Raw genomic sequence first — 113,545 nt, forward strand, 5'->3', positions numbered from 1 at the left:
AGCCGGACCGCGCGCAGGCCGCGGCGATCTGGACACGCCAGGCGGGCGCCTGGGCAGTGGGAACCTGAAAGATACGAACCTGCCTTGAGGGCTGCATCAAGCTGCTTTCAGCCACGTGTAGACGTCCACGGCTTCAGCGACATCATCAAACATCCTGGCGCGCCCGCCTTCGATTACCAAAGCCCGATCGCAAAGCGACGCGATCATATGCATATCGTGCGAGGCCATAATGTAGGCCCGGTCCGCCCGCCGCTCGAACAACTCCACATTACACTTCCGCTGGAACCGCGCGTCACCAACGGACACCAGTTCATCGATAAGGTAGCAGTCAAACTCGATGGCCAGAGACAGCCCGAAAGCCAACCGTGCCCTCATGCCGGCGGAGTAATGCTTGACCGGCCGGTTCATGGCAGGCCCGAGCTCGGCAAATCCCTCGACCCGGTCGAAGACCTGTTCGAAATCACGCTCATAAATTCGCGTGATAAAGCGAATATTGTCTAGCCCGGTTAGACTACCCTGAAAGCCGCCACCTAGGCCGATCGGCCATGACGAACTCATCGACCACTTCACTGCCCCCGATGAAGGGGGGAGAATTCCGCCAAGTATCTTGATGAGGGTGGATTTGCCCTGGCCGTTTCGACCGAGGATGGCAAGACGGCCCTGACGAGCGAGGTCAAAACTGAGGTCACGCAGCACCGGTCTAGAGCCCGGCGCAGGATAGGTTTTCCCCAATCCTTCAACACGAAGGCCGGTTCCCTCAGCCGACGTCATCAGTGCGTCCTGCTTTCTCGAATGCTCGCCAACACCAACCAGCCGATGCCGTACACCACCAGAGCCGTGGCGAAGACCGTCAGGATCATCATCCAGCGACGCGGTTCCGAAGAACGGTCAGGCGCGTCAGGGTTCACGACACGAACGAGATACAAATGCTGCCGACGCCCATCCAGGCGCGCACTGTTCAGCGCGGCGGTGGCAGAAGCCACCAGCCGATCCGAGAATTCCTTCTCCAAGATGAGATCCTCATAGGTCGCGATCTTGGGCGCCAACGATCCGCGCTCCCCCACCACCCGCGCTTCCTCAAGTTCGATCTGACGCTGTAACGCCGCGACTTCGCTGTTCAGCATGGAAATCTGAGGACTTTGCGGCGCCGTAGACACGACTTGAGAACGCTGCGCTTGCAGGGTAGCCAACTTCAACTTCAACTCGCCAATCAACTCCGTCGCCGCGAGCGCAGTCCGCCCCGGATCAATGACACCTTCGCGATTGCGAAACGCAGTCAAGCCTGCTTGGGCTCTAGTCAATCGGGCCTGCGCTTCCTCAAGGGTCCGCTCGGACTCGACGAGCGCGTCGCGGGAGGATCGTACGTTCAGCTGATTGATCAGGCGCTCTCCGCCGAACAGCAGCGCATTATTGATCCGTTGCGCTTCCTTTGCAGAAAAAGCCTCGACGCGCAGGGTGCTGATGCCTGTCGCGGCCTCATGGCCCACGGTCACATAGGACTGGAAACCCTTGTACAGGGTGTCAAACGATCGATCCTGCCAAGGATGCGGGCGGCGCGAGAATATGTCGATGTCCGAACGACCGTAGGCTTGGTCCAGGTTCACCGTCTTCTGCAATTCGCGCACTGCATCGCGAGAACGAACATACTCGTGAACAGCAAAGACGCTGGAAGAGGTGCTTGAAATGCCAACTCCCTGAAGCGCCGCACCCAATATAGACGGTTGTTCCTGCGCTGAGCTTCGCACCATAAACTTCGCCTCCGCCACATATCGGGGCGATGCGAAGAAGAGATAGTAGAGCATCGCCAGCAGCGTAGGCACGACAACAACCAGCACGAACCCGATCGGCACCTTCCGCCAAAGGTCCGCCCTCGACCCTCCCGAGTCTGAGGCAACGCTGTTGGGGCCAAGATAGGTAAGCTGAGGTTCGGTCATTTATCGCCCAATCTACTCATGTAGTAGCGGTCAAAATTAGAGCTATTAGTCGATATCAATAAGACTCTGGGCACGCGCCAGAAGGACAAGTCCCAGCAAATTTAGTCCGAGTGCCCAAGCCGTTATGTATATAACGCTATAGTGCGTGGGTACAAACTCTCCAAACACGGAAGCCCGGATCATCTCCACACCGTGAGGAAGTGGATTGAGGAGGTAGAGGCCCTGAAACTGCTGCGGCACCCAGTCGACCATCACAAACGCACCCGATAGAGGGATCATGAGGTACATTGAAACTGGCAGAATTCGCTCCATGAAATCGAACCTGATCCCGATGGCCGAAAAGGTAAGAGCGAAGCCGTGAGAAACCGCCGCCAAAGCTAGGTACCCGAAATACAAGAGAAGATAGTTTTGCGGCGGCTGAACAACACCAAGGATAAGCAGGAAAACATACACGACAAAAAATGCCATGACTCCGCCTGCAGTTTCCATGATCGTTCGAGATATGTAGATGTGCACTGGGCGAACACTGCGATGATACAACAAGCCGGAATTGGCTTGAAGCGCGCCATTCGCATTACTAACGATGTGTCGGAACAACAGGATAGACATGTATCCTGTCATGACAAATGCGGCGACGTGTATGCCGTGCTCATATTCGGGCTTTATTAGCCACCACAGCCCCATGACCCCCAAACAGAACAGCATGGGCTCCGCGATCAGCCACAGAAAACCGATGCCCTCCCGGCCAAAGCGCGTCACGATTTCTCTCATGATCAACGAGCCGATTATCACGGCTTGACGCTTAGCGGAGCGGAACATGCCTTCGCCCTTGACCGCGAACCCAAGGCCGCGCGCAGAACTTCACAAAGGAAGCCACATCACAGGAGACAAGACGGGTGTCAAGGCCGCAGTCTCCGTGCGTACCCGCTCCCAGCCCTACAGGTTCAGCAGGGCCGGGTCGCCGCCCTGGGCGGCGATGTTGATGCTGATGGCCTTTTCGGCGGCGTAGCGGATCAGGCTGTTGGGGCCGCCGGCCTTGGGGCCGGTGCCGCTGAGGCCTTCGCCGCCGAACGGTTGCACGCCGACCACCGCGCCGATGATGGAACGGTTGACGTAGACGTTGCCCGCCGGGACCAGTTCCATCACTTCCTTGGCGAAGGCGTCGATGCGGCTGTGGACGCCCAGCGTCAGGCCGAAGCCGCGCGCCGCCAGCTTGCCCGCGACCTTTTCCAGATCCTTCGGCTCATAACGATAGACGTGCAGGATCGGGCCGAAGACTTCACGCTCGAGGAAGTCCGGGGTCGGGATCTCGGCGATGGTCGGGGCGAACAGGTCGCCCTTGTCAGCGCCGGCCGGCAGTTCGGCGCGGGCGATGATCTTGGCTTCCTTGGACAGGCGCTCGACGTGGGCTTCCAGGTTGGCGCGGCTTTCGGCGTCGATCACCGGGCCGATGTCGGTCTTGGCGTCGGTCGGGTCGCCCAGCACCTGGGCGGCCAGGGCGCCCTTCAGGCCCTCGATCAGGGCGTCGGCCGAATCCTTGGGCGCATAGAGGACGCGCAGGGCCGAGCAACGCTGCCCCGCCGAGCCGAAGGCCGACAGGATGACGTCGTCGATGATCTGTTCCTTCAGCGCCGTGGTGTCGACGAACATGCCGTTCAGGCCGCCCGTCTCGGCGATGAAGGGGATGATGGCGCCCGGACGCGCGGCCAGACCGCGGTTGATCGCCGAGGCGGTGTCGGTGCCGCCGGTGAAGGCGACGCCGTCGATGCCCGGATGGCCGGTCAGGGCCACGCCGACGGTCTCGCCGCGACCGGGGACCAGAGCCAGCAGGTCGGGGTTCAGACCGGCCTTGTAGTAGAGGCGCACGGCTTCGGCGGCGATCAGCGGCGTCTGCTCGGCGGGCTTGGCCACCACGGCGTTGCCGGCGGCGAGGGCGGCGGCGATCTGGCCGGTGAAGATGGCCAGCGGGAAGTTCCACGGGCTGATGCAGGCGAAGACGCCGCGGCCGTGCAGGACCAGTTCGTTCGTCTCGCCGGTCGGGCCCTTCAGGGTCTGGCGGCCGCCGAAATCGCGCTCGGCCAGCAGGGCGTAGTAGCGGCAGAAGTCGGCGGCTTCGCGCACCTCGGCCACGCCGTCGTTCAGCGTCTTGCCCGCTTCACGCGACAGCAGGGCGACCAGACGATCGAGGTCGGCTTCCAGGGCGTCGGCCATGGCGCGCAGGACGGGCGCGCGGCCTGCGCCGCCCAGACGGTCCCAGGCGAACTGGGCGTTGGCGGCGGCGTTGACGGCGGCGTCGACGTCCTCGACCGAGGCTTCCGACACGTGGCCCAGGATGCGGGTGCGGTCGTAGGGGTTGGTGACGTCCTGCGGATTCACGCCGGCGCGCAGCTTGCCGCCGATGATCGGGCCGGCGGTCAGCTTCTCGCTGTCGACGCGCTCCAGGGCGGCCGCATGGCGCTCACGGTCGGTCGCCTGCGAATAGTCGCGGCCGAGGGAGTTCTGGCGGTCACCGTAGATGTTCATGGGTACAGGGATCTTCGGATGGCGGTCAGGCTGAGCCTCGACCGAGGTGATGGGATCGGCGGCCACGTCGGCCGCAGGCACGCGCTCGTCCAACAGGGCGTGGACGAAGGAGGAGTTGGCGCCGTTCTCGAGCAGGCGGCGCACCAGGTAGGGCAGCAGTTCTTCGTGGCCGCCGACGGGGGCGTAGGCGCGCACGACCACGTCGCCCCACTCGGCCTTGGCGCCGTCATAGAGGGCCTCACCCATGCCGTGCAGGCGCTGGAACTCGATGGTCACGCCGCGATCGGCGGCCATGCGATGCACCGCGGCCAGGGTGTGGGCGTTGTGGGTGGCGAACTGGCAGAAGATGTGGGGAGAGGCCTTGATCAACGCCTTGGCGCAGACGAGATAGTTCAGGTCGGTCGCCGGCTTGGTCGTGAAGACCGGATAGTCGGTGCGGCCGTTGACCTGGGCCAGCTTGATCTCGGTGTCCCAATAGGCGCCCTTGACCAGACGCACCATCAGGCGGCGGCCCGAGGACTTGGCCAGTTCGGCCAGCTTGGCCACCGTCTCAGTCGTGCGCTTCTGATAAGCCTGAACGGCGAGACCAAGCCCCTGCCAGTCGCCCAGCGCCGGTTCGCGCGCCAGCCGCTCCAGCAGCTTCAGCGACAGGGCCAGACGGTCGGCCTCTTCGGCGTCGATGGTGTAGTTGATGTCGTATTTGGCGGCGATCAGCGCCAGGCGCAGGATGCGGGGATAGAGCTCCTCCCACACCCGGTCTTCCTGCACCGCCTGATAGCGCGGCGACAGGGCCGACAGCTTGACCGAGACGCCATGGCCGCGCTCAGGGCCTTCGCCCTTGGCGGTCTTGCCCACGGCCTCGATGGCGTCGGCGTAGATCTTTTCATAGCGTTCGGCGTCGGCGGCGGTGCGGGCGCCCTCGCCCAGCATGTCGAAGCTGCACAGCCATTCCTCGCGGTCCGACCGCTTCAGCGCGCTCTCGATGGTGCGGCCGACGACGAACTGCTCGCCCATGATCTTCACGGCGGTGGCGACGGCCTGACGGATGACCGGCTCGCCCAGACGGCCGGCGATGCGCTTCAGGAAGCCCGGCAGGTCACTGCGGGCCTCGTCATCGACATCGACCAGTTTGCCGGTCAGCATCAGACCCCAGGTCGAGGCGTTGACGAACAGGCTGTCCGACTGGCCCAGGTGCGAGGCCCAGTCGGCCGAACCGATCTTCTCGGCGATCAGGCGGTCGCGGGTGCCCGCGTCCGGCGTGCGCAGCAAGGCCTCGGCCAGGCACATCAGGGCCAGACCCTCGCGGGTGCCCAGGCTGAACTCCTGCAGGAAGCTTTCGACCACGCCCTGGCGCTTCTGGCTCTTGCGGGCGCTTTCGACCAGGCCGACAGCATCGTTCAGGACCGCCGCACGACCATCAGGCGTTAGCGGTTCGGAGGCCAGCAGTTCGGCCACCACCTCACGTTCGTCCCGGTACTTGTTCCGGTCCAACTCATCCCAATGGCGAAGATCGGTCGGCGTCATGACTCTCATCCTATGAATTTCCGCGTATATGGCGGTTTCATCCGAATGTGCATCGTATGATCGTGACATTCATTGGATAGTCTTCGATCGCACCTAGCGCGCGCCTGAAGAGTCGCCCTGAAACAGCCCGATCAAGCGCCGCCGTTCCCGAAGAGGTGAACGAACCGAAGCTCGCTTCCTATCATGCCGTCTCGCCTTCGTCATGCGGAGCGTCTAGAAGTTTCGCCTTCGCGAAACGGCTCAAGGCCCTATCGACTTCATGCGCATTGTTCTGGTCACCGACGCCTGGGAGCCTCAGGTCAACGGCGTCGTCCGCACCCTGACCCGCACCGTGGCCGAATGCCGCGCCATGGGCCATGAGGTCGAGGTCATCGAACCCAGCCAGTTCAAGACCATCCCCTGCCCGACCTATCCCGAGATCCGCCTGGCCCTGGGCGCTGAGGAAGAGATTCGCGAACGCCTGCGCGCCTTCGAGCCCGAAGCCGTCCACATCGCCACCGAAGGCCCCCTGGGCATCGCCACGCGGCGCATCTGCGTGGAGTGGAAGCTGCCGTTCACGACCAGCTATCACACCAAATTCCCGGAATATGTCTCGGCCCGTTTCCCGATCCCGGTGCAGGTCGGCTACGCCTATATGAAGTGGTTCCACAAGCCATCGGGCCGACTGATGGTGGCCACCCCGACCCTGCGCGACGAACTCGTCGAGCACGGCTTCAAGAACGTCTCGCCCTGGACGCGCGGCGTGGACACCGAGCTGTTCCGCCCCGACCTGGAGCCGATCTACAAGGAGATAGGCGGCGAGAACTGGCCCCGCCCCTTCTTCCTCAATGTCGGCCGGGTGGCTGTGGAGAAGAACATCGAGACCTTCCTCGGCCTGGACCTGCCCGGCACCAAGATCATCGTCGGCGACGGCCCGGCCCGCGCTGAGCTTGAGGAAAAATACCCCGACGCGAAATTCCTCGGCGCCAAGTTCGGCGAGGATCTGGCGCGCTGCTTCGCCGACGCCGACGTCTTCGTCTTCCCCAGCTGGACCGACACCTTCGGTCTGGTGATTCTGGAAGCCATGGGCACGGGCACGCCGGTCGCCGCCTATCCGGCGCACGGCCCGATCGACATCATCCCCGGCTCGGGCGCGGGCTTCATCGACGACGACCTGAAGACCGCCTGCCTGAAGTGCCTGGAGCTGGATCGCAAGGACGTCCGCGCCTATGCGGAGAAGTTCAGCTGGCGCGCCTCGGCCGAGCAGTTCATCGAGAATCTGCAGCCCTATCCCGAGCCCGCGCGCGGCCGCTTCTGGCGCCGTCTGCGCCGGGTGGCGCGCCTGAAACGCCGCGCGGCGGCCTGATCGCGCCCTGCCGGGTTCAGTACGGAACCGACAAGAAAAAACGCCCCGGATCAGGTCCGGGGCGTTTCACATTTCAAGCCTGCTCGAAGCTTAGTTCGGACGGGCCATCGAGGTCATGGCCGAGGCCTTGGCGCGTTCGGCGGCCAGTTCGTCGGCGACCAGCGGCACCAGGCCGCGGTCCTGCAGATAGCCGCCGCGACCGGCAGCGCCTTCGGACATGAACTCCTGAACGAACTGTTCGAGGCCCGGCGTCACGCCGATGTGGGCCTTCTTGACGTAGATGTAGAGGCTGCGGGCCAGCGGGTAGGAGCCGTCGGCGATGGTGGCGACCGAGGGGGCCACGCCGTCGATGGTCTCGGCCTTCACCGTGTCCATGTTCTGCTCGAGGAAGGAGAAGCCGAACACGCCCAGCGAGCCCGGCGTGCGGGTCAGGGTCTGAACGATGGCGTTGTCGTTCTCGCCCGAGTCGATCCAGGCGCCGTCTTCACGCAGGGTGTGAGCCACGGTCTCGAAGCGGGTCTTGTCCTGCTTCTCGATGGCGGCGACGGCCGGGATCAGCTTGGCGCCCGGCGCCATGCCCAGCTCCAGGAAGGCGTCGCGCGTACCCGAGGTCGGCGGCGGGCCGTAGACCTGGATGCGGGTGGCCGGCAGGGCCTTGTTGACCTCGTTCCAGGTCTTGGCGGCGTTGGCGCCCAGCTCGCCGTCGGCGCCCGGCGTTTCCTTGGCCAGGGCCTCGTAGAGGTCGTTCAGCTCGAGGTTGAAGCTCTGGCCCGTGCGGGCGGTGGCGACGACGATGCCGTCGTAGCCGATCTTGATCTCGACGATGTCGGTGACGCCGTTCTCGACGCAGCGGTCGAACTCGCTCTGCTTCATCGGACGCGAGGCGTTGGCGATGTCCGGGGTCGAGGGGCCGACGCCCGAGCAGAAGGCCTGGATGCCGCCGCCGGTGCCCAGGGATTCGACGCGGGGCGCCGAACCGCCGCCGCCGTTGCGGGCGAAGGTCTCGGCCACGCGGGTGGCGAAGGGGAAGACAGTCGAGGAGCCGGCGGCCCAGATGCCCGTGCGGGCCTTCTGCGAACCGGGGGCGCCGCCCTCGTTGTTGCCGCAGGCCGCCAGGGCCAGGACGGCGGCCGCGCAGGCCGTGAACTTCAGTGTACGGATCATGGCCGGACCTTCTCCAGTCGTCAGTGTGCGACGCTTATAAGCAGGAGTTTGTGACGGTCCGGCCAGACCTTTGTGACAGTCAGGGCAAACCTGCCCGATACGTCGTCAGAGCAGGCGCTTGCGCATGACCTGGGACAGGGTGTCGATCAGGGTCACGGCGATCACCACGATGATGACGATGGCGGACACGGCCTTGAAGTTGAAGGCGTTCATGCTGTCGAACAGCACCTGACCGATGCCGCCCGCCCCGATCAGGCCCAGCACGGTGGCCGAGCGGCTGTTCGATTCGAAACGATAGAGGGCGAAGGAGGTCCACAGCGGGGCCACCTGGGGAATCACGCCCCAGACGATCTCGTGCAGCTTGGAGGCGCCGGTGGCCCGCACGCCTTCGACCGGGCCCTTGTCGATCGACTCGACCGCTTCGGAGAACAGCTTGGCCAGAACGCCGGCCGTGTTCAGGGTGATGGCCAGGACGCCGGCCAGCGGACCCAGGCCCACGGCGGTGACGAACAGCAGGCCGATCACCAGATCCGGCACCGAGCGCAGCAGGTTCATCAGCCAGCGCACCGGCGTCACCACCCAGGCGGGCGCCATGTTGCGGGCGGCGGCCAGACCCAGCGGAATGCCGAACAGCACGGCCAGGAAGGTGCCCCACAGGGCGATCTGGACCGTCTCCCACATCTTGGCGACGAACATCTTCCAGTCGGAGAAGTCCGGCCGCAGCAGGTCGTGGACGAACATCTTCATGCTGTCGTTGCCCGAGAACAGACGCGAGATGTTGCCCAGGTCGACGGCGTCGACGCTGTACAGCAGGACGGCGATCACGCCGCCCCAGACCAGGACGTCCATCGCCCAGGAGACGGCGGACTTTTGCGGCGCGGCCGGAACCGGCGACGTCGGAAGCGGAGCTGCGGTCAAGGTTGGACCTCACGCAGGCTGCGCAGGCGCTGAAGCTCGGCAGTGGCGGCGGCGACGCCGGCCTTGTCGCCCTTGGCCTCGGCTTCGCTGCGCTTCTGGTCGGCGATCATCTCGCGGATCGGGTTGAGGTAGGAATCATCGGCCGGGGCGAAACGCGAATACTCCAGGCCCGCCAGCACCTTGCGCTGGCGCTCGGCCTCGGGGCCTTCGCCCTGGCCGTAGGTCAGGAAGAAGCCGCGGATTTTTTCCTTCAGGGCCGGGTCCAGATCCTCGCGCACCACGATGCCGCTCTCGGGCACCGGCGGCGAGGTCCAGATCTCCTCGATCTGATCGGCCAGTTGGGCGTTCTCGCGGCGCATGAAGACCAGGTTGACGCTGTTGGAGGTCGCCACGTCGATCACGCCGGTGGCCACGCCGAAGGCGTTGGCCTGGTGGTTGGCCGAGCGCACGGTCTTGAAGCACTGCGACGGCACGACGCCGCGCGCGTTGAACAGGAAGGTCATGGGCGCCAGCGTGCCCGAGGTCGACTGGGCGTCGCCGATGCCGAAATTGTACTGCTTGCCGCAGGCCAGCACCTTGTCCAGCGTGATGCCCGAGCCCTTCTTGACGATCAGGGTCGACTGATAGGAGTCCAGCCCCTCGCGGTTGACGGTGCGGGCGATGACCTCGGCGTTGGCGCGGTCGATGGCCTCGACCTCAGGCTTGGCCGAGAACCAGCCGACCTGGGTGTGGTTGCCGCGCATGGCCTCGACCAGGACGGTGTAGTTCGAGCCGAAGTAGGGCTTCACCGGCACGCCGATCGCCTTGGACATGTCGTCCAGCAGCGGCTGCCACAGCGGGCCGGCCGAGGCCTGGCCTTCCGCCGACAGGATAGAGAAGGTGATTTCGCTGGGCGCGGCGCCCGACTTGGCCTCTTCGCCCTTGCCGCAGGCAGCGAGGCCCAGGGTCATGGCGGCGATGGCGGCGGCGCCCAGCAGGCGGCGATTGATGGCGATGCGGGTCATGCCTTGGCTTCCCAGAACGCGTCCTCGTACTCGGGACCGTAGATTTCGATCAGGCGCTGCGTGTCCAGGCCCGTGGACGGACCGTCATAGACGACCTTGCCCTTCTGCAGGGCGACGACGCGGTCGCAATAGCGGATGGCGTAGTCCACCTGGTGCAGGGTGACGATGACGCCCATGCCGTCGCGCTGGTTCAGCTCGACCAGCAGCTCCATGACCTTGCGGGCTGACACGGGGTCGAGCGAGGCGACGGGCTCGTCGGCCAGGATGGCCTGGGCGCCCTGGACGATGGCGCGGGCGATGGCGCCGCGCTGCTGCTGACCGCCCGACAGGGTGTTGGCGCGCTGGGCGGCGTAGTCGGACACGCCGACGCGGTGCAGAGCCGCCATGGCCCTGTCCTTGTCCGCGCCCGGCCAAACGCCGAACAGGCCGCGCCACGACGGCAGGCGCCCCAGGGCGCCCAGCATGACGTTGGAGAACAGGCTCAGCCGTCCCACCAGGTTGAACTGCTGGAAGATCATGCCCAGGCGGCTGCGCGCGCGGCGCACGGCGCCTGTGACACGGCCGTTCTGCTGAACGACCTCGCCGAAGACCGTGATGGTCCCGCCGGGATCGATGGGGTGCAGACCCGTGATCGAACGCAGCAGGGTGGACTTGCCCGAACCGGATGGACCGATCAGGGCGACCATTTCACCGGCGCCGACCTCGACGGACACGCCGTCGAGCGCCTTTCTGGCCCCGTAGGTCTTCGAGACGTCGCGAACGGACGCGACGGCGGCTGTTGAAGAACTCATGAACCCATGGATGAGGTTGCGACAAAGGGGGCGCCGCATGACGCGAGACGGGCGCAAGGGCAAGTCTTAATGGCATGTCTGCGTCGATTTCGTCCAGTGCGGCGCCGATTCCTCGAAGCGCTGCGGCGCGCAGGCCATGCAACCCCGCCATGAAATTTCCACTTTACATGACAGTCCAATGCCCCCATATCGCGCGTTCCGGCGGACCCCGTAGGTCCTACTTGCGCCGCTAACGCCGGGTCTGGGTTAACAATCATCAGGGGGTTACGTGAATTGCACACGTACCAGCTTCCCCTGGACCTGGTCCGTCAGCGGTCCCCGGAGCGTCCGGTCGCACTCGTGCGTCCCCGCTCCGTTGCCGTAGCGGCGCAGTGGTTCCAGGATAATCTAAAAGCCGACGTCTTCTATGCCGTGAAGGCGAACCCTTCGCGCTGGATCATCGAGGTTCTGGTCGAGAACGGCGTCAACGCCTTCGACGTCGCCTCCCTGGCCGAGATCGAACTGGTTCGATCGGTCAGCCCGAACGCGCGTCTGGCCTTCATGCACCCGGTCAAGAGCCGCGGCGCGATCAAGACCGCCTACGCCGACCACGGCGTGCGCACCTTCGTGCTCGACAGCCATGACGAACTGCAGAAGATCCTCGACGTTACCGACAACGCCGACGACCTGAACCTGATCGTCCGCATGGGCGTGTCGGCGGACGGCGCCGCCTATTCCCTGTCGGGCAAGTTCGGCGTCTCGCCGGACCAGGCCCCCGCCCTGCTGCAGGCCACGCGCCACGCGGTCAAGGACGGTCAGATGGGCGTTAGCTTCCACGTCGGTTCGCAGTGCATGCGCCCCTCGGCCTATGAAGCGGCGATGACCCAGGTCGGCCGCGCCATCAAGAAGGCGGGCGTCTTCGTCGACATCGTCGATGTCGGCGGCGGCTTCCCTTCGGTCTATCCGGGCATGGTCCCGCCGGACCTGAGCGAATACGCCGACGCCATCCATCGCGGCTTCAACGAGATGCCGGTGTCGGAAACGACCGAGCTATGGTGCGAGCCCGGCCGGGCGCTGGTGGCCGAGGCCTCGTCGGTGCTGTGCCGCGTGGACCTGCGCAAGGGCGACGCCCTGTATCTGAACGACGGGTCGTACGGCTCGCTGTTCGACGCCACCCACTCGCGCTGGCCCTTCCCGACCAAGCTGGTCCGGCCAGAAAGCGTGAATGGGGGCGAGTCGTCGTCGGAGCTGAAGCCTTATCGCTTCTATGGTCCGACCTGCGACAGCATCGACCACATGCCGGGCCCGTTCTGGCTGCCGGCCGATGTCCAGGAAGGCGACTTCATCGAGATCGGCATGATGGGCGCCTACGGCGTTGCCATGTCGACCGGCTTCAACGGCTATGGCGAACACGAGATCGCCGCCGTCGAGGACGCCCCCATGGGCTCGATGTACGGCCTGGCGCCGCGCTCCATCCCGACCGTGCGCACCACGGCCGAGGAGAACGCCCGCAAGGTCGTCCGCCTGTCGCGTCCCAAGGGCAAGGCCGGTCAGCGCAAGCGCAAGCGCTGATCCATCGCATCACGCCTTGAACTGAAAAATGTCTCAAGGCTTTGGTACAAGCAGCGGCCCGTCGCTCCGTCCGGGCCGCTGTTCCTTATTGACGACGGGCGCTCAAACCAAAGGGAAACCCGAGAGATGAACGCACCGGTTCGTTCCAACGCCAAGGCGGAGCTCCTGGCCACGACCGTCGAGCACATCGACATCACCAGCTTCGACGCGCGCCCGATCATCGATTCCATGCGCAAGATGTCGTTCTCCTCGCGCGACACCGCCCGCGCGGCCGACATCTTCAACATGGCCCTGGAAGACCAGGCCTGCTCGCCGTGGCTGATCCTGGCCGGTTCGACCTCGGCCGGCGGCTGCATGGACGTCTACCGCGACATGGTGAAGTTCGGCATGGTCGACGCCGTGGTCGCCACCGGCGCCTCCATCGTCGACATGGACTTCTTCGAGGCCCTGGGCTTCAAGCACTATCAAGCCGCCGGTCAGGTGGACGACAACATCCTGCGCTCGCACTACATCGACCGCATCTACGACACCTACATCGACGAAGAAGAGCTGCAGGCCTGCGACCACGCCATCTATGAGATCGCCAGCCGCCTGGAGCCGCGCGGCTATTCCTCGCGCGAGTTCATCTGGGAGATGGGCAAGTGGCTGTCGGAAGGCAACGCCAAGAAGCCCGGCTCGCTGATCCAAACCGCCTATGAAGAAGGCGCGCCGATCTTCTGCCCGGCCTTCGTCGACTCCTCGGCCGGTTTCGGCCTGGTCAAGCACCAGAAGGAGCGCATGGCCGAGGGCAAGCCCTACATGATGCTGGACGCGATCGCCGACTTCCGCGAACTGACCGACATCAAGATCGCGGCGGGCGTCACGGGCCTGTTCATGGTCGGCGGCGGCGTGCCGAAGAACTTCGCCCAGGACACCGTCGTCTGCGCCGAGATTCTCGGCGTCGAGGCCGACATGCACAAGTATGCGGTCCAGATCACGGTCGCCGACGTGCGCGACGGCGCCTGCTCGTCCTCGACGCTGCAGGAAGCCGCCTCGTGGGGCAAGGTCCAGACCACCTACGAACAGATGGTCTTCGCCGAAGCCACGACCGTCGTGCCGCTGATCGGTTCGGACGCCTATCACCGCGGCGCCTGGAAGAAGCGCCAGCCGCGCCGCTGGAACAAGCTGTTCGGCAAGTAAGACAGCCCCGGTTTCGACCGGAACTGCAGAAAGGGTCGGAAGCGCATGCTTCCGACCCTTTTTCATAGATGAACGCCTGCCTGAATCCCGCCCGACGGAACCCCGACCGTTCCCGGCCGCTTGTCCTTCTCAAGCCAAGGGAGAGCGTCATGACCGACCCGAAGACCGAAAACGAGGAAAGCCGCGAAGCCGCCGCCATGGGCGAGAAGTCGGACCTGGGCCATACTCGGGACGCCCTGAACAAGGCGCTGGAAGGTACGGATTCGGGTTCGGACACGCGCGCCGGATCGCTGCGCGGCGGGTCCGCCTCCGGCTCGGACATTGATCCGGACCAGGACGTCATCAACGAGGCTCTCGCGCGAGAGGGAATAGCGGCGCGCGACGCCGCCTCACGCCCGGCCGGCGGACCGGAGCAGGCCCGCAAGTCGACCGGCCAGCCCGGCGACGACGTCGACGCCCCGACCGGTTGAACCGCCTTGCTGCCGCCGCATGGATAGGCCACGGTGTGATTTCAAGTGGCGGCATTAAGGATGTAGTCGGAATGAAGCGTTGCGTGGCGATCGGAGTCCTGGCGTTCAGCATGGGCCTGTCGGCGTGCGACGGCCCGGCCGCTCCCCAGGATGAAGCGCTGGCCGCGACGACCGAAAAGGTCGAGACCCCGGAAGCCGTCGCAAGCGCGCCCCGGCCCTACAACGCCCCTGTCGCCGACGCTGTCCCGGCCGAAGTCATAGCAGGCGCTCCGACGTTCGCCGCCCTATATCCAGGCGCCCAGGCCGACGGCGCGCCCGTCGCCGCCAGCGGCCCCAACGGGCCCGGCGGCCTGATCACCTTCAACACCGACGCCACGCCCGACTCCGTCGTGGCTTTCTATCGTCAACGCGCAGAGCAGGCGGGCCTAGCCTCCATCATGGCCATGAACCAGGGCGAGGCCCGCGCCTATGGAGCCGCCGCTCGCGACCGCGGCGCCAGCCTGCAGGTCGTGGCCGCCCCTGGCGAAGACGGACTGACCTCGGTGCAACTGTCCTGGAGCGCCGGCGCCTGATGCGGGCGAAGTCGCCGCGGTTCGGGTCGGCGGCCGCCCCAGCCCTGGCCTCGGCGGCCCTGCTGGCCGCCTGCGCGGGGACGCCCGCCGCGCTCCGCCCCGAAGCCGCCCGCCCCGCCGATCTGGCCGGCTATCTGGACGAGGCCACGCTGGTCCGCCTGGCGGACGCGGTTCCGCCGCCGCCAGCGCCCGGTTCCGCCGAGGATCAGGACGACAAGGCGCGCTCGGCCCGCTTCGCCGCCCTGGAAGACACCGACCGCTGGCTGCTGGCCACGGCCCACGCCGAGTTGCGGCCGCCGCTAGCGCTTCAGCATTTCGACTGCGCCCTGAACACCCGTCTGGACCCCGCCGCCGTTCCGCAACTGACCCGGCTGATGCAGCGGCTGTTCAATGACGCGGACAGCGCCGCCGAGCGCGTCAAGGCGCGCGCTCATCGCCCCCGCCCGGTCGGCGACGACCTTCAGCGAAACGCCTGCCAGCGCCTGACCGAGGCAGGGCGTCGCAGCCCCTCCTATCCCTCGGGCAGTTCGACCGTCGGCGCCGTCTATGGCGAAGCCTTCGCCGCCATAGATCCCCCCCATGCCGAAGCCGCCCGCCGCATGAGCGACGAGTTGGGCCGAAGCCGCCTGGTCTGCGGAATGCACTATCCGCGCGACGTGGCCGCCGGCGACGCCCTGGGTCGCGCGGTGTTCCGGGCCGCAGTCGCCCAGCCGGCCTTCCAGGCGGATCTGATCGCCGCCCGCGCCGAGTTGGCCGCCGTTCAGGCGACTGGCGCGCGCAACCCCGGCTGCCTCGCCGAAACCTGGGCGCTGGCGACGCCCCTGCCCTGATGACGGTTCTCGCGGCCCTGCTGCTGGGCTCCGTCGAAGCCTGGTCTCTGCCTGGCGCAAGGCCCTGCACTCCGTCGGAAATCGCCGCTCTGACGGGCGAAGCCGACGCGCCTTACATTCTGACCTGCCGCGCCGTACTGACGCCGAACCAGACGATCATTCGTCCTGTCCGTATCATCGGCGCCGAGGCCTCCGGCGCCGGCCTGGACTGCGCCGGAGGAAGCGTGGGACAGGCGGGCGTCACGGTTGCGGCCTCCGCCCCGACCCTGGCCGTCTGGTCGCGCCGCATCGATGCGGACACATGGAGCCGCCCGACCGACATCCGGATCAGGAACTGTCTGATTCACGGAGCCGTTCGAATCTGGGGCATGGGCGGCGACGGAAGCTATGATGATCTGCGCGCTTCGTCCCGCACGCCCGAGCACACGGCGCGCCTGCAGGCCGCAGCCCCCAGCCATGTGATGCTGGAGCGGGTGACGATCCGCGCATCCGGAACCATTCCGCTGTACGTTGGCCCCGGCGTCACCCGCCTGAGCCTGGTCCGCTCGACCTTGGACGGCCGCAGCGTCTCGACCGCGATCTATCTGGACGCCGAAAGTGCGGACAATCTGATCGAGAACAATCTGATCCGCACCGAGACGCCGCGCGAGAAAATCGCCGTCGACGGTTCTGCCCGCAACCGCATCGTCGGCAACCGCTTCGAGCTGGGCGGGCGTCCAGGCGTCTTGCTTTATCGCAACTGCGGCGAACGCGGCGTCATTCGTCATCAAACCCCCTCCTACAACACCATCACCGACAATATTTTCAGCGACGCCGGGCGCTTGCGGCCGCGCCTGGTGGTCGAGAATGCGCGTCGGGGACGCCGTTCCTACTGCAGCGCCGACCGCGGCTACCCCTGGGGCAGCAGCATCGATGATCATGACGGCGCGTCCAATAACATTGTTAGTCAGAATTTCAGAAAATGAGCGTAATTATTGCTGATCTTTCCGAATATACTTCAAAAATGGGTTATTTTTCCCACCATGTGCTATTATTGACGCAATTCTGACTTGCTTGAGGCAAGCCTCGCCGTAAGGTCGCCATGCAGACCACAGGGATCTGCAGTGCCACGAGCCGTCCGTTCAGCCCCGTCGTAAGGAGGCGAACGACGACTTGTTTTGTCCAGGAGAGGGTCTCTTTTGAGAAAGAGAATTGTGCGCGAGTCCTTGCTCGCTTCGACCATCATCGGGGGCGCCGCCCTCAGCTTCATGGCCGCCACGCCGGCATTCGCCCAAACGGCCGAAGAAGAAGTTTCCGAAGTCAGCGCCATCGTCGTCACCGGCTCGCGCATCCGCCAGCCGGGCTATGAGGCGTCCAGCCCCATCACGTCGCTGAGCTCCGAATCCATCGCCATGTCGCAGCCCGTCGCGGTTGAAGAACTGGTCAAGGATCTGCCGGCCGCCGTGCCGGCCGTCGGTTCGGCCACCAACAACGGCTCGGGCGGCGGCGCGACCATCAACCTGCGCGGCCTGGGGACCAATCGCACCCTGGTCCTGATCAACGGCCGTCGCGTGGTGCCGTTCAACCTGGAAGGCGTGGTCGACACCAACACCATCCCGCTGGCTCTGGTCGAGCGTGTCGACACCGTCACCGGCGGCGCCTCCGCCGTGTACGGCGCTGACGCCGTCGCAGGCGTGGTCAACTTCATCCTGAAGAACAATTTCGAAGGCGTCGAGGTCAACTCCTCCTACGGCTTCTCGGGCGAGGACGACGCGGTTCGTCGCAAGTTCGACGTCACAATCGGCGGCAACTTCGCCGACGATCGCGGCAACGCCGTCGTCAGCTTCGGCTACACCAAGACCGACCCGCTGTATCAGGTGCGTCGTCCCTGGGGCGAGGTCGCGCTGTCTTCGACGACCGGCAAGCCGCTGGGCTCGGGCACCTCGGTCCCCGGCCGCTTCGACCTGACCCCGGTCAGGGGCGGCGTCGCCCTGCCGTCGGGCGCTGAACTGGACCCCACCACGGGCGCCCTGATCGGCTCGGACCACCCGAACTACAACTCGGCCGGCTACAACTACAATCCGTACAACCTGTATCAGACGCCGCTGAGCCGCTACCAGATCAACGGTCTGGGCAGCTTCAAGATCAACTCGGCCGCCGAAGTCTACAGCCACCTGACCTACGTCCAGAGCGACGTCTCGCTGGACAACGCTTCGAGCGGCACCTTCGGCAACACCTACAAGGTGCCGATCGGCAACCCGTTCATCCCGGACGCCATGCGCCAGCAGTTCTGCGGCGCCCTGTTGATCGACCCGGCCAAATGCGTCTCCGGCGCGGCCGGCGACACCATGATGGACCTGACCATCAACCGCCGCTTCACCGAAATGGGCACCCGTCCGGTCGACATCGAGAACAAGACGGTTCAGCTGCTGGCCGGCGTTCGCGGCGACATCAACGCCGACTGGAACTACGACGCCTACATCTCGCACGGTGAAACCGAGCAGTTGCTGACACGCCGCAACTGGGGCTCGCTGTCCAAGCTGCGCAACGCCCTGAACACCGTCTCGGCGACCGAGTGCCTGGTTCCCGGTTCCTCGACCCCGGTCGCGGGCTGCGTGCCGATCAACGTCTTCGGTCCTGAAGGCACGATCACCCAGGAAATGATCGACTACATCAACCTGTCGTCGATGAGCAAAACCACGATCAAGCAGGACGTGGCCTCGGGCTCGATCTCGGGCATCCTGCCTGAACAGTTCAGCAGCCCCTGGAGCGATCGCCAGATCGCCGTCGCCTTCGGCGCGGAATGGCGCCGGTCCAGCGCCGAGACCCGCGGCGATGCGGCCTCGCAAGCCAACGGCGAAATCCTGGGCACCGGCGCGCCGGTTCCGGATCGCAACGGCCAGTTCGAACTGCGTGAAGCCTTCGCCGAACTGGCGGTGCCGCTGATCGAGAACATGCCGTTCATCCACAGCCTGAACCTGGAAGCCGGCTACCGCCAGACCGAGTTCAAGGCCGGCGGTTCGAAGACCAACTACGGCAGCTACAAGTTCGGCGGCGACTGGTCGCCCATCGAGGACGTCCGCATCCGCGCCATGTATCAGCGCGCCACCCGCGCTCCGAACATCGGCGAGCTGTTCAACCCGCAGGTCACCGGCCTGGGCAACATGGCGATCGATCCGTGCCAGTTGGACCTGATCAACAGCGCCGACGCCAACACCGCCGGCACGCTCAGCAACCTGTGCCGTCTGACCGGCGTGCCGGAAGGCGCGATCGGCTACGTGGCCAAGCCCAATTCGGGCCAGGTCAACCAGCAGACCGGCGGCAACCCGAACCTGGGTCCGGAAGAGGCTGACACCTGGACCATCGGCGCCGTCTGGCAACCGGCCTTCGTGCCGAGCCTGCGCCTGAGCCTCGACTACTATGACATCAAGATCGACAAGACGATCAACAGCCCCAGCCTGGCTGATGTCATGAACGGCTGCTACGACAAGGCTCTGAACCCAACGCTGGCGTTCAACGAGAGCTGTGCGGCCATCCAGCGCAGCGCCGCCAACGGCTCCCTGAACGGCGTCGACGCCAAGGGCGTCATCCGTCCGACGACCAACGCCGGCAACGAGCGCGTCTCGGGCTTCGACATCGCGGCCAACTACCGCGTCGAACTGTCCGACTTCGGCTGGGGCGACATCGGCCGCCTCGACCTGAGCGTCAACGGCAGCATCCTCACCAAGCACGAAACCCAGGCCACCCCGGTCTCCGTGCTGCGTGACTGCGTCGACTACTACTCGGTCTCGTGCGGCGAGCCCAAGGTCAAGCAACGCTGGAACAGCCGCGCGACCTGGACGCTGGGCGACTACTCGGCCTCGCTGAGCTGGCGTCACCTGTCCGGCGTCGAAGTCGAGCCGAGCAGCACCAAGTGGTTCCCGGACTACGCCCAGATCGACAGCTACGACTACTTCGACCTGAGCGGCCGCTGGGACATCACCCAGACGGTGCGTCTGACGGCGACGATCAACAACCTGTTCGACAAGGCGCCGCCGATCGTCGGCTCGCAGATCGGCACCACGTCGGCGAACAACGGGAACACCTTCCCGCAGACCTACGACGCGATCGGTCGCTACTTCACCTTCGGCGCCACGCTGAAGTTCTGATAGCGTTCAACGCATAAGAAGAGAGGCGGAAGACCCCGGTCTTCCGCCTCTTTTTGTTTGTGGATCATCCGGCTTCTAGGAGCCGGATCAGGCCGGGCGGCCCGCCGCCAGGGCGCCGTAGAGATCTGTACGGCGATCGCGGAAGAAGCCCCAGGCCGCGCGGTGCCGATCCAGGAAGTCCAGGTCGAAGGCGTGGACCAGCACGCCCTCCTCCCGATCCAGGCTCTCGACCAGGTCGCCGCGATGGTCGGCGATGAAGGAGTGGCCGTAGAAGGTCTGGCCCGCCGCCGTCACCTGCTCATGGCCGATGCGGTTGGCGCCGACGACCGGCACGACGTTGGACACGGCGTGCCCCTGCATGGCGCGGCGCCAGGGGGCGGCGGTGTCCAGGGTGTCGTCATGCGGCTCGGTGCCGATGGCGGTCGGGTACAGCAGCACCTCGGCGCCCTGCAGCATCATGGCCCGCGCCGTTTCCGGGTACCACTGGTCCCAGCAGATGCCGACGCCGACGCGGCCGAAGCGCGTGTCCCAGACCTTGAAGCCGGTGTCGCCGGGGCGGAAGTAGTACTTCTCCTGATAGCCGGGGCCGTCGGGGATGTGGCTCTTACGATAGACGCCCATCAGCTCGCCGTCGGCGTCGATCATCACCAGGCTGTTGAAGTAGTGCGGCCCCTCACGCTCGAAGATGGAGACGGGCAGGACGACGCCCAGTTCCTTGGCCACCGGCTGGAGCTGGGTGACGGCCGGATGCTCGCGCCACGGATAGGCGGCGCCGAACCACTTCTCTTCCTGCGAGACGCAGAAATACGGCCCCTGGAACAGCTCCGGCGCCAGGATGACCTGGGCGCCCTTGGCCGCGGCTTCGCGGATGAAGCCGATGGTCTTGTCGATGTTCGCCTGCATGTCCTCGCCGTACGAGGTCTGGATGGCGGCGACGGTGATCTCACGGGCCATTAGGCGGGCTCCTGCTGGCTGATGCAGTGGAACGAGCCGCCGCCCGACAGGATGGCGGTCGACGGCAGGGGGATGATCTCACGATCGGGGAAGACGGTCGCCAGGGCCTCGCAGGCCAGGCGCGCGGCCATGTCGTTCCCGTAGGTCGGCACGACGACGGCGCCGTCCGCGATCAGGAAGTTCATGTGGCTGGCCGGGACGGGACGCTCGTCCTCATCCAGGATCAGGCCGGGCGACGGGATGCGCAGCACCTTGATCGGCCGACCGGCGGCGTCGGTCATGGAGGCCAGGGCCTGGGCCGTCTCGTCATAAACCTCAGCGTTGGGATCCTTGGGGCCGAAGGCGATCGGACAGGCCGCCACGCCCGGCGCGACGAAGCGGGCCAGATTGTCGACATGGCCGTCGGTGTGATCGTTCAGCAGGCCGTCGCCCAGCCACAACACCTTCTTGGCGCCGAGAGCCTCCGCGAAGGCGGCCTCGGCCGTTTCCGCTGTCCAGCCGGTGTTGCGGTTGCGGTTCAGCACGCACTGGCGCGTGGTCAGCACCGTGCCTTCGCCGTCATGATCAACGGCGCCGCCTTCCAGGATGAAATCGTGACGGGTCAGGGCGACGCCCGTCTGTTCCCCGATCTGGTCGGCGACCTCGTCGTCGTGCGGCAGGTCGTACTTGCCGCCCCAGCCGTTGAAGACAAAGGCCTGAGCCGAGGCCGAGCCGGGGCCGAAGATCGGCCCGGTGTCGCGCAGCCAGATGTCGCCGAAGCGACCGGCCACGACCGTCACCCCCGCCACATCGGCGAAGCGCGCCTGCGCGTCGGCCAGGGCCTCGTCATTGCCGACCATCAGCTTGACCTGCTCGCGGCCCGGCCCGGCCAGGGCGCGCACCAGGGCCTCGACCTCGGCCTGGGCCGGTTCGAGGTTGTCCTCCCACAGATCGGCGTGGCTGGGCCAGCCGACCCACATCGCGCGATGCGGCGTCCACTCAGCAGGAACAGGCAGGGTTATGGGCGAAGTCATGGGGCGAAAACGTCCACATAAGAAGGATGAAGCACGAAGGGGGCGAGATAGGCCCTGACGGCTCCGGGTTCAATGGCGACGGCGCGTTCGCCCATTGGAGCCGCCAACGCCCTCAAGCAGCGCGGCCGCGCATCAGGGCCGCCTCAGAAAGAGAAAGGGCGGCCCGTCGCCGGACCGCCCTTCCCGTCTCACACTATCGTTCACTTAGAACTTGTAGCGAACGCCGAACTTCACCTGCCACACAGACTGATTGTTGAAGCTGCTGGCCGTCCAGTCACGGAAGCTGTCGTACTGGTAGAAGTTGCCCGCCCCAGCGACACAGCTCGAGATCTGGCAGTTACGCGCCGTGATCGCTCGCGAGAAGTAGGGGAAGCCCACCTGCTGCACCACACCCCACTCGTCGTTGAGCAGGTTGCCGATGTTCTCGATATCGACATAGCCTTCCAGCTTGGCGCCGCCCGGGAAGAAGGCCGGCAGCTCTTGCGAGATACGCAGGTCGAAGCGAGTCACGTCCGGCGACTTGAAGCCGTTCCGCGGCGTGATCTGACCGGCGTATTTGATCAGACCCGAACGCTGCAGGTACTCATTGAAGCCCGCGAAGTCGAAGTTGTTCGCGAAGGTCGCGATCGGATCGCTGGTCGCGGTGACCAGGCCGTTCGAGTCCACAGCCGGCACATACAGCAGTTGGCGGTTGCGGCGGCCGTACTCGTTGGCCTCGCCCACCAGGTTGGTGCTGTTGAAGGTGTGGCTGAAAGGCAGACCCGAGCGGCGCTCGCCGAACAGGTTGAAGCTGGTGCGATAGTCGCCGAAGAACTTGCGGCTATAGCTCAGGTTCAGCTTGGTCGAGTGCTTGATCTCATAGTTCGAGGTCGCCACGCCCGGGCTGTTCGGGTCAAAGACCGCAACCTGGCCGAAGTTCGACGCGGCCACCGAGGAGGTGCCGGGGTGGACTTCGGTCGCATCGACGTAGGTGTAGGACAGGTCGAAGCCCAGGCCTTCGGCCCAGCCTTCGTACCAGGCCTTGTTCACGCCGACGGTGAACTGATCCGTCTTGCCGCCCTTGAAGTTGGTCAGCATCAGAACGACCTGGCTGCCGTTCGGGCCCGAATAGGTCGGACGACCGTCGGGCGCCGTGCCGTTCTGGCGCTTGGCCATGTTCAGATCGACCCAGCCGATGGCGTTTTCGACTTCCGAGTGAACATACTCGGCGCGAACCGCCCAGCCGTCGCCCATGCTCCAACGGTTGAGGTCGAAGTCCTTGGTCAGGCCTAGCGACGTCTTCCAGATCGAAGGCGCCTGGAAGGTCGGGTCGATCACGTTGATCGCGCCCGTGCCCAGCTTGGCGCTCTCGGTCACGGCGTCCTTGGCCACTTGGTTCGGGTTCAAACCATCGACGTTGGTCAGCGCCGCCAGTTGCGCGGTCGAGCAGACCGGAACGCCGGTGTTGACGTTCTGGCTGGTGTAGCCGTTGGCGCGGCACTGGAACTGGCCGATCAGGTTGCCGGGGTTCGAGAAGTTGTTCGAAACCCAGACGTTCGGCGAACCGCCCGAGAACAGGCCGAAGCCGCCGTAAACGTTGAAGGTGTCGTCAACGCGGTAGTTGAAGCCGAAGCGCGGCTGCAGAAGGCTGATGCCGTCCAGATTGTGAGTGTTCGAGAAGCCGTACTTGTCCTCAAACGCCTTGTTGTACAGCGGCTCGTCCGACATCTCGTACCAGTCGAAGCGCAGGCCGGCGCGCAGCGTCAGGCGATCGTTCACATCCCATTCGTCCTGGGCGAACAGGGTGTTGGTCGTGTAGCCGAAGCTCGCGCCGCCATCGACCTTATTGTTGGTCCCGGCGTTCTGGTAGTTGATGTAGGAGGCGCGACGGTTCTGCAGGTCGGCCAGCGATGCGAACTCATACTCGCCGTTCGCGGCCTGCACGAAGACGTTGTAGATTTCGAGATCTTCACGCTCGTAACCCGCCGTCAGACGGTGGCCCGCGTTCTGATACTTGGCGACGAAGCGGTACTGGTTCAGATCGTTCGTCAGCGAGTTGGCGTGACGCGAACGCTCCGGCCCGAGCACCACCGAGCGGCGCTGCGTGGCGCCCACCGGGTCCAGGTAAACGCGGAAGGCCGCGAAGTCCGAACCGCCCAGGTTGCTGGTGATGTTCTCGGTTTCCTTGCGCGAGAACGACAGCTCGGTGGAGAAGTTGTCAGTCCAGTCCGAGAACAGCTGAGCCTTGTAGGCCGTGATGTTGCTCTGGAAATCATACCCTTGCGACAGCAGGCCGACGCTCGGCGTGGTGTTGCTGGTCGAGGTGCCGTTCAGGCTCAGACGCGAACCTTGGGTCTGCTGATAGGACGCAACCGCGCGGTGACGGTCGTTAATGTTCCAGTCCAGCTTGGCGAAGTACTTTTCGTCGAAGGTGGTCAGGTCGCTCGTCGACCAGTCCAGCGGATCGTAGCCATAGACCGACTTCACGGCGTTACGGACGGAATCGACGTCGGCTTGCGTAATGCCCGGCACTTCATTGGTGGCGCCCGACCCCGTCGGACCCGAAAGCACCGGCTCGGTCGCCTCGAACTTCTCGTAGTTCAGCAGGAAGAACAGGCGATCCTTGATGATCGGACCCGACAGGGTCGCGCCCCAGGTCTTCTCTTCGAACTCGCCGGTGACCGAACGATTGATCGTCTCGCCCGACGACATGTCTTCATACGAGAAGCTGTCGCCCTGCAGATCCTGGTTGGTGATCTCATAGAAGGCTTCACCGTGGAACTCGTTGCCGCCCGACTTGGTGACCGAGTTCACCACACCGCCCTGGAAAGCGCCGTACTGGACGTCATAGGGGGCGACGTCGACCTGAACCGCTTCCAGGACCGAGATCGAGATCGGCGAGTTCACGGTCGGATAGCCGTTGCCAGCCAAACCGAAGTCGTCGCCCTGACGGATGCCGTCGACCAGGAAGGCGTTGGTGCGGTTGTTCTGCCCGCCCAGGATCAGCGCGTCGCCGTTGGTCGGGTCGATCGACGCGAACGGCGAGGTGCGGACGAAGTCCTTGATGTCACGGCTGATCGTCGGAAGGGTTTCGAGCTCCTCGGCGCCGATACGGGTGCGCGGACCGGTGATCAGGCCGCCGCCGCGAACGCCGCGCACGACCACGTCGGCGACCGAGGTCGCGCCGTCCGAAGCCGAAACCGTCGCCGTCAGGTTCAGAGCCGTCGGCGAACCGATGCTGACCGAGGGAACCTGCCCCGAGACTTCGCCCTGCGCCGTCAGCGCCGTGACGACATAGGGGCCGCCGACGCGCAGGTTGCGCGCCGTATAGCCGCCGTCAGCGCCCGTCACCGTGGTGGTGCTGGTGCCCGAGGGGACGTGGGTGACGACGACCGTGGCGTTCGCCATCGGCGCGCCCGACGCATCCGTGATCACGCCGCGAATGCCGCCGGTCGTTTCTTGAGCGAAGGCGGCGCTGGACGTGGCCAGCAGGATGGCCGCTGCGGAAACCCCGTAGGCGAGGTTGCGGTTGAACATGTGTGCGATCCCCTTGCAGCGCCAGCCGGAACAGCGATCGGCGCATCTGGTCATTGATGGGGCGGCTTTAGGCCCGTCATCATACGTCAGGGCGACACTTAGATGACAGAAACGTGACAGCCCTCAGGGGTGGCCGTTACGCCACACCCCGAACGTCGTCATTCAGCCGTCGCCCCAAGGCGTCAGCCACACGTTCAGCGGTCGCGCCTAGCGCGCGCGGCTCGTGATAATTGCCATTGATCTGGGTCCGCCCGATCACATAGGCGCGGAACGCCGCAAACAAGGCGCGATCCGCCGGCTCAGGAGCTCCCCAGAAGGCGTCCAGACTCTTCTGATCCGTCAGCCCCTCGAAGTCAAAGAAGGCCTGGCCCAGCACCTTGACCGGCGTGCCGAAACCCAACGCCGACAGAGCGGCGCTCGAGTTGTTGACCACCATGCCCTTCGACGCCCGGCACAATTGCGCTAGATTGCCGCCGTCAATGAAGTCAACGCGCCCCGACAAACCGTATTTGGCGGCAAGTTCGCCTGTCGCGCGGTTCAGATTGATGACGCCGGCGTCCAGAGGGTGGTTCTTGACCAGCAAGCGCGCTTCAGAGGGCGCCGACCGAGCGAAACTATCCATCACCCGATCAAGGAAGGACAGGTTGTCGTGAATATCGGAATAACGCAGCAACTGGGCGTCGCCGTCGCGCTGAAGACACGCAATGAAGAAGGAGCCCTTGAGGCTCAGACGTTCCGCCGCCCGGTCGCCGGACAAACTGAAGGTCAAGCTCAGATAGCGACGGACATGGCCGAGGCACTGCTGCAACGGCGAGATCGTATAGTGATGCCGATGACGAGGGAACGACAGCCGCCCAAACGGCTGAACCGCGTGATAGCGGCTGATGTTGATGACATGGTGCGGCAAGATTTTGCCAACCGGATGCGACACAGGGATTTCAGGGGGCGGAGGCGGATAGCCTGCAGCGGAGCGCGGCAGGCCGCTTGAGCCGTTGACCCCGTTTCTTTCCAGCGTGATCCAGTCCGGTCGGAAGTAGCCGTTTTCAAGAACCCAGACGCGCGCGGGCAAATGTTGCGCCTGACTCAGCACGCCTTGGTTGTAGGGACCGCCTTCGCCGAAAACGAGGATGTCCGTGAACTCTGCAGCCAGCCGCGAGACATGAACTGCCCACGAGTCGGCTGATTCACGATAGGCGACGCCGCCCGCTCGCCGCCAGTCCGCGACGTCGCCTGCGTTGAACAGCATACGCCGAACCTCGCCGCCCCGCGCCTCGATCGCGCCCGCCAATCGACGCCCGAAGGGACCGAACGGGGCAGACACAATCAGGAAGCGGCGCCCCGTCAAGCTGACGACGCCGACATCTGAGACCGGGAAATCTGGATCAAAGGGCGCGAGCAAACGCTGATATCTTTCTGAAAGGCAAGCTCTCTTAGAGGCTCAACCTCAGTTTCACCAATAGAAAAAGCACTGCACGCTCAGTTGTCAAACACAACCGCCGAACCCAGGAAACTGAGCTCGGCGGAAGGTTTGACCGGTACTTCTCAGGTCGCGGGGGCTGGAATGAACCAGCCCCGTTGAGCCTTAGAAGTTGATGTCGACGGTGGCGCGGCGGTTCAGCGGCTCACGCACGCCGTCGCCGGTGGCCTTGGCCGGCTGGGTCTCGCCCTTGCCGTCCAGGGAGATCACGCCGCCGTTGACGCCTTGAGCGACCAGGGCGTCAGCCACGGTGCGCGCACGGCGGTTCGACAGGCCCTGGTTGTAGGCCGCGTTGCCCGAGGTGTCGGTGTGGCCGACGACCAGCACGCGGGTCGGAGCGCCCGACTTGGCGTAGTTGGCGGCTTGCGTCACCACCGAGCGGGCTTCCGCCGTCAGGTCCGAACGGTCGAAGTCGAAGTAGACCACGAACTGACGCGCAGCCGGCTTGGCCGGAGGCGGCGGAGGCGGCGGCGGGGGCGGCGGGGGAGGCGGCGGCGGGGGCGGCGGCGGCGGGGGCGGCGGCGGCGGAGCGGCCGGCTCGGCGCCGAACGCATAGCGCAGGCCCAGCGTCACGGTGTGCGACTGGTCGTAGTCGCCCGACATCGAACCGAACGGAATGGCGCCCGTACCCGAGGTGCGGGTTTCGAACTCAGCGTCGCCCGTCAGGTAACGATAGGTCAGGTCGACGTTGGCGCGGTCCGAAATCGACCAGGCCAGGCCGGCCAGAGCCTGAGCGGCGAACTTGGTCGAGGTGTCGTCAGCCGCGAAGGCCACGCCCGGCGTCTGGCGCAGGCGGCCGACAGTGTCGACGTTGACGCGGTTCACACCGACGCCCAGGCCGACGAACGGACGGATGGTCCATTCCGGCGAACCGAAGTCGTACAGCACGTTGGCCATCAGCGTCGTCGACGTGATGTCGCCTTCCGGCGAGTGGCACGGGCCGGTGGCCGGCGTCAGGTTGCACAGGCCTTGCGGGCCCGAGACGGCGCGCACCTTGCCGATGTCGCCCGAGCGGTAGCCGCCCTCGAGTTCAACACGCCAGTTCGGGTTGAAGCGGTAGCCCAGACGAGCAAAAGCCGCCCAGCCGTCGTTCACTTCCCAGTTCCAGTTGTGACCGGTCGCCGAGGCTTCCGTGTTGATGTCGTCGATGATGTGGTAGCCGGCGTCGATCGCGCCGTACCAGCCATCAGGCTCAGCCGAAGCAGCGCCGGCTGCGAACAGCCCCGCCGCGGCGACACTGGCCAGAAGTTTCAGCTTCATGGTGTCCTCACACTCATAGTTGATCCGATGCCGACACATTCATACCGCATCGGCGCTCGAAATCCGAACGACGTTGCAGTGCAGCGGTTCCCTCGCCTAGCGTTGAATGTGGCGACTGTGGCGCCGTTTCAACATAAGAGTCAGTCGCCGTCGCAAGCCGGACAATAAGGCTTCACTGTAGCGGCGAGCATGAATGGGGAATGAACCGAACATGAGCATGCGCTTCGACGGACAGGTGGCGATCGTGACCGGGGCGGGCGGCGGGCTGGGGCGCCAGCACGCCCTGGCCCTGGCGCGACGCGGGGCCAGGGTGGTGGTCAACGACCTAGGCGGCGCCCGTGACGGCAGCGGCGGCTCCGCCAGCGCCGCCGAGGCCGTGATCGGGCAGATCCGGGCGTTTGGCGGCGAGGCCGTCGCCAACGGCGCCTCCGTCACGGACGCGGCGGCGGTCCAGGCCATGGTCGCCGAAACCATGGCCGCCTGGGGCCGGATCGACATTCTGGTGAACAACGCCGGCATCCTGCGCGACAAGAGCTTCGCCAAGATGGAGCTGGAGGATTTTCGTCTCGTCGTGGACGTCCACCTGATGGGGGCGGTGAACTGCACCAAGGCTGTCTGGGACGTCATGCGTGCGCAGAATTACGGCCGGATCGTCATGACGACGTCGTCTTCCGGCCTTTTCGGCAATTTCGGCCAGTCGAATTACGGCGCGGCGAAAATGGCGCTGGTGGGGCTGATGCAGACCCTGTCGATCGAAGGCGCCAAGAACGACATTCGCGTCAACTGCCTGGCCCCGACCGCACACACCCGCATGACCGAAGACCTGCAGGGACTGCCGCTGGAGGCCCTGGCGCCCGAACTGGTCACGCCGGGCCTGCTGCACCTGGTCAGCCGCGACGCCCCGACCCGCGCCATCCTGGCCGCCGGCGCCGGCGGGTTCGAGCGCGCCTATGTCACCCTGACCCAGGGCGACTTCATCATCGGCGAGGACGCAGCCGAACAGGTCGCCACCCGGTTCGACGCCATTTCGGACCGGATGACCGAGATCGTACCGGAGATGGGCGCCGCCCAGGGCATGATCGAGTTGAACAAGGCCATGCGCGCCCATGAGGGCTGAAATGCCCTAGGACGGGCCTGCCATCGACAGCGGCGCGGCCATCAACGCTTTCACGTAACGGTCGCGCCAATGGGCGACGTCGGTGTCGCGCACCACCTGCATCAGCGCCTTCCACTTTCGGATACGCTCTTCCAGAGGCATGGTCAGAGCCTTGCGGATGGCGTCCGACAGTTCCTCCCGGCTGAACGGATTGACCAACAGGGCCTCGCCCATCTGCTCGGCCGCCCCAGCGAAGCGCGACAGGATCAGCACGCCGGGATCCTTGGGATCCTGGGCCGCGACGTATTCCTTGGCCACCAGGTTCATGCCGTCGCGCAGCGGCGTCACCAGCCCCGCCCGAGCGGCGCGATAAATGCCCGCCAACTGATCCCGTCGATAGGTGCGGTTCAGATAGCGGATCGGCTGCCAATCCATGTCGGCATAAGCGCCGTTGACGCGCCCGGCCAGAGCCTCCAGCCGCCCCCGCATGTCCTGGTAGGTGTCGACGTCATCGCGGGAGATCGGCGTCACCTGCAACAGGAAGACGTCGCCGCGCATGGCGGGATTGTCCTCCAGGAACTGCTCATAGCCGAGCAGCCTCTGCTCCAATCCCTTCGAGTAGTCGAGCCGATCCACGCCCACGATCATGGCGCGGAAGGCGGCCGAGGCCGACATGCGGTCATAGGTCTTCTGACCCAGCAAGGAATCGCGAGCCGCCAGAAAGCCGTCCACGTCAATGCCGATAGGAAAGACCCCGACCTGAACGCTGCGGCCGAAGGCGTGAACACGGCCTTCCTCCCCGATCCGCCCCTTGGCTTCGACCTCTACATAGCGCTGGAACAATTCCATCCACTCGCGGGTCTGAAAGCCCAGCAGATCAAAATGGAACATCGATTCCACCAGCCGCCGGTGATGCGGCAGCGTCACCAGCAACTGCCGCGCCGGCCAGGGCGTGTGCAGGAAGAAGCCGATGCGGTTCTTCACCCCCAGGCGGCGCAGATCCCGCGCCATGGGGATCATGTGATAGTCGTGGATCCAGAGGACGTCGTCGGGCTGGAGCAACGGCTGCAACACTTCGGCGAAGCGGCGGTTGGTGCGCTCATATCCTTCGCCATAGGACCGTTCATAAGCCGTCAGGTCGACGCGGTGATGGAACAGCGGCCACAGCGTCTTGTTGGCGTAGCCGTTGTAATATTCATCGACGTCCTGCGGCTCCAGATCAACGGTGGCGACGGTGACGCCTGCGCGGTCCTCAATGTTCAGCTCGCCGGTGAAATGCTCGACCGTCTCGCCGGACCAGCCGAACCACAGGCCGTCGTATTTCCGCAGGGCCGCCGACAGCGCCATGGCCAAGCCGCCGGCCGACCCCGCCGCCGGATCCTTGGGCGCCGAAACGCGGTTGGAGACGACAATCAACCGGCTCATCGCGCGTCCGTCCACGACCGACTGAGCAGAACCGCGCAGTTGATGATGCCCACCAGCGAATAGGTCTGCGGGTAGTTGCCCCACAGTTCGCCGTCCTGGATCGAGATGTCCTCGCTGAGCAGGCCCGCATGGGTGCGTCGGCTCAGCATCTCATCGAAGATCACCCGCGCCTCTTCGGTGCGGCCGTTCAGGTGCAGGGCCTCGATGTACCAGAAGGTGCAGAAGTTGAAGGCCGTCTCCGGCTCGCCGAAGTCATCGGGATGGATATAGCGGAACAGATAGGGGCCGCGCTTCAGGTCTCGCTCGACCGCCTCGAAGGTCTTCACCTGGCGCGGGTCGCGGGCGTCGAGGAAACCCAGGTCGGTCATCTGCAGCAAGGAAGCGTCCAGCTCGGTCCCGCCGAAGCTGGCGGCGAAGCGGCCCTCGTCCGGCAGATAGGCCTCTGCCTCGATACGCTCGCGGATAATGCGGGCGCGCTCGCGCCAGAACTCGCGCCGATCGTCCAGCCCCAGATGATGCGCCGCCTTGGCCAGACGATCGCAGGCCGCCCAGCACATGACCGAGGAATAAGTGTGCACCCGCGCGATGGTGCGAAACTCCCAAAGGCCGGCGTCGACCTGATCGTGCAGGGCGAAGGCGCGGTCGCCGACGGTCTCCAGGGCGCGGAAGTCCTCGATCGTGCCGGGCCGCAGCAGGCGCTGATCGAAGAAGGCCTGAACCAGAGGCAGGACGATCTGACCGTAAACGTCGTGCTGAAGATGCTCGTGCGCCTGATTGCCGACGCGCACCGGCTTCATGCCGCGATAGCCCTCGACCGTATCGACGACGCGCTCGACGATGGCGGGCTCCAGCCCTACGCCATAGACCGGCTGGACATGGCCGCCCGCCGCGTCATCGACCAGATTGCGCAGATAGCCGAGATAGCTCTCGAGGATGTCCACCGCGCCCAGCCGATTCAGCGCCCGCACCGTATAATAGGCGTCGCGGATCCAGCAGTAGCGATAGTCCCAGTTGCGCCCGCTCTCAGGGAACTCCGGCACGGAGGTCGTCATGGCGGCGACGATGGCGCCCGTCTCTTCATAGACGCACAGCTTCAGGGTGATGGCGGCGCGGATTACCGCCTCCTGCCAGTCCAGCGGCAGATAGAGGGTGCGGGTCCAGTGCTTCCAGTGGACGATCGTCTGGTCCAGCGCCGCATTGACGCCCGCCAGCACCGACTGGTCATAGCCTTCGTCCGGGCCGAGGAAGAAGGCCATCTCCTCTTCCAGCCGGAAGGTGCGTTCATCCAGCACATGACTGACCGGGCAGTTGGTGGTCAGGCGCAGGGTCACGTCGCTGCACAGATAGCGGATGTGGTTGGAGCCCGAGGTGCGCTCCGCCGCCCGCGCGCCCCAATCGGCCGACGGGCGCAGGCGCATGGTGACGCGCGGCGCGCCCGACAGGGGCCGCACCACGCGCCCGAAGGCGATCGGCCTATAGATGCGCGAGTGCTTCAGATGACGCGGGCAGAAGTCGATGATCTCGACCGCCGCTCCGTCTCCAGCCGTCAGCACGGTGCGCAGGACGGCCGTGTTGCGGACATAGGCCTGCTCGACCGCGACCTGCCCCTCAAGCTCCACCGCCCAGAAGCCGTGTTCCGGCGAGGCCCCGTCCATTAGGGCCGAAAAGACGGGATCGCCGTCGATGCGCGGAGCGCAGGCCCAGACGAACCGCCCCTGCCGATCGACTAGAGCGCTGACCGAACAATTGCCGATGGGAGCCAGATCCAGGTTGGGCGTCATGCGCGCGCCTCCTTCTCCTCTGCGGCCGCCGCGGCCAGAGCGCCGAGCCAGTCGAGCACCGCCTCCACGTTTTCGAGCCGATAGCGCGCCGCCGTCGGCCGCTCAGGCCCGACCAGGACGCCGAAGCCCCCCAGCGCTTCCGCCGCCCGGAAACCCGCCTCGTCGGTCAGGTCGTCGCCGACCATGACAGGCGTGGCGCCGGCGAAGGGCGCCTCGGCCATGAAAGCCGCCACGGCCGTGCCCTTGTCGGCGCCGGGCGTCTTGAGCTCCAGCACCATCGACCCCGGCTGAAGCGCCAGGCCGGTTTCGTCCGCCAGGGCGGTCGCCAAGGCCAGGGCCGCGTCGGCCTGACTCGGCGCCTGGCGGAAATGCAGCCCCGCCGACAGACCCTTGTCCTCGACCAGGACGCCGGGCCGCGCCTCGGCGAAGTCGTGGAAGGCGGCCAGCGCCGCCTTCACCGAAGGCGCAGGGTCGCGGGCGCTCAGCACGCCGTCTGCGCGGCGACGCTGCAAACCATGCACGCCCGAGGCTGCGCGCGCCGCCCCGTCGACGATACGGTCGATCTCGGCCAGGGTGCGGCCGCTGACCACCGCGACCCGACCGCTCAGGGCATGGGTCAGTCGCTCAACGGTGCGGGTGCGGCGCGGCTCCGGCCCTACGGCGTCCGGCGTCGGCGCCAGCGGAGCCAGAACCCCGTCCAGATCAAGGAAAAGCGCCGCTCCGTTCAGACGGATCGGGGGCGCAGGCAGTGCGGGGCGCGCAAACCCCTGTGCAAAAGACATGCGTTTCAAGGTGCTTTCTGTGCGTGGAACATATGGCAACGCATGACGACCATAATGGTTGTCGCTATTCATCGTTCATTCACCCGCTGCGACGCCATTGTGCCGAACTCTCGAATGAGGCATTTGCCACTGCGCTACGAAGAGCCGCAGAAGCGGCCCCGGCGCCTGGAGCCGTCATGACTGCTTTTTCCGTTCCTTCCTCTCCTGAACAACTCGCGGCCATGTCTGATCGAGCGCGCGAAGTCGTGCGTCTGAACATAGAAGCTCTGGAGGCGTTGGAACGTTCGCTGGATTCCTCGATCGCGCGGGCGGCCGACATCATCCTGTCGCGGCCCGGCTATGTCGTGGTGACGGGCATGGGCAAGTCGGGCCACATCGGCGGCAAGATCGCCGCCACCCTGGCCTCGACCGGAACCAACTCCTTCTTCGTCCACCCGGCCGAGATGAGTCACGGCGACCTGGGGATGCTGCGCCCCGACACCACCCTGTTGGCGTTGTCCAACTCAGGCGAAAGCCGCGAACTGCGCGACCCGCTGATCTTCTGCGCGCGCAACGACATTCCGGTGATCGGCGTCACCCAGCGTCCGCAGAGCTTCCTGGGCCGTCACTCCGCCGTCTGCCTGACCATGCCCAAGGTGGCCGAGGCCTGCCCCAACGGCCTGGCGCCGACGACCTCGACGCTGATGTCCCTGGCCATGGGCGACGCCCTGGCCATGGTGCTGATGGACCGACGCGGCTTCACGCGGGAGGATTTCGGCCTGCACCACCCCGGCGGCGCCCTGGGCATGAGCCTGCAGACCGTGCGTGAATGGATGGGCGACAACGCCGCCGCCCCGGCCAGCGTGCCGCTGGACGCCGGCTTCGGCGCCGTCGTCTCGGCGATCACGGAAGGCCGCAAGGGCGCGGTCGCCGTACTGGCCGCCGACGGCGCCCTGGCCGGCATCATCACCGACGGCGACGTGCGCCGCGCCTTCGCCAACGACATCTCGGCCCTGCACGCCGAGGACATCATGAGCCGCAGTCCCATCACCGTCGATCCCGAGGCGCGCATGAGCGACGTCGTTGATCTGTTGACGGCCAACAAGATCAGCAATCTGTTCGTGCTCGAGGATCGTCGCCCGGTCGCCATCATCCACATCGCCGAGCTGATGCAGGCGGGCTACGTCTCCTGATGGTCGAGGATGTCCTCTTCGACGCCAGCCGGTTGCTCAGCCGAGCTGAGCGCAGCGCGCCGACCGGCGTGGATCGAGTCTGCCTGGCCTATGCCGAATGGCTGATCGAACATCCGACCTATCGGATGACGCCCGTACGGGCGCGCAGAGACCAACTGGCGCGCGTGGACAATGACTGGTTCCGCCAGCGGCTCGCTGAACTGCGGACACGCTGGACAGGCCCCGGCGTAGTGACCGAACTCGGCCCCGAAGCCCGCAAGCTGTTCGACGCCCTGCGCTCGCCGGACGACAGCGTCTCGATCATAGGGCGCGCCCCCGAAGAACAGGCCCCGCCCAAGACCAAGCCGAAGCGGATCTGGAAGCAGTACTTCAGGTCGCGTCGCATCGCCGCCCCCCCGTCAGCGCGCGCCTACATCAATGTCGGACATACGAGTCTGAACACGCCGGACATCCTTACCGCCCTGGCTGGTGGAGGCATTGAGCGGATCATCATGGTTCATGATCTGATCCCCGTGACCCACCCGGAGTTCTGCCGTCCCGGCGACGGGCTGAAACATGAGCGACGAATGACCAACGTGTTGCGTCACGCCTCGCGGATCATCGTCAATTCCCACTACACGGCCGACGAGCTGAAAAGCTTCGCCGACCAGTCGAACATCGCCGCCCCGCCAATCGACGTCGCGCACCTGGGGCTGGAGCGCACCTTCGACAGCCGCACCACGATTGCGCCGGCACGCCCCTACTTCCTTCACGTCGGCACGATCGAGGCGCGAAAGAACCTGGCCTTCCTGCTGACCGTCTGGCGGCGACTGCAAGAGACCATGGGCGCCGACACTCCCCGTCTGGTCCTGGTCGGCCGTTACGGCTGGGAAAACGAGGCCGTGCTGGATCACCTGCAACGCTCGCCCAATCTGCGCGGCCTCGTGCATCAGGCCGAAAACCTGCCCGACTGCGCCCTTTCGGCTCTGATGCGAGGCGCGCGGGCCATGGTCGCGCCGTCATCGGTCGAAGGCTTCGACCTGCCCGCCGTTGAGGCCAGCGCCATGGGCGTGCCGCTCATCGCCTCCGACATCGCCGCTCACCGCGAACTGGTGCCGCACGCCCGTCTCATCGATCCGCTGGACGGCCTGGGATGGCTGGCCGCGCTTGAGGACTGGACGCGCAACCCGCCCGTCGCGCCGCCCTATTCCGCGCCCAACTGGGACCAGCATTTCGATGTCGTCCAGAAACGGGTGCTGTCTGCCTCTGGCGGTGCAGCCGCCTCAAGGGTAAGCATTTGATGGAACTGAACCGAGGCCCCATGTCCAGAACCGCCGCCAGCCTGCTCATCGTCGCTCTTCTGGCCGGGTGCTCGACCCTGCCCCGCGACGGGCCGTCCGGCCGCAACGTGGTTCAAGGCTCGTCCTCCCCGGAACGGGCGGGCGACTACGCGCTCGTCGATCTGGACTTCGCGCTGAGCGAACGACTGAAGGCTGCGCCCCCGCCGTCCTTCTCGAGCTTGGCGCTCGCCTCCAGTGAAGCGCCTACGGACGTGATCGGCGTCGGCGACACCCTTGCCATCAGCATCTTCGAACCGGGCGGCAGCCTGTTCGGCGGCGGCTCGTCACGCGACGGCGCCAGCAGCGGCAACCAGACCTTGCCGCCGTTGATGGTCAACCGAAACGGCTCCGTCCCGATCCCCTTCGCCGGCGAAGTACCCGTGCAAGGCCTGACCCCGTCGCAGGCCTCGGCGGTCGTGCGCCGCGCCCTGATCGGCAAGGTCGCCAATCCGCAGGTGATCGTCACCATCGCCGGCAACGCCTCCAACGCCGTCACCGTACTGGGCGACGTCCGCAACCCGGGTCGTCAACCTCTGTCGGCCAACAGCGACCGTATTCTCGACGTCATCGCCGCCGCCGGCGGCCCGTCGCGCTCGCTTCACGACATCGACGTGCGCATCCAGCGTGACGGCAAGGTCTATACGGCCCCCATGTCGATCGTCACGACCGAGTTCAACGAAAACGTGCGCCTGCAACGCGGCGATCAGGTCAACCTGGTCTATAAGCCCCGCCGCTTCAGCTCCTTCGGCGCCTTCAACGCCGTAGCGCGCAGCGAGTTGCCGCCCGGTCCGCTGACCCTGGCCGAGGCGCTCAGCGGCGTCGGCGGGCTGGATTCCAACATCGCCAACGCCCGCTCGGTGCTGGTCTTCCGTTTCGAACGCCCGGAAGTGGCCCAGGCGCTGGGCATCCAGCAGCCCGTCACCTCGCGCGGCGTGCCGGTAGTCTATCGCCTGAACCTGAACGAGGGCGAAGGCTTCTTCATCGCCAGCAATTTCCAGATGCAGTCAGACGACCTCATCTATACGCCGCGCGCTGGCGCGGCCGAGATGCGCAAATTCTTCGAAGTGGTCCAGAGCATCACCCGCGTCGTCTATGACGTCTCGGTCACCAGCACGCTGAACCTCAACTAGGCCGCCATGCTGGAACGCTTCAGCCGCGCCCTGTTCGGCTCTCCTGCCAAGGGCGCGGCCGAGGAGCGTGCGCTGGTCGTGCCGGCGATTGGTCATGAAGACCTGCTGGCTCAGGTTGCAGCCGTCGAAGCCGTCGCCTCCGAGGTCTACGCCCGCCATGGCCTGCCCGATCAGGCCGGTCAGTACCGCCGCCGAGGCGAGACGGGAGCGTGGGAACCGCTCGCTGGTGAGATGACCCCGGCGGAGAAATGGGCCCTTATCCAATCCACGCCTGCGGATTCAGGTTGGCGCTTCGCCTCGCTGGCAGGCGTCGGCGCCCGCTCGCCGGTCGCTGAAGTGCGGCAGGCCTCCGCCATTATGGCCGCCTGTGAGGGCCTGCGTCAGCGCCTGGCGGAACAGGCGCCCATATCGGCCCAGGATCTGGCCGACGCCATCCGCTTGGGCGCCGCGTGGCGACGGCTGACGACACCGGAAGCCATGGCCGACGATGAAATCGAGCCGCTACGCTTTCTGCCTGGCGAGAGCGAGATCTAGCCTCCCGCCTGCCCCGTAACCTGGGCGAGCAGCTCGAGCGAGCGCACGCGGGCCGCCGGATCCCAGATCTGGCTGGTCAGCATCAGCTCGTCCGCCCCGGTCTGGGCGATGAAGGCGTCGAGGGCGGCCTTGGCCGTCGCGGGCGCGCCCACCGCCGAACAGGCCAGGGCGGCGTCGATCATGCCGCGCGCCGCGCCGTCCAATCGTTCGTAATAACCCTCGACCGGCGGCGGCAGCTTGCCGGGGCGGCCGCTTCTCAGGTTGACGAAGGCCTGCTGGACCGAGGTGAACAGCAGGCGCGCCGCTTCATCCGTCTCGGCCACAAAGGCGTTGTAGCCCAGCATGACGTAGGGCTTCTCAAGATGCGGCGACGCACGGAAGGTCTGTCGATAGATATCGAGGGCCCGCATCATCTCGCCCGGCGCGAAATGACTGGCGAAGGCGTAGGGCAGCCCCAGGTGCGCCGCCAGCTGGGCGCCGTAGGTCGAGGAGCCGAGGATCCAGACCGGCACGGCCTGCCCTTCGCCCGGATTGGCGATGATGCGCTGATCCGGCGTCGCGGGCGCGAACCACTGCATCAGCTCCATCACGTCCTGAGGGAAGGCGTCGTGGTCGCCCTGAAGCGTGCGGCGCAGCGCCCGCGCCGTCGCCTGGTCCGATCCAGGCGCGCGGCCGAGGCCCAGGTCGATCCGGCCGGGGTGGAGCGCGTTCAGGGTGCCGAACTGCTCGGCGATGACCAGGGGGGCGTGGTTGGGCAGCATGACCCCGCCGGCGCCGACGCGGATGGTCTTAGTCGCCGCCGCCACCGCGCCGATGACGACCGAGGTCGCGGCGCTGGCGATGCCCGGCATGTTGTGGTGCTCGGCCAGCCAGAAACGATTATAGCCCAGCCGCTCGGCGTGGCGGGCCAGATCGATGGTGTTGGCGAGCGCCTGGCCCACGTCGGAGCCTTCCGGCACGGGGGCGAGGTCGAGAATGGACAGAGGGATCATCCGACCGATATGGGGCCGCTTTTCAACGACGCCATACCGGCCGTGACGATCAATCGTCTATGGGCGGGCGCTTACTGACCGGCGGGGCAGTCGCCGATGCGCTCGGCGGTCATGGTGACCTTGGTCTGGGCCATCTGCGGCGTCGGCGCCGGGTCCATCTTGGTCGTGACCTCGGTGACGTAGCGGCTGTTGAAGTCGCCGGTCACGCGGATGGTGGAATCCGCCTTCATATTGCCCGGCAGGGTGCAGGACGAGGCGGCGACCATGGCGTCGCCCTGACGCGCGAACGGCTGGGTCATACAGTCGGCGCCCGGCTGCTGGGCGCTGGCCGGGGCCTCCAGCTTGGCTTCCTTGATGCAGATTTCCTGCGGCGGCACGGCGGCGCCGCCCGGCATGCCTTCCATGACCGTGGACACGCGCCACAGGCCCGGCTTGGGCGCATCGAGCGTCGCCGGCGCGGCGGCCGTCGAGGCGGTCTCAGCCCCGTCAGCGGCCGGGGTTTCGGCCTTGTTGCTGTTTCCGCAGGCCGACAGACCCAGCAGGCAGGCGACGGCGACGCCGCCGATAATCGCTGAACGCATGGAGCGCTCCCCTCTCGTTAAGAACCGAGGGGACAACGCCGTTCTGGCTTAACGGTTCACGCGGATGTGAGATTCAGTCGAGGACGACGCCCGTGGTGCGCATGATCTCGGCGCGCAGCTCGGGCAGGCCGAAGCCCTTTTCCGAGGAAGTGACGGCAACGTGCGGATAGGCGGCCGGGCGCTTGGAGATGGCCTTCAGCGTCGCCGCCTGAACCTTCTCCGCCTCGCCCTTCTTCAGCTTGTCGGCCTTAGTCAGGACGATCTGATAGGAAACGGCCGACAGGTCGAGGGCGTTCAGCGCCTCGTCATCCACCTTCTTCAGCCCGTGACGGGCGTCGATCAGCAGATAGACGCGCTTCAGCGTCACCCGACCGCGCAGATAGTCGCGACCCAGATCCTGGAACTTCTTGACCGTGGTCTTGGACGCCTTGGCCCAGCCGTAACCCGGCAGGTCGACCAGACGCATCCGCCCGTCCAGGTCGAAGAAGTTGACCTCGCGCGTGCGGCCCGGCTCGTTCGAGGCCCTGGCCAGCTTGTGCATGCCGACCAGGCCGTTGATCAGGCTGGACTTGCCCACGTTGGAGCGCCCGGCGAAGGCGATCTCGGGCAGATCCGGGGTCGGCAGCTGCTCGATCTTGGCGCAGCCCAGGACGAAGCTGGCCTGGCGCGCGAACAGGACGCGCGCCGCCTCGACCTCGGCGTCGGAATATTCCCCGACCTTGGGCTCGTCAGAAGCGTCCAATCGATCAGGCCTTCTTGAAGCGGGCGAGGAAGGTGTCGATCGGGTTCTCGGCCTTGAAGCGGTGCATGATCACATACTGCTGGATGATCGACAGCACGTTGTTCCACGCCCAGTAGATCAGCAGGCCGGCCGCGAACGGGGCCATGATGAAGGTGAAGACGATCGGCATCAGGGCGAAGATCTGACGCTGCATCGGATCCTGCGCCGGCGGGTTCATCGCCATCTGCAGCCACATGGTGAAGCCATAGACCAGCGGCAGCACGCCCAGATGCAGCGGGCCGTTCAGAATGCCGCCCAGAAGCGGCAGGGTCGCCGGATCCCACGGAATGGCGCCGAACAGGTTCCACACCGTCGAAGGGTCGCGCGCCGACAGGTCGCGGATCCAGCCGAAGAAGGGCGCATGACGCATTTCGATGGTCACGAACAGCACCTTGTACAGGGCGTAGAAGACCGGGATCTGCACCACCATCGGCAGACAGCCCGCCAGCGGATTGATCTTCTCCCGCTGATACAGGGCCATCATCTCCTGCTGCTGCTTCTGCGGCTCGGAGCCGTGCTTCTTCTTGATCTCCTCCATCTTGGGCTGGAGGTTCCGCATCTTCGACAGGCTCTCGTAGGACTTGTTGGCCAGCGGGAAGAGGATCAGCTTGACCACCACCGTCAGGGCCAGGATGGCCAGGCCGAAGTTGCCCAGGACGCCGTAGAAGAACTCCACCACGGTGAAGATCGGGCGCGTCAGGAACCAAAACATGCCCCAGTCGATGGCGTAGACGAAACGCGGCAGGTTCAGCGACTGCTCATAGGCCTTCAGCACCTCGGCGCGCTTGGCGCCGGCGAACAGACGCTGGGTCTCTTCGATCTGGCGGCCCGGCTGGATGGTGTGGGTGGCGCCCAGCATGGCGGCTTCGTGGATGTTCATCCCCTGGGCGTCGCGCACCGAGAAGCGGCCCTCGATGGTCTCGTCCTGGGTGGGGATCAGGGCCGCCAGCCAGTATTTGTCGGTGATGCCCAGCCAGCCGCCGGTCGATTGGTTCTCGATGCGCGGCTTCTTGGCCCAGTCCTTGTACTTGACCTGTTCGGTCGAATAGCCGTCCCCGTCGCCGAAGGTGCCGATGGCGCCTTCGTGCAGGATCATCTGCTTGCCCAGGTCGACCGGAACGCCCTGGCGCTCGACGCGGCCGTAGGGGGCGATGGCGATGGCCTGGGTTCCCAGGTTGGCGACCGTGTCCTTGACCGTGAACATATACTGCTCGTCGATCGAGACAACGCGGGTGAAGCGCAGGCCCGAACCGTTGTCCCAGGTCAGTTCGACCGGGGTGGTCGGCGTCAGGGTAGAACCCTTGGTCAGGCGCCAGACGGTGTTGGGGCCAGGCACGCCGCCGGCGACATTCGGGCCGCTCCAGCCGAACTGGGCGAAATAGGCGTGCTCCATGCCCTGCGGGCGGAACAGCTCGACCGGCGGCGAATTCTTGTCCAGCGTTTCCTTGTAGTTCGTCAGGTACAGGTCGTCGATGCGCGCGCCCTGCAGCGACAGCGAACCCTTCAGGGTCGGGGTCTGGATCGGCACCCGCGCGACCGTGCCCAGAGCCTGGGCGCGGTCCTTGATGAAGACGCCCGGCGCGGCGCCCGACGGCGTCAGGCCGGCGTCGGCCGAGGCCTCGCGCGCCTTCTGCTGCTCGGCGGCGACGATCTGCGCCTGACGGCGGCTCTCGGCCTGCGGGCGCATCACCATGAAGTAGTAGACGCCCATGATCAGGGCCGCGCACACGAAGAAGATGATGGTGTTGCGCGAGTTCTCGTTCTGCATCGGGATCAGCGGTCCTGGTCGGCGGGGCGCGGGTCGGGGGCGGCGCGGTTCGATATCTGGGCGGGCGAAACGGCCCGGTCTCCCATATCGGGAGCCGCGCGCGGGGTTGCGAGCCTTGTAAGGGCCGATTTCACATCGTCAAGCAAGCGGTCCCAGTCGCGGTCCGCCGTGCCCATGCGGGCGATGAACACATAGTCGCAGCCAGCCCGCCCGTGCAGGGGCGTCAGCAGCCGGGCGGCCTCGCGCAGACGCCGCTTGGCGCGGTTGCGCACGACGGCGCCGCCGATCTTGCGGGTGGCGGTAAATCCCAGGCGCACCGAAGGGTCGCCGTCGCCGCGATCCAGTTGCTGGACCACCACGGCGCCGCGAGCCTGAGAAACGCCTTTGGCGGCCGCCAGAAACTGGGGCCGCCTCAACAGGCGATCGATTTTCATCAGATCGGTCATGCGCCCCGCCCTGAAGGGTAATGGGCGCGTGACGTCAGGCCGTCAGGCGCTTACGGCCTTTGGCGCGGCGACGCGCGACAATCTTTTGACCGTTCTTGGTGGCCATCCGCGAACGGAAGCCGTGACGGCGCTTGCGCACGAGTCGCGACGGCTGATAGGTCCGCTTCACGGTCGGCTCCGGGTTACTGGGGTTGGCGACAGACACAAGCGTCAGCCGCGAGAGAGGCGGGCGTATAAGCGGCGGCAGGACGAGAGTCAACGCCGAAGCGGCTTTTCCACATCGCCGACAGGGGCGCACGGCGTCTGGAAATACGCTAAGGATGTCAGGAAGAAGAGGACGGAGCGCGGCTTGGACCGGGTCAAAAGATTTCTGCCCCTGGCCCTGCTGCTGGCCGCCGTCGCCCTGATCTTCGGCATGGGCTGGAATCGCTACCTGTCGCTGGACACCCTGCGCGAGCATGGAACGGCGCTGGAGGCCCTGACCGCCCAGCACTATCTGCTGATGCTAGGCGCCCTGATGCTGATCTTCGCCCTGCTGACGGCCAGCGTAGTGCCGGGCGTGGTCTTCATCACCGTGACGGCGGGCTATCTGTTCGGGCCGTGGGTCGGCGGCGTCGCCACCGCCTTCGCCGCCACCGTCGGCGCCCTGGCCGTCTATTATGTGGGACGCACCGCCCTGGGCGATTCCCTGCGCCGCCGCGCCGCCGCCGATACGGGCCTGCTGAACAAGGTCTGCGCCGGGGTGGACAAGAACACCTTCTGGTATGTGCTGGTCGCGCGCCTGGTCGTCACCGTGCCCTTCCACATGATCAATGTGGCGGCGGGCGTGATGGCCGCGCCGCTGCGGCCCTATGTCGTCGCCACCTTCATCGGCCTGTTGCCCGCGCACACCATCTATTGCTGGATCGGCGACAGCCTGCACGACGTTCTGGTCACGGACCCGAATCCTGACATTCGGAGCCTGTTCGCGGAATTCTTCTGGCCTCTGATGGGGGTAGCCTTCCTGTCCATGCTGCTGCCCCTGCTGCTCAAGCTGGCCCAGAAGCTGCGCGCCCGCCCCCGCATGGAGGCGTCATGACGGAACGCGAGGCCCTTCCGACCGACGTGCAGACGCCCCTGCCCCCCGCGACGGCCGCCAGGCCGCCTGCGACCCGGCCCGCCCCGTGGAACGTCCTGCGCCAGCGGCTGCAGCCCCGCGCGCCCGACGGCCTGTCCAGCCGCCTGCTACTGCTGACCGTCGCCTTCACCCTGGCGGTCGCCGCCCTGATCATCGTGCCCAGCGCCGCCTCCTTCCAGGAGCGGTGGCTGATGGACCGGCTTCAGGCGGCTGAGCTGGCCTCGGTCGGGGTCGAGGCCCTGCCCTATTCCGCCGTCGAGGACTCCACCGCCGAACAGTTGCTGAGCATCGGCGGGGTGCAGTCGGTCGTCATCGGCGAACAGGGGGTGCGGCGCCTGCTGCTGCAAGCCCCCAACCTGCCGCGCGCGCCCGAACTGATCGACCTGCGCCAACGCAACGTCGGGGCGCGGCTGCTGGACCCGTGGAAGACCCTGTTCGGCCACCCCGACCGTTCGCTGCGGGTGCAGGCGGCGCCGCGCTATCGCTCGGGCGATCTGGTCGAGATCCTGGCCCCGGCCCAGCCGCTGAAGAAGGAGCTGGAGGGCTTCCTGGTCAACAGCCTGATGATGTCGCTGCTGATCGCGGCGGTGGCGGGCGGCCTGCTCTACGCCTCCCTGTCGATGCTGGTGCTGCAGCCCCTGCGCCGCGTCACCCGCTCGATCGAGCGTTTCGCCGCCAATCCGGAAAGCCCGGCCGAAACGCCCTCGGACCGTCAGGACGAGATCGGCCGGGTCGAGCGCGAACTGGCCCGGATGCAGGAGGAGGTGCGTCAGTCCCTGCGCTCGCGCGCCCGCCTGGCGGCGCTGGGCGAGGCGGTGGCCAAGATCAACCACGACCTGCGCAACATGCTGACCTCGGCCCAGATGGCGTCCGAGCGGCTGTCGACCTCGTCCGATCCTCTGGTGGCGACGGCCCTGCCCCGGCTGGAGCGGGCGCTGGACCGGGCCTCGACCCTGGCGCGCAATGTCCTAGCCTATGGCAAGACCGAGGAGCCCGCGCCCCAGCTTCAGAAGATGCTGCTGGCCCGCGCCGTGGCCGCCGCCGCCGAGGACGCGGGTCTGGAGCCGGACGGCGTGCGGCTGGTGCGCGACCTGCCCCCCCGCTTCACCGTCAACGCCGACCCGGACCAACTTCATCGCATCCTGGTCAATCTGATGCGCAACGCCCGCCAGGCCATCGAGGCGGCGCCGGAAAGCCACGCCGCAGGCAAGGGCAAGGGCTCGATCACGGTCAGCGCCGAGGCCCGCGACGGCATGGCCGCCATCGGCGTGCGCGACGACGGCCCCGGCATCCCGCCGCGTCTGGCCGATCGCCTGTTCGAACCCTTCGTCAGCGGCGGCGGGGCCGACGGCACGGGCCTGGGCCTGACCATTTCGCGCGAGCTGGCGGCCAATCACGGCGGCGCCCTGACGCTGCTGGACACCGGGCCGCAGGGCACGCGTTTCGAGCTTCTGCTGCCCCTGTAGGACGCCGCACGGCAGCCTTACGCCGCGCCAGACGTTGTTTCCTTTGAAAGCCGAAAGCGCCAAGCTTGCGGTCTTTCGTATCCTCCCCTGCAAGGAGAGCCCCATGACCCGCCCACTGTCCTCGCAAACCCGCCCCATCCGTCCTCTGGCGGCGCTGATGCTGACCACGGCCCTGGCCGTCTCGCTGACGGTCGGCTCGGCCTACGCCCAGAGCCAGAGCCGCCCGCAACCGGCGCCGAAAGATCCCGTGGCCGAAATGCTGCTGTCCAAGGGCGAGCGCTATCATCGCGCGCCGGATTCGGCTCAAGACCCCGACGAGCTGCGCCAGACCCAGGCCCTGAACGCAGAGATCGTGGCCCAGAACGACCTGGCCGAAAACGAAGACCGCGCCAATCAGTCCGCCCAGGCCGAGGCCCAGCGCCGCTGGCAGGCCGAGGTGGATCAGACCGAGGCCCAGGCGCGCGCCGACCGCGAACGTCACGAGGCGGACCTGCGCGCCGCCGACGAGGCCCAGGCCCGCTATGAACGCGACATGGCCGACTGGCGCGCCACCGCCGCCGCCTGCCAGCGCGGCGACACGGCGCGCTGCAACGCAGGCCGCAAGACGCCGAACTGAGGCTTCAGACAGGCAAAGGGCGCCGCCGACCTGCGTCGGGGCGCCCTTTTTCTCGCTTGCCGCTGGACCGGATCAGGCCTCTGCGGATTCCGTGCGGCGCTTCATCATGTTGTCGAAGCTGTCCCAGACGCCGTCGGCGCCGTGCCAGGCGCCTTGCGTGGCGGCCTTGGAGTATTCAGTGGCGCGCGCCTCGAAGAAGTTGGCGTGCTCCACGCCCGACAGCAGGGCCTGCAGCCACGGCAGCGGATTCTCGGTCACGCCATAGACTTCCGGCAGGTGCAGCTGGCGCAGGCGCCAGTCGGCGATGAAGCGGATATAGGCCTTGATGTCGTCCGGCGTCATGCCGTTCACCGGGCCCATTTCGAAGGCCAGGTCGATGAACTTGTCCTCCATCTCGATCACCGTCTTGCAGCAGTCGACGATGTCGTCGGCCACGGCCTTGGTGACGGCGCCCGTCTCCTTGTTGAAGGCGTGGTACAGCTTGATGATGCCTTCGCAGTGCAGGCTCTCGTCGCGCACCGACCAGGACACGATCTGGCCCATGCCCTTCATCTTGGACTGGCGCGGGAAGTTCATCAGCATGGCGAAGCTGGCGAACAGCTGCAGCCCTTCGGAGAAGCCCCCGAACATGGCCAGGGTCCGGCAGATGTCGGCGTCGGTATCGACCCCGAACTGACCCATGAAGTCATGCTTGTCGCGCATGGCCTCGTATTCCATGAAAGCCCCGAACTCGCTCTCGGGCATGCCGATGGTCTCGAGCAGCAGGGCGTAGGCCGCGATATGGATGGTCTCCATATTGGCGAAGGACGCCAGCATCATCTTCACTTCGGTCGGTTTGAACACCCGGCCGTAGCGCTCCATGTAGTTGTCCTGGACCTCGATGTCCGCCTGGGTGAAGAAGCGGAAAATCTGCGTCAGCAGATTGCGTTCGCTGTCGGTCAGGTTGGCGGCCCAGTCCTTGACGTCCTCGCCCATCGGGACTTCCTCGGGCATCCAGTGGACCTGCTGCTGCTTCTTCCACATGTCGAAGGCCCACGGATAGCGGAAGGGCTTGTAGGCGGCCGAGGGGGTCAGCAGGCCGGGCGTGCCGGGACGAATGATCGTGGCGGGAGCGTTCATCGAAGAAGACCTGAGGCGAATCCGGAGAAGGTGCGTTCACCATGCGTCCACCGACGCGCGGGGACAAGGGAAGATGCGCATATCTAGCGATCACTTTTCACTCGACCGCTAGATATGGTGTTTCCATGACAGGAAACTGGGGAGGAAGATGGGGATGGTTTTCACGCTTTACGGCGCCGCCGGTTCGGGCTCGACCCCGGTCGAGGCGACGCTGCGGCTGATCGGACTGGACTATCAGGTCATCGAGGCTCCGACCTGGGAGGGCGAGGCCGAACGGGACAAGGTGGCGCAGGTCAATCCGATGCGCCAGGTGCCGGCCCTGGTCACGCCGGGCGGCGAGGTGATCACCGAAAGCGCCGCCATCCTGATCTGGCTGGCCGATTCCCACCCGCGGGCGCGGCTCTCGCCGGCCCTGGACGATCCGCGCCGGGCGCAGTTCCTGCGCTGGATGAGTTTCATCCCCGCCTCCATCTATTCGATGTTCTGGGTGCGCGACGAACCATCCCGTCTCGGCGGCGACAATCCCCAGGCCCAGACCGAGATCCAGCGACGCACCGTCGAGCGCATCGCCGACTGCTGGCGGATGATGGACGCCCAGATCACGTCCGGCCGCTTCCTGCTGGGCGAGGAGATGACGGTGCTGGACCTCTACGTCGCCGTCGCCAGCCGCTGGACGCCGCAGCGTCGCCGCTTCTACGCCGAGGCGCCGGGCATGGCCGAGGTCGTGCGCCGCGTCGACGCCCTGCCCGCGCTCCAGGCGTTCTGGGCCGAGCGGTTTCCGTTCGACGAGGGCTGGGAAGGCTAGGCCGCCAGACGCGCGTGCGCCGCGCGGAACGCCTGGTCCACGGCGGCGTAGAGCCGTTCATGGGTGATCGGCTTGGCCAGATGGCCGTCCATGCCCGCGCCGAGACAGCGCACGGCGTCCTCAGGCATGGCGTCGGCCGTCACCGCCAGCACCGCCGCCAGCGATGAAGCCGAACCGCCGCTGCGAATCATCTGCGTCGCCTCCAGCCCGTTCAGGCGCGGCATCCTCACGTCCATCAGGATCAGGTCGAACGCCTCGGCCGATGCCTGTTCGACGGCCTGTAGCCCATCCGCCGCATCGACTACCCGGCACCCGGCCGCCTCCATCATGATCCGCAACATCAGGCGGTTGGTCGGATGGTCGTCCACCACGAGAACGCGCGTGACCTGCCCGTCGGAGGACGCCGCCGCCGCCGCCTCCGCCGCACCGTCGCTCTCGCCCGCCCCCGCGCCCGCGCCCGCGCCCGCGCCCGCGTCCAGTCGCACGGTCAGAATGAATACCGAGCCCTGCTCCGACGTTTCGCCCAGAACCACGTCTCCACCCATGGCGCGGGCGTGGCGACGCGCGGCGGGCAGGCCCAGCCCCGCCCCCCCGTGCCGCCGGTTCAGGGAATCGTCGCCCAGTTGGAATAGGTCGAACAGCGCCGGCTCCAGGTCCGGTGCGATTCCCGGCCCCGTGTCCCGCACCGTCAGGGTCAGGCTTTCGGCGTCCAGTCGGGCCTCCAGCTCGATCCGGCCTCTCTCGGTGAACTTGACCGCATTGGACAGAAGATGCCTCAGGGCCGAGGCCAGCCGACGCGGATCGCCCATGCGCAAGGCCATGTCCGGCGCGTCCAGCTTCAGCTCGAACGCCACCCCCTTGGCGCGGGCGGCGACCGCCACCGGGGCGCAAAGGTCGCGGATCAGGCCTGTCGCATCGAAGGGTTCGGCCCGCACCGCATCATCCCCGGCCGAGGCGTCCAGAACATCCTCGACCAGTCGCCGCATCTCCTCCCCCGCCTGGCGAACCGCCTCGACGTAGGTCTGCGCCTCCTCCGGCAGGTCGTCGCGCTGAGACAACAGGTCGGCGTAGCCGCTAACGCCGTTCAGCGGGGTGCGCATCTCATGGCTCATAACCGCCAGGAACCGCGCCTTAGCGGCGGCGGCGGCCTCAGCCCGCCGCCGTTGCTTCAAGGCCAGGGCGGTGCGCCGCGCCAGCCGCGCGACGCTGGCCCGACGCTCCGCCATCAGGGCGCTGAGCGGCAGGGAGGTCAGGACCAGCACCATCAGGAAGACATGGTACAGCGGCATCTGCCGCAGCCGCTGGGGCAGGTGGGCCAGGGCCGCGACCTCCGCCACCGGCGCGGCGGCGACGGGACCGTATCCCTCCAGCGTCAGAATGCAGCTGATCCCGACAGACACCAGGATCGTCGCGGCCATCCACGGCGGCGACAGGCGATAGGCCGCCAGCATCAGCGGCGGAAAGATGAGAAACAGCAGCGAACTCGGCTGACTGAAAACCCAGAAGACCATCGCCGCCGCCAGCCCGGCCATGCCCAGCGCGAGCCAGGGGGCGGTCGCCTCGTCGCGGAACCTTCGGGCCCGCGCCAGGAACAACAGATTGGGCGTGACGATCAGCAAGCCCAGCGTCTCCATCATGAACAGGTGCGTCCAGATAAAAGCCGTCAGTTCCGGCGCATAGTCGCGCAGCCACGCCGCCAGCAGGCAGGAAAGGGTAGTGGTCAGGAACACCGCCGGCGCGACGGCGCCCAAGGCGAAACACAGGAAGCGGCGCGGGCGCCGCAGATCCAGCGCCGCGCCGCACAGTCGGCGCGCCAGCACGCCCGCGATCAAGACCTGGCCCAGATTCAGCAGGGGGTTCAGCCACACGAAGGGCTGGGAATCCCCTCTCAACACCGTGCTGACCAGGTTCAATCCGAGGCAGATCAGCAGGGTCGCCGCCGCCTTGCGTCGAGGAAGCAGCAGATAGGCCGCCAGAAGCACGCCGTTGGCGGGCCAGACAATCACGGCGCTGTAGGTCGCCGCGCTCCATTGGCCGATCAGCAGGCACAGGACGAACAGGACGACATAGGCCGCCGCCGGAGGGCCGGCCTCGCGGCCGGCCGCATGACGAAACATCCGCCAGCGTGCCTGCATTGCTGTCTTCACCCTCCCCGGTTCGTCGCCAGCTTCTCCCGGAAGAAGTTAAGGAAATCTCCCCCGAAGCGCGTCAGAGCAGCCCCATCGCCCTGGCGTCGCGCTCCAGCCCTTCACGGAACTCGGGCGCGGCCAGATCGATCAGGGCGCGAGCGCGGGCGTCGTCGGTCAGCCCCTTCAAATTCACCGCCCCATGCTCGGTGACGACGTAATGGATGTCGTTGCGCGGAGTCGTCGCCGGACCGTCCAGCCGCGCCACAATGCGCGAGGCCGCCCCCTTCGCCGCGGTCGAGTGGCAGGCGATGATCGACTTGCCGCCCTCGGAAGCCGCCGCGCCGCGCACGAAATCCAGTTGGCCGCCCGACGCCGTATACTGCCGCCCATTCAGATGTTCCGAACAGCAGGCGCCGAACAGGTCGATCTGCAAGGTGGCGTTGACCGAGATCATCCTGGCGTTGCGGGCGATGACGGCGGGGTCGTTCACATAGTCGACGGGGCGGGCTTCAAAGGCCGGGTTCTCGTGCAGGAACTCATAGGTCGAGCGGTTCCCCATCGAAAAGGTGAAGACCGTCTTGCCCGGATGTAGGGTCTTGCGCGCATTGGTGACGACGCCCGCCTGCATCAGTTCGACCAGACCGGGCGTCAGCATCTCGGTGTGGATGCCTAGGTCGCGATGGTCATGAAGGGCCGCGCACACCGCGTCCGGCAAGGCGCCGATGCCCATCTGCAGGGTCGCGCCGTCCTCGACCATCTCGGCGATCAGGGCGCCGATGGCCAGATCCTGCGGCTGCTGCGGCGCCTTGCCCGCCTCCAGCAGGGGCGCCGCATGCTCGACCAGGGCCGCGACCTGGGAGACATGCACGCGGCAGTCGCCGAACACGCGCGGCATGTGCGGATTGACCTCCAGGATCACCCGCTGCGCCGTCTTCGACACGGCCAGGGCGTAGTCGGTGTTGGTCCCCAGGCTGAAATAGCCTTCGGCGTCCATCGGCGAGACGGTCGCCAGCAAGGTGTCGACGCCGATCTCGCGCGTCAGCACGCGCGGCGTCTGCTGAAAGCCGGTCGGCACGAACCAGACGGCGCGGCGGCCCTCTTCGATCCCGCGCGCCTCCAGCTTCCGCTCGATGGCGCCATGGAACAGGCTGTACGGACGGATGCGGTCGGTCAGTTCGTAGCGCATCACCGTCTCGCCCGCGATGGCGGTGGACAGCAGATAGTAGAGGTTGACGTCCCCCACCTGCCGCGCCTCGGCCCGGTCGGCCAGGGCCTTCAGCAGGGCGGGCGGCTGGCCGACGCCTAGGGCCATGGCGACCTTGGCGCCTGACGGAATCAGGGCCGCCGCCGCTGCGGGCGTCGTCAGGCGTTCGGCGTAGAGGGCGGCGAAATCGGTCACGGGGAAACTCCTGAAGCGTCGTCCTGAAGGGGCGTCCGTCGCTGCGCGGCGACGGCTTCTGGGACCACTATCCGACAGCCGCGCCCGGTCGCGGCGCTAGACCTTGGTCTAACCTAGGGCGCGTCCTGCAAGGGCGCGTCGTGCAGGCGCTGGCGGCGTTCGGCGGCGTAGGCGACCAGCCACAGGGCCATCGACCAGGCGGCGCCCACGCTCCAGCCCGCGAACACGTCAGACGCCCAGTGCGCGCCCAGGTAGATTCGCGTCAGCCCGATCAGAAGGGCGATCACCACCGCGCAGCCCAGGACGTAGGCCTTCAGCCGCTTGCGCGGAAAGGCGCGCGTCAGCATGACGCCCAGCGTCAGGTAGAAGACCGTCGACAGCAGGGCGTGGCCCGAAGGGAAGCTGGCGTTCAGCGTCTCCACCGCCTGATAGATCTCGGGCGGCCGCTCGCGCTCGAACAGGGCCTTCAGGCCTTCGCTGAGGGCCACCCCGCCCGCTAGGCCGACGACCAGCATCAGCGCCGACAGCCGCTTGCCCATGATCAGCAGGAAGCCGATGGCGATGACGGCGAACAGGGTCAGCACTGATATGCCGCCGAGCGAGGTCAGGTCCGCCGCCGCCTCGTGCAGCCACCACGGCCCCCAGGGCCGCCCCGGGTCATCGGCGAAGGGCCGGACCGCCGCCAACACCGCATGGTCGAAGGCCTGGCCGTCCGCCTCGCGCATGTCGTCGGCCACCTCGATGAAGGTCAGCACCCCCAGGGCGACCACCAGCATGGCCGCCACGGCGGCGATCTCCGTGCGGGCGACGCGCAGGGCGCGGGTCAGGAAGGCGGTGGGATGCGGGGCCATGGGGCGCTAACGGCCAAGCTAGTGTCTCGTTCCCGCCGATTTTCCGAGCCCGCCGGGGCGTCATCGCCGCCATTTCTACATCACAGCGGGATCGCAACGCCCGCCCCGTACCGACCCGCCGCCATGCAAGCGAAAAATCACACTTCGGAGACGATAAATTGGTTGGCGCCCCCGCCGCCTTAACACTAGATTTAGATAGTCGAGGTGTTATCCACACAACATCTGGCGTTATCCACATAGGCACTGGGGACTGACGATGGCAGGCGGCGAAGCGTTGCAGACGACGGAATTCTCTACGGTTTCCTCGGCTCCGCCCGAGACCAAGCCGGAGCTGACGGTGGTCAACGGCCTGACGCTGGACCGCACGCGCGACGCCCTGCTGACCGAGTTCGGCAAGAAGACGCTGGAAGACCGCTACCTGCTGGCGGGCGAGAGCTATCAGGACATGTTCGCCCGCGTCGCCACGGCCTATGCCGACGACGCCGACCACGCCCAGCGCGTCTATGACTATATGTCGAAGCTGTGGTTCATGCCGGCGACGCCGGTGCTGTCGAACGGCGGCGCGGATCGCGGCCTGCCGATCTCCTGCTTCCTGAACTCGGTCAACGACAGCCTGGACGGCATCCAGAACGTCTGGAACGAGAACGTCTCCCTGGCCTCGAACGGCGGCGGCATCGGCACCTATTGGGGCGGCGTCCGCTCCATCGGCGAGAAGGTCAAGGGCGCGGGCCAGACCTCGGGCATCATCCCCTTCATCCGCGTGATGGATTCGCTAACCCTGGCGATCTCGCAGGGCTCGCTGCGTCGCGGCTCGGCCGCCGTCTACCTGGACATCCACCACCCGGAAATCGAGGAGTTCCTCGAGATCCGCAAGCCGTCGGGCGACTTCAACCGCCGCTCGCTGAACCTGCACCACGGCATCAACATCACCGACGCCTTCATGGAGGCGGTCCGCGACGGCAAGCCGTTCGACCTGATCTCGCCCAAGAACGGCGAGGTGCGCAAAACCGTCGACGCCCGCAACCTGTGGACCAAGATCCTGGAAATCCGGATGCAGACGGGCGAGCCCTATCTGATCTTCTCGGACACGGTGAACCGGCAGATGCCGCAGCACCAGAAGGATCTGGGCCTGTCGGTCAAGCAGTCCAACCTGTGCTCTGAAATCATGCTGCACACGGGCCTGGACCATAAGGGCGTCGAGCGCACCGCCGTCTGCTGCCTGTCGTCGGTCAACGCCGAGACCTTCCTGGAGTGGCGCGAAGAGCCCCGCTTCATCGAGGACATCATGCGCTTCCTCGACAATGTGCTCGAGGACTTCATCACCCGCGCCCCGTCGTCGATGGCCGCCGCCGTCTATTCGGCCCAGCGCGAGCGTTCGGTGGGCCTGGGCCTGATGGGCTTCCACTCCTTCCTGCAATCGCAGGGCGTGGCCTTTGAATCGGCCATGGCCAAGAGCTGGAACATGCGCCTGTTCAAGCACCTGCGCCGCGAGGCCGACAAGGCCAGCCGCACCCTGGCCGAGGAAAAGGGCCCCTGCCCCGACGCCGCCGATCGCGGCGTGATGGAGCGGTTCAGCCACAAGCTGGCCATCGCCCCGACCGCCTCGATCTCGATCATCTGCGGCGGCGCGTCGGCGGGCATCGAACCGATCCCGGCCAACATCTACACCCACAAGACCCTGTCGGGCTCCTTCGCGGTCAAGAACCCCTATCTGCAGGATCTGCTGGGCGAAAAGGGCATCGACACCGAGGCCGTCTGGTCTTCGATCCTCGAGAACGAAGGCTCGGTCCAGCACCTGGACGCCCTCAGCGACGACGAGAAAGCCATCTACAAGACCGCCTTCGAGCTGGATCAGCGCTGGGTCATCGAACTGGCCGCCGACCGCACCGGCGACATCTGCCAGGCGCAGTCGCTGAACCTGTTCATCCCCGGCGACGTCAACAAGTGGGATCTGCACATGCTGCACTGGTCGGCGTGGGAGCGGGGCCTGAAATCCCTCTACTACCTGCGCTCCAAGTCGGTGCAGCGCGCCGCCTTCGCCGGCGCCGAGGACAAGAAGGAAGAAGAGATCGATCCGAACCAGCCGGACCTCTTCTCGGCCGCCCCCACCGACTACGACGAGTGCCTGGCCTGCCAGTAAGGCGGCGCCCGACCTCCATCGCCATCGCCTTTGAACCGCCCGGGGAACCCTCTCCGGGCGGTTTCGTTCGTCATAAAGGAATGTGGCGTAAAAGAGTCCGTTGCGGTTCCCCGGCGTTCGTGCACAGTGGGGGCGTTAACGGATCGGGAGGCACCGTTGATGCGTCGGATGGCATGGGCAGGATGGATCATCGCGGCGGTCGCGCCGACGGCCGCCTTCGCCATGCCGCAGACCGTGGCGGAAGGCCCCATCGCCGCGCGGGGCGGCGACGCCGTCCGGTTCGAGGACGCCGCCGCCCGGCTGGACAGCCGCCTGCCCTTCACAGCGGAACCTGACGCCGCCTTCGGCGCCCCGGTGCAGTTCAACGATGTCGCCCGATTGAGCGCCGATCAGGGCGAGCTGCGCCAGGAGGCCTGGTTCGCCGGCGACGGCTTCACCGACCGGCTGCGGATCACCACGACAGGCGAACTGCGCCGCGCCGACGGCTCGCCCGCGCCGCCGCGCGCCTTCGACCCCGCCGCCTTCTCGGGCGAGAGCTATGACGTCACCTATACGCGCGGCTGGACCGCCGCCAAGGGCCGCACGGCCTCAGGGCTGGAGGTGTCGCTGACGCCCCACGCCGGCTTCGGCGTCGGCAGCGACGGCCCCTCGGCCGAGGCGGGCGCCACCCTGCGTATCGGCGAGAATCTGGACCGCCTGGCCCCCAACGGCGACGAAGCCTTCGGCGAACGGCCGCGCTGGTATCTGTACGCGGCAGGCTCCAAGCGGGCGGTCGGCTACAACTTCGCCCGCACGCGCGACGGCGACTTCGCCCGCTCGGGCGTCAGCCAAGACGCCGGAACCTATCTGGGCGACGCCTCCATCGGCGTGGCCTATCGCCGGGGCGCGGTGCAGAGCGCCTTCGGCGTCGTCTATCGCGAGATCGAGGCCAAGGGCCTGCGAGGCTATCAGGGCATCAGGACCGATGTGTCGGAAGGTCTGGTGGCCTTCCAACTGACGATCCGCCCGCCGCGCTAGGCGACCTCGCCCCCTTACTGCGTCCGCGCCACGCCCTCGCGGCGGCTGTCGGCCGCCCCGTCCCAGCGCCCGTTCCGCCACAGCCCGCCATGCAGGCCCGAGGTCTCGGTCGTATTGGGCCGCAGCTCGACGCCGCGCGCCGCCATGCCGTCGCGCACCGCCTCGGGGAAGCCTTCGGTGTCGGCGCCGAAGCCGTCGCCCTTGGCCACTAGGTTCGGCAGGTCGAAGGCCTGTTGCAGCGGCAGACCCCAGGCCAGGGCGCCGATCAGGGCCTTGGCGTTATAGGCCAGGATGGACGAGCCGCCCGGCGAGCCCAGCAGGCCGATCAGCCGTCCTTCGCGATCCAGGATCAGGGCCGGCGACATGGACGAGCGCGGACGCTTGCCCGCCGCCACGGCGTTGGCCGCCGGCGTGCCGTCGGTCGCCGTCGGGACCAGGGAGAAGTCGGTCAGCTGATTGTTCAGGAAGAAGCCTCCCGCCATACGGCCCGAACCGAACAGGCTCTCAACCGTAGTGGTCATGCTGACGGCGTCCCCCTTCGCATCCACCACGACCAGGTGCGAGGTGCCCGCCGGTTCGCGCGTGGCGTCCGCGCCGACATTCGGCGCCCCCGCCGGCACGCCATAGGGCGCCGCGCCGCGCAAGGCCGGCGCCAGGGCCGCGCGCTCGGCCACATAGGCCGGGTCCAGCAGGCCCGCGACCGGCACGGAGACGAAGGCCGGATCGCCGAAATAGCGGTCGCGGTCGGCGTACATAAGCCGCTGCAACTGGCCGAAGGCGGCCCAGGCCTCGGGGCTGTGCGGACCCTTGTCGATGTCCGGCGTCTGCTCGGCCATGGCCAGCAGCTCCAGGATGGAGGCGCCGCTGGACGGCGGCGGCGGCACGCAGATGGTGTAGATCTTGTAGGGACCGCACACGGCCTCGCGCACCACGGGGCGATAGCCGGCGATGTCGGCGGTGGTCAGGGCGCCGGGACGCGGGCCTTCGTTCACGGCCGCGACGATGGCCTCGGCCAGCGGGCCCTGCTGCAGGGCGGCGGCGCCCTCGCGGGCGATGCGGCGCACCGTTTCGGCGTAGGCCGGATTGCGCAGGGTCTCGCCCGCCTGATAGCGCGCGCCGTCCGGCTTGGTGAAATACTCGGTCGCCCAGCGCGTCTTCGCCTGGGGCGCTGAACCGTTGATCATGCCGGCCAGCCGCGGGCTGACGATGAAGCCGTCCTGCGCCAGCGTTTCGGCGTCGCCGAACAGCTCGGACCAGGCCAGGGCGCCGTGCTGCTTCTGGGCCAGGGCCAGCATGGGCACCACGCCCGGCGCCCCGGTCGAGCGCCCGCTCAACACCGCATCCCCGAACGCCAGAGGCTTGCCGTTCTCATAGAAGAGCTCGGGCGTGGCGGCGGCCGGCGCGGTCTCGCGCCCGTCATAAACGGTGACGGCGCTGCTTTCGGCGTCATAGAACATCATGAAGGCGCCGCCGCCCAGACCCGAGGACTGCGGCTCGGTCAGGCCCAGCACCGCCTGGATGGCCACCGCCGCGTCCACGGCCGAACCGCCGCGCGCCAGCACCTTCATCCCCGCCTCGACCGCCAGAGGATTGGCCGCCGACACGAACGGTCCTCTGGCGACGGACGCTTGCGCCCCGATCGGCGCCTCAGCCGGAACCGGCGCCGCCTCGGCCCGAACCCCTTCCGTCGTCGTCGCGCAGCCCGTCAGCAACAGGGCCGCCAGCGCCGTCCCGGCTGTGAGAGAGGAAATCCTGCGTGCAGGACGCAGATGGGAGAAGGAAAAGGCGCGCACTCAAGCACTCCGAGGCATTACAGGGAGGCTTTATGCCTAGGCTCGCAGCCCCCCGAGGCCAACCCCGCATTTTCTCAAGATTTTCTGAGAAAACCTGCTTGCCAGCCCCGAAGCGACCCGCTAGATACCCGGCCCTGCCCGCAAGGCAGTGCGCACCCGTAGCTCAGCTGGATAGAGCACCAGACTACGAATCTGGGGGTCAGGAGTTCGAATCTCTTCGGGTGCGCCATCTTTCTCTTTCTCGAACCAGTACATTGACCTGTGCCGTGGCGCGTTCTCCGCAGCGACCGCTAGTTGACGGTCGGCGGCTGCCTTTCGCGCCGCTCCAGCATGCGGGCGCCGTCGGCGGCTGCATATCGACCTCTTTCGCCACGCGTGTTGCTCAGCCGGTCTGTCTGAGGATCGGGTGCGTCTTGATGTTTGGCGGTCTGTCCAGTTGACATTTTTGAAGATACGGTAAGCGTCGCAATACGACGGAGTACGCGATGCTGTGGCTGCCGTTCGCCAGTCTGGTCGTCCTTGTGCAGGAAGAGGCTCCGGGGCGTACGCCGGTCGCAAGCCGCGTTGTCGGTCAGTCGATAGTACAGGATCTCGACGACCCGGTGCGGGTGGACGACATCGAAGTTCGCGGTCGCCGAGGGGCCGCGCGCGTACCGCCCGACATCGAACTGGACGGCGCCGAGATCGACGCGCTCGGCGCCTGGGATATCGGCGAAGTCCTGAAGCGCATGGGCGAGACGCTCGGTGTCGGCGAAGAGCCGATGGTGATCATCAACGGCAAGCGGGTGGCGAATCCCGGCGTCTTCTACGGTTTCCCGCCTGACGCCTTGATGCGGACGGAAGTTCTGCCGCCCGAGGCGGCGGCGCTCTATGGCGGCGCGCCCGGCCAAAGGGTTGTCAATCTGGTTCTGCAACGACGCTTCGCCAGCTACGATGGCCGTGTGGCGGGGTCGCGCCCGACACAGGGCGGGACGTCCTCTCTGTCAGGGGATATGCGCCGATCGGCTATTGCCGACGAGAACACCCATCAACTGGGCCTTCGAGTCTCGCATGATACCGCCCTGCGAGCCGATGAGCGGGATCGCAATCTGCCTGGCGAAGGGCCCGAAGCGGGCGCGATCACCTTGCGCCCTCGCGCCGATCTGGTTTCCGCTAACGTCAATCTGACGCGCGCCTTGGGCGAGTGGTCCGCCGTTTTCAGCCTGAACGGTCAGACCCGGAACACGCGCTCCGTCGCGCGCCTCAGCGAAGGCGTCGTAGAGAGCCGCCGACGGAATGACAGTCTGGGCGGGTCGGTCGGCCTTAGCGGCTTCATGGCCGGCTGGAGTCTGCAGGCGAACCTGACCGGTCAGGCTTCACGCGCTCGGGAAGACGGCTTTACGGATACGCGCAATGAGAACCGCTCGCTGGGGCTGAACGCCACCGCCAGTCGAACTCTGATGGATTTGCCGATCGGGCCGATCGTCGCGAACCTGAATGGCAATCTGATGGAAAGCCGTTCGATCATCGATCGGGATCGGATTCACACGACGACCGATTTCCAGACCCGGGAAGGGCGAGGCTCGGTGACGATTCCTTTGCTGAAGGCCAACCCTGACGCGGCGGCTGGACGTTGGATCGGCGACCTGCAGGCGACGTTTGGCGCCAGTGTTCGAGAAACCAGCGGTGGAGGCGGCGACGAGTTGAACGGCGCCCTGGCCTGGACGCCGCGAAAGGGCGTGCGCCTGAACGGCGTGTGGTCGACTTCGAGCGACAGCATCTCGGATATTCAGAGGTTCGAGCCCATCTACTACGGCGCGCCGAGGGTGGTGTTTGATTTCCGAACCGGGGAGGCGGTCGAGATCGCGCCCATCTTGGGCGGCAACCCTGACCTGCTGCCGCCGCGATCACGCCGCCTGGCCCTGACGGCCAGCCTGGGGCCCTTTTCTTCCTGGAGTCTGTCCGGAAATTTTGGCTATCATCGCGCTGAATCCACCGATGGGATCGGCTCGTTGCCGGATCTGACGGAGGACGTCGAGGCGGCGTTTCCGGAGCGGTTTCAGCGGGACGCCGCCGGACGGCTGATCAGCATCGACTACAGACCGATGAACCTGAGCTCCAGCCTGACGGAAGGCGTGACTAGCAGCGTGAACTTCAGCCTGCCGCGACGGACCCGCGTCGGCGAGAACGAGTCGACCGTCCTCAGGGTGGCGCTGAGCCATAGTTTCCGCATCCGGGATACGGTCGCCTTGCTAGAGAACCTGCCGGGTCTGGATCGCCTGAAGGGGGATGGAGGGGGCGTTTCCAGACAAGACGCCCGGATCATGCTGGACGCGCGTCGGGGGCGCTGGGGCGTCAACGCATCGGCGAACTGGCGCGATGGATACCTTACGCGGCGCGTCAGCGGCGCGGACGGTCCGGGCGATCTGGTGACCGAGCCGTTCACCCGCGTGGATCTGAAAGTCAGCTTTCAGGTTTCCTCATCGTCCATGCGCGCTCGACAGGATGGTGAAGACGCCTCACCGCGAAGAAAGGTCAGCGGCTTGCAGCTGAATCTTGAGGTCGAAAACCTGTTCGACGCACGTCCGGGCGCACATCTGGGCGACGGATCGCCCGCGCCCGGCTATGGGCGGGATATTCAGGATCCGATCGGGCGAACGGTCCGCCTGACATTGCAGCGGCGTTTCTGAGAACGTCCGCTGAACCGGCTTATGGATGCGGCGACAAGATCATTCGCGGGCGTGCTTACAGAACTGTCATCTTGACGGGCACGGAGGAGTTGGCGAATGGTGAAGGTCTAGCGAACGATGGTCCGGGGAGGGGCCATGGGGAAGCAATCAGTACAGGACAGGGCTTCACGCGATCTGGAGACGACCTGTCGGACGCACGCAGATGGGTTGCGAGCCATTACCCGCAGGGTTCGGGATGATGAGGCGGACCTGGCCCAGGACTCATGTCTGCGCCTGGTCGAGACCGCGTCGCGAGAGCCGGTGGCGGCGCCGGCCCATCTGTTGTTCCGGATTGCGCGGAACCTGGTGATTGACCGCATACGCAGCCGCAGTCGAGCGGCGAGTCTGTTTCAGGACAAGGCGATCTATGCCCAGTATCCCTGCCCGGCGCCCGACCCTGAACGCGTGCTTCTGGCGAATGAGCGATTGCGTCGCGCGCTGAAGGTCATCGACGCCATGCCGGAGCGACGTCGTGAGGCCTTCTTGCTGCACCGGATCGACGGCCTCAGCTATCCTCAAATCGCTCGAAGCATGGGGGTCAGCGTCAAGGCGGTTGAGAAGCACATGTCGTCGGCCATGCTGCAACTGGTGCGCGGCATGCAGGCCGGGGGGTTTGACGAGTAGGGCGTAGCGCTGTTCGTTCGTCTATGGTTCTATCCCGCGGCCTTCCCAAGCCGCCAGCGTCCCCAGTTCATGATTGTAGACGATGATATCGAGCACGAGGCGGCCCAATGGTTCGCCGCCCAGCGCCGGGGGCTTATGGCGCTGGAGGAACGACAGGCCTTCGATGCGTGGCGGGCCGATCCCGTGCATCAGGCCGCGCTCAACCGCATGCATGAGGTCTGGGGCGAGGTTTCGGCTGTTGGAGAGATGGGCGTTGCGCCCAGACGGCGCGCAGGACGATCCCGGCGGGCTGCGGTCGCGGCTGTCCTGGTGCTGGGTCTGACAGCCAGTCTGGGCGGCGGCGCCTGGTGGGCGCTGAACCGCTCAGTCGTTCAGACCCGTGTCGGCGAACAGCGCAGTCAGGAACTGGAGGACGGCAGCATTGTCGCCCTGAACGTCATGACCCGTGCGCGTTATGACATCAACGCGCGAGAGCGCACGGTGTACCTGAACGCAGGCGAGGCCGCCTTTGTGGTGCGCAAGGACGCCGAGCGTCCTTTCCTGGTGCGGGCCGGCGGCTATGAGGTTCGGGCCGTCGGCACGGCCTTCAATGTCCGCAGCCGCGACCGCAATCTGGATGTGGCGGTCAAGGAGGGGGTGGTCGAGGTCCGTCGACTGTCGGGCGAGGGCAAACCTGTTCTGTTGCGAGCCGGCCAGCGGCTGCAGATCAAGGATGCAGGGGCTTGGCGCGCGCCGCTGACTATCTCTGAAATACCGACCAACGCCGTCGATGAGTGGCGTCAACGCGTCCTGACCTATGAGGATGCGCCCATCAGTCAGGTGATCCAGGACGTCAACCGTTTCTATGAACGGCCGCTGGTGATTGATCCGGCCTTCGGTCGCCGTCATGTGACGCTTCGACTGGTGATCGACGATCGGGAGGACACCGTGAAGCGCTTGGCCGCCCTGCTGGGCGCCCAGGTCCAGCGCGCCGACCGGGCGGACAGGCTCAAGTCTGCGGTCTGACGGCGACCTGAAGAATTTCTTGCGGCGGCAGGTAGGGTGCGCGCCCGGCTCGGCGTCTAACCTCCCAACTAACATCTCTTGGGAGGGAGAGGCCTATGGTTTTGCGCGCTCGAGTTTCGCGTCTGCGTATGCTTGCGGGGGCCGGTTGCGCCGCCCTGGTGATTGGCGCGGCCATGCCTTCGGGCGCCGCGGCTCAATCTGCAGTGGCGTCGTTCAATATCCGCTCGGCCTCCCTTTCGCAGAGTCTGCTGGAATTCGGACGCCAGGCCGGCATTTCGGTGGCCGTGGACCAGGGCCTGACAGCGGGCCTGAGAGGACAGGCCGTGTCCGGCGATATGCCGGTAGGCGAGGCCCTGGACCGTCTTTTGGCGGGTACGGGTCTCAGAGCCGAGTTCGCCGGCCCCAACGCCGTCCGCCTCGTCCGCGCCGGCCAGGGCGACGCCGGGGGAAACGACCTTCAGGTCGTCCGCGACACGGGCGACCAGGAGACGACGACCGTCGCCGACGTCATCGTCACGGCGCAGAAGCGTGAGGAATCCATCCAGGACGTGCCGATCGCCGTTTCGGCCTTCTCGGCCGAAAACCTGGACGCCATGAAGATTGAGGGCGGCTCGGAGCTGATGCGGGCCATCCCGAACGTCAGCTTCTCCAAAGGCAACTTCAGCATGTACAACTTCTCGATCCGCGGGATCGGGACCAAGGCGGTGTCGGCGTCGTCCGACCCGGCTGTCGCCGTCAGTTTCAACAACACGCCGCTTATCCGCAATCGTCTGTTTGAGCAGGAATATCTGGATGTAAACCGGGTGGAGGTGCTGCGAGGGCCTCAAGGCACCCTGTACGGCCGCAACGCCACGGCCGGTGTGGTCAACATGTTCCCCAACCTGCCGCGACCGGACTTTGACGCCATGCTGAAGGGCGAAGTCGGCAACTACGGCGCGATGCGGGGCCAGATGATGGTCAATATCCCGGTCACCGACACCTTCTGGGTGAGGGCGGCCGCGTCCCTGACCAAGCGTGACGGCTTCGACCACAACACCTTCAACGACACCCGCGTCAACGGGCGCGACCTCTACTCCGTGCGTCTTTCGGCCGCCTGGGAGCCGACGGACCGGTTTCGCGTCAATCTGATCTGGGAGCATTTCGGCGAGGACGACACGCGCGCCCGGACCGGCAAGCAGTTGTGCACGACCGATCCGGGGCCGACGCAGGTGGGAAATTACGCCCTCACCAGCACCTATCTGCGCGGCATACTCAGTCAGGGGTGCCAGCCGGGCAGTTTGTTCAAGGATGAAGCCTACGGCACGCCGAACGGCACGGGCATGGCTCAGATATGGGCGGCGGGCAACGTCGCCCACGGCTATCGGATCGTGAATGGTCGGCGCACCATCATTCAAGGCATTGCTTCAGGGACAAACCCCTATGACGGCATTGTTCAGTCGAGAGATCTGCGGGAAATTTCAACCAGCTACGATCCAAAATTCAGAGCAAGTAATGATATTTATCAGTTTAATTTAGAGTATGATTTTACTACGTATTTAAAATTCACTTCGCAAACGACTTATGCAAAAGATTATTACTGGTCAACTCAGGACTACATGAGATATGTCTCAAATGAAGTTTTCAGTAAGTCCGACTATAATGATTACGTCGATATATTTGGCAGGCCGATGAGGGTGCATGAAACAATTTACAATGCTGCGCCTGATGGTGTTTTTACGGACCCGCAACTCGGACCATCAAAGCGAATGGTTTCGGCGGATTTGAGCAAATCTGATAATGAACAATTATTCCAAGAAATAAGGCTGCAATCTGATTTTGATGGAAGATTTAATTTCAATATTGGAGCCAACTATTTAAAATTTGATACAAAAGATGACTACTATGTATTCAATAATGTATTTAGTTTTATAGCAAAGTATTTTTACAACAAGACCGGGAACGCCTCAACAAAGTGTGTTGATGGTCGCGCCAATGAGTGCGTATATGTCGATGAATCACCAATGAGCGAATTGGTTGGTGATGGGCATAATTATTTTAGAAGTAAAAATGAGGTCACTACTGAATCCTACGGCATATTTGGCGAGGCCTATGTCGATGTTTCTGATGAATTTCGTCTGACGGCGGGGCTTAGGTACACGGACGACAGCAAGACGACGACGCCGTACCCTACCCAGCTGCTGCTCGGAACCAGGGATCTCTTGGGTTACGGTCACTTGACCGGTGGATCCTATTCTCGCGGCTTCATACCCCTGCCCGATGTCGAGCAGTCCTGGGGCGAAATGTCCGGACGGTTGGTTCTGGATTGGAAGCCGTCGGAGAATTTGATGGCCTACGCCTCCTACGCCAGGGGATACAAGGGCGGCGGTTCCAACCCGCCTAGAGCGGGCCTCGACCCGAGGGTCGTGCAATACTTGCCGCAGTCCTCGACCTTTGAGCCCGAGTTCCTCAACGCCTATGAAATCGGCGTGAAAAGCAATCTCCTGGACCGGAGATTGCGCCTCAACGCTACGGCCTTCTACTATGACTACACCAACTATCAGGTGTCCCAGATCACCGATCGCATCTCGCTGAACGAGAATTTCGATGCGGAAAGCATGGGGCTGGAGCTGGAAGTCGCCTATCAGGTGACGCCGCGCTTTAGGCTGGATGGTAATTTCGGCTATCTGAGAACGCGTATCGGCGACGGCGCCGGTTCTATCGACGTGATGAACCGTACGCAGGGGAATAAGGACTGGATGGTCCTGCGTCCCTGGGTGCAGGTGCCGTCCAACTGCATCGCTCCAACCGCCATTGTCGAGAAGATCGTGAGCAGCGCCTATACGGAAGGGCTGAAGCAATTATCGCTTCAGGTTCTGTGCGGCGGATCCAAAAACTACGGTTCGTTCGATCCCAATTTCACCGGCGGAACGCCATTCTGGTCCCTGTATGGGGTCACCTACAATCCTCTGACGGACGCTCCCAATAACGGGCGAGGTTTCCTGGCTGACCTCAGCGGAAACGAATTGCCGAACTCTCCTCGTTGGACGGCCAATATCGGCGCTGAGTACGTATGGGATGTTGGTGAAAATTCCATCACCCTGAGGGGGGATTACTACAGGCAGGCCGAGAGCTATTTCCGTGTTTATAATACGGAATATGACAGATTGGAGTCTTGGGGAAATGCGAACATATCCATATCCTTGGAAAATCAATCAAGTGGCATAGTTGTAAGTGCATATGTAAAGAACGTGTTCGATGATTCTCCCATAGTTGACGCGTTTACCAATAGTGATGATACGATGTTGACGACAAATGTCTTTACGCTGGATCCAAGGGTGTTTGGGTTTAGTGTTTCTAGGTCATTTTAATTTATTGACTTAAGGTTGTAATTAAAGAAACAATAAAATATCAGAATTATCTGACCCCATAACGCAGAGGAAAAACTTATGACTAAGTTGTTTTCTGTAATGTCTTCGGTTGCAGCTCTTGCAATTTTGAGCGCGTCTCCCGTTTTGGCTGGAAATTTCAAGACGGCTCCTGGAAATTACACGGCTCAGGGGCCCCTTCTTCTGTACCAGACCATTGACGGCGTTGTGTGTAATGTTACTGCTAAAATCCGTGTCGACAGTAATGGCGACGCCTTTATCACCAGCCTGGTCTTCGGCCCCGGCGATCATCCCTTGTGCGGAAGCTTGATCCGCCCTCTAGCTCCGCCCCCGCCGGATGTTCCCATCAGCCACGGCCCGTTCACGCCGGGCTCCGATGAAGTGGACATCAGCTTCCCGGTCAATATCCAAGCCGGGGCCGGAACCTGTGCAGGCACACTGGGCGCCACGCTGACGCTGTACTGGGGCGCAAAGGGGCCCAACCGCATTGGCACCAATCCTGTAGCCACGGTCACCGGCACGCCTCTTCCCTGCACGGTCACTGGCGATCTGACCATTACGCCGGATGCGCCAACCACCGGCGAGTTGCGGCTCTAGCCTTGATTGACGCGGCTCTGGGATCATCTCGGCGGAGCCGCCGTGACGTCCTGCCGGGATGATCTTCTCTCTATTGTTTCCTAAACCAACCTGGCCGGGCGATATCGTCCGGCCTTTTTTTTGAGCCCGCCTCTTCTGGGCCATCGCCATTTCAACAAGACGCCGTCGCTCACGTACGGAAGACGTATTGATGCGAGCACCTGTAATGGGAGATCCGCTTGCCACATCCTCAAGAGCCAAGTCATTGAAAGGAGAGTTGGCGCGCCATATCACCAGAACGAACAACTTCATGCAAAATAATTCGTAACCAATTAGATTCGTGATTGACGGTCATATGACGAGTTGGAAGATGTTGTGGAGTATTATAATCTACACTACAGAGGTGATCACTCGGCGATCCAAGCGAAAGATAAGGGCGTTTCTGCATGGGCGACTTGTTCGATGTCCTTGTGTAAAGTATTAACAAGTCTATCATGGGGATAATCGGTGATGGGGGCAGTTGCGGGCAACTATTGAAGATTGCTCAATAGTTCAAACCAAGGGCGAGCGCAGCCTCACTCGCCAGATCGCTCACTGCAGTCTGCCTGTGATCCTCGCGATCGGTTTCAGGGTCCGCTCCCCGCGTGGCGCCCAGTTCCGGTGTCGGGCGACGAATAGCCTTTCGGAGTCCCTGAATTAGGGCTTCGTCATGGACGACGCTTGGATGAAAGACTCCGGGGCCGACTATTCAGAGGAACTGCTGGCCCGCAAGCCGATGACCATGCGCGGCTGGATTGCGAAGCTGGACGACTTCCCGCGATTGGGGGATCGAGACATCCTCCAGCATGCAGGTCGGGTCTCCGCCGACATGGCGAAGATCAAAGCTCAGGCGAAATACGACAAGTGGCATGACCGCCGCCTGAATCAACCTGGCGCGGTCGATGGCTTCTTTCAGCGCCGCGATCTGGTAGGTGTTTATGTTGGCGGTGTTGATCCGGTCAGTGCGGCCCTCGCCTTGGCCTTCTCGACAGGGGAGAGCTTTGGAGCAGCTTGGAAGTGTTGCGAGGCGGCCGGCGCAGCGCCTCGATCATGTCGCGACATCTACGGGCGATGGAGCGCGCTGGCGTGTCTGCGCCGAGGATCGCCACGACGAGCCGCTTGGTCGTCTGATAAGCCATCCGCGTCGTTGGCGACCAATCCCGCGTCGGATCATCCATATAAGCGTCGTAGAGATCGCCGAGCGTGATGCCGGTCGAGGCTTCCGTCTCGACAATGGCTGGCGTCGATGCGAGCGGCACTGGTTCGGTGAACGCTTCGAGCATGATCGGATCAACGATCAGGCCCACCCTTGAACGGGCAATTTCAAACTCGTGCTCGATCTGGGCGGCGACTCGTAAGGCGCGACGCTTGGCCACCGTCGGGCTGTCCGTCCCTAACGATCTCCAGATTTCTTTCTTCCCGATGATGCCTTGAAGGGGCTCCGGCACGCGGCGTCGATAGTGAATCTGATCGCGTTTCCGAACGAGATGCGTTCGAACAATGTGTAGACGTTTTGTGTAGACGCCGTTTCGACGTTTATCCCAACGATCAGAAGGGTTTAGCCGCTGACAGTCGGTCGGATTGTGTAGACGGTTTGTGTAGACATCGTGCGGAAACGGTTGTGCGGACGGTAATTCCGCAGCGTTTTCAGCGATGTTGGGAGAGATGGCGCACCCGAGAGGATTCGAACCTCTGACCCCTGCCTTCGGAGGGCAGTACTCTATCCAGCTGAGCTACGGGTGCGTCTGCGGCGCGAGGGCCGGACGGCGGTGCTTACAGCATGGGCCGGATCGCCTCAATCCCTGATCTGTTTCCGCAGCCGCTTCTTGGCGAGAGGAATGCAAGAGCCTAGCGTCACGGCCAAAGAGAGGGAGTCTCCATGCGCGTCACCACCATCGCCGCCCTGACGGGCGCCGCCGTCCTGCTGGCCGCCTGCGCCGCATCGCCGAAGCCGACGGCCGACAGCCTGGACGCCGTGGCGCGCGACTATGTCGCCCTGACGCTGGAGATCGGCGAGCGCGAGCCGGGCTATGTCGACGCCTATTACGGCCCCGCCGAATGGGCCGAGGCGGCCAAGGCCAATCCGCGCGCCCTGCCCCAGTTGGCCGAAGGCGCGGCCGCCCTGACCCGACGCCTTGAGGCCCTGCCCGAACGGGGACTGGACGACCAGAGCCGCCAGCGCCGCGCTTATCTTCTGGCCCACGTCTCAGCCGCCTCGGCGCGGCTGCGGATGCTGCAGGGCGAGAAGCTGGGGTTCGCCGACGAGGCCGAGGCCCTGTTCGGGGTCCGGCCGGAGTTGCGGCCGCTGTCGTCCTATGATCCGGTTCTGGCGCGCATCGACGCCCTGGTTCCCGGCGAAGGGCCGCTGGCGGAACGAGTGGCCGCCTTCCGCGCCCGCTACGTCATCCCCAAGGACCGGCTGGATACGGTGATGCGCGCGGCCATCGCCGAGTGCAAGGCGCGCACCGAGCGCCATATGGCCCTGCCCGCAGGCGAAACCTTCACGCTGGAGTTCGTCAACGACAAGCCGTGGTCCGGCTACAACTGGTTCAAGGGCGGCGCCTTCAGCCTGATCCAGGTGAACACCGACCTGCCCATCTACATCGACCGTGCGGTCGATCTGGGCTGCCACGAAGGCTATCCCGGCCACCACGTCTACAACGCCCTGCTGGAGCAGACCTTCGTCAAGGACAAGGGCTGGGTCGAGATGAGCGTCTATCCGCTGTTCAGCCCCATGTCCTTCATCGCCGAGGGCAGCGCCAACTACGGCATCGACCTGGCCTTCCCCGGCCATGAGCGCACGGAGTTCGAGGCGCGCGTGCTGTATCCGCTGGCGGGGCTGGACCCGACGACGGCCGAGGCGCAGACCCAGCTTCTGGCCCTGACGCGCGAGCTGGCGCGGGCGGAATATACGGTGGCCGACGACTATCTGGCCGGGCGCATCGACCGCGACACGGCGCTGGACCAGCTGCAGAAATACAACCTCGTCGCGCGCGACCGGGCGGCGCAGCGGCTGAACTTCATCGAGACCTATCGCTCCTATGTCATCAACTACGGCCTGGGCCGCGACATGGTGCAGGCCTGGGTCGAGCGTCAGGGGCCGGACCACTGGAAGACAACGGAGCGGCTGCTGGCCAGCCAGACTCTGCCGGTCGATCTGGACTGACGCGGCGCGCAACCCGCAGCGGGCCGACGCGTTAACGCCAAGGTTCAAAATCTAAGAGGGGCTTTCACCCATGCGTCTTCGTATCCTGACCATCGCCGCCGCCTCGGTTCTGGCGCTCGGCGCCGCGGCCTGCACCCAGGCTGAACAGCAGAAGGCCGAGGCCAACGCCGAAGCCGCCGGCGACAAGGCCGCAGACGTCGCCGCCCAGACGGGCGAAGTCGTCGAGTCCGGCGCCATGAAGGCCGCTCAGGCGGTCGAGGAAGGCGCGGGCAAGGTCGCCGACAAGCTGGAAGACAAACAGGCTGAAGCCGCCGCCGAGGGCCGCCCCGGCGCTGTCGATCCAGCCACCGACACGCGGGTTCCCGCCAAGCACTGACGACGAACGCCAGATACACGAAGGGGCCGCGCGATGTCGTTCGCACGGCCCCTTTTTCTTGCCTCGAGTGGGGTAAAGCCCCCCAGGCCGCGTCGGGTCGGGAGGTCACGAAGGGCCGACGATCGCGGCCTGCTCAACTGCGCTCAAGCAGCGAGCGACCGCGTCGCGAGCGATAGCGCCCTCAGATATGTATGGCGTGTCCCAGCGCCCGCAGGGACGCCTCGTGGAAGGCTTCACCCAGGGTTGGGTGGACGTGGATGGTGCCGGCCACGTCTTCCAGCACCGCGCCCATTTCCAGCATCTGGGCGAAGCTGTTGGACAGTTCCGACACATGCTGGCCGACGGCCTGAATGCCCAGCAGGCGGTGGTCGGTCTTCGAGGCGATGACGCGGACGAAGCCGCCGTCCTCGCCCGCCTCGATGGCCAGGGCGCGGCCGATGGCGGCGAAGGGGAAGACCGCCTGGATCACGTCATCGCGGCCCTTCACGTCATCAAGGCCGAGGCCCGCCGAGACGATCTCCGGTTCGGTGAAGCAGACGGCGGCGATGGTGGTCGGGTCGAACACGCGATCATGTCCGGCGATGATCTCGGCGACGACTTCGCCCTGAGCCGAACCCTTGTGCGCCAGCATGGGTTCGCCGGTCAGGTCGCCGATGGCCCAGACGTTCTTCATGCTGGTGGCGCAGCGATTGTCGATCTTCACGAACGGGCCGTTCATGGCCACGCCCATGTTCTCGAGGCCCCAGCCCTTCGTCCGCGCGCGGCGGCCGACGGTGACCAGCACCTTGTCGGCGTCCAGCTGCATCGGGTTTCCGTCCTTGTCGGTGACGTTCAGCTTGCCGTCCCCGAACCCGCCCGCGCGGGCGCCGAGCAGCAACTTAACTCCATGCCTTTCCAGCCATTTGGCGACCGGGTCGGTCAGGGCCTTGTCGTAGAGCGGCAGGATGCGCTCGGCCATTTCGACGATGGCCACTTCGGCGCCCAGCTTGCGGAAGGCGATGCCCAGCTCCAGGCCGATGTAGCCGCCGCCGACGACGACCAGCTTCTTCGGCACTTCCGGCAGGCTCAGGGCCTCGGTGGACGAGATGACGTCGCCGCCGAAGGGCAGGAAGGGCAGTTCGACCGGCTCCGACCCCGTGGCCAGGATGACGTGTTCGGCGGTGATGCGGATGTCGCCGTCGTCGGTCTTCACCGTGCAGGTCTTGGCGTCCGAGAAGTCGGCCCAGCCCTTGATGACCTTGACCTTGGCCTTCTTCAGCAGGGCGGCGACGCCGGCGTTCAGCTTCTTGACCACGCCGTCCTTCCACTCGACCGTCTTCGACAGGTCGATGGCCGGGGTCGAGGCGGTGATGCCCAGCGTGCCGTCGCCGGCGGCCTTGGCTACCGTCTCAAACTTGCCCGCCGCGTGGATGATGGCCTTGGACGGGATGCAGCCGACGTTCAGGCAGGTGCCGCCCAGGCCCGGCGACGCGTCCACCAGCACGGTCTCCAGCCCCAGCTGGCCGCAACGGATCCCTGCGACATAGCCGCCGGTTCCGGCGCCGATGATCAGGACTTTGGTTTTCAGGGTCTGGGTCAACGATAGGCCTCAATGCGAGAGGTGAATTCAGGAGGAATTTGCTGCGGTTCAAAAAGGCGTACGGCGCCGTTCGGGGTTTCCATCCCGAGCACGAGGTCGCCGACTTTCACGCGCTGAAAATCGACGCAGACCATATCGGCGTAGTCACCAAGGCGACGAACGCTCTCGGCTGCCGTCAGGGCATAGATCGGCTTGGGCTGGCCTTGGATCGCTTCCAGACGCTCGATAGTGGCCTTGGATTCCGAGATTTCCAGGGTCGCTGTGCGACGAGGTTCCTGCAGTCGCTCCACCGTGGTCACGCGCCCGATGAAGAGTGCTGGACCATCGGCGCGCAGAAGCGAAGGCCAGTGAGGCGGAGGCTCAGGAATGCAGGCCCAGGCGGAGGTCGCACTGAGAGCGGCGAGGGCGAACCCAATGATTAGAACTTTGGTTTTCAGAAGCTGGGTCATTCGCGTTGATAGCGCTCTAGGAGATTCTGAATTCTGGAGAGATCGTTCGTGTACGGATACACTTCCATGGGAGCGCGATAAGCTGATCCGTCCATGGGGGCGAGCGCGGGTGGATCTTCGCCATGGGAGGGCGTGATGATCTCGGCGAAGAGACGTTGGGCTTCCGCTGGATCAGCTTCGAGTAGCAGCAAGACGCGTTGACCTTCCTTCACGGGGAAAATCGGTCCGCAATCATCCTTCGTAGCCCAGCGATAGCTTGGCACGGTTCGTAAGCGGGCAGGACCAGTAAGTCGAAAATTGGCCACGTACACGGGACCCATGCCTTCTTCCCACTCTCTGGGCCGCACCCGTCGAACTTCGGCGACCTCAGCTTCGAATGCTGCGGGGGCGGTAAGGAAGGTGAAGTTCAGAGGGAGAAGCGTACAGGCGTTGGTTTCGCCTGCCGCCAACAGCGCGGCTATCGTCAGAGCTATAGCCGCGCTGCGCTTCATCCTAGTTCATCCAGAGGGTCGCCGGGTTCTCCAGCAGGGTCTTGATCTTCTGCACGAAGACCGCCGCGTCATGGCCGTCGACGATGCGGTGATCGAAGCTGGAGGACAGGTTCATCATCTTGCGCGCGACCATCTGACCGTTCCGCACCACGACGCGCTCCTCGATCTTGTTCGGACCGACGATGGCGACTTCGGGGTGGTTGATGATGGGCGTGTGCACCACGCCGCCGAGCGTGCCCAGCGAGGTGATGGTGATGGTCGAGCCGGACAGCTCCTCGCGCTTGGCGCTGCCGTCCTTGGCGGCGCCCGAGACGCGGGCGATCTCCTCGGCCGTGTCATAGGCGTCACGCGCCTCGGCGTGGCGGACGACCGGGACCATCAGGCCGTTCGGCGTCTGGGCGGCGATGCCCAGATGGACGGCGTTGTGCTGGGTCAGCACGCCCGCCTCGTCGTCATAGGTGGCGTTGATGTTCGGCTGATCCTTCAGGGCCACGACGATAGCGCGGGCGATGAAGGGCAGGACGTTCAGCTTGGCCTTCCCCGTGCCCTTGTTCTGGGCGTTCAGATGGGCGCGAAGCTCTTCCACCGCCGTCATGTCGATGTCTTCGACATAGGTGATGTGGGGGATGCGACGGACGCTCTCGGCCATCTTCTCCGCGATCTTGCGGCGCAGGCCGATGATGCGGACCTCGTTGGTTCCTTCAGCCTTGGCGTAGAGCGAGCCGCCCGAGGCCGTGGCCGGGGCGAACGTGCCGCCGCGCGCAACGAAGGCGTCCAGATCGGCGTGCTCGATGCGGCCTGCGGGGCCGCTGCCCGGCACGAAGACCAGATCGATCCCCAGGTCACGCGCGCGGTTGCGCACGGCGGGCGAGGCCAGTGGGCGCTCGCCCGGCTGGCGGCCGGTCAGGGCCGGAACGGGCTTGGCGTCGGCCTTGGGCGCAGCAGCAGGCTTGGCGGCCGGTGCGGCGACAGGAGCCGGCGCGGCCTTTTCGGCCTTGGCGGCGGGCGCCGGAGCGGCGGCGGGGGCCTCGGCGACATTTCCCTTGCCCTCGACCTTGAAGCTGACCAGCGGACCGCCGACGGCGATCTGCTGACCGGCTTCGCCGTGCAGGGCGACGACGACGCCGGAGACAGGACTGGTCAGTTCGACCGTCGCCTTGTCGGTCATGACCTCGGCCAGGATCTGGTCTTCCTGAACCGCGTCGCCGACCTTGACGTGCCAGCCGACCAGTTCGGCCTCGGCCGTGCCTTCGCCCACGTCGGGCAGTTTGAAGACGTGGTTGGCGCCGGCGGCGGCGACGGGCGCCGCAGCGGCTTCAGCCTTAGGCGCTTCGGCGGCGACCGGAGCGGGCTCAGGGGCAGCGGCGACAGGCGCGGCGGCCGGTTCGTCGGCGGCGGCGTTGCCCTCGCCCTCGACCTCGAACTCGGCCAGCGGGCCGCGCACGGCCATCATCTGACCGGGCTCGCCGTGCAGGGCGGTGACGACGCCCGCGACCGGGCTGGTCAGTTCGACCGTGGCCTTGTCGGTCATGACGTCGGCGACGATCTGATCCTCGGCGACCGTGTCGCCGACCTTGACGTGCCAGCCGACGAGCTCGGCTTCGGCGGTGCCTTCGCCCACGTCAGGAAGCTTGAAAACAAAACGACCCATCTTAGCGACCCATCCCTGATGTTTGGCCGGTCATGACGGCTTTCAGCGCGTCGGCGACCCGCTGCGGTCCGGGGAAATATTCCCATTCAAAGGCGTGCGGATAGGGCGTGTCCCAGCCGGTCACGCGCGCCACCGGCGCCTCCAGGTGATAGAAGCAGCGCTCCTGCACCAAGGCGCTCAGCTCGCCGCCGAAGCCCGAGGTTTTCGGCGCCTCGTGCACGATGACGCAGCGGCCGGTCTTCTTGACCGAGGCCTCGATGGCCTCGATGTCCAGCGGCACGAGGGTCCGCAGGTCGATGACCTCGGCGTCCACGCCCGCATGCTCGGCGCCCGCCAGCGCGACCCAGACCATGGTGCCATAGGCCAGGATGGTGACGTCGGACCCTTCCTTCATCACGCGGGCCTTGCCGATCGGCTCGATGTATTTGCCGGTCGGAACCTGGGCCAGTTCCTGGGCCTTCCACGGGCTGACCGGCTTTTCGTGCCAGCCGTCGAAGGGGCCGTTGTACAGGCGCTTGGGCTCGAAGAAGATGACCGGATCGTCGTCCTCGATCGCCGCGAGCAACAGGCCCTTGGCGTCATAGGGGTTGGACGGGATCACCACCTTCAGACCGGCGATGTGGGTGAACAGGCTTTCGGGCGACTGGCTGTGCGTCTGGCCGCCGAAGATACCGCCGCCGTAGGGGCTGCGCACCACCATGGGCGTGGTGAACTGGCCGCCCGAGCGATAGCGCATCTTGGCCGCTTCGGAGACGATCTGGTCGTAGGCCGGATAGATGTAGTCGGCGAACTGGATCTCGACGACCGGGCGCAGGCCATAGGCGGCCATGCCGATGGCGGCGCCGACGATGCCGGTCTCCGAAATCGGGGCGTCGAAGCTGCGGTTCATGCCGTGCTTCTTCTGCAGGTGGTCGGTGACGCGGAAGACGCCGCCGAAATAGCCCGCGTCCTCGCCGTAGGAAACGACGGTGGGGTCTTCGGCCATCTTGACGTCCAGGGCCGAGTTCAGGGCCTGGATCATGTTCATCGCGGCGACGGCGGGGGCGTCCGGGGCGACCGACGCCGGGGCGTCCTTCTGGTCGACCATGTCGGCTTCAATCTTGTCGTTGATCTCGGCCATCACTCAGACTCCTACTTCGCGGCGCTGTTCGACCAGACGCCAGTCCTCGGTCGCATAGACCTCCTCGAACATGGTCTTCACGCTGGGGCGCGATTGGCCCAGGGTGCCGATGGCCTCGGATTCCTTGGCGGCGGCGCGGACTTTCTCGACCGCTTCCTTCTCGGCCTCTTCCTGCTGTTCGTCCGACCATTCGCCCAGACCGATCAGGTGCTGCTTCAGGCGAGCGATCGGGTCGCCCAGCGGCCACTTCTCGTGCTCGTCGCCGGGGCGATAGCGGCTGGGGTCGTCCGAGGTCGAATGCGGGGCGCCGCGATAGGTGAACAGTTCGATGATCGTCGCGCCCTGGTTGGTGCGGGCGCGTTCCTCGGCCCACTGGGTCGCGGCCCAGACGGACAGGAAGTCGTTGCCGTCGACGCGCAGGGCGGGCAGGCCGTAGCCGATGCCCTTGGACGCGAAGGTGGTCTCAAGCCCGCCGGCGATACCCTGGAAGGACGAGATGGCCCACTGGTTGTTGACGATGTTCAGGATGACCGGCGCGCGATAGACGGCGGCGAAGGTCAGGGCCGAGTGGAAGTCGCTCTCGGCCGTCGAACCGTCGCCGATCCAGGTGATGGCGATCTTGTCGTCGCCGCGGATGGCCGAGGCCATGCCCCAGCCCACGGCCTGAATATACTGGGTGCCCAGATTGCCCGAGATGGTGAAGAAGCCGTAGTCCTTGGCCGAATACATGATCGGCAGCTGGCGGCCCTTGATGGGGTCTTCGGCGTTCGAATAAATCTGGTTCATCATGGTCGCAAGCGGATAGTCGCGCGCGATCAGAAGGCCCTGCTGGCGATAGGTGGGGAAGCCCATGTCCTCGCGGCTCAGGATCATGCCCTGCGCGACCGCGATGGCCTCTTCGCCGGTGCACTTCATATAGAAGCTGGTCTTGCCCTGGCGGTGGGCGCGGTGCATCCGGTCGTCGAAGGCGCGCGTCAGGATCATGGCCTTCAGGCCGCGACGCATCGTCTCAGGGTCCAGTTTGGGATCCCACGGGCCGACCGCCTTGCCTTCATCGTCCAGCACGCGGATCAGGCGGAAGGCGTGATCGCGCATATCAGCAGGCGCCGTGCTGACCTCCGGGCGGTCGACAGCGCCCGGCGCATCGAGCTTCAGATGGCTGAAATCAGGCGTGTCGCCCGGCCGGCCCGAAGGCTCCGGCACGCGCAGCGACAGGGTCGGGGTGTTTTTCATTATGCCTCCCGTCCGGTTGAACCGTCCGCGTTTCCTCTATGCAGAGGGCATAGCATGGCGTGTGATTGTTGGCTCTCCTAAAAATACCCTTGCCAAAAGCCAATTTGAGGTATTTTATTGCGCCGAAACCTAATTCGGAGAAAGCCTTTGGCCGACGAACTCGATCCTATCGACGCGCGCATCCTCGACATCCTTCAGCAGGACGCGGGCCTGTCCGTCGCCGAGGTGGCCGATCGGGTCGGTCTCTCCGCTTCGCCCTGCTGGCGACGGATCAAGAGATTGGAGGATAGCGGCCTGATACGCAAGCGCGTCACTTTGCTCGACGCTGGCCTCCTGGGCCTGGACTTCGAAGTTTACGCCATCGTCAAGCTGAGCCTGCCGACCCGCGAGAACCTCACCATCTTCGAGGAAGCCGTCGAGGGCTGGCCCGAGGTGGTGCAATGCGCCACCATCACCGGCCGCGAAGACTATGTCCTGCGCATCATCACCACCGACATGCACGCCTTCGACCAATTCCTGCGCGACAAGCTGCTGACGCTTGGCATCGTCTCCAACTGCGAGAGCCACATCGTCACACGCGGCGTGAAGAGCGTCACCACCCTGCCCCTGGGCATCGTCACGCCGCACGTCGGCTGACCCCCTGACCTTGGTCGCGCCGTCGTCTTTCGTCAGCTCAGGCGATCGAAGGCGACGGCGTGAACCTTGTCCCGCCCCAGCAGGGCGGTCAGCGGCGGGACGGGAAACAGGCCCGTGATCGCCGGATCGCGTACGTCCAGCCCGCCGGTGAAGGCGCCGAAGGCGGGCAGAATCAGCCGCCGCCCGTCGGTGACGAAGCAGGGGCGGCGCACGCCCCGGCCATAGGCGGCGACGCGGGCGGCGGGATGCAGATGGCCCGCGACTTCGCCCGGCGCGGGCTCAACCTGCGGCTCATGGATCAGGAACAGGCCGCCCAGCGCCAGGGTCTCGACCACCCGGCCGGGCAGGCGCTTGAAGGGATTGGCCAGCGCGCCGGCCAGGGCGTCCAGGTCGTGATTGCCCTCCAGCCAGATCCAGTCGCGACCGGCGGCCAAGGTTTCCAGCCGGGTCAACTGAGCGCCGTCCATGCGCGACATGGCCTTTGAATCATGGAAGCTGTCGCCCAGCAGGACGACCGTGCGCGGGTCCAGCGCCTCGATCTCGGCCTCGAGCCTGGCCAGGGTCGCGGGGCTGTCATAGGGCGGCAGCATCTGTCCCCGCGCCGCAAAGGCCGAGCCCTTCTCCAGGTGCAGGTCCGAGGCGATCAGGGTCTGATGCGTCGGCAGCCACAGGGCACCGGAACAGCGCAGCACGCAGGCTTCGCCGTTGACCGTCAGCTTCAGCCCGCCGCACGGATGGCGGAACGGGGACAGGGTTGCGCGCAAGGCTGCGTTCACGCCGCCCCCCTCAGCGCCTCGGGCGCGTCTTCCATGACCTCGGCGATCAGAGCCTCGGCGCTTTCGTCCAGGATCATCTCGGCGGCGTCTCCCCCGACGCGTTCGCGCCCGATCTGCACCAGAACCGGCACGCTGAAGGGCGAGGGCCGGTCCAGCCTCTTGTGCACGATGCGGCCGTGAATGCGGCTCAACAGCTGGCCCAGTCGCGCCACGTCCAACAGGCCTGTCGCCGCATCCGCCCGCGCCGTCCTCAGCAGCAGATGGTCCGGCTGATGCCGCCGCAGCACGTCGTAGATCAGGTCGGTCGAAAACGTCACCTGTCGCCCGGTCTTCTCCGCCCCCGGCTGGCGCTGCTCGATCAGGCCCGAGATCAGGGCGCAGTTGCGGAACGACCGCTTCATCATGAAGCTTTCCTCCAGCCAGGCCTCCAGATCGTCGCCCAGCATGTCCGGCTCGAACAGGGCGTCCAGATCGAGGTCGTGCATCGGCCGGATCGACCAGATGGCCAGCGAATAGTCCGTCACCACAAAGCCCAGCGGCCCGACGCCCATCCGGTCCAGCCGCCGCGTCAGCAGCATGGCCAGCGTCGTATGCGCCAGCCGCCCCTCGAACGGATAGGCGACCAGGAAATGCCGCGTCCCGCGCGGAAAGGTTTCGACCAGCAGGGTCTCGGCTTCGGGGATGGCGCTGCGCAGGTCTTGCAGCTCCAGCCACTCCTGCACGTCGGGCGGCAGGACGCGCCAGTGATCGCGGTCCTGCACCATGCGCCGCACCCGTTCGGCCAGCGACGTGCCCAGCGGGAATTTGGAGCCGCCGTAGGAGGGGATCTTCGGGTCTTTATCCACGGCGGGCGAGACGAGGGCGTCCGTCTTGACGATGCCCTGAAAGGCCCAGACCTGACCGGCGAAGACGAAGGTGTCGCCGGGCGTCATCTGCTCGAAATACCATTCCTCGGCCTCGCCGATCTTGCGGCCTGCGACCAGGTGTTTGCCGCCCGCGCGCCGCCCCGCGACCCGCACATTCAGGTTGGCGGCCGAAACGATGGCGCCGACGTTCATCCGGTGCCGCTGGGCCATCTGGGCGTTGCGGACGGTCCACCTGCCGTCGCGGGTGCGCACGATGCGGGCGAAGCGGTCGTAGGTGCGCAGGGCATAACCGCCGGTGGCGACCAGATCGACCACCTCCTCGAAGGCTTCATAGGTCAGGCCGCGATAGGGACCGGCCGTCGTCACCTCGGCGAACAGGTCGGCTAGGTCGAAGGCTTCCGAACAGGCGCAGCCCATGACGTGCTGGGCCAGCGTATCCAGCGTGCCCGTATGCTCCGGCTCCCAGTCGAAAGCGTTCTCGGCCACGGCCTCGCGCGCCGCCTGACATTCCAGCATCTCAAAGCGGCTGGCGGGGACCATCAGGGCGCGCGACGGCTCGTCCAGCCGGTGGTTGGCCCGACCGATGCGCTGGACCAGACGACTGGCCCCCTTGGGCGCGGCCAGCTGGATCACCAGGTCGACGTCGCCCCAGTCGATCCCCAGGTCCAGCGTCGAGGTGCAGACCACGGCCTTCAGGTCGCCGCGCGCCATCGCCGCCTCGACCTTGCGCCTCTGCTCGGCGGCCAGGGAGCCGTGGTGCAGGGCGATGGGCAGGTCGTCCTCATTGATCGCCCACAGCGACTGGAAGACGAACTCGGCCTGCCAGCGGGTGTTGACGAAGATCAGGCTGAGCTCTGAGCGCCGGATGGCGTCGTAGACCTCGGGGATGGCGTGGACGCCGGTGTGCCCGGCCCACGGCACGCGGCCGTCCGAGACCAGAACGTCGACCACCGGCGAGGCGCCGGGGTCGCCGAGCACGATCCGAATCCCTTCTCCCCTTGTGGGAGAAGGTGGGCCCGAAGGGCTCGGATGAGGGGTGTCTCCGGGGCGGGATGACGCGGCCTCGGACATGTCGCGAGACCCCTCATCCGTCAGGCTTCGCCTGCCACCTTCTCCCACAAGGGGAGAAGAGGAGAGCCAGTCCGCGATCTTTTGCGGATCGTCCACCGTGGCGCTCAAGGCCACCCGCCGCATCCCCGGCGCGAACGTCTGCAATCGCGCCAGCCCCAGCGCCAGCAGATCGCCGCGCTTGCCGCTCCAGATGGCGTGGACCTCGTCCAGCACCACGCATTTCAGATCGGCGAAATAGTCTCTCGCCCCTTCCCAGGCGCAGAACAGGGCCAACTGCTCCGGCGTGGTCAAAAGGATGTCGGGCGGGAAGTCGCGCTGGCGCTGCTTCTTGGACTGTTTGGTGTCGCCGGTGCGGCTCTCGACGTGGATGTTCAGCCCGATCTCGCGGATGGGCGTCATCAGATTGCGCTCGACGTCGGTGGTCAGGGCCTTCAGCGGCGACAGATAGAGGGTGTGGACGCCCGACCCCGGCCCCGTTTGCGGCCTCGGCCCCCGCTCGGCCAGGTCGATCAGGCTGGGCAGGAAGCCCGCCAGCGTCTTGCCCCCGCCCGTCGGCGCCACCAGCAGGGCGTGCGCCCCGGCCTCGGCGGCGGCTACCATCTCCAGCTGATGCCGGCGCGGCGACCAGCCCCGACCGGCGAACCAGTCGGCGAACAGGGGCGGAAGCGTTGCAGTGATCGGCGTCGTCACGCCAAGCCTATAACATGTTCCCGTTCCGTTTCATCACCTCTGGCGCTATTGAGCGAGGGTGACTGCTGAATCCGCCGACATCCGGACCGTTCCGTCCCTGACGTTCGACCTGCCGCCCGCGCTGGCCACGCCGCCGGGGGCCGGGGCCGTGTGCGACGATCAGGGCGCGCGCAAGATCGGACGCGGCGCCGCCGAGGGCCTGTTCACCGGCGGCGACGTCATCGTCGCCCACGCCGGACTGACGGCGCGGCGTCTGGGTCTGGCGCCGCCGCCGCGCTCTCCCGAGATGCTGGATGCGCTGGAGCTGTTCGCCTTCGTGCGCCCGGCCCGGTTCTGCGCCCCGTCGGCGACCGGGCTGGCGCTGGCCCTTGGTCGCGAGGAGCCGAGGGGGGCCGAGGCCCAGGCCGCCGCCCTGCGCGCCGCCGCCGCCGACCTGTTGGCCGAACTGGCCGCGCCCGCCTATCCGGGGCGGGAGGAGGCCTATACGCTGGCCCTGACGCTGGAGCGGGCGGGCTGGGGCTGGGCGTCGCGGGTGCTTCAGGCCCTGCGCGCCGGACCGTTGCGGAGCCGCCAGCAGCGCGGCTCGGGCCTCGACGTCTGGGCGCGTTTGCAGGAGTGGGAGGACGAGGCGCCGCGCGGCGAGGCCGGGTCGGCCCCCGTCGATTCCGAGAGCGCTCGCATTCGTCTGGACAAGCTGCTTCAGGCCTCGGGTCTGGATGAGACGCGGCCCGCCCAATCCGACTACGCCGCCGAGGCGGCCTACGCCTTTTCGCCCCGCAATGAAGAGGGTCGTCCGCGCGTCCTGCTGGCCGAGGCGGGGACCGGCACGGGCAAGACGCTGGGCTATCTGGCGCCCGCCAGCCTGTGGGCCGAGCGTAACGCCGGGGCGGCGTGGATCTCGACCTACACCCGCGCCCTGCAACGCCAGATCGACCGCGAAAGCCGCGCCCTGTGGCCCGATGAGGCCGAGCGTCGCCGAAAGACGGTGGTCCGCAAGGGGCGCGAGAACTACCTGTGCCTGCTCAATCTTCAGGACATGGTGCAGGCGGCGCAGCTGGGCAACGGCGACCTGATCGGCATGGCCCTGGCCGCGCGCTGGGCCGCCCATACCCGCGACGGCGACATGACCGGGGGCGACTATCCGGGCTGGCTGTCCGGCCTCTATGCGACCGCGCCCATGCATCAGGCGGGCCCGGCCAATCTGGTCGACCGGCGCGGCGAATGCGTCCACGCCGCCTGTCCCCACTATCGCCTGTGCTTCGTTGAAAAGACTATTCGCGCCAGCCGCCGGGCTGATCTGGTGGTGGCCAATCATGCGCTGGTGATGACGCAGGCCGCCTTCGACGGCGCCCGCACCGCCCGCGGCCTGAAACAGGACGGCGAGACGGCGGCGCTGAAACGCATCGTCTTCGACGAGGGCCACCACCTGTTCGACGCCGCCGACAGCGCCTTCTCCGCCTGCCTGTCGGGGCAGGAGGCGGCCGAGCTGCGCCGCTGGATCAGAGGGCCGGAGGGGCGCGGCCGCCGCGGGCGCGGACTTGAACAGAGATTGGGCGATCTGACCGCCGACAATGAAGCCGCCTCCAAGGCCTTGAAGGACGCGCTGCAGGCCGCCGCCCAACTGCCGGGCGAAGGGGTGTCAGGTCGCATCGCTCCGGCGTCCGGCGAAGTGAACCCCATCGGGCCGATCGAGCGGTTTCTGGTCGCGGCGCTGGAGCAGCTGCGCGCCCGCGCGGCCGAGACCGGCGGCGCCGAGTTCGGCCTCGAATGCGCCCTACGTCCCGTCGCCGAGCCGGTGCTGGAGGCCGCGCGAGAAGCCGCTCGCGCCATCGCCGCCGTCGAGGCGCCCCTGCTGGCCCTGTCGCGCCACCTCGAAGACATTCTGGACGAGGAGGCGGCCGAACTGGACGGCGCCGCCCGCGCCCGCATCGAGGGCTCGCTGCGCGGACTGGACCGCCGCGCGCGCATGACCCTGCCCGGCTGGCGCTCCATGCTGGCGGCGCTGGAGGAGGGAGGCGACGAACCCGATCCAGACTTCGTGGATTGGCTTTCGGCGGAGGCGGCTTTCGGCCGTATCCACGACGTGGCCCTGCGTCGTCACTGGATCGACCCCACCGTGCCGCTGGAAGCGGCGGTGGTTATGCCGTCACACGGGGTGCTGGTGACCAGCGCCACCTTGTCCGACCCGGCGGCCGAAGATCCCTTCGACCTCGCCCGGATGCGCACCGGGGCTGCGCGCCTGATCGAACCGGCGCGGACGCTGAAGGTCGACAGCCCTTTCGACTATGCGACCAACAGCCGGGTCATCGTCGTCAACGACCTGGTCAAGGACGACCCGCGCCAGATCGCGGCGGCCATGCGCGAACTGTTCCTGGCGGCGGGCGGCGGAGGCTTGGGCCTGTTCACCGCCATCCGGCGGCTGAAGGCGGTCTATGAGCGGCTGGGGCCCGAACTGGCGCGGGCGGGCCTGCCCCTCTACGCCCAGCACGTCGATCCGCTGGAGGTCGGGGCGCTGGTCGATGTCTTCAGAGCCGAGCGGGACAGCTGCCTGCTGGGCACCGATGCGGTCAGGGACGGCGTCGACGTGCCGGGGCGGTCCTTGCGCGTTCTGGCCTTCGACCGCGTGCCGTGGCCGCGCCCGGACCTGTTGCACAAGGCGCGGCGCGAGCGGTTCGGCACGGGCTCGGGCGGGCGGTCGTGGGACGACGCCCTGGCGCGCGGGCGCATCGCTCAGGCCTTCGGCCGCCTGATCCGCCGGGCCGACGACCGGGGCGTCTTCGTCATGCTGGACGCCGCCTGTCCGACGCGCCTGTTCGCCGCCCTGCCGCCGGGGACGGAGGTGCTGCGTCTGGGGCTGGCCGAGACGGTGGAGTTGACCAAGGGCTTCCTGGCGGAGCAGACCGGCTGACCATGTCGCGCACCACCCCCGCCACCATCGCCCTGAGCAAGGCCGGCGTCGCCTTCGAACTGCACCCCTACGACTACGATCCCGACGCGCCGCGCGTGGGGTTGCAGGCGGCCGAGGCCCTGGGCTGGGCGCCCGAGCAGGTGTTCAAGACGCTGATGACCCTGGTGGACGCCAAGCCCGTCTGCGTCGTCGTGCCCTCTGACTGCGAGGTCAGCATGAAGAAGCTGGCCGCCGCCGCCGGGAGCAAGTCGGCCCAGATGATGAAGCCCGCCGACGCCGAGCGTCTGACCGGCTTCAAGGTCGGCGGGGTCAGTCCCTTCGGCCAGAGGAAGGCCGTCCCGACCTTCATCGACGAGACGGCGATCCTGTTCGACCGGGTGCTGATCAACGGCGGCCAGCGCGGCCTGCTGCTGGAGCTGGCGCCGGACGAGGCCACGCGCGCCTGTGCGGCGACGTGGGCGGACCTGACGGCCTAGCCCTCGAACGTCACGACCACGCTGTCGGCGGAACGCTCGGCCTCGCCGTGAAACACCGCCTCGATGTTGTTGCCGTCCGGGTCGAGCAGGAAGGCGGCGTAGTAGCCGGGGTGATAGGGCCGCTCGCCCGGCGCCCCGTTGTCGGTTCCGCCCGCCGCCAGCCCTGCCTTGTGGAAGGCTTCGACCATGGCGCGGTCCTTGGCCTGGAAGGCCAGGTGGCAACGGCCGGTCGGCCGACCCTGCGCCGCGATGCTGTCCACCGCCGAGACGAACAGTTCGTCGGCCCAGAAGAAGCGTTCGGCCTCGCCGGCGATCGGCACGCCAAGGGCCTCCAGCACCGCGCCGTAGAAGCGACGACTGGCCTCAAGATCCGGCGTCACCAGTTGCAGATGGTCGATCAGCCGACCGCGATGAAGCTGCTGCGTCTCCATGGTCTTCGTCTCCTGTCAGATTGCGATTCGAACGGACGGCAACCTGGCCTGTTCCTGCTGACAGGACGTGTCAGCAGCCTCGCGTCCTGCTAAAGCGCGCACATGACCGACACGAGCGCCGCCGCCCCGCATCACAGCCGCAAGGGGCTGATCATTCCCTTCGTCATCGTCGCCGTGGGCCTGGTCCTGTGGACCGGCTGGTGGTTCTTCCTGACCCAGCAGATCGAGCGGCGCATGGAGGCCAAGATCGCCGGGCTGCAGGAGAGCGGCTGGACCATCGAGCACGCCGGGATCTCCACCACCGGCTGGCCCATGCACGCGCGGGTGACGATCAAGCATCTGGACGTCGTCGCCCCGTCCGGCCACGCGATCGCGGCGCCCGAGATGATCGCCCAGGCCAACGCCTACAACCCCACGCGCTGGGTGCTGGCGGCGCCGGACGGCCTGACCGTCACGCGCGGCGAAAAGGGCAAGACCGCCATCCGCGCCGAGGGCATCCGCATGAGCGTGCACGGCCTGACGCAGCGGTGGCCCAATGTGGCGCTGGAGCTGGAAAAGCCGGTCTTCACCGCCCTGCCGGACGCCGAACCCTTCCCGTTGAAACAGGCGGGGCTGGTGCAGTTCTACATGCGGCCGCACATGGTCGGTTCGGACACTCCGACCGATGACGTGGACGTGCTGTTCCGTCTGGTCGACGGCGAGGGCCGCCCGGACGGCCCGGTCGAAGGCTTCACCCAGTCGGGGATGCTGAACGCCCAGATCGAGGCGGTGATCGAAAAGGCCTCGGCCCTGCGCAAGGGGGCGGACGCCAAGGGCTTGCTGACCGCCTGGACGGCGGCGGGCGGTCGCTTCATCGACGTGAAGGGCCAGCTTCAGGCGGGCGAGAGCAAGGCTTTCGTCTCCAGCGACGCCCTGTCGGCGGACGCCAAGGGGCAACTGGAAGGCCAGGTCTTCGTGCGCGCGGAGAAGCCGCTGGCGGCCATCGTCGGCCTAGCGGGCGCCCAGCAGGGCGGGGCGTTGGACCGCGCCGCCGCCGCCAAGGCCGCCGCCGCCACGCCTCAAGGCGGGACCGGCGACGCAGGTCAGGGCGTGGAGCTGGCCATCCTGTTCCGGGGCGGCCGCACCTACCTGGGGCCGTTCGCCCTGGCGCCCGCGCCGCAGCTGTTCTGATGCTGCCATTGTCATGCTGATCGAGCCGCCCGCCGACGAAGCGCGCCTGTCGCTGGAGCGGGCCGTGGCCGAAGCCGCCCGCACCCGGCTGGCGGCGGGGCCGCGCGGCTCCGTCGACGGCGACGCCATCGCCCTGCGCGCGGTTCTGTCGGGGATGAACCTGTCGGAAAAGGCGGCGGTGCGCGCGGTTCTGGGGCGTCTGGAGGCGGCGGACGGGCGGCCCCTGATCGCCAGCGGAGCGTTGTCGTCGGTGCTGGCGGCCGATCGCTGGGGGCTGGCGGCGCGGCCGATGGCCGAGGCGGATCAGGCCCTGGTCGCCGTGCGAGACGGCGCGGCGCAGAGGGCGCGCGCCCTGATCGATCTATCGGCGCGGCCGTGGTGGGGGCGGCTGCTGGCCCTGCCCATGCTGAAGGTGATCGCGGCCCTGCCGGATGACGCGGCCGCCGCGCCGCGCGCCCTGATGGTCGGGACCGAGGCGCCGGGGCCGACGGGCGACGACCGCACCTTCTGGGTCACGGACAGCGCCTGGCCGGATGCGCGCATCGTCGAGGCCCTGGGGCAGGCGGGTCTGGCGGCCGAATTTCTGTCGGGCGGAGGCGGGTTGAAGCTGTTCGTCCTGACGGGCTATGTGCAGGCGGAAGACGTCAGGCTGGACGGTGCGCCCGGCGGCCTGACCGGCGTCATCGGCGCCGCTCCCGTCTTCTGAAACCCAGCGGCCGACAGGATGACCCGCGCATGACCGAAGCGAACGCCCCAGAGGGATCGCCTCAACCCAAGAGCGGCGTGCTGGACATCGCCCCCTATGTCGGCGGCAAGAGCGCCATCGCCGGCGTAGCCAAGCCGGTCAAGCTGTCCTCGAACGAAAATGCGCTGGGCGCGGGCGAGAAGGCGCGCGAGGCCTTCGCCGCCGCCGTCTCTTCGATCCACCTCTATCCCGACGGTCGGGCCGATCGCCTGCGCGCGGCCGTGGCCGAGGCGCATGGGCTGGAGCCGGAACGTCTGATCTTCGGCAACGGCTCGGACGAGGTCTTCGCCCTGCTGAACCAGACCTATCTGGAGGCCGGGGACAACATCGTCACCAGCCAGTACGCCTTCGTCGCCTATCAGATCTCGGCCCGCGCCTGTCAGGCCGAAGTCAGGCAGGCGGCCGAGCCATACTTCCGCGCCGATGTCGACGCCATGCTGGCCCTCGTCGATGCGCGGACCAAGCTGGTCTATCTGTCCAACCCCGCCAATCCGACCGGCAGCTACGCCACGGGCGAGGAGATCCGTCGCCTGCACGCGGGCCTGCCCGCCCACGTCATCCTGGTGATCGACGAAGCCTACGCCGAGTTCGTCACCGAGCCGGACTGGGAGAGCGCCTTCGACCTGGCGCGCACGGCGCCCAACATCGTCGTCACCCGCACCTTCTCCAAGCTGCACGGCCTGGGCGGCCTGCGCGTCGGCTTCGGCTATGCGCCGCCGGCGGTGGAGCAGGCCATCGACCGCATCCGCCTGCCGTTCAACGTCTCCGTTCCGGGGATCGAGGCGGCCATCGCCGCCCTGGGCGACGAGGCGCACCAGAAGGCCTCGCGCGATCTGGTGGCTGAGTGGCGGCCGCGCCTGACCCAGGCCGTGCGCGGTTTCGGGTTCGAGGTGCTGCCCGCCTCGGGCAACTTCATCCTGATCCGCTTCCCGGATGCGAAGCGTCCCGCCTCGGCGGCGCAGGACTATCTGCAGTCCCAGGGGATCATCGTGCGCGGCGTGGCCAGCTACGGCCTGCCGGACTGCCTGCGGATCACGGTCGGAACGGCGGACCAGAACCGCGCCGTCATCGACGCCCTCAGCGAGTTCGCGGCGCGCTGAGGCGTCAGGGCTTAAGCGGACCATTGATCTGGATCGGGGATGGACCAATCCCGATCGATAATGGTCTAGTCGCCGCTGTTGAAGCGCACCACGCCGATCACCCCGGCGCGCCAGATGTAGTCGTCCTCGATCAGGGGGCTGTCCTTGATGTCGCCCAGGCGCTGTTCGTAGTTGACGAAGGCGCCCATGCCGTAGCGATCGCCGATCGGGATGGCCAGCAGGGCCGCCGCCCCCGCCGCCGACAGTCCGCCCGAGGGTTCGAAGGCAGTGAAGCCGCTGCTTGAGGCCTCGGCGGCGCTGACGCCGTAGTAGCGCTGGACCCGTTCATCGTCGGCGGCGCGCATATAGGCCATGGTCTGCAACAGGCCGACGCGAGTCACGCGCTGGTGGCTGATGGAGCCGTAGTATTCCATTCCGGCGTCGTCGCCGGTGGCGTCATGCTGGATGCGGCCGCCCACGACGATGTTCCCCGGCAGGCGCTTGTAGGCGTAGAGCGTCGCATCGGCGCCCAACTCCGGGCGATCCATGCCGTCGATGTCGCCCGCCGCGAAGCGGGGGCGCAGTTGGACGCCGGCGTGGAAGCCGTCGCGCTTGATCGCATTCCAGCCCAGGCCGTCCAGGCCGTTGGCGTAGACGATATCGCGATAGGAGGCCGAACCCCAGGCGGTGAAGCTGGCCTCGTCGCTGTTGTTGCCGGTGGCGCTGAAGCCGCGCACCACGCCGCCGCCGATGTCGACCTTCCACGTCTGCGGGGCCTCTGCCGGTATGAACGGCTGCGACTGCGCCATGGCTGAAACAGGCAGGCCCGCGACGGCGACGGTCAGCAGCGCGAGGCGGAGGTTGGTGCGTGAAATCATGAGCGAGTCCCAGGTCAACGGCTGATGATATAGGGGCCCGCTCTCCAAAGCCTAGGTTTTGGGCGGCAACAAGGCGGTTGAGGCCCCTTCGATCCGGCTTTCCAGCTCAGCCATGAAGGCGGCGCGCTTCAAACCGGCCGGGATCGGCGGCAGGAATTCGAAAACGACCGTACCCGGATAGCGTTTGAAGCCGTGCGCCGGCCAGTGGACGCCCGAGTTGGTGGCGACGGGCCAGCAGGGCGCCTCGACGTCGCGATAGATGGCGGCGACGCCGGGCTTGTAGTCGGCCGGTTCGCCCGGCGTCGTGCGGGTGCCCTCGGGGAAGATCAAGATCTGACGGCCCTCGGCCAGACGCGCGCGGGTCTGGCGCACCATGTCCTTCAGCGCCTTGGCGTGGGCGGCGCGGTCGACGGCGATCATCTTCGTCTTCCAGGCGAACCAGCCGAAGAAGGGCAGAGGCATCAGCTCCTTCTTCATCACGAAACAGGCGTCGTCCAGGAAGGCGAAGGGGGCGATGACGTCCAGCATGCCCTGGTGTTTGGCGGCGATCAGAGCCGGGCCGGTCGGGCGATGCTCAAGCCCGCGCACCTCGACCTTGACCCCGGCGATCCAGCGCAGACCGAACAGGACGAAACGCGCCCACAGCTTGATCACCCCCATGGCGACCCCGTGCGGCATCAGCAGCGCCGGCGACAGGCCGACGGCGAACAGCGGCATCGACAGGTAGAGCCACAGGGTGAAGATCAGGGATCGGACGGTCGTCATGCGGCGGCCTTGCTCGGTTCGGAGGCGTCGGCCTCAGCGGTCGGGCCAGGGCGTTCGGGGTGACGGCCGGTCAGGCGGTGCATTCCCTCACGGCCCAGCACGGCCAGGTATTTCATGTATTCCAGCGCCATGCGCCGAGCGGTCTCGGTCGCGCGCCACCACCCGGCGTCGTCCAGCGAGGGCGTGGAGACCGCATAAGGCGTCAGCTTCACCCCCGGTGCGGCCCCGCGGATTTCCAGCAGACTGCGCGGCATATGGTAGTCGGAGGTGACGACGATCAGATGGTCATAGCCCTTGGACCGCGCCCAGGCGGCGATCTCCTGGGCGTTGCCGACGGTGTTCTCGGCCTCGAAGCCCAGGTCGACGCAGCAGTTGAACAGCTTGCTGGACCCCGGCGTCAGGGCGCGCAGCTCCTGGCGGCGGACCTCGCGATTGACGCCCGAGATCAGCAGCCGGTCGCCCTTGCCCTGCTCCAGCAGGCGGATGGCCGCGTTGACGCGCTCGGCCGAAGGGCCGGTCAGGGAGACGACGGCGTCGGCCCGTGCGGGGTCGGGCGCAGGCGTGAACTCGCGCACCCGCTCGGCGAAGACGAACAGGCCCGTCAGCCACATCAGCGCCACCACGGCGATCAGCGTCAGGAACTTCATAGGAGACTAACTAGCTACGCTGGCCCAGCTTCGCCAGCGCCGTGAGGCGGGCGGCCAGCACGGCGACGGCGCCGGCCAGCAGCGGGCAGGCGATCAACACCAGCAGATCGACCCAGGCCAGCGGCAGGGCCGGGGTCAGTCCGCCTTCGCCGCCGATCAGGCGCAGCACGGCCAGCATCAGCGCCGCCAATCCCGCGCCCGCCGCGCCCGCGCTCGCCGCCAACAGGCCGAACCGCTGCTGAAACAGCGCCGCGATCGCTCCGTCCGAGGCGCCGTTCAGCTCCAAAGTTTCAATTACCGCAGCCTGCGCCGCCATCCCTGCGCGGGTGGCGTAGGCGATAGCCGCCCCCGTCGCCGCCGCGATCAGCAGGAAGGCAGCACCCGCCAGCGCAGTGATGAAGCCCGCCGAGCGCTCGACCTCGCCGCGCCAGAGGCTGTGATCATCAACCGTAGCGTCCAGGCCCGCTTCAGCCAGAGCCCGACTCAACGTCGGCGCGCCCGCCGGCGCCTCTGCGTCGAGACGGGCCGTCACCAGATACGGCAGAGGCAGATCCGGCAGCACGGCTTCTCCCACCCAGGGCCGCAACAGGGTCTCCGCCGCCTTGCGGTCCAGCGCCTCGGCCTCGGACACCCCCTTGACCCCGGCAAGAACTTCAGCGGCGCGCGCAGCGGCGGCGGGCCCGGTCTCATCGACGCGCGGCCGCACCTGAACCGTGACCTCGGCCCGCAGGCGCCCGGCCCAACCGTGCGCCGCCCGGTCAGCCGCCATGGCGCCGACGGCGGCAATGGACGCCAGGAAACACAGGACGGCGATGACCACGACCAGCCAACGCTCGCCGCCCGTCTCACGCGGCAGAAGTTCAGGACGGGCTGAACGCCGTCGACCGATCATGACGCCGCCTCCGAAGCGGCTTCGCGGATCAGGCCCAGTCGTCCGCCTTCCAGCCGCAGGACGCTCGCACCGCTCCGCTCGGCCAGGACTTCGTCGTGGCTGGCGATCAGGACAGTGGCGCCCAGTCGGTGCAGCGACTGGAACAGGCGCATCAGCTTCTCGGCCATGGCCGCGTCAACGCTGCCCGTCGGTTCGTCGGCCAGGATCAGCCGGGGGCGCGTGACCACGGCCCGGGCGATGGCCAGGCGCTGCTTCTCTCCGCCCGACAGCGTCGGCGGCAAGGCGTCCAACCGCTGACCCAGACCAACCCAGCGCAGCATCTCTCGCACGTCCTCGGCGTAGTCACCCGTCCCCTCCCCAGCCAGACGCAACGGCAGGGCGGCGTTGTCGAACGCCGACAGATGGTCCAGCAGGCGGAAGTCCTGGAAGATCACGCCCATGCGACGGCGAAAGGCGGGAACGTCGCGACGCGGCAGATGCGTCACCTCGCGGCCGAACAGGCTGATTCGCCCCGCCTGCGGCCGGGCCGCCAGGGTCAGCAATCTCAACAACGACGACTTGCCCGCGCCCGAAGGTCCGGTAAGGAAGTGGAAAGAGCCGTTTGGCAGTGTAAGGTTAACGTCCCGCAGCACGGCGGGCCTGTCCGTATAGCCGAAACCCACGCCCTTCAGGCGGACGGTGTCGGGTGTGGAATCCGGGTCAGCGGCGCGGCGGTTCGAATCAGGCATCGGGTTTCGTATTGGACCGGGGCGTTGCGCCGCGACAGGAGGGGGCGATAAGCCTCGCAGTCAGCTGACATGATACTGACCTGCCCCGCCTGCGCCACTAGCTATTTCGTTCCAGATGAGGCGATCGGCCCCAACGGTCGCCGTGTGCGCTGCAAGACGTGCGGCCATGACTGGCGCGCCAGCCTGGAAGACGCGCCGCTGGAGTTGGAGCCCGCAGCGGGCGCCCACGCCGTCACGCCGACCGAAACCATCGAGGAAACCTCGCCCGAGACCCTGGCGGAGACGCCCGCGCCCGAACTGCCCCGCGCCTTCCGCGCCAAGGCCGAGCGCAAGCGCCGGGTGCGCAAGGCGGCGGCGGCGGGCGCCGCCTGGGCGGCGGCGGCGGCGGTCGTCCTGGGCCTGATCACCGGCGGCGTGCTGTTCCGCGAGGAGATCGTCCGGAAATTCCCGATCACCGCCGGGGCCTATGAAACGCTGGGCCTGGACGTGAACATCGTGGGCCTGGAGTTCGAGGCCCAACGGGCGCGCGTCGCTTCGCACGATCCGGGCAAGGTCGTCGTCTCCGGCGCCGTGCGCAATATCCGCGAGACCGAAGTGGTCTCGCCTCCCATTCGCGCCGTGCTTCAGGACGAGCGCGGCGTGGAGGTGGCCAGCCGCGTGGTGCGCCTGGACGGGCCGCCCGTCCTGCCCGGCCAGGTCAAGGGCTTCGCCGTAGTCATCGCCGACCCCCAGGGCAAGGGTGCAAAGATGACGACAAAATTCATCCTCATGCCTCCCGCCAAGGCTCCGCCTCGGCCACATGGAGAAGCATCCCCGCGTGAAGACGGCGGCCTGCGCCGCTGAACGCCTTCGACCTTGGTCAAGCGCCTTCGCCTCTCGACTCACCCCCTGTCCAGGCGGTATCGCCGGGCATGGCTGACATCCAAGCGCCCCCCGCCCCCACGGTTCTTCTGTCCCAGGCCGAGATCGAGACAGTCGTGGCCGATCTGGCGCGCCGCATCGCCCCCCATGTCGACGATGAGACGGTGGCCGCCGTCCTGCTGACCGGCGGGCTGTGGTTTGCCGCCGACCTGACCCGCGCCCTAGCGCGCGAGGGCCGCAACGTCCGCTTCGACGCCCTGTGGCTGGCCTCCTACGGCGACGAACAGACCAGCCGGGGCCGGATCGAGGTCCGCGCCCCCTATCAGCGCTCGCTCGACGGGCGGAAGGTGCTGATTCTGGACGATGTGTTCGACACCGGCCTGTCCCTGGCCGAGGCGGTGCGGATCACGCAGGAGGCGGGCGCGGCCGAGGTGCTGACCTGCGTCTTCGCCCGCAAGCCCTGGCCCAAGCCCCGCGCGCCCGAGCCCGACTTCGTCGGCTGGGAGGCGCCGAACCGCTTCCTGGTCGGCTATGGCCTGGACCACGCGGGCGGCATGCGCGGCCTGCCGGACATCTGCGCGCTGGACTGAGGCTTAGAGCCAGTCCGCCATCGGTTCGCGGGCGAACATCTCGTCATAGGTCGGGCGCGGGCGGATGACGGCGTAGCGGTCGCCGTCGACCAGAACCTCGGCGGCCAGGGGGCGGGTGTTGTATTCGCCGCTCATCACCGCGCCATAGGCCCCGGCGCTCATGAAGACCACCAGGTCGCCTGCCTTCAGCGGCGGCAGGTCGCGATCACGCGCGAAAGTGTCGCCGGTCTCGCAGACGGGGCCGACGACGTCGTGGGGCAGGGCTTCGCCCGCTGTCGGCCGCACCGGCTTCAGGTCGTGAAAGGCGTCGTAGAGGGCCGGACGCATCAGATCGTTCATCGCCGCGTCCAGCACCAGGAAGCGGCGGCCGTCCGTCCGTTCGTTGACCTGGATGACGCGGCTGAGCAGCACGCCCGCGTTGGCGGCCATAAGGCGGCCTGGCTCGAAGGCGGCCTCGACGTTCAGTCCATTCAGCACGCGCGCGGCCATGGCTGCATAGTCGGCCGGGGACGGCGTCGCCGTCTCGCCGTAGTAAGGCACGCCCAGGCCGCCGCCGAGATCGAGCCGGGTGACGCTGTGCCCGTCGGCGCGCAGGTCTTCCGTCATCTGGCGCAGCACGCGGAAAGCGGCTTCCAGCGGAGCCAGGTCGGTGATCTGGCTGCCGATGTGGCAGGCCAAGCCCACAGGCGTGACGTGAGGCGAGCTTGACGCGCGGGCGTAGAGGGCCATCGCCTCTTCCACCGGCACGCCGAACTTGTCGCCCGCGCCGCCGGTGGTGATCTTGGCGTGGCCGCCTGCGCCGATCTTGGGATTGACGCGAATGGCGATGGCGGGGGCGGCGTCCTTGGCGGCCGCGACGGCGATCAGCCGGTCCAGTTCGGCCGAGGATTCGACGTTGATCTGGCGCACGCCGACATCAATGGCGAAGGCCAGTTCGGCGTCGGTCTTGCCCACGCCGGAGAAGATGATGCGCTCGCCCGGAACGCCCGCGGCCAGGGCTCGGCGGATCTCGCCCTCGGACACGGTGTCTGCGCCGCAGCCGAGTTTCGCCAGGGTCGCCAGCACCGACAGGTTGGAGTTGGCCTTGACCGCGAAGGCGATCAGGGCCTCGCCCAGCGCGTCCTTATGCGCGTCGCACGCCTCGCGCAGCAGGCCGTAGTGACGGCGCAGCGTGGCCGAGGAATAGACGTAGGTCGGGGTGCCGACCGTCTCCGCCAGCGTCTCCAGCGAGACGCCCTCGGCGTGCAGGACGCCGTCCTTGAGATCGAAATGGTGCACCGGCGGGGAGTCCAGTCAGAAGGTCGGAGCGAAGGCTCAGTTCACCTGCGGCGGCTTGCCGAACGGGTCGGACGTGCCGTTGTCGATGGGCATCTGGCGCGGCGGCAGGTTCTGCATCGCTGGCTCGGGCAGGTGCTCGGCCGAGCGGTCGCGGATGGCGCGCTCGGTCTGCTTCTTCGGCGTCGCGCCTTGCGGCGGTTCGAGGTCGGCCATGCGGCCGCAAGCCGAGAGCAGAAGGGCGGCGGCGCTCGCCAGGATCAGGGTCTTCTTCACAGACGTCTTCGTCACAGGCGGCTTCTCCAGTCGGCGATGCGCGCGCGGACCTGTTCCGGCGCCGTGCCGCCGAAGCTCTGGCGGCTGGCGCAGGAGGCTTCGGGCGTCAGCACTTCATACACGCCTTCGGTGATCCGGCCATCCAGGGCCTGCAATTCCGTCAGCGGCAAGTCGCCCAGACCCAGGCCCAGGGCCTCGGCCCGCTTCACAGCGGCGCCGGTGACGTGGTGCGCCTGGCGGAAGGGCAGGTTCAGCTCGCGCACCAGCCAGTCGGCCAGATCGGTGGCGGTCGAGAAGCCCGCGCCGGCGGCGGCGGCCATCTTCTCTGTGTTGGGGCGGATCACGGCGACCATGGCGGTCATGGCCGTCAGCGCCAGGTCGAGCGCGTCAAAGGCCTCGAACACCGGCGGCTTGTCCTCCTGCATGTCCTTGGAATAGGCCAGCGGCAGGCCCTTCATTACCGTGGTCAGGGCGATCAGGGCGCCGTTGATGCGGCCGGTCTTGGCGCGCACCAGTTCGGCCGCGTCCGGGTTGCGCTTCTGCGGCATGATAGACGAGCCGGTCGTCAGGTCGTCGGGCAGGGTGGCGAAACCGAACATCGGCGTCATCCACACCACGATCTCTTCGGCCAGACGCGACAGGTGGCCCGCCGCGATGGAGGCGGCGGCCAGGCTTTCCAGGGCGAAGTCGCGATCCGAAACGGCGTCCAGGCTGTTGGCCATCGGGCGGTCGAAGCCCAGCGCCTTGGCCGTCATGTGGCGGTCGATGGGGAAGGGCGACCCGGCCAGGGCGGCGGCGCCCAGCGGGTTCTCGTTCATGCGGGCGCGCGCGTCGGCGAAGCGCCCGGCGTCACGGCCGAACATCTCGACATAGGCCATCAGATGGTGGCCGAAGGTCACCGGCTGGGCGGTCTGCAGATGGGTGAAGCCCGGCATCAGATCGCCCGCGTGCTGTTCCGCCCGGTCCAGCAGGGCGCCTTGCAGATCCTTCAACTGCGCCACAGTGCGATCGCAGGCGTCGCGCACCCACAGGCGGAAGTCCGTCGCCACCTGATCGTTGCGGCTGCGCGCCGTGTGCAGACGCCCCGACGGCTCGCCGATCAGTTCCGACAGGCGGGCCTCGACGTTCATGTGGATGTCTTCATAGGCGTCGCGGAAGGGGAAGGAACCGTCCCGGATCTCGCCCTCGATGACGTCCAGACCGCCCAGGATGGCCTCGGCGTCGGCCGGCTGGATGATGCCCTGCTGGGCCAGCATGCGACAATGGGCCCGCGATCCGGCCAGATCCTGCGCCCACAGGCGTTTGTCGACGCCGATGGAGACGTTGATGGCTTGCATGATGTCGGCGGGCTTGGCGCTGAAGCGTCCGCCCCATAGAGACTGCCCCTGAGCGGGGACATCTTGCTGTGGTTTGGAAGGCGTATCGGACATGAGCGGCTCTGGGCGGACTTGGGCGGGCGTGGCGACGTTCGCAGTGATCGGCGTGATCGGCGTGGGCGCGGCGCTGCTATACGTCAATCATCATCAGGGGCGCAAAGAATCCGCGCCCGTTTCAGCCGCGCCGAAACAGCCGAGCACGCGGCTGATCGCCTATGCGCGTGGCTCCCTGGCCCGGTTGCAGGCGCCGCCGCCCGCCCCGGCTCCCGACTACGCCTTCCGCAACGCCGCCGGACAGGAGGTGCGCTTCGCCGACTTCGCAGGCAAGGTGACGGTGGTGAATCTGTGGGCCACATGGTGCGCCCCGTGCCGGATCGAGATGCCGACCCTGGCCGCCCTGGCCGACCACTACAAGACGCGCGACGACTTCGCCGTAGTGACCGTCAGCATGGATGCGGAGAAGACCGCCGACGACGCCCGCGCCTTCATCGCCGACCACGCGCCGCTGGAATTCTACATCGATCCCAAGTTCCAACTGGCCTTCGAATTCCCCGGCAAGGGCGCCATGCCCCAGACCATGGTGCTGGACCGCCGGGGTCAGGTTCGCGCCGTCCTGGTCGGCGAGGCCGACTGGGCCAGCCCCGAGGCCAAAGCCCTGATCGACGACCTGCTGGCCGGAGGCTGAGGCCAGCCTCCGGCGCTGCTTGTCGAAGCCGGCCCAAAGGATTGATCCTCCAGCCAAACAGGAGGCTGCAATGAACGTTGAGACCCATTACCTGGCTGTCTTCACCAGCGACAAGACCGGCCCCAAATGGCGGGCCTGGCGCGCCATGAGCGAGGCCGAGCAGGCCGAGACGGCCCGCCTCGGCGTCGCCGCCGTCGCCGCCTGGGAGGAGGCGCACCGCGACTCCATCGTCTTTCAGGGCGGCCCGCTAGGCCCGACCAAACGCATCGACGACGACGGCGCCGTGACGGACATGGTCAACCTGCTGACCGTCTTCATGGTGGTGCGCGCCGACAGCCACGAGGCGGCGGCCCGCCTGTTCGAGAACCATCCGCACATGAGCATCTTCGTCTGCGACGGGGTGGAGGTGATGCCGGTGCTGGGGTGAGGAAACCATAGCGTCGTGGCCTCCGGCTAGTTTGCTGGTTGAAGGTCGGCAGGCCAAGGCGATCTGCTAATCAATGCCCACGATCTCGGGTTAGAAACCGACGCGCGTGCGTCGATTTCAATTAACAGTTCGCACGTTGTCATTTCATCAGCGCCGATTGCTGCTGATAGCGTTTCTATTGATCTCCAAGTATATTTTGACCCTCCAAGCAGCTGCCGAAGGCGTTCGCGACGCTTTCCAGCGAGGTCGTTCGCGCGCTTGGATTGAAGATAATGATTAAGCCCGGTCCCCCCGAGGGTTGCCATGGCTCCAATAGCTGCACCTAGAATTGCGGCCCAACCTTGATCCATTATTCCGTCCTCAAAAGCTCGGGTGGAGCAAAATCAACTGAAATGTCTCCCATTGATTTTCCGTCACAACTTGACGCCGGTCACGACTCACCGAGACTCAGTATAAAATCAGGAGAGACCCGTGGCAGAAGCAAAGCAAAATTTCCCACAGATACCAAGCACGGTCTGGTGGGGCCTTAGGGAGCAGTTCAAAAAGACCGTTCCATCGAAAGTGAGCGACAAGTACTTGGTCGCGCAGCTGAATGTTCAGGCAACGGCTGCACAACAGTACCTCAGGGAATTGAAAAAGGTCGGCCTTCTCGACGAGGAAGGCAAGCCGACCGAGGCTGCGAAGCGATGGAGATTTGATGACACCTACAGGGAGGCTGCCGATGAAATTCTCCACACAGCCTATCCCAACGACCTAATTGAGCTTGCGCCCCCTGGAGACAATGATCGCCAAAAGGCAGTACGATGGCTGATGCAGGCGGCAGACTTGGGCGAAGGAGCCGCTCGCAACAAGGCCGCTACCTATTTCATGATCGGCAGCAACGAGCCCCCTTCCGACGCAGTCGCATCCAAAAGTACTCGATCAGCGCCACGTGCCGCGGCGCAAAAGAAAGAAGCATCACCGCGCAAATCGCCTACTCCCCTTGAGAGCAAGAAATCCTCAGCAGAGCCACCTCACAACCATGGCAGCGGATCAGCCGACGCTGCGATGCCACTCAACGTAAATGTCCAAATTCATATCAGCGCAGATGCAACAGCCGACCAGATTGAAGCGATATTTGCCAATATGAAGAAATACCTTCGCTGAATATGTTTGAGCAGTTTCGTGAACTTCAGCGGAGCATCAACCGGATTGGTCTCGGAGGAACGTTACGTGCCCTCCCAGCACCTCGGATGCTGGCTATCGCGGACGCAAGCGATCAGGGCAACTCCGTCCATGACCGCTTTCTAGAAGTCATTACAGACAGCGACCTCTTAGGAGTTTCTCGAGATCTTTTTGTATCGGGATTTTACTCGGAAGCTTCAGGTGAAGCGTTCAAATTTGTCGACAACTTTATAAAGAGCAAAACCAGCAGCACAAAATCAGGAAGCGCGCTTATGGAATGGGCGTTCTCACCGAATGGCACCACTTTGAAGCTGAACGGTCTAACCAGCGAGAGCGAGAAAAATGCTCAAGCCGGTTATCAACGAATATTCGCTGGATCGATGCTGGGCATACGTAATCCAACCGCTCATGAGAACGGCTGGATTACCGATGCAGAAGAAGCGTTGGAAACCATCGTTCTAGCTCAACACCTACTTCGCAAAGCAAGGGCCGCGACGCTGTAAACGCCTAGTGCACCCGCGCCTTCCCGATCTCCAGCCCGTCGGCGCCCGCTGACACGGCCACCACGCTGCCGTCCTCGATCTCTCCGGCCAGCAGCTTCTTGGCCATGGGGTCGACCAGCTCCTTCTGGATGACGCGCTTCAGGGGGCGGGCGCCGTAGACGGGGTCGTAGCCCTTGTCGGCGAGCCAGGTCAGGGCGCTGTCGTCCAAAGCGAGCGTCAGGCGGCGGTCGGCCATCAGCTTCTCCAGACGCGCCAGCTGGATGCGGACGATGCCGCCCATCTGCTCGCGGCCGAGGCGGTGGAACAGGATGATCTCGTCGATGCGGTTCAGGAACTCGGGCCGGAAGTGGGCGCGGACCTGCTCCATGACCAGCGGGCGCACGGCCTCGACATCCTCGCCCTCGGGCTGGTCGGCCAGATACTGGCTGCCCAGGTTGGAGGTCATGATGATCAGGGTGTTCTTGAAGTCGATGGTGCGGCCCTGACCGTCGGTCAGGCGGCCGTCGTCCAGCACCTGGAGAAGCACGTTGAAGACGTCGGGGTGGGCCTTCTCGACCTCGTCGAACAGGACGACCTGATAGGGGCGGCGACGCACCGCCTCGGTCAGGGCGCCGCCCTCGTCATAGCCGACATAGCCCGGAGGGGCGCCGATCAGGCGGCTGACCGAGTGCTTCTCCATGTATTCGGACATGTCGATGCGGGTGATGGCGTTGTCGTCGTCGAACAGATAGCCCGCCAGCGCCTTGGTCAGCTCGGTCTTGCCGACGCCCGTGGGGCCGAGGAAGAGGAAGCTGCCCAGCGGCTTGTTCGGGTCGTTCAGACCGGCGCGGGCGCGGCGCACGGCGTCGGAGACGGCGGCCAGGGCCTCGTCCTGACCGACCACGCGGCGGCCCAGTTCGTCCTCCATCTTGAGCAGCTTCTCGCGCTCGCCCTCCAGCATCTTGTCGACGGGCACGCCGGTCCAGCGGCTGACCACGGCGGCGATCTGTTCGGCGTCGACGACCTCGGGCGTCAACGGGGCGGCGACCGCCGCCGGGGATTCGGAGTCCGCGAGTTGCTTCTCAAGCTGCGGAATCTGACCATAGGCGATCTCTGAGGCGCGGCCGAGATCACCGGCGCGCTGGGCGGCGGCCAGTTCGGCGCGCAGACGGTCCAGGGTTTCGCGCAGTTGCGCGCCCTGCCCCACCTTGTCCTTTTCCGACTTCCAGCGGGCGGTCATGTCGTCCGACTGGCCCTCCAGATCGGCGATCTCGTCCTCCAGCTTTTCGAGACGTTGCCGGGAGGCGCTGTCGTCTTCCTTCTTCAGGGCCTCGCGCTCGATCTTGAGCTGGACCAGACGGCGGTCGATTTCATCCAGGGCCTCGGGCTTGGAGTCCACGGCCATACGGACGCGCGACGCAGCCTCGTCGATGAGGTCGATGGCCTTGTCGGGCAGGAAGCGGTCGGTGATGTAGCGGTTCGACAGGGTGGCGGCGGCGACGATGGCGCTGTCGCTGATGCGCACCCCGTGGTGGACCTCGTACTTTTCCTTCAGACCGCGCAGGATCGACACCGTGTCCTCGACGGTGGGCTCGGATACGAAGACCGGCTGGAAGCGACGGGCCAGGGCCGCGTCCTTCTCGACGTGCTTGCGGTACTCATCCAGCGTGGTGGCGCCGACGCAGTGCAGTTCGCCGCGCGCCAGCGCAGGCTTCAGCAGGTTGGAGGCGTCCATCGCCCCGTCGCCCTTGCCCGCGCCGACCAGGGTGTGCATCTCGTCGATGAACAGAACGATGCCGCCCTCGGCGGCGGCCACCTCGTTCAGCACGGCCTTCAGCCGCTCCTCGAACTCGCCGCGATACTTCGCGCCGGCGATCAGGGCGCCCATGTCGAGCGACAGAACCTTCTTGTCCTTCAGGCTTTCGGGCACGTCGCCATTGACGATGCGCAGCGCCAGACCCTCGACGATGGCGGTCTTGCCGACGCCGGGTTCGCCGATCAGGACGGGGTTGTTCTTGGTGCGGCGGGCCAGCACCTGAATGGTGCGGCGGATCTCCTCGTCGCGGCCGATGACGGGGTCGACCTTGCCGTCGCGCGCGGCCTCGGTCAGGTCGCGGGCGTAGCGTTTCAGGGCGTCGAAGCTGTCCTCGGCGCCCGCGCTGTCGGCGGTCTTGCCCTTGCGGATTTCGGCGACGGCGTCGTCCAGCTTCTTGGCCGTGACCCCGGCGGATTTCAGGGCTTCGGCGGCCGCGCCGCCTTCCTTGGCGATGGCGGCCAGCAGGCGTTCGGTGGTGACGAAGGCGTCGCCGGCCTTTTTCGCGGCCTCTTCGGCGGCGCTGAAGACGCGCGCGGTGTCGCCGTCCAGATAGAGCTGACCCGAGCCGCCCTCGACCTGGGGCCGCTTCTTCAGCAGCCCCTCGGTGACGAGTTCGACGGCGGACGGATCGCCGCCCGCCTGATCGATCAGCTTGCGGGCCAGGCCGTCGCGTTCCTCGAGCAGCACCTTCAGCAGATGCTCGGGCGCGAACTGCTGGTGGCGGCGAGCCAGCGCCAGCGACTGGGCGGATTGAACGGCCTGTTTGGCGCGGTCGGAATAGAGGTCGAGATTCATGTCGTTCGGTTTCCCCTCGGGAGGCGGATTTGAACTCAATGCGCCCTTTCACGAAGCGACGCCTTGAGCTGTCGCAAAGGAGGTGGGTGTGGCCGGGAGGACACGCAAGAGAGGGGCACAAAAACGCCCGCCGCCAAGACAGGCGACGGGCGTCGGAATCCGATTTGACGACAGGGTCAGCCGCCGGACGGGCCGGTCGAAAAGTCGAACTGTTCGGGCTGGCGACGGGGACCGCCGAAGGACCAGCTCAGACCCAGGTAGAAGGCGCGCAGGTTCAGATCCTGATCGAAACGCTCGCGGAACTGCGGCGTGTCGTAGGTGGTGGCGCCGCCGAAGGAGTTCAGGATATCGCGGGCGGTAAACTGCAGCGACAGGGTGTCGGTCAGCTTGCGACGATAACCGAAATTCAGCATGCCGCCGCTCTCGCGCGTCCCCTGGGCCAGTAGTTGATCACCCTGCCAGAAGCCCATCAGTTGGACGAAGTCCTTGGGCGTGGCCTGCCAATTCAGGCTGAGGCGACCGGTTACCATCTCGCCCTCCCGGTCGCGGCCGCCCGGGATGCCGGCCGCGTCGATCTCCTGACGGAAGGCGTTGACGCTGGCGTTGTAGCGCAGGGTCGGGTGCAGGCGGCCGCTGGCGGTCAGCTCGACCCCCAGATCGCGCCGGGCCCCCAGATTTTCCGGCCGGGTCAGCAGGACGCCGCCGCCGACGTCCGTCGCCACGTCGGTGAAGGCCTTGGTCGTATCGCGGAAGTAGGCAGTGGCCTGATAGAAGCTCTGACCACGCCGCATCTGCCACATGGCCTCGAAGCTGTCGGTCTCCTGCGGCTCCAGATCCGGATTGCCCGAGCGCAGATTCAGCGGATCGCCGTAAACGATGAAGGGATTCAGCTGCGACGGCTGAGGCCGCTGGATGCGCCGCGAATAGCTGCCGCGCAGCGTCTGCGTCTCGGTCAGCTGATACTGAAGATGGAAGGTCGGGTAGGCGCGGAAGTAGTCCTGGGACGCGCGTACGGCGTTGGTGACATCCTCGACCTCGATGTCCGCCTGCTCCAGTCGCAGGCCGAACTGGCCGGACAGCTTCTCGCCGAACGGGCGCTCATAGGTGGCGTAGAGGGCGTGGACGATCTGCTCCGCCTCGAACCGATTGCTCTGCGACGGCACGAGGGCCAGGGCGTTCTCGGACGGCCCGCGCCGCACCTCATTCTCCTGATCCGGCCGAGTGAGGTTCAACTCATAACCCGCGCGCAGCTTGGCGCCCTCGCCCATGGGCCGGGTGTAGGCGCTGGTGAAGCCAATCGTCTCCTGCGCATTCAGGCCGCGCTGGGCCTCATACACTGTCGGCTCCGTCGGGACGCTGAAGACGTTGGCGGCCAGGGAGTCGTTCTCATGGTCGTTGCGGTCGTAGCGCAGCTCGTTCGACCACTCATGTCCCGAGGCGTCAAACTGGTGCAGCACCCGGCCGGTAACGCCCCATCCGTCCATGGCGAAGCCGCCCGAGCCGTCGCGGCTATAGGCGCGGGTCAGGGCGCCCGAGCCGTCGCGGGTCTCGAACAGGCCGCCCACATCGCTGTCGACGTCGAAACGGTTGGCGCGCGCCTCGCCGGTCAGCATGGTTTTTTCAGTCAGCCGATATTCAGCCGCCACCCGGCCGAAGAAACCACCCTGGGTCGAGTCGATGCTCTGAGCCGTCGTGGTCGTGCCGACGGTCGCGCCCGAAGCGTTGAGCTGTTCGCGCAGGCGGTCGAAGGCCAGGCTCTGCTCGTCATGGCGATAGCTGAGATCGCCGGTCAGGGTCAGCTTGCCGCGCTGGCGCGAGCCGCTGGCGCCGACGTTCCAGCGCCCGTTGTCGCCGACATTGGCGCGCAGCGAGCCGGTCGTCACGGTCGCGCCCGGCGCTCCCGTAGCTGCGGCGGCGGCCACCGCCGCAGGAACCGGCTTGGTGATCAGGTTGATGACACCGCCGGAACCCTCGGGACTGTAGGCGGCGGATGGATTGGTCATCACCTCGATGCGGGCGTAGCGGTCGGCCGGCAGTTGCAGCACCGCATCGGCGCGGTTCGGGCCCGACAGGATCGCCGAGGGACGGCCATCGACCAGGATGGTGACGTTCCCATCGCCGCGCAGGGAGACGTTGCCCTGAGGATCGACATCGATGGAAGGCACATTGCGCAGGGCCTCGGCCAGGGTGCCGGTCGCCGCCTGAAGATCGTCGGCCAGGCTGTAGCTGATCGAATCGATCGAGGTGCGGACATCATTGGCGCGGGCGCTGACGACGACGTCGCCCACGGCCGCGGGTTGATCGTCCTTGTCTGCCTTCTGGGGCGGGGTCTGCGCCGGCGGGCGCTGGGTCTGCTGTGCGCCGACGGCGGGCTGCGCCGTCTGCGCCAGAACGCCCGTCGCAGGCAGGGCCAAAACCACCCCCAGCAGGGGCGCGAACTTGTATTTCGTCATGGCTGGGCGTCCTCGCACGGACGTCCCTCAACGTCCTTCACAGTCGCCGATATCAGCCCCTCGACGTATAACCGAGTTACATCTTTTTCATCCCGAAGGCGGGTCTGTGGCTTCGATTTGGAACCCCAAGCGTAGCCGTGCGTTGGGGGCCCATGCTGACATCCAAAATGAACCCTCGAGTCTTCTGGGGGGCCAGCGCCATTGCAGGCGGGCTGTTGCTGCTCGCCCTGACGGCGCCCGCCACGTCCGGCCTGCTGTTCGGACGCGCCCAGGCCTGGGTAATCGACACCTTCGGCTGGTTCTACGTGGCCTCCGTGGCGGGGTTCCTGCTGTTCGTGGCGGTGCTGGCCGTGGGGCCGACCGGGCGGCTGAAGCTGGGACCGGACGACGCCGAGCCGGACTTCCCCTATGTTTCATGGCTGGCCATGCTGTTCGCAGCGGGCATGGGCATCGGCCTGATGTATTTCGCCGTCGCCGAGCCGGTGCAGCACTACATCGCCCCGCCCGAGGCCCAGCCCGGCACCCTGACGGCCGCGCGCGAGGCCATGGTCATCACCTACACCCACTGGGGCGTCCACGCCTGGGCCATTTACGCCGTGGTGGGCCTCAGCCTGGCCTATTTCGCCCACCGCAAGGGCCTACCGCTGACCATGCGCTCCAGCCTCTACCCCCTGCTGGGCAAGCGGGTGAACGGGTGGGTCGGCGATGCGGTCGACATCTTCGCCATCTGCGGCACCCTGTTCGGCATCGCCACCTCCCTGGGCCTGGGCGTGGCGCAGATGAACTCAGGTCTGCACTACGTCTTCGGCCTTCCCAGCAATGTGATGATGCAGGTCGGGCTGATCGCCGTGGTCATGGGAGCGGCGACGATCTCGGTCCTGACGGGCGTGGACAAGGGGGTGCGGCGACTGTCCGAGCTGAACCTGGTCATCGCCGTCTGTCTGATGCTGTTCGTGCTCGTGGCGGGACCGACGCTGTTCCTGCTGCGGGCTTATGTGCAGAATTTCGGCCTCTACCTGGATCATTTCTTCGTCCGCACCTTCACCCTCTACGCCTATGAACCGCGTGCCTGGATGGCGGACTGGACTCTGTTCTACTGGGCGTGGTGGATCGCCTGGTCGCCGTTCGTGGGCATGTTCATCGCCCGCATCTCGCGCGGGCGCACCGTGCGGGAGTTCCTGATCGGCGTGTTGCTGGTGCCGACAGGCTTCACCTTCCTGTGGATGACGGTCTTCGGCAATTCGGCCATGAGCCTGGACCTCGGCATCGCGGCCGGGGCCATTTCCGAGGCGGTGCAGGCGGACCTGTCGACAGCCCTGTTCCGCTTCCTTGAGTATCTGCCGGGGACGGCGATCACCTCGATCCTGGCCATCGCCCTGGTGGCGGTCTTCTTCGTCACCTCGGCGGATTCCGGCTCCCTGGTCATCGACACCCTGGCCTCGGGCGGAGCCGAGGAGACGCCGCGCTGGCAACGGGTCTACTGGTGCGTGCTGCAAGGACTGGCGGCGGCCCTGCTGTTGCTGGCCGGGGGCCTCGGCGCCTTGCAGGCGGCGACCCTGGTGGCGGCCCTGCCCTTCGCCGTCATCATGATCCTGGCCTGTTTCGGACTGGCGCGACAAATGAACGCCGACCTGAGGGGCGAAGCCGTCGAGACCGAGGCGCCGCCGCTGCGCGAACAGCTCAAGCGCATCCTGGCCCCCGCCAGCCGCCGCGACATCGACCGCCAGATCGCCCGCCACGGCGCCCCGGCGCTGGAAGAGGTGCGCGCCGCCGTCGCTGCCGAGGGGCTGGAGAACAGCGAGGTGCAGAGCGACGACAACGGCGTCTGGCTGAGGGTCGAGCACGCCAACGGGCGGGACTTCCTGTATCGGCTGGGCGCCCGATCCAGACCCCTGCCCGCCCTGACCGCGCTGGAGGCCCCCGAGAACCGTCGCGCGCTGGAGTGGCGGCTCAGCGCCGTGACCGGCGACGGCATGCGTCCGCGCGACGTGACCGGCTTCACCCGCGCCCAGATCGTGGCGGACGTGCTGGAGCATCTGCAAAGGTGGCGGCTGGCGGCATAGGGCGCGCGACGCCCCTTGGCCCCGCGAACGGGCGGCGTTAGCGTCGCCATTCAGTCTTCAGGAGCGTCCTTGATGTCCATCCGCCTGTCGCGCCGCGCCGCGCTGATCTCTTCCGCCGTCGGCGCCGCCGGCGCGGCCCTGCCCGCTACCGGCTGGGCGCAGACCAGCGCGGACACGCGCACGGATGAGCAGATCGCCGCCGCCGCCGACGCCTGGGTGCAGCGGTGCATGGCCGCCTGGCCGGACCAGCCCGCCGTCTCCCTGGCCCTGGTGCGCGACGGCAAGACGGTGCTGGCCAAGGGCTATGGCGTGCGCCGTCAGGGCAAGGCCGAGCCCGCCGACGAACACACCCTGTTCGCCATCGCGTCGAACTCCAAGAACGTCACCGCCGCCTGCCTGGCCATCCTGGTCGATGAGGGCAAGGTGAAGTGGGACGAGCCGATCCGCACCTATCTGCCCGGCTTCACCCTGTCGGACCCGATGGTGGGCGAGCGCATCACCGTGCGCGACACCCTGAGCCACCGCGCCGGTTTCGGCCTGGGCGCCGGCGACCTGCTGTTCTGGCCCAACAGCGACCGGACGCGGGCCGAGGTGCTGGCCCAGGCCGCCTTCGTGCCGATCGAGGACGGCTTCCGCGAGGACTACCACTACTGCAACCTGATGTTCGTGGTGGCGGGCGCGGTGATCGAAAAGGTCTCGGGCCTGTCGTGGGAGGACTTCGTCCAGACCCGCATCTTCAACCGCGTGGGCATGAGCGAGAGCGTGCCCCTGGCGCGTCTGGCCGACCCGAAGAAGAGCGCCCTGCCTCACGGCCGCGTCGGCCCGCCCCTGCGCTATCAGGGGGCGATGACCCAGATCGCGGAGTCGATCGTCGAGGTGTGGAACTGGGATTCGGCGGCGGCGGCGGGCGGCATCTGCGCCAGCGCGACCGACTGGGCCAAATGGATCACCGTGCGCCTGAACGACGGCAAGCTGGCCGACGGCTCGCGCCTGTTCTCCGAAGCCGCCGCGCGCGAGATGTACAAGCCGAACATCGTCGTCTCCTCGTCCAACGGGCCGACGGCGGCCCTGCCGAACCGGGCCGTGGCCTCGACCTACGCCATGGGCTTGCAGGTTCAGGATTATCGCGGCGAGCGACTGGCCACCCACGGCGGCGGCTCGCCCGGCGGCATCTCCGCCACGGTGCTGATCCCCGGCCGCAAGATCGGCTTCTCGGTCTTCACCAACGCCGAAGAAAGCTTCCTGCTGCGCGCCCTGCGATCGGGCCTGTCGGACATCGCCATGAACAAGGTTGACGTCGACTGGATCGCCGATTCCAAGCGGATTGAGGCCGAAGGAACCGAGAAGTCGCTGAAGGCCGCCGTCGAGATCGACGCCAAACAGGCGGCGGGCGCGGCCCCGTCCATGCCGCTAGACGCCTACGCCGGAACCTGGCGCGACCCCTGGTACGGCGACATCGTCATCGAGCCGAAGACCGAGGGGCGCGGCCGCAACCGCAAGTCCGGCCTGTGGCTGCGCTTCACCCACACCCCGGCGTTGCAGGGCTGGCTGGAGCCCTACGACGGCGAGACCTTCCGCACCCGCTTCCCCGACAAGCGCGAGGAAGACGCCTTCATAACCTTCAGCATCGGCACGGCCAAACCCGCGACCGCCACGGTCAAGGGCGTCTCACCCGACATCGACTTCAGCTACGACTATCAGGATCTGCGGCTGACGCGAGCGTGAAGCCTCGGACGCCGTCCAGGCTCACCCTTCGCCCGCCGCCTCCAGCCGGGCGATGCGGCGGTCCATGTCGGCGACCTGATCCTTCAACCGTTGCGCCTCGGACGCCATGTCGACCGGCGTGCCGTCGTCATAGGTCAGTTGCGCGCCCTTCTCGATCAGGTCGAGACGGTAAAGGGCGGTGACGCGGGTCGCTTTAAACCGCTCCAGCTCGCTTTCCGGGGAGGTGACGCGGGCCATGTCAGCGCGCCGCCACGACGATGACTTCGACGAGGTAGTCGGGCGTGGCCAGCTTGGCCTCGCAGGTGGCGCGGGCGGGCGGATGGGCCGGATCGACCCAGGCGTCCCAGACGGCGTTCATCGCCTCGAAATCGGCGATGTCGGCCAGCCAGACCTGGGCCGACAGGATCTTCGTCTTGTCGCTGCCGCACTCGGCCAGGATCGCCTCGACCTCGGCCAGAGCGGTGCGCGTCTGGGCGGCGACGTCCTCGCCCGGCTCGCCGACCTGTCCGGCCAGATAGAGGGTCTGGCCGTGGACCACGGCCTGGCTCATGCGGCTGTCGGGCTGGATGCGGGTGATCATGGCGGCTCCTTGCGGTTGACGCCGGACTTATACGCGGCGAGACGAACGCTCCAAGGACAAACGCCCGGCGCCTCCGCATCTTCCTAAACCCCAAAAGCCGTGTCACAGGATGCGGCCATGGAAACGATCCGCATCGAGAACCGCATCGGCGTGCGCGCCCCGGCTGAACGCATCTGGGACGTGCTGACTGATTTTGCAGGGTGGAGACGCTGGAACCCGCACGAGACGGACATCGAAGGCGTCCTCGGTTTCGGTGCGGCGATCCGCCTGACCGAACGCCTGCCGGACCTGGGGGAGCGTCGGATCGAGGCCCGGTTGGGCGAATGGCAGCCGAACGCCCAACTGGTGTGGGCCGAGCGACGCGGCTTCCTGTTCCGCACCCTGCGCTACTATGAAATCGACGAGTTGGAGCGCGGCAGCTGCATCCTGTCTCACGGGACCATCTTCAGGGGCCTGCGCGCCGAGCTATTCCATGACAAGCATCGGGCGCGCATCCGCCCGGCCTATGAAACAATCGGTGAAAATCTGAAGCGGATCGCCGAAGAGGGCTGACGTCGCCGAACGTCAACCGCCCTTGATCGTATCGGTGATGTTGATGATCGCCGGTCCCAGGATGACGACGAACAGCACCGGCAGGAAGAACAGAATCATCGGCACGGTCAACTGGGCCGGCAGGGCCGCCGCCTTCTTCTCGGCCGCCGCCAGACGCAGGTCGCGGTTCTCCTTGGCCATGACGCGCAGCGCCGAGCCCAGCGGCGTGCCGTAGGTCTCGGCCTGGGTCATGGCCGTGGCCACGGCGCGGATGCCCGGATGCTGAGTCCGCTTGGCCATGCCCTCATAGGCCAGTCGGCGTTCGGGCAGATAGCTCAGCTCGGCCGACAGCAGGGACAGCTCCTCGGCCAGTTCGATGGACTGACCGCCGACTTCCTGGCTGACCTTCTGGATCGCCGCCTCGATGGACATGCCGGACTCCACGCAGATCAGCAGCAGGTCCAGCGAATCGGGGAAGGCCGCCACGATCGACTGGCGTCGCTTGTCGATCAGATTTTTTAGATAGATGTTCGGCGCATAGAAGCCCACGCCCGCCGCCAGAATGACGATGGAAAACAGGGTGAAGCCCGGCAGGTCCGGCTTGATGACGACGAACAGGTAGAAGGCCGTCAGCGCCATCAGGATGAACGGCAGCGAAAAGCGGAAGAAGTAGAAGGTGTTCAGCGGCCCCGGCCCACGGAAACCCGCCTGGATCATGTTCTCGGCGACCTTGGGGTCTTCCAGCAGCTTCACCAGATTCAGCCGCGCCACGACCCGACTGCGGAAGCTGTCGTCCGTGCGGCGCAGGCCGCCGCCCGTCTCGCCCGCGCCGCCGCGCATGGCCTGACGCGAACGCCGGCGCAGTTCCTCGCGACGCTCGGCCACCGCCTTCATCCGCTTGTCCAGCCGCGCCCCGCCGCCGATGAAGGAGCCCAGCATGGTCAGGACGCTGGCGAAGACGGCGACGCCCACGCCGATGCTCAGCAGGTTCTGCGGGTCTGTGATGAAGCGCATGAAGGCGTTCATGATCCGGGTTCCCCCCTCAGAACTTGAAGTTGATCATGCGCTTCATCACGAAGACGCCGGTGGCCATCCACAACACCGCGCCCAGCAGCATCACATGACCCCGAACATCCGTGAACAGCAGCATCATGTAGCTGGGGCTCGTCACCGTCACCATGATCATCACCGCCGGCGGTAGGGAGCCGATGATGCCGGCCGACGCCACGGCTTCGGACGACATGGCCTTGATCTTTTCGCCCATCATCCGGCGGGCGCGCAGCACCGAGGTCAGATTGCTCAGCGCCTCGGCCAGGTTGCCGCCCGACTTCTGCTGGATGGCGATGACGATGGCGAAGAACTTCAGCTCCGGCGTCGGCATGCGCTGATACATCTTGTCCAGCGTGTCGGCGAGCGTCAGCCCCACCCCCATGCCTTCGACCAGCAGGCGAAATTCCCCGCCCAGCGGCTCGGGGCTTTCACGCGCGATGACCTTGAAGCAGTCGTGGACGGGCAGACCCGTCTTGATGCCGCGCACCAGAACGTCCACGGCGTCGGGGAAAGCCAGGGAGAACTTCTTCATCCGCGCCTTGGCCTTCATGTTCACGATCCAGCGCGGCACGCCCAGACCCATGGCCACGCCGACGCCCAGCACGATGAAGATGTTGGCGCCCAGAACAAAGGCCAGCAGCGAGCCGCTCAGCCCCATCACCACGCTGATGATGACAAAGGTCCGCATCGACAGGCTCAAGCCCGCCTGCTTCAGTTTTGCGCTGGTGGTCATCCGCGCCTTGCGCTCGCGCCGGTCGACTTCGCGCAGCTGGACCATGATCTGCTTGCGGCGCGCTTCGGGCGTATTGGCGGCCGCGGCGCGCTTGGCCGCCGCCACGGCCTCGGTCCGACCGGCCGCCAGGCCCTTGGCGCGCTTGACCGCCTGCCCCGAAGAGTTGTCGCCGCCGACCAGCACCCAGCCGACGCCGCCGATGGTGATGAAGGCCAGGACCGCCGCGAGGATCGGAAGAAGCATCGGCCCTACTCCGCCGCGTCCAGAGCTTCGGCCAGTTCCCGTTCCAGCCCGTAATAGCGGGCGCGGTCCCAGAAGCGCGGGCGGGCGATGCCGGTCGAACGATGGCGGCCGGTGATCTTGCCGTGCGTGTCTTCACCGGTGATGTCGTAAACGAACAGATCCTGAGTAACGATGACGTCGCCTTCCAGCCCCACCACCTCGGTGATGTGGGTGATGCGACGGCTGCCGTCGCGCAGGCGCGCGGCCTGAACGATGACGTCGATCGAGCCGACGATCATCTCGCGGATGGTCTTGGACGGCAGACCGTAGCCGCCCATGGTGATCATGGATTCCAGACGGCTGATCGCCTCACGCGGGCTGTTGGCGTGCAGCGTGCCCATCGAGCCGTCGTGGCCGGTGTTCATGGCCTGCAGTAGGTCGAAGGCCTCGGGGCCGCGCACCTCGCCGACGATGATGCGTTCGGGGCGCATCCGCAGGCAGTTCTTCACCAGGTCGCGCATGGTGATCTGGCCCTGCCCCTCCAGGTTCGGCGGGCGGGTCTCCAGCCGCACGACGTGGGGCTGCTGCAACTGCAGCTCGGCGGCGTCCTCGCAGGTGATGACGCGCTCGGTCGGGTCGATAAAGGCCGTCAGGGTGTTCAGCAGGGTCGTCTTGCCCGAGCCGGTGCCGCCCGAGATGACCAGATTGCATCGCGCCGCGCCGATGACGCCCAGAACGCGCGCCCCCTCGGGACTGATGGAGGCGAACTCCACCAGATTGCGCATCGTCAGCTTGTCCTTCTTGAACTTCCGGATCGTCAGCGTCGGTCCGTCGATGGCCAGCGGCGGGGCGATGACGTTGACGCGGCTGCCGTCGGGCAGGCGGGCGTCGCAGATCGGGCTGGCCTCGTCCACGCGGCGGCCGACCTGGGACACGATCCGCTGGCAGATGTTCATCAGCTGGGTGTTGTCGCGGAAACGGACATTGGTCAGTTGCACCTTGCCGCCGACTTCGATGAAGACCCGCCCGGCCCCGTTGACCATGATGTCGGCGATGTCGTCGCGCGCCAGCAGCGGCTCCAGCGGGCCGTAACCGAGGACGTCGTTCAGGATGTCCTGGACCAGGTGCTCCTGCTCGGCCACCGACATGGAGACGTTCTTGATCGCCACAAGCTCGGCGACGATGTCGCGGATTTCCTCGGACGCCGCCTTCTGATCCAGCTGGGCCAGCTGGGCCAGGTCGATGGTGTTCATCAGGGCGTTGAAGATGGTCGTCTTCGTCGCGTGATAATAGTCGCTCTGCTCGCGCACGATTTCGGCGACGGCCTGGGCGTTCTTCAGCTGGGCCAGCCCCGCCGTGGCGCGCGGCCCCGCGCCGCCGGACGTCGGACGCGCGACCGGATCACCCTGCCCCAGCGCGTGCTCGAACGGGTCTGGCCGCTTGGGAGTCGCCGGCGTCAGCGGGTCCAGTTCCTCAGGCGGGAAGGCGTCGACGGGATCCAGCGCCCTGTGCGACGACCGTTCCGCAACCGCGGCCAGGTCCGGCTCTGGCGAAGCGGCCGGACGCAGCGGCGCAACCGCAGCTCCCGATGCTGTCCGTTTCCCGAACACCTAGCCGCGCTTCTTGCTGAACAGGCCGGCGAACAGGGACGATCCCCCGGCCGAACCCTTGGCGGCGCGCGCCTGTCCGGCGGTCGTGGGCAGTTCACGATGGGACACGATCTGGGCCAGGGTCTCGAACGCCTCGGCCGCCTTGGTTCTGGCCGCCGAGTCCACGATCATCTGGCCGTTGTTGGCGGCCGCGCCGAAGACCTTGGCGTCGAAGGGAATGACCAGGCTGGGGTGAACGCCCAGCGCGGCCCCGAAGTCCTTGACCGGGATCTCGGGACGTCCGGGAACGCCGACCTGGTTCAGCACCAGACGCGGCGGCGCGTCGTTCGGTCGCCCCTGCCTGATCAGATCGATCATGTTCTTGGCGTTGCGCAGGGAGGCCAGATCCGGCGTCGCCACCACCACCACCTCGTCCGCCGAAATCAGCGCCCGACGCATCCAGCCCGACCACAGGTGCGGCAGGTCCAGCACGACAAAGGGCGCCGTGGAACGGATGCGGCTCGTCACCTCCTCGAAGACTTCGGGCCCGAAATCCCAATCGGCGTCCAGGGTCGCGGGCGCCGCAAACAGGCTCAGCTTGTCGGTGCAGCGAACCGTCATCCGGTCCAGCAGGGTCGCGTCCAGGCGCTCGGGCTGCTTCAGGGCGTCAGCGACGCCGCCCAGCGGATCCTGGTTGAAATCCAGCCCCGCCGTGCCGAACGGCAGGTCATAATCGACGATGACGGTGTTGACGCCGATCCGCTCGCTCATGGCGTAGGCGGTGTTGTGCGCCACGGCCGAGGCCCCCGCCCCGCCGCGCGCGCCGACGAAGGCGATGGTACGCCCGACGAAGGGCTGGGCCGGATCGGCGAACAGGCCGCCGATAGCCGCGATGAGCTGCAGCGGTTGAATCGGAGCGACCAGGTACTCGCTGACCCCGCGCCGCATCAGTTCGCGATACAGCAGGATGTCGTTGGCCGCGCCGATGATCACCACCTTGGTGCCCGCGTCGCAAACCTGGGCCAGGGCGTCGATCTCAGCCAGAAGGCTCTGCGCGTCCTTCAGACTTTCGACGATGACCAGGGGCGGCGTCGGTTCGCCCTGATAGGCCTCGATAGCCGCCTGAACGCCGCCGAGACGGATCTGGGTGGCCGCCCGCGCCATGCGGCGATCCTGGCCAGCGCGTTCGGCGGCGGCGGCCGTGTCCTGGCGCTCGGCGAAGACATGGACCCCGATACGCGGAATGGAGACCTCGACCGTCGCGCCGATCGGGCTAAGGCCGGACGACGTCGCCAGGGGCGCGGGCGCAGCGTCCACGACGGGCGACGCGGCGGGTTCAACCGGCGCCGGCTCGATCTCGGGCCGGACCGCCTCAGCGGCCATCGGGGCCGCAGTGTTCATGGAAACCGCAGATCCCGCCCCCGGAGACGCAGCAGCGCCGCCCCGGTCGTTGCGAAGGTCCAGAAACTCGTCGTCCAGATCAAAACCATCCAGGGCATCGAACACGCTCGGCGCTTGGGGCTTGGCCAGGTTGCTCATTGAATGGCCTGTGAGATGCGCATCTGCGACAGCAAAGGCTCTCGCGTCGCTGAGGTGGCGGAGCCCTTGCGATAGGCGTCGAACACGACAGAGCGGCGCCCGGCTTCGGACGGCGTCATGCCGCGCGGCGCGACAATGTCGCGCGGGTCGGCGATCTGGGCGGCCAGGTTGGCGGTGACGGCGCAGCCGAAGTTCGAAGCGGACTGGTTGTCGCCGCTGCGGCCAAGATTGCCCCACTGCGTCCCGCACTGCGGAACCACGGCGCGGACCGTCTCGAAGCCGACCAGCACCGGCGCACGCGGGTCCGGCGCGGCGTAGGCCGCGACCTTGATACGGTTCTCGGGCACGCCCGCCTGGTGCAGAGCCGCCTTGACGCCCCAGGCCGCTTCGCTCGCCACCGGGTCGCCGCCCGACGGCGCCTCGATCACCAGCACAGGCGCGCCCTCCATAGCGAAGCGGTTGACCAGATCGCCCAGCGCCGCGCGCTGATTGCCGGACAGGCCCGTCTCGTGAACCGCCAGGGCGATACGCTCCAGCCCCGGCTCGACCTGGAGCGAGAAGCGCGATGTCGGCGTCAGGGGCGGCTCGCCGCCCAGACTCGCCGGGCCGCCGACGCAGGCCGACAGCGCCAGCCCGCCCAGGGCCAGGGCGATCAGGGGAAGAAAACGCGAGGCAGGTCGGGTCATGGCGTTCACTCGATCACATAGCCGACGGGTCCACGCCATCCGGCGCCCGCCTGGGCGGTCGGCGCAGGTGAGCCGTAGACCTGGTTCAACTGGCCGAAGAAGATGGTCTGGGCGTCATGCGCGATGCGCAGGCCATCGGCCGGCGTCTGCATCCGGCCCGGCGCCGTCGGCGTGACGATGTAGGGTTCGACGATGACCACCAGCTCGGTCTCGCCCATCAGATAGTCACGCGATCGGAACAACTGGCCCAGCACCGGGATGTTGGTCATGCCCGGCAAGGAATCCACCGCCTGACGCGTGCTTTCCTGCAACAGGCCTGCGATCATCATCGATCCGCCCGAGGGCAGCTCGACGGTGTTTTCACTGCGCCGCACGGACAGGCCGGGCAGGGTGACGGAAGAGGGCGTGCCGGCGCCGATGGTCAGGCCGCCGCTGGGCGTCAACTCCGACACCTCCACCTTGACCTGGAGACTGATACGTCCGCCGGAAAGCACCACCGGCCGGAAGCCCAGCGCCACGCCGTAGGGTTTGTACTGAACCACGATCTGACCATCGCGATCACGACCCGTGGGAACCGGAAACTCGCCGCCGGCCAGGAAACTGGCGGCCTCGCCGTTAACCGAGGTCAGATTGGGCTCGGCCAGGGTGCGGACCAGGCCGACCCGCTCGAACGCCTTCAGGGTCGCCGAACCCTTGTTCAGGCCGTCCGAGCCGGGCCCCGTACCCGGCTGGGCCGTCTCCCAGTTCACGGGATCACCCGGGCCGCCATCGACGATGACCGGACACATGGCGCCGTCCGGCCAGCCCGGCCCGATGCACGGCGCCTCCATCTGGAAGTTCTTGGTGGTGTCGCGGGCGATGCCCCCGGCGATCCCGCCCAGAAGAGAGCCGTTGACGCCCCAGGTCGCGTTGTTGCCCAGCAGCCACTGGGTGTCGCCGACACGACCGATCACGGCCTGGGTGTCAAAGCCCAGTTGCTTGATGACGTTGCGCTGCACCTCGACCACGCGGACCTTCAGCGTCACCTGGTCCGAACCGGCGACCGTGATCATGTTCATGACCTTCTCGGGCGCGGT

General features: G+C 66.5%; 98 protein-coding genes, 2 tRNA genes and 1 pseudogene (2 of these 101 running past the window's edge). 44 read left to right on the top strand and 57 right to left on the bottom strand.

Annotated elements, in window-relative coordinates; translation table 11 throughout:
* The 5 genes from ABC419_RS16075 to putA all read right to left on the bottom strand — a co-directional run.
* On the bottom strand, positions 1–115 hold the 5' end (the start) of the coding sequence (locus ABC419_RS16075; protein ID WP_412876793.1) for a hypothetical protein. It extends 749 nt beyond the left edge of the window; only the first 115 of its 864 coding nucleotides appear in the window; it begins with the start codon at positions 113–115; the stop codon falls past the left edge of the window.
* A complete protein-coding gene (locus tag ABC419_RS16080; protein WP_412876792.1) occupies positions 97–771 on the bottom strand; it encodes an ABC transporter ATP-binding protein in 675 nt (224 codons plus the stop codon). Before ABC419_RS16080 ends, ABC419_RS16075 begins: the two co-directional genes overlap by 19 nt.
* A complete protein-coding gene (locus tag ABC419_RS16085) occupies positions 771–1,934 on the bottom strand; it encodes a KpsE/RkpR family capsule polysaccharide export protein (protein WP_412876791.1) in 1,164 nt (387 codons plus the stop codon). Before ABC419_RS16085 ends, ABC419_RS16080 begins: the two co-directional genes overlap by 1 nt.
* A gap of 45 nt (positions 1,935–1,979) precedes the next feature.
* The gene (locus tag ABC419_RS16090; RefSeq protein WP_412876790.1) at positions 1,980–2,753 is read right to left on the bottom strand and encodes an ABC transporter permease; all 774 of its coding nucleotides are present in this window, start codon (positions 2,751–2,753) and stop codon (positions 1,980–1,982) included.
* Positions 2,754–2,870: 117 nt separating this feature from the next.
* Entirely contained in the window at positions 2,871–5,981 is a 3,111-nt protein-coding gene (putA, locus tag ABC419_RS16095) for a bifunctional proline dehydrogenase/L-glutamate gamma-semialdehyde dehydrogenase PutA (protein ID WP_412876789.1), read from the bottom strand.
* A gap of 259 nt (positions 5,982–6,240) precedes the next feature.
* Here putA and ABC419_RS16100 point away from each other — a divergent pair, with 259 nt between their 5' ends.
* The gene (locus tag ABC419_RS16100) at positions 6,241–7,326 is read left to right on the top strand and encodes a glycosyltransferase family 4 protein (protein WP_412876788.1); all 1,086 of its coding nucleotides are present in this window, start codon (positions 6,241–6,243) and stop codon (positions 7,324–7,326) included.
* Between the two features lie 90 nt (positions 7,327–7,416).
* Here ABC419_RS16100 and ABC419_RS16105 read toward each other — a convergent pair whose 3' ends face one another.
* The 4 genes from ABC419_RS16105 to phnC form a co-directional block, all read right to left on the bottom strand.
* Positions 7,417–8,490, bottom strand: a complete 1,074-nt coding sequence (locus ABC419_RS16105; RefSeq protein WP_412876787.1) for a substrate-binding domain-containing protein — start codon at positions 8,488–8,490, stop codon at positions 7,417–7,419.
* Positions 8,491–8,595: 105 nt separating this feature from the next.
* The gene (phnE, locus tag ABC419_RS16110; RefSeq protein ID WP_234288038.1) at positions 8,596–9,339 is read right to left on the bottom strand and encodes a phosphonate ABC transporter, permease protein PhnE; all 744 of its coding nucleotides are present in this window, start codon (positions 9,337–9,339) and stop codon (positions 8,596–8,598) included.
* Between the two features lie 65 nt (positions 9,340–9,404).
* On the bottom strand, positions 9,405–10,412 hold the full coding sequence (gene phnD / locus ABC419_RS16115; protein ID WP_412876786.1) for a phosphate/phosphite/phosphonate ABC transporter substrate-binding protein: 1,008 nt from the start codon (positions 10,410–10,412) through the stop codon (positions 9,405–9,407).
* Positions 10,409–11,203: a phosphonate ABC transporter ATP-binding protein gene (gene phnC, locus ABC419_RS16120; protein ID WP_125902035.1), complete on the bottom strand. Its 795-nt coding sequence runs from the start codon at positions 11,201–11,203 to the stop codon at positions 10,409–10,411. Before phnC ends, phnD begins: the two co-directional genes overlap by 4 nt.
* 273 nt (positions 11,204–11,476) lie before the next feature.
* Here phnC and ABC419_RS16125 point away from each other — a divergent pair, with 273 nt between their 5' ends.
* The 7 genes from ABC419_RS16125 (at position 11,477) to ABC419_RS16155 (ending at position 19,932) form a co-directional block, all read left to right on the top strand.
* Entirely contained in the window at positions 11,477–12,754 is a 1,278-nt protein-coding gene (locus ABC419_RS16125; protein WP_412876785.1) for a type III PLP-dependent enzyme, read from the top strand.
* A 126-nt stretch (positions 12,755–12,880) separates the two neighbouring features.
* Positions 12,881–13,933, top strand: coding sequence for a 1,9-bis(guanidino)-5-aza-nonane synthase (locus ABC419_RS16130; protein ID WP_125902033.1), 1,053 nt, complete (start codon positions 12,881–12,883; stop codon positions 13,931–13,933).
* A 149-nt stretch (positions 13,934–14,082) separates the two neighbouring features.
* Positions 14,083–14,403 (top strand): ribonuclease, encoded by a 321-nt coding sequence (locus ABC419_RS16135; protein ID WP_125902032.1) that lies wholly within the window; start codon positions 14,083–14,085, stop codon positions 14,401–14,403.
* Between the two features lie 83 nt (positions 14,404–14,486).
* Complete coding sequence (locus ABC419_RS16140; RefSeq protein ID WP_325136485.1) at positions 14,487–14,975, top strand: hypothetical protein; 489 nt, start codon at positions 14,487–14,489, stop codon at positions 14,973–14,975.
* Positions 14,975–15,805, top strand: coding sequence for a phosphatase PAP2 family protein (locus ABC419_RS16145; RefSeq protein ID WP_412876784.1), 831 nt, complete (start codon positions 14,975–14,977; stop codon positions 15,803–15,805). The genes ABC419_RS16140 and ABC419_RS16145 overlap by 1 nt, the downstream gene beginning before the upstream one ends.
* Positions 15,805–16,770, top strand: a complete 966-nt coding sequence (locus tag ABC419_RS16150; protein ID WP_412876783.1) for a right-handed parallel beta-helix repeat-containing protein — start codon at positions 15,805–15,807, stop codon at positions 16,768–16,770. The genes ABC419_RS16145 and ABC419_RS16150 overlap by 1 nt, the downstream gene beginning before the upstream one ends.
* Before the next feature lie 228 nt (positions 16,771–16,998).
* Positions 16,999–19,932, top strand: a complete 2,934-nt coding sequence (locus ABC419_RS16155) for a TonB-dependent receptor domain-containing protein (RefSeq protein WP_368925317.1) — start codon at positions 16,999–17,001, stop codon at positions 19,930–19,932.
* Positions 19,933–20,019: 87 nt separating this feature from the next.
* On the opposite strand, the gene aguB is transcribed toward ABC419_RS16155, so the two are convergent.
* The 5 genes from aguB to ABC419_RS16180 all read right to left on the bottom strand — a co-directional run bounded on the left by aguB (position 20,020) and on the right by ABC419_RS16180 (position 28,152).
* Complete coding sequence (gene aguB, locus ABC419_RS16160; protein WP_200216539.1) at positions 20,020–20,886, bottom strand: N-carbamoylputrescine amidase; 867 nt, start codon at positions 20,884–20,886, stop codon at positions 20,020–20,022.
* Positions 20,886–21,845: an agmatine deiminase family protein gene (locus ABC419_RS16165; protein ID WP_412877994.1), complete on the bottom strand. Its 960-nt coding sequence runs from the start codon at positions 21,843–21,845 to the stop codon at positions 20,886–20,888. The genes aguB and ABC419_RS16165 overlap by 1 nt, the downstream gene beginning before the upstream one ends.
* A 258-nt stretch (positions 21,846–22,103) precedes the next feature.
* Positions 22,104–25,415, bottom strand: coding sequence for a TonB-dependent receptor (locus tag ABC419_RS16170; RefSeq protein ID WP_412876782.1), 3,312 nt, complete (start codon positions 25,413–25,415; stop codon positions 22,104–22,106).
* 136 nt (positions 25,416–25,551) lie between these two features.
* A complete protein-coding gene (locus ABC419_RS16175; RefSeq protein ID WP_368925318.1) occupies positions 25,552–26,814 on the bottom strand; it encodes a capsular polysaccharide export protein, LipB/KpsS family in 1,263 nt (420 codons plus the stop codon).
* Positions 26,815–26,997: 183 nt separating this feature from the next.
* Positions 26,998–28,152 carry an OmpA family protein gene (locus ABC419_RS16180; RefSeq protein ID WP_368925287.1) on the bottom strand — a complete coding sequence of 385 codons (1,155 nt, stop codon included), beginning with the start codon at positions 28,150–28,152 and terminating at the stop codon, positions 26,998–27,000.
* Positions 28,153–28,363: 211 nt separating this feature from the next.
* On the opposite strand from ABC419_RS16180, the gene ABC419_RS16185 reads away from it, so the two are divergent.
* The gene (locus tag ABC419_RS16185; RefSeq protein ID WP_412876781.1) at positions 28,364–29,269 is read left to right on the top strand and encodes an SDR family NAD(P)-dependent oxidoreductase; all 906 of its coding nucleotides are present in this window, start codon (positions 28,364–28,366) and stop codon (positions 29,267–29,269) included.
* Positions 29,270–29,275: 6 nt separating this feature from the next.
* Here ABC419_RS16185 and ABC419_RS16190 read toward each other — a convergent pair whose 3' ends face one another.
* Genes ABC419_RS16190 through otsB form a run of 3 tightly spaced genes read right to left on the bottom strand, consistent with a single transcriptional unit; the run spans position 29,276 to position 33,236 of the window.
* Positions 29,276–30,673, bottom strand: coding sequence for an alpha,alpha-trehalose-phosphate synthase (UDP-forming) (locus tag ABC419_RS16190; protein WP_368925284.1), 1,398 nt, complete (start codon positions 30,671–30,673; stop codon positions 29,276–29,278).
* On the bottom strand, positions 30,670–32,454 hold the full coding sequence (locus ABC419_RS16195) for a glycoside hydrolase family 15 protein (RefSeq protein ID WP_412876780.1): 1,785 nt from the start codon (positions 32,452–32,454) through the stop codon (positions 30,670–30,672). Before ABC419_RS16195 ends, ABC419_RS16190 begins: the two co-directional genes overlap by 4 nt.
* Positions 32,451–33,236, bottom strand: a complete 786-nt coding sequence (gene otsB / locus ABC419_RS16200) for a trehalose-phosphatase (protein WP_412877993.1) — start codon at positions 33,234–33,236, stop codon at positions 32,451–32,453. The genes ABC419_RS16195 and otsB overlap by 4 nt, the downstream gene beginning before the upstream one ends.
* A 221-nt stretch (positions 33,237–33,457) precedes the next feature.
* Between otsB and ABC419_RS16205 the strand changes: the two genes are divergently transcribed.
* The 4 genes from ABC419_RS16205 to ABC419_RS16220 are packed head-to-tail and all read left to right on the top strand — an operon-like array spanning position 33,458 to position 37,391.
* On the top strand, positions 33,458–34,408 hold the full coding sequence (locus ABC419_RS16205; RefSeq protein WP_234288020.1) for a KpsF/GutQ family sugar-phosphate isomerase: 951 nt from the start codon (positions 33,458–33,460) through the stop codon (positions 34,406–34,408).
* Positions 34,408–35,688: a glycosyltransferase family 4 protein gene (locus ABC419_RS16210; protein WP_412876779.1), complete on the top strand. Its 1,281-nt coding sequence runs from the start codon at positions 34,408–34,410 to the stop codon at positions 35,686–35,688. Before ABC419_RS16205 ends, ABC419_RS16210 begins: the two co-directional genes overlap by 1 nt.
* A gap of 20 nt (positions 35,689–35,708) precedes the next feature.
* On the top strand, positions 35,709–36,857 hold the full coding sequence (locus ABC419_RS16215) for a polysaccharide biosynthesis/export family protein (RefSeq protein WP_412876778.1): 1,149 nt from the start codon (positions 35,709–35,711) through the stop codon (positions 36,855–36,857).
* Between the two features lie 6 nt (positions 36,858–36,863).
* Positions 36,864–37,391 (top strand): hypothetical protein, encoded by a 528-nt coding sequence (locus ABC419_RS16220; protein ID WP_412876777.1) that lies wholly within the window; start codon positions 36,864–36,866, stop codon positions 37,389–37,391.
* Here the strand turns inward: ABC419_RS16220 and ABC419_RS16225 are convergent.
* The 6 genes from ABC419_RS16225 to rpmH all read right to left on the bottom strand — a co-directional run bounded on the left by ABC419_RS16225 (position 37,388) and on the right by rpmH (position 42,128).
* Positions 37,388–38,383, bottom strand: a complete 996-nt coding sequence (locus ABC419_RS16225) for an LLM class flavin-dependent oxidoreductase (protein ID WP_412876776.1) — start codon at positions 38,381–38,383, stop codon at positions 37,388–37,390. The genes ABC419_RS16220 and ABC419_RS16225 overlap by 4 nt on opposite strands.
* A gap of 71 nt (positions 38,384–38,454) precedes the next feature.
* Positions 38,455–38,964: a DUF3617 domain-containing protein gene (locus tag ABC419_RS16230; RefSeq protein ID WP_412876775.1), complete on the bottom strand. Its 510-nt coding sequence runs from the start codon at positions 38,962–38,964 to the stop codon at positions 38,455–38,457.
* 73 nt (positions 38,965–39,037) lie between these two features.
* Positions 39,038–39,706 (bottom strand): ribosome biogenesis GTP-binding protein YihA/YsxC, encoded by a 669-nt coding sequence (gene yihA / locus ABC419_RS16235; protein ID WP_125899343.1) that lies wholly within the window; start codon positions 39,704–39,706, stop codon positions 39,038–39,040.
* A gap of 4 nt (positions 39,707–39,710) precedes the next feature.
* Entirely contained in the window at positions 39,711–41,513 is a 1,803-nt protein-coding gene (gene yidC / locus ABC419_RS16240) for a membrane protein insertase YidC (protein ID WP_200216498.1), read from the bottom strand.
* A 5-nt stretch (positions 41,514–41,518) separates the two neighbouring features.
* Complete coding sequence (gene rnpA, locus ABC419_RS16245) at positions 41,519–41,959, bottom strand: ribonuclease P protein component (protein WP_125899345.1); 441 nt, start codon at positions 41,957–41,959, stop codon at positions 41,519–41,521.
* Between the two features lie 34 nt (positions 41,960–41,993).
* Positions 41,994–42,128: a 50S ribosomal protein L34 gene (gene rpmH, locus ABC419_RS16250; RefSeq protein WP_003164000.1), complete on the bottom strand. Its 135-nt coding sequence runs from the start codon at positions 42,126–42,128 to the stop codon at positions 41,994–41,996.
* Positions 42,129–42,308: 180 nt separating this feature from the next.
* Between rpmH and ABC419_RS16255 the strand changes: the two genes are divergently transcribed.
* From ABC419_RS16255 to ABC419_RS16265, 3 genes are all read left to right on the top strand, one after another.
* The gene (locus ABC419_RS16255) at positions 42,309–43,037 is read left to right on the top strand and encodes a TVP38/TMEM64 family protein (RefSeq protein WP_125899346.1); all 729 of its coding nucleotides are present in this window, start codon (positions 42,309–42,311) and stop codon (positions 43,035–43,037) included.
* Complete coding sequence (locus ABC419_RS16260) at positions 43,034–44,542, top strand: sensor histidine kinase (RefSeq protein WP_412876774.1); 1,509 nt, start codon at positions 43,034–43,036, stop codon at positions 44,540–44,542. Before ABC419_RS16255 ends, ABC419_RS16260 begins: the two co-directional genes overlap by 4 nt.
* Positions 44,543–44,645: 103 nt before the next feature.
* Complete coding sequence (locus ABC419_RS16265; RefSeq protein ID WP_234288820.1) at positions 44,646–45,158, top strand: cell wall hydrolase; 513 nt, start codon at positions 44,646–44,648, stop codon at positions 45,156–45,158.
* Between the two features lie 72 nt (positions 45,159–45,230).
* On the opposite strand, the gene ABC419_RS16270 is transcribed toward ABC419_RS16265, so the two are convergent.
* Positions 45,231–46,277 (bottom strand): ribonucleotide-diphosphate reductase subunit beta, encoded by a 1,047-nt coding sequence (locus ABC419_RS16270; RefSeq protein WP_087140422.1) that lies wholly within the window; start codon positions 46,275–46,277, stop codon positions 45,231–45,233.
* A 148-nt stretch (positions 46,278–46,425) separates the two neighbouring features.
* Between ABC419_RS16270 and ABC419_RS16275 the strand changes: the two genes are divergently transcribed.
* Positions 46,426–47,082 (top strand): glutathione S-transferase family protein, encoded by a 657-nt coding sequence (locus tag ABC419_RS16275; protein ID WP_412876773.1) that lies wholly within the window; start codon positions 46,426–46,428, stop codon positions 47,080–47,082.
* Here ABC419_RS16275 and ABC419_RS16280 read toward each other — a convergent pair.
* From ABC419_RS16280 to ABC419_RS16290, 3 genes are all read right to left on the bottom strand, one after another.
* Complete coding sequence (locus tag ABC419_RS16280; RefSeq protein ID WP_412876772.1) at positions 47,079–49,217, bottom strand: hybrid sensor histidine kinase/response regulator; 2,139 nt, start codon at positions 49,215–49,217, stop codon at positions 47,079–47,081. The two genes, ABC419_RS16275 and ABC419_RS16280, sit on opposite strands and share 4 nt — an antisense overlap.
* Before the next feature lie 73 nt (positions 49,218–49,290).
* A complete protein-coding gene (locus ABC419_RS16285; protein ID WP_412876771.1) occupies positions 49,291–50,610 on the bottom strand; it encodes an acetyl-CoA hydrolase/transferase family protein in 1,320 nt (439 codons plus the stop codon).
* Between the two features lie 113 nt (positions 50,611–50,723).
* A complete protein-coding gene (locus tag ABC419_RS16290; RefSeq protein WP_412876770.1) occupies positions 50,724–51,461 on the bottom strand; it encodes a phosphatase PAP2 family protein in 738 nt (245 codons plus the stop codon).
* Between the two features lie 256 nt (positions 51,462–51,717).
* Between ABC419_RS16290 and ABC419_RS16295 the strand changes: the two genes are divergently transcribed.
* Positions 51,718–53,601, top strand: coding sequence for a ribonucleoside-diphosphate reductase subunit alpha (locus ABC419_RS16295; protein WP_374759230.1), 1,884 nt, complete (start codon positions 51,718–51,720; stop codon positions 53,599–53,601).
* A 159-nt stretch (positions 53,602–53,760) separates the two neighbouring features.
* The gene (locus tag ABC419_RS16300; RefSeq protein ID WP_412876769.1) at positions 53,761–54,618 is read left to right on the top strand and encodes a lipid A-modifier LpxR family protein; all 858 of its coding nucleotides are present in this window, start codon (positions 53,761–53,763) and stop codon (positions 54,616–54,618) included.
* A 14-nt stretch (positions 54,619–54,632) separates the two neighbouring features.
* On the opposite strand, the gene ABC419_RS16305 is transcribed toward ABC419_RS16300, so the two are convergent.
* On the bottom strand, positions 54,633–56,411 hold the full coding sequence (locus ABC419_RS16305; protein WP_412876768.1) for a gamma-glutamyltransferase family protein: 1,779 nt from the start codon (positions 56,409–56,411) through the stop codon (positions 54,633–54,635).
* A gap of 152 nt (positions 56,412–56,563) precedes the next feature.
* On the opposite strand from ABC419_RS16305, the gene ABC419_RS16310 reads away from it, so the two are divergent.
* The 8 genes from ABC419_RS16310 (at position 56,564) to ABC419_RS16345 (ending at position 65,935) form a co-directional block, all read left to right on the top strand.
* Positions 56,564–56,640: transfer RNA gene (locus tag ABC419_RS16310), tRNA-Arg, on the top strand.
* 256 nt (positions 56,641–56,896) lie between these two features.
* Positions 56,897–59,080 carry a TonB-dependent receptor gene (locus ABC419_RS16315; RefSeq protein WP_412876767.1) on the top strand — a complete coding sequence of 728 codons (2,184 nt, stop codon included), beginning with the start codon at positions 56,897–56,899 and terminating at the stop codon, positions 59,078–59,080.
* Between the two features lie 135 nt (positions 59,081–59,215).
* On the top strand, positions 59,216–59,743 hold the full coding sequence (locus ABC419_RS16320; RefSeq protein ID WP_412878272.1) for an RNA polymerase sigma factor: 528 nt from the start codon (positions 59,216–59,218) through the stop codon (positions 59,741–59,743).
* Positions 59,744–59,812: 69 nt separating this feature from the next.
* Positions 59,813–60,748 (top strand): FecR family protein, encoded by a 936-nt coding sequence (locus tag ABC419_RS16325; protein ID WP_200216515.1) that lies wholly within the window; start codon positions 59,813–59,815, stop codon positions 60,746–60,748.
* Between the two features lie 95 nt (positions 60,749–60,843).
* A complete protein-coding gene (locus tag ABC419_RS16330) occupies positions 60,844–64,095 on the top strand; it encodes a TonB-dependent receptor (RefSeq protein WP_412876765.1) in 3,252 nt (1,083 codons plus the stop codon).
* Between the two features lie 78 nt (positions 64,096–64,173).
* Positions 64,174–64,710 (top strand): PraA/PraB family alkane oxidation protein activator, encoded by a 537-nt coding sequence (locus ABC419_RS16335; protein ID WP_412876764.1) that lies wholly within the window; start codon positions 64,174–64,176, stop codon positions 64,708–64,710.
* Positions 64,711–65,209: 499 nt separating this feature from the next.
* A complete protein-coding gene (gene rhuM, locus ABC419_RS16340; protein ID WP_412876763.1) occupies positions 65,210–65,389 on the top strand; it encodes a RhuM family protein in 180 nt (59 codons plus the stop codon).
* A 75-nt stretch (positions 65,390–65,464) separates the two neighbouring features.
* The gene (locus ABC419_RS16345; protein WP_412878289.1) at positions 65,465–65,935 is read left to right on the top strand and encodes a virulence RhuM family protein; all 471 of its coding nucleotides are present in this window, start codon (positions 65,465–65,467) and stop codon (positions 65,933–65,935) included.
* A 118-nt stretch (positions 65,936–66,053) separates the two neighbouring features.
* On the opposite strand, the pseudogene ABC419_RS16350 reads toward ABC419_RS16345, so the two are convergent.
* Positions 66,054–66,395: pseudogene (locus ABC419_RS16350) on the bottom strand (DUF6538 domain-containing protein); the annotation flags it as partial.
* A tRNA-Arg gene (locus ABC419_RS16355) sits at positions 66,395–66,471 on the bottom strand. The pseudogene ABC419_RS16350 and the gene ABC419_RS16355, both read right to left, overlap by 1 nt.
* Positions 66,472–66,607: 136 nt before the next feature.
* On the opposite strand from ABC419_RS16355, the gene ABC419_RS16360 reads away from it, so the two are divergent.
* Both ABC419_RS16360 and ABC419_RS16365 read left to right on the top strand, forming a co-directional pair.
* Positions 66,608–67,894, top strand: coding sequence for a hypothetical protein (locus ABC419_RS16360; RefSeq protein ID WP_412876762.1), 1,287 nt, complete (start codon positions 66,608–66,610; stop codon positions 67,892–67,894).
* A 70-nt stretch (positions 67,895–67,964) separates the two neighbouring features.
* Complete coding sequence (locus ABC419_RS16365; protein ID WP_412876761.1) at positions 67,965–68,270, top strand: hypothetical protein; 306 nt, start codon at positions 67,965–67,967, stop codon at positions 68,268–68,270.
* 181 nt (positions 68,271–68,451) lie between these two features.
* Here ABC419_RS16365 and lpdA read toward each other — a convergent pair whose 3' ends face one another.
* Genes lpdA through ABC419_RS16395 form a run of 6 tightly spaced genes read right to left on the bottom strand, consistent with a single transcriptional unit; the run spans position 68,452 to position 74,793 of the window.
* Positions 68,452–69,849 (bottom strand): dihydrolipoyl dehydrogenase, encoded by a 1,398-nt coding sequence (lpdA, locus tag ABC419_RS16370; protein ID WP_412876760.1) that lies wholly within the window; start codon positions 69,847–69,849, stop codon positions 68,452–68,454.
* The gene (locus ABC419_RS16375) at positions 69,846–70,298 is read right to left on the bottom strand and encodes a hypothetical protein (protein WP_412876759.1); all 453 of its coding nucleotides are present in this window, start codon (positions 70,296–70,298) and stop codon (positions 69,846–69,848) included. The genes lpdA and ABC419_RS16375 overlap by 4 nt, the downstream gene beginning before the upstream one ends.
* A complete protein-coding gene (locus ABC419_RS16380) occupies positions 70,295–70,789 on the bottom strand; it encodes a hypothetical protein (RefSeq protein WP_412876758.1) in 495 nt (164 codons plus the stop codon). The genes ABC419_RS16375 and ABC419_RS16380 overlap by 4 nt, the downstream gene beginning before the upstream one ends.
* 1 nt (position 70,790) lies before the next feature.
* Positions 70,791–72,440, bottom strand: coding sequence for a dihydrolipoyl dehydrogenase family protein (locus ABC419_RS16385; protein ID WP_412876757.1), 1,650 nt, complete (start codon positions 72,438–72,440; stop codon positions 70,791–70,793).
* Between the two features lies 1 nt (position 72,441).
* Positions 72,442–73,560, bottom strand: a complete 1,119-nt coding sequence (locus ABC419_RS16390) for an alpha-ketoacid dehydrogenase subunit beta (RefSeq protein WP_459562597.1) — start codon at positions 73,558–73,560, stop codon at positions 72,442–72,444.
* 3 nt (positions 73,561–73,563) lie between these two features.
* Positions 73,564–74,793, bottom strand: coding sequence for a 3-methyl-2-oxobutanoate dehydrogenase (2-methylpropanoyl-transferring) subunit alpha (locus ABC419_RS16395; protein WP_412876756.1), 1,230 nt, complete (start codon positions 74,791–74,793; stop codon positions 73,564–73,566).
* Between the two features lie 147 nt (positions 74,794–74,940).
* Here ABC419_RS16395 and ABC419_RS16400 point away from each other — a divergent pair, with 147 nt between their 5' ends.
* Positions 74,941–75,429 carry an Lrp/AsnC family transcriptional regulator gene (locus tag ABC419_RS16400; protein WP_125899365.1) on the top strand — a complete coding sequence of 163 codons (489 nt, stop codon included), beginning with the start codon at positions 74,941–74,943 and terminating at the stop codon, positions 75,427–75,429.
* A gap of 32 nt (positions 75,430–75,461) precedes the next feature.
* Here ABC419_RS16400 and pdeM read toward each other — a convergent pair whose 3' ends face one another.
* Together pdeM and ABC419_RS16410 are read right to left on the bottom strand one after the other, a co-directional pair.
* Positions 75,462–76,205 carry a ligase-associated DNA damage response endonuclease PdeM gene (pdeM, locus tag ABC419_RS16405; RefSeq protein WP_412876755.1) on the bottom strand — a complete coding sequence of 248 codons (744 nt, stop codon included), beginning with the start codon at positions 76,203–76,205 and terminating at the stop codon, positions 75,462–75,464.
* Positions 76,202–78,832: a ligase-associated DNA damage response DEXH box helicase gene (locus ABC419_RS16410; protein WP_412876754.1), complete on the bottom strand. Its 2,631-nt coding sequence runs from the start codon at positions 78,830–78,832 to the stop codon at positions 76,202–76,204. The genes pdeM and ABC419_RS16410 overlap by 4 nt, the downstream gene beginning before the upstream one ends.
* Positions 78,833–78,890: 58 nt before the next feature.
* Between ABC419_RS16410 and ABC419_RS16415 the strand changes: the two genes are divergently transcribed.
* Both ABC419_RS16415 and ybaK read left to right on the top strand, forming a co-directional pair.
* Positions 78,891–81,740, top strand: coding sequence for an ATP-dependent DNA helicase (locus ABC419_RS16415; protein ID WP_412876753.1), 2,850 nt, complete (start codon positions 78,891–78,893; stop codon positions 81,738–81,740).
* 2 nt (positions 81,741–81,742) lie between these two features.
* Positions 81,743–82,216 carry a Cys-tRNA(Pro) deacylase gene (ybaK, locus tag ABC419_RS16420; RefSeq protein WP_412876752.1) on the top strand — a complete coding sequence of 158 codons (474 nt, stop codon included), beginning with the start codon at positions 81,743–81,745 and terminating at the stop codon, positions 82,214–82,216.
* Here ybaK and ABC419_RS16425 read toward each other — a convergent pair.
* A complete protein-coding gene (locus ABC419_RS16425; RefSeq protein ID WP_412876751.1) occupies positions 82,213–82,647 on the bottom strand; it encodes a VOC family protein in 435 nt (144 codons plus the stop codon). The two genes, ybaK and ABC419_RS16425, sit on opposite strands and share 4 nt — an antisense overlap.
* A gap of 102 nt (positions 82,648–82,749) precedes the next feature.
* Between ABC419_RS16425 and ABC419_RS16430 the strand changes: the two genes are divergently transcribed.
* Genes ABC419_RS16430 through hisC form a run of 3 tightly spaced genes read left to right on the top strand, consistent with a single transcriptional unit; the run spans position 82,750 to position 85,662 of the window.
* Complete coding sequence (locus tag ABC419_RS16430; RefSeq protein WP_412876750.1) at positions 82,750–83,817, top strand: DUF2125 domain-containing protein; 1,068 nt, start codon at positions 82,750–82,752, stop codon at positions 83,815–83,817.
* Between the two features lie 13 nt (positions 83,818–83,830).
* Positions 83,831–84,523, top strand: a complete 693-nt coding sequence (locus ABC419_RS16435) for a hypothetical protein (RefSeq protein WP_412876749.1) — start codon at positions 83,831–83,833, stop codon at positions 84,521–84,523.
* Between the two features lie 29 nt (positions 84,524–84,552).
* Positions 84,553–85,662, top strand: a complete 1,110-nt coding sequence (gene hisC / locus ABC419_RS16440; RefSeq protein WP_412876748.1) for a histidinol-phosphate transaminase — start codon at positions 84,553–84,555, stop codon at positions 85,660–85,662.
* Positions 85,663–85,727: 65 nt separating this feature from the next.
* On the opposite strand, the gene ABC419_RS16445 is transcribed toward hisC, so the two are convergent.
* Genes ABC419_RS16445 through ABC419_RS16465 form a run of 5 tightly spaced genes read right to left on the bottom strand, consistent with a single transcriptional unit; the run spans position 85,728 to position 89,551 of the window.
* Positions 85,728–86,519: a MipA/OmpV family protein gene (locus ABC419_RS16445; RefSeq protein ID WP_412876747.1), complete on the bottom strand. Its 792-nt coding sequence runs from the start codon at positions 86,517–86,519 to the stop codon at positions 85,728–85,730.
* A 51-nt stretch (positions 86,520–86,570) separates the two neighbouring features.
* On the bottom strand, positions 86,571–87,284 hold the full coding sequence (locus ABC419_RS16450) for a lysophospholipid acyltransferase family protein (RefSeq protein WP_368924146.1): 714 nt from the start codon (positions 87,282–87,284) through the stop codon (positions 86,571–86,573).
* Positions 87,281–87,931: a YdcF family protein gene (locus ABC419_RS16455; RefSeq protein WP_200168512.1), complete on the bottom strand. Its 651-nt coding sequence runs from the start codon at positions 87,929–87,931 to the stop codon at positions 87,281–87,283. Before ABC419_RS16455 ends, ABC419_RS16450 begins: the two co-directional genes overlap by 4 nt.
* A gap of 10 nt (positions 87,932–87,941) precedes the next feature.
* On the bottom strand, positions 87,942–88,823 hold the full coding sequence (locus ABC419_RS16460) for a cell division protein FtsX (protein WP_412876746.1): 882 nt from the start codon (positions 88,821–88,823) through the stop codon (positions 87,942–87,944).
* Positions 88,820–89,551, bottom strand: coding sequence for a cell division ATP-binding protein FtsE (locus ABC419_RS16465; protein WP_200168514.1), 732 nt, complete (start codon positions 89,549–89,551; stop codon positions 88,820–88,822). The genes ABC419_RS16460 and ABC419_RS16465 overlap by 4 nt, the downstream gene beginning before the upstream one ends.
* 69 nt (positions 89,552–89,620) lie before the next feature.
* On the opposite strand from ABC419_RS16465, the gene ABC419_RS16470 reads away from it, so the two are divergent.
* Both ABC419_RS16470 and ABC419_RS16475 read left to right on the top strand, forming a co-directional pair.
* Positions 89,621–90,394 carry an MJ0042-type zinc finger domain-containing protein gene (locus ABC419_RS16470; protein WP_200168515.1) on the top strand — a complete coding sequence of 258 codons (774 nt, stop codon included), beginning with the start codon at positions 89,621–89,623 and terminating at the stop codon, positions 90,392–90,394.
* 68 nt (positions 90,395–90,462) lie between these two features.
* The gene (locus ABC419_RS16475; protein ID WP_412876745.1) at positions 90,463–91,002 is read left to right on the top strand and encodes a phosphoribosyltransferase; all 540 of its coding nucleotides are present in this window, start codon (positions 90,463–90,465) and stop codon (positions 91,000–91,002) included.
* A 3-nt stretch (positions 91,003–91,005) separates the two neighbouring features.
* Here the strand turns inward: ABC419_RS16475 and lysA are convergent, their stop codons facing one another.
* Genes lysA through argH form a run of 3 tightly spaced genes read right to left on the bottom strand, consistent with a single transcriptional unit; the run spans position 91,006 to position 93,983 of the window.
* Positions 91,006–92,280: a diaminopimelate decarboxylase gene (lysA, locus tag ABC419_RS16480; protein ID WP_412876744.1), complete on the bottom strand. Its 1,275-nt coding sequence runs from the start codon at positions 92,278–92,280 to the stop codon at positions 91,006–91,008.
* Positions 92,281–92,316: 36 nt separating this feature from the next.
* The gene (lptM, locus tag ABC419_RS16485; protein ID WP_234288004.1) at positions 92,317–92,568 is read right to left on the bottom strand and encodes an LPS translocon maturation chaperone LptM; all 252 of its coding nucleotides are present in this window, start codon (positions 92,566–92,568) and stop codon (positions 92,317–92,319) included.
* Complete coding sequence (gene argH, locus ABC419_RS16490) at positions 92,565–93,983, bottom strand: argininosuccinate lyase (protein ID WP_412876743.1); 1,419 nt, start codon at positions 93,981–93,983, stop codon at positions 92,565–92,567. Before argH ends, lptM begins: the two co-directional genes overlap by 4 nt.
* On the opposite strand from argH, the gene ABC419_RS16495 reads away from it, so the two are divergent.
* The 4 genes from ABC419_RS16495 (at position 93,982) to ABC419_RS16510 (ending at position 96,708) form a co-directional block, all read left to right on the top strand.
* Complete coding sequence (locus tag ABC419_RS16495; protein WP_412876742.1) at positions 93,982–94,614, top strand: TlpA family protein disulfide reductase; 633 nt, start codon at positions 93,982–93,984, stop codon at positions 94,612–94,614. The two genes, argH and ABC419_RS16495, sit on opposite strands and share 2 nt — an antisense overlap.
* Positions 94,615–94,684: 70 nt before the next feature.
* Positions 94,685–95,041: a hypothetical protein gene (locus ABC419_RS16500; RefSeq protein WP_412876741.1), complete on the top strand. Its 357-nt coding sequence runs from the start codon at positions 94,685–94,687 to the stop codon at positions 95,039–95,041.
* A gap of 471 nt (positions 95,042–95,512) precedes the next feature.
* Positions 95,513–96,187, top strand: coding sequence for a DUF5343 domain-containing protein (locus tag ABC419_RS16505; RefSeq protein WP_412876740.1), 675 nt, complete (start codon positions 95,513–95,515; stop codon positions 96,185–96,187).
* A 2-nt stretch (positions 96,188–96,189) separates the two neighbouring features.
* Positions 96,190–96,708 (top strand): TIGR02391 family protein, encoded by a 519-nt coding sequence (locus ABC419_RS16510; protein ID WP_412876739.1) that lies wholly within the window; start codon positions 96,190–96,192, stop codon positions 96,706–96,708.
* Positions 96,709–96,712: 4 nt separating this feature from the next.
* Here ABC419_RS16510 and clpB read toward each other — a convergent pair whose 3' ends face one another.
* The gene (clpB, locus tag ABC419_RS16515) at positions 96,713–99,298 is read right to left on the bottom strand and encodes an ATP-dependent chaperone ClpB (RefSeq protein ID WP_412876738.1); all 2,586 of its coding nucleotides are present in this window, start codon (positions 99,296–99,298) and stop codon (positions 96,713–96,715) included.
* A gap of 176 nt (positions 99,299–99,474) precedes the next feature.
* Positions 99,475–101,751, bottom strand: coding sequence for a TonB-dependent receptor domain-containing protein (locus tag ABC419_RS16520; protein WP_412876737.1), 2,277 nt, complete (start codon positions 101,749–101,751; stop codon positions 99,475–99,477).
* A gap of 167 nt (positions 101,752–101,918) precedes the next feature.
* Between ABC419_RS16520 and ABC419_RS16525 the strand changes: the two genes are divergently transcribed.
* Both ABC419_RS16525 and ABC419_RS16530 read left to right on the top strand, forming a co-directional pair.
* A complete protein-coding gene (locus ABC419_RS16525) occupies positions 101,919–103,814 on the top strand; it encodes a BCCT family transporter (protein ID WP_412876736.1) in 1,896 nt (631 codons plus the stop codon).
* Between the two features lie 72 nt (positions 103,815–103,886).
* On the top strand, positions 103,887–105,539 hold the full coding sequence (locus tag ABC419_RS16530) for a serine hydrolase (protein WP_412876735.1): 1,653 nt from the start codon (positions 103,887–103,889) through the stop codon (positions 105,537–105,539).
* Between the two features lie 21 nt (positions 105,540–105,560).
* Here ABC419_RS16530 and ABC419_RS16535 read toward each other — a convergent pair whose 3' ends face one another.
* Both ABC419_RS16535 and ABC419_RS16540 read right to left on the bottom strand, forming a co-directional pair.
* The gene (locus tag ABC419_RS16535; protein ID WP_412876734.1) at positions 105,561–105,776 is read right to left on the bottom strand and encodes a hypothetical protein; all 216 of its coding nucleotides are present in this window, start codon (positions 105,774–105,776) and stop codon (positions 105,561–105,563) included.
* 1 nt (position 105,777) lies between these two features.
* Entirely contained in the window at positions 105,778–106,119 is a 342-nt protein-coding gene (locus tag ABC419_RS16540; RefSeq protein ID WP_200168525.1) for a RidA family protein, read from the bottom strand.
* A 117-nt stretch (positions 106,120–106,236) separates the two neighbouring features.
* On the opposite strand from ABC419_RS16540, the gene ABC419_RS16545 reads away from it, so the two are divergent.
* Positions 106,237–106,671 (top strand): SRPBCC domain-containing protein, encoded by a 435-nt coding sequence (locus tag ABC419_RS16545; RefSeq protein ID WP_125899391.1) that lies wholly within the window; start codon positions 106,237–106,239, stop codon positions 106,669–106,671.
* Positions 106,672–106,683: 12 nt separating this feature from the next.
* On the opposite strand, the gene ABC419_RS16550 is transcribed toward ABC419_RS16545, so the two are convergent.
* The 6 genes in view from ABC419_RS16550 to ABC419_RS16575 are tightly spaced (at most 16 nt apart) and all read right to left on the bottom strand, a layout consistent with a single transcriptional unit that may run on beyond the window.
* Positions 106,684–107,676, bottom strand: coding sequence for a type II secretion system F family protein (locus ABC419_RS16550; RefSeq protein WP_368924172.1), 993 nt, complete (start codon positions 107,674–107,676; stop codon positions 106,684–106,686).
* Between the two features lie 16 nt (positions 107,677–107,692).
* Complete coding sequence (locus ABC419_RS16555; protein WP_412878792.1) at positions 107,693–108,676, bottom strand: type II secretion system F family protein; 984 nt, start codon at positions 108,674–108,676, stop codon at positions 107,693–107,695.
* Positions 108,677–108,681: 5 nt separating this feature from the next.
* Complete coding sequence (locus ABC419_RS16560) at positions 108,682–110,265, bottom strand: TadA family conjugal transfer-associated ATPase (protein ID WP_412876732.1); 1,584 nt, start codon at positions 110,263–110,265, stop codon at positions 108,682–108,684.
* Complete coding sequence (locus ABC419_RS16565) at positions 110,266–111,783, bottom strand: CpaE/TadZ family protein (protein WP_125899395.1); 1,518 nt, start codon at positions 111,781–111,783, stop codon at positions 110,266–110,268.
* A complete protein-coding gene (locus ABC419_RS16570) occupies positions 111,780–112,469 on the bottom strand; it encodes a CpaD family pilus assembly protein (RefSeq protein WP_125899396.1) in 690 nt (229 codons plus the stop codon). Before ABC419_RS16570 ends, ABC419_RS16565 begins: the two co-directional genes overlap by 4 nt.
* Positions 112,470–112,474: 5 nt before the next feature.
* Positions 112,475–113,545 carry the 3' portion of a type II and III secretion system protein family protein gene (locus tag ABC419_RS16575; RefSeq protein WP_412876731.1) on the bottom strand. It continues 483 nt past the right edge of the window, so 1,071 of the gene's 1,554 nt are visible here — the last part of the coding sequence; its start codon lies beyond the right edge, outside the window — the gene reads right to left on this strand; its stop codon occupies positions 112,475–112,477.

It is taken from the genome of Brevundimonas phoenicis (assembly GCF_047237745.1).
In the GTDB taxonomy this organism is placed as follows: Bacteria; Pseudomonadota; Alphaproteobacteria; order Caulobacterales; family Caulobacteraceae; genus Brevundimonas.

What these genes read in the sequence shown, in the direction of transcription:
- ABC419_RS16080 (WP_412876792.1), bottom strand. Translation starts at nt 771, where the DNA reads ATGACGTCGGCTGAGGGAACCGGCCTTCGTGTTGAAGGATTGGGGAAA.
- ABC419_RS16085 (WP_412876791.1), bottom strand. Translation starts at nt 1,934, where the DNA reads ATGACCGAACCTCAGCTTACCTATCTTGGCCCCAACAGCGTTGCCTCA.
- ABC419_RS16090 (WP_412876790.1), bottom strand. Translation starts at nt 2,753, where the DNA reads ATGTTCCGCTCCGCTAAGCGTCAAGCCGTGATAATCGGCTCGTTGATC.
- putA (WP_412876789.1), bottom strand. Translation starts at nt 5,981, where the DNA reads ATGACGCCGACCGATCTTCGCCATTGGGATGAGTTGGACCGGAACAAG.
- ABC419_RS16100 (WP_412876788.1), top strand. Translation starts at nt 6,241, where the DNA reads ATGCGCATTGTTCTGGTCACCGACGCCTGGGAGCCTCAGGTCAACGGC.
- ABC419_RS16105 (WP_412876787.1), bottom strand. Translation starts at nt 8,490, where the DNA reads ATGATCCGTACACTGAAGTTCACGGCCTGCGCGGCCGCCGTCCTGGCC.
- phnE (WP_234288038.1), bottom strand. Translation starts at nt 9,339, where the DNA reads ATGGACGTCCTGGTCTGGGGCGGCGTGATCGCCGTCCTGCTGTACAGC.
- phnD (WP_412876786.1), bottom strand. Translation starts at nt 10,412, where the DNA reads ATGACCCGCATCGCCATCAATCGCCGCCTGCTGGGCGCCGCCGCCATC.
- phnC (WP_125902035.1), bottom strand. Translation starts at nt 11,203, where the DNA reads ATGAGTTCTTCAACAGCCGCCGTCGCGTCCGTTCGCGACGTCTCGAAG.
- ABC419_RS16130 (WP_125902033.1), top strand. Translation starts at nt 12,881, where the DNA reads ATGAACGCACCGGTTCGTTCCAACGCCAAGGCGGAGCTCCTGGCCACG.
- ABC419_RS16135 (WP_125902032.1), top strand. Translation starts at nt 14,083, where the DNA reads ATGACCGACCCGAAGACCGAAAACGAGGAAAGCCGCGAAGCCGCCGCC.
- ABC419_RS16145 (WP_412876784.1), top strand. Translation starts at nt 14,975, where the DNA reads ATGCGGGCGAAGTCGCCGCGGTTCGGGTCGGCGGCCGCCCCAGCCCTG.
- ABC419_RS16150 (WP_412876783.1), top strand. Translation starts at nt 15,805, where the DNA reads ATGACGGTTCTCGCGGCCCTGCTGCTGGGCTCCGTCGAAGCCTGGTCT.
- aguB (WP_200216539.1), bottom strand. Translation starts at nt 20,886, where the DNA reads ATGGCCCGTGAGATCACCGTCGCCGCCATCCAGACCTCGTACGGCGAG.
- ABC419_RS16165 (WP_412877994.1), bottom strand. Translation starts at nt 21,845, where the DNA reads ATGTGGGTCGGCTGGCCCAGCCACGCCGATCTGTGGGAGGACAACCTC.
- ABC419_RS16170 (WP_412876782.1), bottom strand. Translation starts at nt 25,415, where the DNA reads ATGTTCAACCGCAACCTCGCCTACGGGGTTTCCGCAGCGGCCATCCTG.
- ABC419_RS16180 (WP_368925287.1), bottom strand. Translation starts at nt 28,152, where the DNA reads ATGAAGCTGAAACTTCTGGCCAGTGTCGCCGCGGCGGGGCTGTTCGCA.
- ABC419_RS16185 (WP_412876781.1), top strand. Translation starts at nt 28,364, where the DNA reads ATGAGCATGCGCTTCGACGGACAGGTGGCGATCGTGACCGGGGCGGGC.
- ABC419_RS16190 (WP_368925284.1), bottom strand. Translation starts at nt 30,673, where the DNA reads ATGAGCCGGTTGATTGTCGTCTCCAACCGCGTTTCGGCGCCCAAGGAT.
- ABC419_RS16195 (WP_412876780.1), bottom strand. Translation starts at nt 32,454, where the DNA reads ATGACGCCCAACCTGGATCTGGCTCCCATCGGCAATTGTTCGGTCAGC.
- otsB (WP_412877993.1), bottom strand. Translation starts at nt 33,236, where the DNA reads ATGTCTTTTGCACAGGGGTTTGCGCGCCCCGCACTGCCTGCGCCCCCG.
- ABC419_RS16205 (WP_234288020.1), top strand. Translation starts at nt 33,458, where the DNA reads ATGTCTGATCGAGCGCGCGAAGTCGTGCGTCTGAACATAGAAGCTCTG.
- ABC419_RS16210 (WP_412876779.1), top strand. Translation starts at nt 34,408, where the DNA reads ATGGTCGAGGATGTCCTCTTCGACGCCAGCCGGTTGCTCAGCCGAGCT.
- ABC419_RS16215 (WP_412876778.1), top strand. Translation starts at nt 35,709, where the DNA reads ATGTCCAGAACCGCCGCCAGCCTGCTCATCGTCGCTCTTCTGGCCGGG.
- ABC419_RS16220 (WP_412876777.1), top strand. Translation starts at nt 36,864, where the DNA reads ATGCTGGAACGCTTCAGCCGCGCCCTGTTCGGCTCTCCTGCCAAGGGC.
- ABC419_RS16225 (WP_412876776.1), bottom strand. Translation starts at nt 38,383, where the DNA reads ATGATCCCTCTGTCCATTCTCGACCTCGCCCCCGTGCCGGAAGGCTCC.
- ABC419_RS16230 (WP_412876775.1), bottom strand. Translation starts at nt 38,964, where the DNA reads ATGCGTTCAGCGATTATCGGCGGCGTCGCCGTCGCCTGCCTGCTGGGT.
- yidC (WP_200216498.1), bottom strand. Translation starts at nt 41,513, where the DNA reads ATGCAGAACGAGAACTCGCGCAACACCATCATCTTCTTCGTGTGCGCG.
- rnpA (WP_125899345.1), bottom strand. Translation starts at nt 41,959, where the DNA reads ATGACCGATCTGATGAAAATCGATCGCCTGTTGAGGCGGCCCCAGTTT.
- ABC419_RS16260 (WP_412876774.1), top strand. Translation starts at nt 43,034, where the DNA reads ATGACGGAACGCGAGGCCCTTCCGACCGACGTGCAGACGCCCCTGCCC.
- ABC419_RS16265 (WP_234288820.1), top strand. Translation starts at nt 44,646, where the DNA reads ATGACCCGCCCACTGTCCTCGCAAACCCGCCCCATCCGTCCTCTGGCG.
- ABC419_RS16270 (WP_087140422.1), bottom strand. Translation starts at nt 46,277, where the DNA reads ATGAACGCTCCCGCCACGATCATTCGTCCCGGCACGCCCGGCCTGCTG.
- ABC419_RS16275 (WP_412876773.1), top strand. Translation starts at nt 46,426, where the DNA reads ATGGGGATGGTTTTCACGCTTTACGGCGCCGCCGGTTCGGGCTCGACC.
- ABC419_RS16280 (WP_412876772.1), bottom strand. Translation starts at nt 49,217, where the DNA reads ATGCAGGCACGCTGGCGGATGTTTCGTCATGCGGCCGGCCGCGAGGCC.
- ABC419_RS16290 (WP_412876770.1), bottom strand. Translation starts at nt 51,461, where the DNA reads ATGGCCCCGCATCCCACCGCCTTCCTGACCCGCGCCCTGCGCGTCGCC.
- ABC419_RS16295 (WP_374759230.1), top strand. Translation starts at nt 51,718, where the DNA reads ATGGCAGGCGGCGAAGCGTTGCAGACGACGGAATTCTCTACGGTTTCC.
- ABC419_RS16300 (WP_412876769.1), top strand. Translation starts at nt 53,761, where the DNA reads ATGCGTCGGATGGCATGGGCAGGATGGATCATCGCGGCGGTCGCGCCG.
- ABC419_RS16315 (WP_412876767.1), top strand. Translation starts at nt 56,897, where the DNA reads ATGCTGTGGCTGCCGTTCGCCAGTCTGGTCGTCCTTGTGCAGGAAGAG.
- ABC419_RS16320 (WP_412878272.1), top strand. Translation starts at nt 59,216, where the DNA reads ATGGGGAAGCAATCAGTACAGGACAGGGCTTCACGCGATCTGGAGACG.
- ABC419_RS16325 (WP_200216515.1), top strand. Translation starts at nt 59,813, where the DNA reads ATGATTGTAGACGATGATATCGAGCACGAGGCGGCCCAATGGTTCGCC.
- ABC419_RS16330 (WP_412876765.1), top strand. Translation starts at nt 60,844, where the DNA reads ATGGTTTTGCGCGCTCGAGTTTCGCGTCTGCGTATGCTTGCGGGGGCC.
- ABC419_RS16335 (WP_412876764.1), top strand. Translation starts at nt 64,174, where the DNA reads ATGACTAAGTTGTTTTCTGTAATGTCTTCGGTTGCAGCTCTTGCAATT.
- ABC419_RS16345 (WP_412878289.1), top strand. Translation starts at nt 65,465, where the DNA reads ATGACCATGCGCGGCTGGATTGCGAAGCTGGACGACTTCCCGCGATTG.
- ABC419_RS16360 (WP_412876762.1), top strand. Translation starts at nt 66,608, where the DNA reads ATGCGCGTCACCACCATCGCCGCCCTGACGGGCGCCGCCGTCCTGCTG.
- ABC419_RS16365 (WP_412876761.1), top strand. Translation starts at nt 67,965, where the DNA reads ATGCGTCTTCGTATCCTGACCATCGCCGCCGCCTCGGTTCTGGCGCTC.
- ABC419_RS16375 (WP_412876759.1), bottom strand. Translation starts at nt 70,298, where the DNA reads ATGACCCAGCTTCTGAAAACCAAAGTTCTAATCATTGGGTTCGCCCTC.
- ABC419_RS16380 (WP_412876758.1), bottom strand. Translation starts at nt 70,789, where the DNA reads ATGAAGCGCAGCGCGGCTATAGCTCTGACGATAGCCGCGCTGTTGGCG.
- ABC419_RS16385 (WP_412876757.1), bottom strand. Translation starts at nt 72,440, where the DNA reads ATGGGTCGTTTTGTTTTCAAGCTTCCTGACGTGGGCGAAGGCACCGCC.
- ABC419_RS16390 (WP_459562597.1), bottom strand. Translation starts at nt 73,560, where the DNA reads ATGGCCGAGATCAACGACAAGATTGAAGCCGACATGGTCGACCAGAAG.
- ABC419_RS16395 (WP_412876756.1), bottom strand. Translation starts at nt 74,793, where the DNA reads ATGAAAAACACCCCGACCCTGTCGCTGCGCGTGCCGGAGCCTTCGGGC.
- ybaK (WP_412876752.1), top strand. Translation starts at nt 81,743, where the DNA reads ATGTCGCGCACCACCCCCGCCACCATCGCCCTGAGCAAGGCCGGCGTC.
- ABC419_RS16425 (WP_412876751.1), bottom strand. Translation starts at nt 82,647, where the DNA reads ATGGAGACGCAGCAGCTTCATCGCGGTCGGCTGATCGACCATCTGCAA.
- ABC419_RS16430 (WP_412876750.1), top strand. Translation starts at nt 82,750, where the DNA reads ATGACCGACACGAGCGCCGCCGCCCCGCATCACAGCCGCAAGGGGCTG.
- ABC419_RS16435 (WP_412876749.1), top strand. Translation starts at nt 83,831, where the DNA reads ATGCTGATCGAGCCGCCCGCCGACGAAGCGCGCCTGTCGCTGGAGCGG.
- hisC (WP_412876748.1), top strand. Translation starts at nt 84,553, where the DNA reads ATGACCGAAGCGAACGCCCCAGAGGGATCGCCTCAACCCAAGAGCGGC.
- ABC419_RS16445 (WP_412876747.1), bottom strand. Translation starts at nt 86,519, where the DNA reads ATGATTTCACGCACCAACCTCCGCCTCGCGCTGCTGACCGTCGCCGTC.
- ABC419_RS16450 (WP_368924146.1), bottom strand. Translation starts at nt 87,284, where the DNA reads ATGACGACCGTCCGATCCCTGATCTTCACCCTGTGGCTCTACCTGTCG.
- ABC419_RS16455 (WP_200168512.1), bottom strand. Translation starts at nt 87,931, where the DNA reads ATGAAGTTCCTGACGCTGATCGCCGTGGTGGCGCTGATGTGGCTGACG.
- ABC419_RS16460 (WP_412876746.1), bottom strand. Translation starts at nt 88,823, where the DNA reads ATGATCGGTCGACGGCGTTCAGCCCGTCCTGAACTTCTGCCGCGTGAG.
- ABC419_RS16465 (WP_200168514.1), bottom strand. Translation starts at nt 89,551, where the DNA reads ATGCCTGATTCGAACCGCCGCGCCGCTGACCCGGATTCCACACCCGAC.
- ABC419_RS16470 (WP_200168515.1), top strand. Translation starts at nt 89,621, where the DNA reads ATGATACTGACCTGCCCCGCCTGCGCCACTAGCTATTTCGTTCCAGAT.
- ABC419_RS16475 (WP_412876745.1), top strand. Translation starts at nt 90,463, where the DNA reads ATGGCTGACATCCAAGCGCCCCCCGCCCCCACGGTTCTTCTGTCCCAG.
- ABC419_RS16495 (WP_412876742.1), top strand. Translation starts at nt 93,982, where the DNA reads ATGAGCGGCTCTGGGCGGACTTGGGCGGGCGTGGCGACGTTCGCAGTG.
- argH (WP_412876743.1), bottom strand. Translation starts at nt 93,983, where the DNA reads ATGTCCGATACGCCTTCCAAACCACAGCAAGATGTCCCCGCTCAGGGG.
- ABC419_RS16500 (WP_412876741.1), top strand. Translation starts at nt 94,685, where the DNA reads ATGAACGTTGAGACCCATTACCTGGCTGTCTTCACCAGCGACAAGACC.
- ABC419_RS16510 (WP_412876739.1), top strand. Translation starts at nt 96,190, where the DNA reads ATGTTTGAGCAGTTTCGTGAACTTCAGCGGAGCATCAACCGGATTGGT.
- clpB (WP_412876738.1), bottom strand. Translation starts at nt 99,298, where the DNA reads ATGAATCTCGACCTCTATTCCGACCGCGCCAAACAGGCCGTTCAATCC.
- ABC419_RS16520 (WP_412876737.1), bottom strand. Translation starts at nt 101,751, where the DNA reads ATGACGAAATACAAGTTCGCGCCCCTGCTGGGGGTGGTTTTGGCCCTG.
- ABC419_RS16525 (WP_412876736.1), top strand. Translation starts at nt 101,919, where the DNA reads ATGAACCCTCGAGTCTTCTGGGGGGCCAGCGCCATTGCAGGCGGGCTG.
- ABC419_RS16530 (WP_412876735.1), top strand. Translation starts at nt 103,887, where the DNA reads ATGTCCATCCGCCTGTCGCGCCGCGCCGCGCTGATCTCTTCCGCCGTC.
- ABC419_RS16535 (WP_412876734.1), bottom strand. Translation starts at nt 105,776, where the DNA reads ATGGCCCGCGTCACCTCCCCGGAAAGCGAGCTGGAGCGGTTTAAAGCG.
- ABC419_RS16540 (WP_200168525.1), bottom strand. Translation starts at nt 106,119, where the DNA reads ATGATCACCCGCATCCAGCCCGACAGCCGCATGAGCCAGGCCGTGGTC.
- ABC419_RS16545 (WP_125899391.1), top strand. Translation starts at nt 106,237, where the DNA reads ATGGAAACGATCCGCATCGAGAACCGCATCGGCGTGCGCGCCCCGGCT.
- ABC419_RS16550 (WP_368924172.1), bottom strand. Translation starts at nt 107,676, where the DNA reads ATGAACGCCTTCATGCGCTTCATCACAGACCCGCAGAACCTGCTGAGC.
- ABC419_RS16555 (WP_412878792.1), bottom strand. Translation starts at nt 108,676, where the DNA reads ATGCTTCTTCCGATCCTCGCGGCGGTCCTGGCCTTCATCACCATCGGC.
- ABC419_RS16565 (WP_125899395.1), bottom strand. Translation starts at nt 111,783, where the DNA reads ATGAGCAACCTGGCCAAGCCCCAAGCGCCGAGCGTGTTCGATGCCCTG.
- ABC419_RS16570 (WP_125899396.1), bottom strand. Translation starts at nt 112,469, where the DNA reads ATGACCCGACCTGCCTCGCGTTTTCTTCCCCTGATCGCCCTGGCCCTG.